Consider the following 115,343-nt stretch of genomic DNA (forward strand, 5'->3'; position numbering starts at 1 on the left):
TTCAAGACATTTATACGGGTAAACGCGAATTGATCACCAGCTACAAGGGAATTAACGGCGCGCCGCAGTTCTCGCCAGATGGTAAAAAGTTACTGCTAGTGCTGTCAAAAGATAAAACTGGTGCAACTGAGGTTTACTTATTAGACTTACTAACACGTAAAGAGACGCGATTAACACGCCATCGTAGTATAGATACCGAACCTTCGTGGTACCCAAATGGTGAAGATATAGTATTTACGTCGGAAAGGGGTGGTAATGCTCAGATTTATAAGTTAAATTTAAAAACTGGCAGAACGCAAAGATTAACCTTTGACGGTGACATGAACCTAGCGGGTTCTATTTCGCCAGACGGAAAAGAATTAGTGATGGTAAACCGTACTAACGGACAGTATCATCTTGCTAAGAAAGAGTTGGCTACAGGTGCGTTTCAAGTTTTAACACGAACTCGCCTTGACGAATCACCGAGCATAGCGCCGAATGGCTCGATGATTATATACAGCACGCTCCACAATAATAAACAGGTACTTGCGCTAGTATCGATGGACGGCCGTTTTAAAGCACGTTTACCTGTGCTTGATGGACAAGTAAAGGCACCGGCTTGGTCGCCATATTTACAGTAATAATTGCTGGTTTACTCAAAATAGGAATCTACTCAATGCAACTTAACAAAATACTTAAAGGCCTGCTAATTGCTGTGCCAGTAATGACACTAGCAGCTTGTAGCTCATCTTCAGATATCGACGAAAATGCAGCTAACCAGTCAAACCAAGCAACTGTTGAGCAAACAACAACGGATACAGTTGAAGTAGCCACAATGACGCCAGAGCAACAAGCAGAAGAGCAACTTCGTCAAAAGTACGAAGCGCTTCGTCAAGAGCAAATTATCTACTTTGACTTTGATAAAGCGACAGTTGAAAGCAAATATGCAGACTTACTTCGTGCACACGCTGAGTTTTTAGTTAAAAATCCTTCTGTTAAAGTATTAATTGAAGGCCACGCAGATGAGCGCGGTACGCCAGAGTACAACATTGCACTTGGTGAGCACCGTGGACAAGCAGTTGAAAAATACCTACAAAGCTTAGGTGTTTCTGCAAGCCAAATGTCAGTAGTTAGCTACGGCGAAGAAAAGCCAATGGTTAAGACTCGCACAGAAGCAGCTTTCGCTAAAAACCGCCGTGCGGTACTAGTTTACTAAGATAAGAGATATTATGAAGCCGAAAATTATTTTGGCAGCCATGATATTGAGCGGGAGCACCCAGTTAATGGCTGCTCCCGCTCCTGTTTCAGAAGCTGCAAGTTCACAGTCAAGCATTGAAAAGCGTTTAGCAACACTTGAAAGTATGATGCAACAGCGTAATTTTTTACAAGTAGAGTTACAGCAACAGCTCAATTTACTGCAAGATGAAGTTAGTCAAATACGCGGAGTAACTGAAGAGCAAAGCTATAAGCTTGAAAAAGTACTCCAGCGTCAACGCGAGCTTTATCAAGAAATTGAGAACCGTGTTAGCCAAGCTTATGCAAAGCCGACGGCTCCAGCGCCTACAACAGACTACACACAGCCTAGTAATGAGCAGAGCTACAGCAGTGATTTATCTGAAAACGAAGCGTACGAACGTGCTGTTGCGCTTATAATGAAAGATAAACGCTACGACCAAGCTATTCCAGAATTTCAAGCGTTCTTAACAACGTATCCAAATTCAGTGTACACCTCAAACGCACATTATTGGCTGGGACAACTATTAACGATTAAAAATGACGGTGTAAAAGCAGCCGAGCACTTTAAAGTAGTTGTTAACGAATTTCCAAATTCAAATAAACGCCCAGATGCGATGTTAAAGCTTGGTACACTTTTACAAGAGCAAGGTTTGAAGGCAGAAGCACAAAAAATACTGAATGAGCTTATCAATCAGTACCCAAGTACAACTGCTGCTAAATTAGCCACAGATCGTTTATCAAAATAAATGTTGATGCTTGATTAGACTGCTTTTTGTCATAAGCGGTCTAAAATTGCTCAACTAGACATAAAAACTTAAAAAAAGAGACAATTTCGGTTGCACTCATTTTATAAATAAGTATTATAAGCGCCCGCAGCAAACGAATGGTAACCCCACTCGAAATGCGACAAAAAGAGCGGGTCATTAGCTCAGTTGGTAGAGCAGTGGACTTTTAATCCATTGGTCGATGGTTCAAGTCCATCATGACCCACCATTCTTTATTGTTAATAAAGTTTGGTCTTAATCGGCGGATTTACGCAATGTGTTAACAAACACAATGAGCGGGTCATTAGCTCAGTTGGTAGAGCAGTGGACTTTTAATCCATTGGTCGATGGTTCAAGTCCATCATGACCCACCATTCTCTATTGAATGGTTATAATCGGCGGATTTACGCGTACTTACTTTTTATAAGTAAACCAGAGCGGGTCATTAGCTCAGTTGGTAGAGCAGTGGACTTTTAATCCATTGGTCGATGGTTCAAGTCCATCATGACCCACCATTCTTTTTATATTAGAATGGTCTAATCGGCGGATTTACGCGTACTTACTTTTTATAAGTAAACCAGAGCGGGTCATTAGCTCAGTTGGTAGAGCAGTGGACTTTTAATCCATTGGTCGATGGTTCAAGTCCATCATGACCCACCATTCTTTTTTATATTTAGAATGGTCTAATCGGCGGATTTACGCGCACTTACTTTTTATAAGTAAACCAGAGCGGGTCATTAGCTCAGTTGGTAGAGCAGTGGACTTTTAATCCATTGGTCGATGGTTCAAGTCCATCATGACCCACCATTCTTTTTTATATTTAGAATGGTCTAATCGGCGGATTTACTCGCACTTACTTTTTATAAGTAAACCAGAGCGGGTCATTAGCTCAGTTGGTAGAGCAGTGGACTTTTAATCCATTGGTCGATGGTTCAAGTCCATCATGACCCACCATTCTTTACTGAATGGTTATAATCGGCGGATTTACGCAGCCTTACTTTTTATAAGTAAACCAGAGCGGGTCATTAGCTCAGTTGGTAGAGCAGTGGACTTTTAATCCATTGGTCGATGGTTCAAGTCCATCATGACCCACCACTTCTGGTACACTTTCTTCGACATGAAATATTTCCTACTATCTCCCTAATTTTTATTTATAAACTGCCTTGTTAGATTGCTATTATTTAGTGTTCGTTTCTCGTATAATTTGCACTATTAATTACACTGTAAATAAAGTGGTCGAGAACAATGAGTTTAGCTCAAACTATTATGCCAGAAGGCTATATCTTTCCTCCTAAGCCAGCTCCGTTAACACAAGACGAAAAAGGCGAATATAAAGCGCGAATAAAGCAGTTACTGCAAGAAAAAAACGCGGTACTTGTTGCTCATTATTACACTGATCCTGAAATTCAGGCACTCGCTGAAGAAACAGGCGGTTGTGTAGCCGATTCACTAGAAATGGCACGCTTTGGCGCTAGACACGAAGCCGACATGATCATTGTCGCGGGCGTACGTTTTATGGGTGAAACCGCTAAAATTTTAACCCCCAATAAAACTGTGGTTATGCCAACACTTGAAGCGACTTGTTCATTAGATATTGGTTGCCCTGTGGATGAGTTTTCAGCATTTTGTGATCAACACCCAGATCGTAAAGTGGTGGTATACGCTAACACCTCTACCGCGGTTAAAGCGCGTGCTGATTGGATAGTTACCTCATCGTGTGCACTTGAAATAGTAGAGCACTTAGATGAGCAAGGCGAAAAAATTATTTGGGGCCCAGATAAGCATTTAGGCAGCTATATTCAAAAGAATACCGGTGCTGATATGATCATGTGGAACGGCGCATGTATCGTACATGACGAATTTAAAACCAAAGCCTTAAAAGACATGAAGGCATTGCACCCAGATGCGGGCGTACTTGTGCATCCAGAATCACCGGCTGAAATTGTTGAACTCGCTGATGCAGTTGGCTCTACTAGCCAGCTAATTAAAGCCGCTCAAACAATGAGCAATAAAAAGTTTATTATAGCCACCGATCGCGGTATTTTTTATAAAATGCAGCAACTATGCCCAGAGAAAGAGTTTTTCGAAGCTCCAACGGCCGGTAGCGGCGCTACGTGTAAAACTTGCGCTCACTGCCCATGGATGGCAATGAATGGCTTACAAGCGATTGAGGAAGCACTGATTGATGCCAGCGGTAAAGAAGTGTTTGTTGACATGGATTTGCGCGAAGGCGCACTTAAATCATTAAATCGCATGCTTGATTTTACAGCCAATATGGCAAAATAATAGATGGCAATATAATGCATTAGATAAAGGCGATACTCAGGTATCGCCTTTTTTATTTGCTTATAGGTGGTTAGTTTGATTATTGAGCAGTTAAAAGCGTGATGTTAAAAAGGCCTTGCACCAAGCAAGTGTATTTCATACTATAGCGCGCTGTTGCAATGCAACATTGTGGAGAGATGGCTGAGTGGCTGAAGGCGCACGCCTGGAAAGTGTGTTTAGGTTAATCCCTAACGAGGGTTCGAATCCCTCTCTCTCCACCATTATTCTATATTAGGACGTCTCAGGACGTCCTTTTTTGTGCCTGTAATAAAGTTAAATCAATAGCTTAGCGTCTCATCACGTCCCATCTTGTTTCACCCAAGCTCAAAGCTTTAGTATCCAATATGGTATTCCTCTAATAAACTGCCATAATAAGGAATACTAAATTAAATTGGAGTTAATTTGTTATGGCCAGATCTACAAAGCAACTTACTGACACAGCACTAAAAAAAGCAAAAACTGAAGGTAAAGATATAATTTTATCCGATGGTAACGGCCTACAAGTAAAAGTTAGAAAGAGTGGCTCTAAGCTCTGGAACTTCAACTACTACCATCCAATTACAAAAAAGCGTGTCAACATGGGATTAGGTAAATATCCCGATATATCTATCGTCAATGCACGAAAATTAGTCCAAGAAGCCAGAGAGTTGGTTGCTTTAGGCACTGATCCAAAAGAATACAGAGATACAGACCTTGCCCACAAACGAGCACAAGAAGAGTTAACACTCAATAAAGTAGCATTAGAGTGGTTTGAGGTTAAAAAGCCTGATTTTACGCAAGCTCATGGCGAAGATATTTGGCGCTCGTTAAATAACCATATACTGCCGGTTATTGGTAAATATCCAATTGGCAAAATTAACGCACCACAAGTCATAAAAATTTTAAGGCCCATAGAGGCTAAAGGTACTTTAGAAACAGTTAAGCGTTTGAGCCAAAGATTAAACCAAGTGATGACCTACGCAGTTAATAGTGGTTATATTCAAGCTAATCCGCTTGCTGGAATAAAAGAAACATTTAAAAAGCCACAAAAGCAAAACATGCCTTCGTTAAAACCAGAAGAGCTGCCTGAATTGATACAAACGCTTGCAACGGCATCAATTAAACGTGTAACTCGTTTTTTGATTGAATGGCAGTTGCATACCCTTACCCGCCCTGGTGAAGCTGCCGGTACGCGTTGGGATGAAATTGACTTTGAAAACAAGCTTTGGATTATCCCAGCTGAACGTATGAAAAAGCGCAGAGAGCATGTCATACCGTTATCACAACAAGCTATAGAGTTATTAGAAGTTATAAAACCAATTTCAGGGCATAGAGACTTTGTTTTTCCATCAGACAGAAACCCGAGAACTCATATCAACAATGAAACAGCTAATATGGCTCTAAAACGCATGGGTTTTGAGGGCCGTTTAGTAAGCCATGGCTTACGTTCGCTTGGAAGTACAACATTAAACGAGCATGAGTTTAATCCCGATATAATAGAAGCCGCACTGGCACATGTAGATAAAAACCAGGTTCGTTCTGCTTATAATAGAGCTGAATATATAGAAAAACGTAGAGAGCTAATGAACTGGTGGAGTGAGTATATAGAGAACGCATCACTTGGCTCATTATCTATGTCAGGTACAAAAAATCTAGCGAAGTTAGGTTAATAGCCATAACTCATTTAGCTAAACAACAATTGTGTCTCGAAATTTGAATCTAGGAATGATTTTAGTTGGCCCATGGTTTGTAATTTATTGCTAGACATAATTTTTTTCGCGACATAGACTGAACTTAGAAAAAGGATTTTACAAGGATGTTCATTGATGAACACTTTATTTATACCCCCTAAAAATGTAATAACAGCAGAGCAACCCGCTCGTTTCAAAAGTGTATTAGTCTACAAATCAATATTTTCAGTGTTTTGCCCTGATTCATAATTATTAATTAATTTTAATGATGGGCTTATCCATGCCTGAAAACATCATAATTATAAAGGAATAATTCGATGTTTATACAAAACCTCAACAAAGCTCAACAAGAAGTGCTTCTCAAGTTAGCCAACGACCTAATGATCTCTGATGGTGTTATAGATCAAAGCGAAGAAGAATTGATTAGCTTTATTAAATCTCAGTGTACCGAAGGTGTATCTGAATTAGAAATCTTCAATCTAAGCGAAATCAAAGATATCTTTGACAGTAAAAAAGCCAAAGTCTCGATGTTACTTGAGCTTATTGGATTAGCTCACGCTGATGGGGATTACGGTAAAGAAGAAATGGTTTTTATCAATGAAATAGCTTCAGTACTAAACATAAATGAAGCTAATTTAAATGAGTTGGAAAATTGGGTTAGACGTCAACTCGATTTAGTGAACGACTCAGTTATGTTCATGGAGGAATAACTATGCCATTACCTTTATTTTTAGCGGGTGCAGCTATTGTAGCTGGTGGTTACGGAGTTAAAAAAGGGCTAGATGCGAAGTCTGACTATGATGAAGCTGATAGCATTAATAAGAGAGCTAGAAATATATTTGATGATGCAGAAAGTTCTTTAAATTCAAAACGTGAACAAGCAAATAGTTCAATGCTGGCTTTAGGAAGGACAAAATTCGATATATATGAGAATTCACTATTAAGTTTCGTGAAGAGCTTTAGTCAAATTAAAAATATTAATTTTAATGAGAGTGATATAAAAGGTTTAGAGTCTTTACCTGCTGTGGATAAAGCTGATTTAGAAAACTTAACTAATTCCGTATTATCAACTCATGATGTTTTATCAGGTGGGGTTACAGCTCTTGGTACTGGTGGGTTAGCTGGCTTAGCTGCATATGGAGGAGTTGGTTTTTTAGGCACTGCATCAACAGGTACTGCAATAGGGTCTCTAACTGGTGTAGCAGCTACTAACGCTACTTTAGCTTGGTTAGGCGGTGGCTCGATTGCTGCAGGTGGCTACGGTATGGCAGGTGGTGCTGTTGTATTAGGTGGGTTAGTTGCTGGTCCAGTATTAGCTGTTGGTGGAATGATGCTCGCATCTAAAGCTGAAAGCGCAAAAATAGATGCATATTCAAATCGTGATAAAGCGAGATTAGCTGCTGAGCAAATGAAAACTGCTGAAGTCGTAACTGATGATATTCACCGTCGTTTTGAAGAAATTAATGATGTACTTCTTCGATTAAATACTTTCTTTAATTCTATGCTAAAAGAGTTTTGTGGCCTAGTTGCACGCAATATTGATTATTCAAGCTATACAGAAAATGAAAAAAAGCTAGTGTTTAAGGTAGCTGCTACAGCTAAGAGTATGAAGAACTTACTAGAAGTTGTAATAATTAATGAAGATGGCAGTTTAACAAGTCAGTCAAACAATATTGCAAGCTTTGGAACGGCTATTATTGAAGGAGAACACCCTGAGCTAGCAAGTTTAGAACCAAACATTGAAGACCTTGATGTAAAGAAAGAGCCAGAGCCTAAAAAGGACTTAGAGCATTTCATTCGTGAGGTAAGTAGTCATATTGATGATCAAAAGTGGGTATATGCTTTATCACACGGTAAAAAGCTTAGAGATAAAACCGCATCAGCTGTAAAATCGTATGCACATGAAGACTATGAAGTTGATAGTGACTATAAGAGTGAGCCTTATGGTTTATTAGTGCTTATTGATACAACTCTTTTTGGTAGTGCCAAAGATGGTTTTTTCATAACTGACACGCATATTTATGGCAAGCCTTCTTACAATGATCGATTTAGCATTGATATTAAGAAAATTAAATCAATCAGGGTTGATGATGATGATAGGGAGCTGAGTATAAATGGTGACTATTATGGCTACACACACACTGAAATTACTCCAGCGATGAAGTTAATTGTGAACGCAATTAAAAAATATTTAGAGCAATTTAAGTAACCTGTTATTCGAGGGGGATACTGACCACCTCGAATCTTTTAAATATATTATCGAGCAATAAGCAGCTTATGGAAAATACAAACTCTTCAGCGTCTATTTTGGGTGGGATCTATTCTCAACATTTAACGCAAGATATAACTGAGCGAACATATCGGATATTCGGTGATGCAGACCAGCTATCTCAGTTTGCATCCAAATGGCAAAATGTAGTTGCTGATAAGTCTCAAGGTCATATGTTTGAGCAGTTAGAGACTATAAAATTTAACTTTGATGCCCTAAAAAAAGATAGCGACCTATATGCCAAAACTACTGCAAGTATGGGTTTACCTACAGATCCAGTTGACATTATAATTTCAAACGGTAAAAAAACGATACGAGAGATACAGGCAAAGTCCTGTAACAGCGCGGCGAGAAGTGCGTTTGCTTTATCTCAAGAAAAGTATGATGAAATGTTCCGCTTGGCTCCAAGTGATCAACACAGCAAAATAGAAGAGTTACTAAAGCAAAGAATACAAAAAGGCACGCTCAAAGCCGAAGATTATGAACAGACACTCCGCAATCTAAAAAAGTCATTACAGCATGACGGTATTGCTTCAGAGGGAACAACCTACCAGGAAGCACTGGATGCAACAAATCAAGACCAAGCTGATAAAATAGCTAACAATTATAAGTTTAAATCTGCTGTTACTGATATGCATAAATCAGGTATGAAGGCTGGAGTTGTAGGGGCTAGTATAACTGGAGGGATATCTATTTTAACTGGAGGCTACTCAGTAATAAAAGGTGAGAAAGATATTGCAGAAGCCTCTCTGAATACAGTAATTAACAGTGCAAAGGGTTTTGCAACCGGTTATACCGTTACGGCGATCAGTAAAGGTATCACGCATTCTTCCTCTCATTTCTTAGGCGAGCAATTAGCTAAAAGTATCACGAGATCATCTGCGCCTGTTGCAATCGCTGTTGGAGTAGTTAATACAAGTAAGCACATAGTATCTTATTTAAAAGGTGATATAGAACTAGAAGAGTTAACCGATAATATAAGTCATATAGCTATAACGAGTACTTCATCTTTTTATTATGGTGCTTTGGGGCAGTTAGCGATTCCAATTCCTGTAGTTGGCGCCTTAGTAGGGGCGGGGGTTGGTTATTTTATCGGGAATATGATCCATCAATCTGGTTTAGTTGCTTTAGGTGATAGTGCAGTCGTTAAAGCATCGAAAGAGCGCAGAGACCAAATACGCACTATTTGTTTAGAAGCCATTCCACAAATTCAAAAAAATAGGGCTGAGCTTCAAAGCTTACTTGATAAACACTTTGCAGAAAGAGAACATATATTTGACTCGACATTTTTAGCTATGGATTTGGCGGTAAGTAATACAGAACCAGATCAGTATATAGATGCTTTAAATTCTTTAAATGAAAGGTTTGACTGTGAGTTACCATTTCAAAACTTTGCCGAGTTTGATCAATTAATGCAAGCAGATCAGAGTTTTGATTTTTGATGGATTTCCCATGTACCAAATGCGGTAAATGCTGCTCAAACGTAAATTTATCACCTATTACCAGTTACCTGGATAGAGGCGATGGTACTTGTGAGCATTTTGATGATAACACCAAACACTGTAAAATTTACGACAATAGACCTGAAATTTGTCGAATAGAATTGCAGTTTAATAAATATTACAAAGAAAGATTTAGTTGGAACGAATTTATAGCAATCAACTTGGAGGTATGTGAAAAGCTATCTGAAAAGTAAATAAAATAGGGAAATTTACATGGTTTTAAAGGTGTATTATGGCATATCTATAAATAGTTTGAGCTTGAAAATGGCACTATTGAATTGTTTTCGAACGACGAGTTTGTTACCCCAAGTAAGCCTTACTTGATTGAGGAGGCTAAAAAGTTGCATTTATCAATTTAAATGTTAATGGAAATCCACTTAAGATGCGGCAGCTGTGATCTTTGTTGATTAAAGGGCTAAGTGATGAAAGTAGTTGTTTTATATCTTAATCATAAATTAAGATCACTTTATTTATCAAACTGCAAGTATGGAATGTGTCAGTTTTAAGTTGTCCAGAATGTGGTTGGCTTTTTGAGAGAAGTTCTCAACAGAAAAGCCATAATAAAAGATGTATTACAAGGGTGAACCGGATCTGAGTTAACAAACACAGATCCGGTTTATTATTTATACGCACTTAAAGTGGATGTATCTATATGAGGATGAAACTGCTTGTGATACAAAACCATTATAAGTTTCTGTTGTCAAAATCGTAGGTGATGTTTCAGAACTATTCTCAACTAATATCTCGTATTTACCATCGCACATGTTAAACATTTTTTGTAAGCATCTTCACGACGAGCTTCTTTTACAAAAGATGCGCCTTCATTTAAATAACGCATTATTCCAATATTATCATCATTTTGTTTTTCATTCTGTGGGGCGTACTTACTAGTTTTAGTAACATCCCCTGGATGCCTTAACACATCAGCTGAGGTGCAACCTACTAGAATAGACACACATGTAATTGACAAGAAAGCTTTTTTCATCATGTTCTCCTTTTAATGATTGCAAAAAATATAATAGATTATCAGTACTAATTTACGGTTAAAGACTGATCATATGGCTATGATTTTTAAGGAAAAAGGAATTATACCAGTCTCCTGTACTTTGGCAATCGAGTAAAACGTGGGAAGTCCATTTTCCTCTGGAGGCTTATCAAGTTTTGGAAAAAAGAAGTGGAATTGTATATTATAAAGCTTTAAAGCTTCTGTAACTTATAGCTTTTTAGTAATAGCATTGATTTTTTAGAAGGGATGGAACTTTATGGCAAAAAAGCAAAAATCAATTGAGGAAAAGGTTATGAAAGTACTAAAAGCTAACCCTCATTTTAGCTATCAAGAGGCTTGTAGGTTTGTTCTAATTGAAAGAGAAAATAATATAAAAAAATTTAAAAAACAGAATACTAAAAAACTATTAACTAACAAAGTTAGCAATACCAAAAAGAAGAAAAAACCACAAAAACGAAAAGCAAGTATATGGACAGTTTCTGGTGGTGCAGTATCGCCAAAGTAACTTTTAGCCAAATATTAATTTAAAATTATAAAGATTTACAAGAGCATGAAATTGATTGGGAGATCAAGTGTCAAATAATAAAGATGCCATGAAGGCAAAGTTTGAAGAAATTAAATCATCAATGTGGTTAAAAAAAGAAAATGTCAGAATCATTACTGATGAAAATCGTAATGCAGAGCCTGAGCAAGAATTGGCTTTTGTTCTTACTTTTAGTGAGGCCTTGGAGTTATATAAAAAACTTAAAAAAGAACATTACGCAGTTTCAATAAGCCATACTGAAAAGTTTAGAAACATACCTGCAGGCTGGAATTTAACAACGTGTGCTTCTTATTATATGGGAAAAAGGACTTTGAAAGAGGTGGAAAATGATAACATTAATGTATTTATCGCGGCTGGAATTAGTGAAGAGGAAGCTATAGAGCTCGTTAGTTGTGAGAATGTATAACGCTTTTTACAAAAAGCTTCAATGTTAGAAATAGCTTGAGGCCCCTTCAATAAATAATATTACAACAAAGACAAGGAGCTAGTTTTATGAATAAAGCTGAAGTGCACCGCAAAAAAGTTCAAGAAATCCTCGACGGCAATACTTTACATGGTCACCAAGTGAGTGCTGCCACAAAAACATTTAATGCATTCTCTAATGATGTGAGAGCTGTAGTAACAGCAGCTGAAATGCAAGCTGGTAAATCTGGAATAGCGTTAGCTTTGTGTTGTTTGCAGCGTTTAAGCCTTGATGATGAAACAATTTGCCAAAAGCGCTCACTTAAAGACACATTATACTTAGTTACAATGCCAGATACGGCTTTGAGAGATCAAGCAGAAGATGATTTAAGACTTGCAAAGAATGTGGTTGTTAGTAACTTTGTTAATTTCGAAAAAGCCTTAGAAACAGATTTTAAAGGTAACCCTCCTAAATTAATCATCATCGACGAATGCCATTATGGTTCTAATGTTACCGGTATCCGATATAGCTCTGTGTTTGACTATCTAGAACAAGAAAATGACTCTTGCAAAGTAGTGTTTATCTCTGCGACACCTTTTGGCGCTCTATATGGTGCAGAAACAGAGTACGAAGAAGCGCTAGAGGCTAGTTCTGAAGCTGAGGAAGAGCATAACGACAAGCTGTTAAAAGAATCAACTCAAGCGGCGAGTCAAGCGCTTAAAGACTCTATTTTACGTCGTGATTTTGGTACTCGGTTGGTTTTTCATAAAACGAGTGATGAATACTACGGCGTACGGGAGATGCTAAAAAACAATCGCTTACACAATTTAAATGACGAAGAAAGGAACTTCCTGGTTGACTCTGTACACCGCAAAAACTTTATGCAGCAATTCAATACTCATGAAGGCATGGGCTGGTCATTAGTTAGAGTTCCAGCAGGGACAGCAATGGATGCAAAGCAGTTCTTCATATCTGAAGGTGTTGATGAGGAAAATATTTATATACTAGGAAATTCACTTTCTGGAGTGCCAGAAGATGAGCTATCTACTATTGATAGGTTTAAAAAAGCATTTGAAGACAGTGAATTGTTTGGAGAAAAGTTAGTCGCGATTACAGTTGCAGGTTGCCGAGCAGGAATAAACTTCGGCAATTTAATGAAGAATAACCTTATTTCTACTTGGGATAGCACAGTTGCAAGTGTTGCTGCTGTTGTACAGGCTAATGTAGGTCGTGCGTGTGGGTATCACGGTAATAATACTTCAATGCACTTTACAAATGGGAATGCAGCTGAAGCCTATGGCGCTATATTGGATTACCTAGAACGCACATGCTCCGATCATGCTGCGTCTGATTTTGATGGCTTAAGAGAGTTTTTTGAAGACGTATGCCAAGAGTACCAAGTAAATGGTTTGGATGTAGGTTTAACAATAAAATATAAAAGGCGTAGGCCCATAGGTGATGTTGAAACATTCGAAACAGATCACTATGTAGCAGTACCAGCAAGGCTCCTGGACCAAGACTACGACTTTTCCCAGCATACCCAAGATAAGCTTCTTTTAAGTGCTATAACGGTCTTACGGGAAGAGTTTATTAAAAATGGAGCGCCGTCGGTAAAAGGTAGCAGAGCCATGCGAGGTAAAAAGAAAAACTGGATAAAAGCCCAGTGGGTTAATGGTGATAGCTATGATAATCCAGAAAAAGCTGGTGTAGACGGCCCTCAAAAAGATAGAACAATAATGCTTACCAGCATGTTAGATAATGATGAATATGTTGAGTTTAATAGAGTCGTAGCCCCAGGCTCTGGGGAATTAACTGAGAATAAGTCAGTTACAGCAACGGTGTTTAGCGTTTACAACATATCAAGACGTAAAGTGTCTAAAACAATAATGACGGAAAAAGATGTATGGGACATGTGTGATTATTTTGATATCCCTCATGACGATACTCTATTTGTATTATACAAGCGTGGTGAGTACGACTTTGATAGAACGTTAGCAAAAAAATCCCACAATGAGTTACCTGAAAAGTCAGGTACATTGAGTGACGAATCACAGTTTTCGGTTAAATGAGTCTATGAATCAAGCAGAAAAGCACAGAGAGTATCTAGAGAAAATAGTATCTAGTGATACTTTCGAACATCAACAGCATGCTGCACAAAGAGCATTTAGCCATTTTGAAGAAGGTAGTCGTGCTGTTGTAATAACTGCTGAAATGCAATCAGGGAAGTCTGGTATTGCATTAGCATTAGCTGCTTTACAAAGACTTAGTCTATCAGATACAGATATTTGTGATCGCTCAAAATTAAAAGATACACTTTATTTAGTCACCATGGCTGATTTGTCGCTACAAGAGCAGGCCAAGCAAGATCTTACCAAATGTAATAATGTTGTTGTGAGTAACTTTACTAATATGAGTCTCGCACTCTCAAGTAACTTTAAAGCCCAACCGCCTAAGCTCATTATCATAGATGAATGTCACTATGGTGCAGGTGCTGAGGCCGTTAGATATGCTAAAGTTTTTGAGTATCTGGAAAAAGAAAACACAAACTGTAAAGTTGCTTTTATTTCAGCCACACCTTTTAGCGCGCTTTACTCAGCAGGCGCAGAGTCTATTCTTCGTCACGACTTCAAAACCAGTCTTGTTTTTCATAAAGCAAGTGATGAGTATTTGGGCATCAGGGAGATGCACCGCAACAACCAAATAGTAAAGTTAGCAGAAGAACAGCGTAACTTTTGTGATGACTCTTTACTACGTAAGCGTTTTATAAGGCAGTTCAAAGAGCACCGCTCATCTGGCTGGTCACTAATAAGGGTGCCAAGTAGTCAGGCAAGCCTAGCAAAAAGTATCTTATTAGAGAACGGTATAGCTGAAGAGCAAATTATGGTTATTGGCCAAAAGCTGGTGGGAGTTGAGGAAAGTGACTTAGCAAGTATTGACGATTTTAAACGTGAATATGAAGCAGCAGCAATGTTTGACGATAAAGTCATTGCAATTACTGTTGCGGGCTTTAGAGCTGGCATTAATTTTGGTCAAGAAATGAAGAGTACGCTCATTAATACCTGGGATAGCACAATTGCTAATATAGCTGCAATTGTCCAGGCCAATATCGGGCGTGCTTGTGGCTATCACTGTAATGCGCAGGCCAAACACTATACTAACCTTGATGCTATTAAAGCTTACAGCGACTTACTTAATCACCTTGAATTAAATAGTGATAAAAGCGACTTCGAAGGTTTACATGCAGTTTTTGAAGATATTTGCGCTAAATATGATGTAAGAGGTTTTGATAGAGGGATTCAAATCTCACCAAATAAGGAATATACCACTTCTTCTCGGAAGAAAGATGATACTCAAACATATTTAACCCAAAGTTATTTATCGGTTCCAGGTAAGTTAACTACACCGAACTACGATTACTCAAAATACACCCAAAATCCTTTATTACTTGAGGCTATTGATCTGATCAGGGCAGAGTTATTAAAAGATGATGGCCCACACCGAAAGCAGGGTAGAGCCCTTAAAGGTGAAAATCAAAATTGGATCAAAGCGCAATGGGTAAACGGTGTTACCTATGATGATTACACTCCAAGCTGTGCAAAAAGCAGAGCAATAGAATTCACTTCATTATTAGGTCAAGACCATCCATTAGAATTCAATAAAGTAGTTAACCCCGGTGGTGGAGAGACGACAAAAGATAAACGCGTTATGGCAAGTGTGTTTAGTGTATATAACCTGTCTAAAAAAACTGATGCGTTTAAGCGTTCTATGGATGATGACGATTTGCAAGAGGTAAGTGAGCTATTGGGCGTTGAACTTGACGATACAATAATTTTATTGTTTTTACGCGGTGAATATTCTGATGATTTAACAGTAGCAAAAGAAGAGCAATCAAAATTAGTAGCGTCGAATCTTAAAGATAAATCTATATTTTGATTTTTTATAATGATCAATATTCAGATAACTATCAAACTATTTATTTTTCTAAGTAAAGCATGGGTTTAAAGGAACTAGCATGGATGAAAAAACGTTAAGCTTTATTGAGAAGGCACAGTCAGTTCATGGAGATACTTATTCTTATAATAAATCCATTTATACCGGTAGTAATATAAAATTAACTATTACTTGCAAGCACCATGGTGACTTTGAACAAACACCATCAAACCATTTCAAATATCATTGTTCTAAATGCTCAAAAGGGGCTCAAAATAAAGCTAAATTAGAGAAGGCTTCTGCAGTATACTTAGATAAGGTCATAGCTGTTCATCACGATAAATATGACTTATCAAAAGTAAACTATACAGGGGCCAAAAATAAAGTAACAGTAGCGTGTCTAGAGCATGGCTTATTTGAAATAACAGCTCAGCACTTTTTAGCTGGTAGTGGGTGTAAACAATGTGGAAATAAAAATACAAGATTAAAAACTATCGATACAGCTTCTAAATCTTTTGAATCAAAGGCTAGAAAGATCCATGGGGATATGTTTGATTATAGTAAAGTAAACTACAAGGGGACCACTACAAAGGTTACAATAACCTGCCCAGAGCATGGGGATTATATGCAAACACCTCGCAAACACCTAGAGGGTTCAGGTTGCCATAAGTGCGCAATAGATAACTCTGTTTCAAGGCTGTCTACCAGTGTATTTATAGAAAGAGCAAAAATAGTACATAAAAATAAGTACAACTATGCAAAAACTCAATTTACTAAGTCACATGAAGGTATAATTATCACCTGTGAAGAACATGGTGATTTTTCACAAAATCCACATAATCACTTAGCTGGCGCGGGTTGCAAACTCTGTGCTAATGAAAAAATAACCTACACTACAGCTGAATTCATAGACCGAGCCAATAAGAAGCATAGCTCTTACTACTCATATGAAAAAACAGAGTATGTTGCGTCAAAAGTTAAAGTATTAATTACATGTCCTACTCATGGCTTATTTTATCAGAAACCAATACTACATTTACAAGGTTATGGGTGTAATCGTTGTGCGGCTATTAAACGTGGTAAAGACAGCAGCTCATCAACCGCTGAATTTATACAATACGCAAATTTCATACATGATTTTAAATGGAATTATGACAAAACAAAATATATAAATAACCATACAAAAGTAATAATAACCTGTGATACGCATGGTGACTTTGAGCAAACACCTGGAAGCCATAAAAGTGGCAAAGGTTGCCCTAAATGCGGAATTATTAAGTCTACTGAGTCTGGAAAGGTAAAATATGAAGAGTTTTTATTAAGAGCTCAAAATGTTCATGGTGACAAGTATTTGTATGACTTAGTTAAATATTCTACATACGGTGAAAAGGTTAGTATAAAGTGCTTACTGCATGGTGTTTTTAATCAATCACCGACTTCACATATTAGAGGAGCAGGGTGCCCAACATGTGGTTTAGAGTCTTCTAGAGAAAAACAGAGAATTCCATATAACGTCATACTAAAGAAAGCAAACGAAGTCCATAACTTCAAATATAGTTATGCTGAATGTAGTGATGAAAATTCAGAACGTAAATTACTCGTCTATTGTCCGGTACATGGAAAATTTGAACAGAAAATTGATGCTCACCTTAAAGGAATCGGTTGCCCAAAATGCAGTTGCATTAAGCGTAATATGCAGACAGAAGAATTTATAGACAGAGCTAATGCAATACATAGAGGAAAATATGGCTATGAGTATGTTGACTGTAATGGCACTAAAAGAATACTAAAAATTGAATGCTATAAGCATGGTATATTTGAGCAAGTAGCTTCTCAACATTTAAAAGGCAGCGGTTGCAGAGACTGCTATGTGGATTCAACAAAACTTACCCTAGAAAATTACCTTAAAGATTGTAAAAAATTACATGGTGATAAATATGGCTATTCTAAATTAGAATATAATACTATCAGAGACAAGGTCATTATTACTTGTCATACCCATGGTGATTTCCTCCAAACAGCTCATGATCATAAACATGGCGGAGGGTGCCCCAAATGTGCTGAATATTTTAGAAATTTAGACAATAAAGACCCTGATACTCCTTGTCACATATATTATTTGCAACTAAAAACAGAGCACCTTATTTTTTATAAAGTAGGCATAACAACGAAAAGCGTAGAAGAACGTTTTTATCGTTTGAAGAAAGATAATACCAAAATTTTGGATCAACTTAGTGCCCTGACAACTCTTGATAAAGCCATTGTTGCCGAACAAACCATATTAGAAGAGTTTGAAGAACATAAACTCTTAATGTCAGATACTTTGGTGTTAAGTGGAGGTGGAACCGAGTGTTTTGCTGATGATGTATTAGGGATGCATGGCTTAGAATTAGAAGACTACATTACCTAGGCTAGGCGAGTCTTTTCGAATCAAAAAAGCCGTTCTACTTGAACGGCTTTTATAACAAATCTGTTTGTTAACTATCTACAGGCTTTTGATTCTTCGATCATTGCACGTTGAACAGCTACTGTTTCTTTGATTACTTTGTCGAAGAATTTTCTCTTTTCTTTCGCTGAACCGTTACGTACAAATTCAGAAAAAGGCGTAGACTTAACTTTTTCACGAGATTGAACTAACATGTCATACTCCTATTTATGTTGAATTACCTATACCGGCTATACGCTCTAAGGACGCGCGATTATACTTTTTGCCAAGTAGAGCGTCAATATCACTTACATTAAAGTAAGGCTTTTCTTTTGTTCCATCAAGGTTTTTTTCCATAAAAATAATATCTATATCATCCTTGAAAATATTTTTTAATTCGCTGACCACACGTTGAGACTCTAAGAACTGATTTACAAAAACCTCAGGTGGAACCCTTCTTCCTTCAACTATTTCGCGAGCCTTTACTAAGCACCAAGCTTGTTCGGGATCTTGATAAACAAATATAACCAAAACGTAGCGATCTTTACGTAAAGAACGTTCAATATTCGACTTTGCCTTTTCAAAACTTGAAAGCGTAGAGTCGAGTAAAAAACTAACCTTTTTCTTTAAAGCTCTGTCATGTATTGCTTCCACTAAAATAGTTGCAGGTGTTTGAAATAGCGGAGAGTTTAACCCCTGGTAGTCATCAAACTCCTTTCTTAGTTCATCATTTTCTATGTGAACAACATCAACCCCATGCTCTTTTTTAAATTGCGAAATAATACTTTTAGCAGTCTCTGTTTTTCCTGCACCAGGGGAGCCCGCCATAAAAACAGATACAGCACTTTCTTCTTCTGGCAAATGATCAATCATACTTTTGGCAAGGGTTTTCTTCATTGCTTTAGCTTTAACTAGCGCTTTTTTTGTAATTTCTTCATCTGTCATAATGTATCAAATTTAAGGTTAATTCACATAAATAAAGGGGTTAAAAACCCCTTTAAATCCAGTAGTATACTAAAGATCACTTTACATTTTTGGCTTAGGTCATCCCCCAAAACTCAGATTTAATATCATCAGCATTATTGTTTTTATATATGTTTTCACTTATCAAGTAAGCTTGAGATTGATTGTTATTAACCATAAAGTGCTTATCATTCTTTTTATAAAGCTTAAATGCATAGTGGTATTGGCTTGAATATGTCGCAGTAGCTGAAAATACATTGGTGATATTATTTTTCGCTATAAATTGAAAAATAGCTTGAGCGACATAGTTTAATCTTTCATCCCGGCCCATATTCATTGTAAACATTGAATGCGAACCTTGATCATCAAATGCAACAAATATCTCAATGACTTCATTTGAATCTTTAAAGATAAAGTTAACTACTCTACCGTCTAGCTTCATATCACCATCGTTATCAATTTCATATAGGTGGGAGGTTTCATTATTAACATACATAACCTCACCATTTTTAACGATAAACATTATATCGACTTCAGCTTCTACTAGCCTCATTCCACCATTGTAATTGATCTTCTGATTGCTAATTTTATTAACGGTCTTAGAAGACTTGCTTATTGAAATTAATTTATTAAGTATTTTTGTTCTAATTTCAAACATTTTCTGCGGGTCACGGCTGAAGCAACAAAGAATGCCTTTAAAAAAGACAAAAGCCTGTTGAGTACTACTAGTTTCAGTAACATTTACAAACTCAGAATGATCAATACCGCAATTTAAAGCATACTCTTGGTGTACTCCACCCATTTCTTCAAGCTCTTTTATCTCCTCATTCACAAAGTGCTTAATAGCATTAAAATCGTTTTTTAAATGTGTATTACTTAAAACTTCAGCCCAGCGAGTTGTAAAATGCTCGAAGCCATCACTCGCTAGTTGCCCTCTAATTTTATCGCCATTTTGTTCTTCAAAGCTCAGAAATAGCTTTATTCGCTCTAGGTTTTGTAAAGCCATCGGAGATGCATGCCCATCATCGAGAGATTGCTTCTTTTGTTCCATATTTATAACTTTAAGGTAATCATCATATGCCTCGAGATATCTCTCTTGAATCGCATAGCAGTTAGCTCTATTTAAATATACGTTTGAATGGTTTGGGCTGACTTCAAGTGATTTTGTAAAGAATAAAATAGCGTCATCTTGATTGCCATATTGATGATACTGAAGTGCTTGGCGAAAGAATTGTTCACCTTGGGCTTCTGCCTTAGGGTCCGTTTTAATTCTTGAGAAAAAGCTAAATAGAGACATATTATTTCCTTATAATAAGGTTGAGCTAAAAGCAGTGCGAAAGAGCATACTGTCGATTGTGAAAGTAAGTATTATTGATTTTAAAATCGGTATTTGCTAATAACTCGCTAGGTTTATCCAAATATATTGATTGGATATATTCTTTTGGAATATGACTATTAACGAGAATTTCGGCTTGTGAGTCAGTAGGGTCACAAGCTCGTAAATTGATAGGTTGATTATTAAAAAGCTGTTTTAATGCCACACTTCCTGAAAGGGATGCCTCAGTTGCTGATGCTATAGAAGAGCTAGCAGCATTTGCGGGGCAAAATAAGCAGTCAAGCTCCCATAAAACACGGGCAGATATTTCTAACACAGCCCAGCTTTCTTCTGGTTGTGCTTGTCTATACTTATAAAACATCTTGTCGTTAGGGTAGGACACAGATAACGAAATCATGTGAGTTCTGTAGTCAAATCGATTAGCATCGTTGTAAATATGACCTTTAGATATTTCGTTATTATAATCTTTACTATTAAGGCCTATATCCAAAATGCTTTTAAGGTTTTTCACTTTTGTAAAGTGTATTAATGTAGTAATTCCACGCTCGCTACAAAATTGCTTAATAAGCTCTTTATCATCAATATTCGCATATTTACCTAATCCATAATGCTTCATTACGGCATCAATTAATTCAAGACGTAATGAAATAGTATTTTGATAGCTGCCTAAGTCAGCTATTAAAGTTGAAAACAGAATGTTAGGGCTATTTAACTCCAGCAGTGGCATCTCAGTCTTTAGTTTTACACCACTGGATTTAGCAAAATTACGAACCAGGAGAGAGCTTTTGTTAGCGAAAGATAATTCATTTACTACAAATTCAGCTGCAATAGCTGGAGTAGGTAAAAGGGCTAATGTCTTGTTTAACATTGGCTCAAACATATTAATTTCCATTTAAATAAATAAATCCTTTTGTACAGGGGAGGCGCAACTTCCGATGCTTTGGCTTAAGTGAGCTATAAACTCATCAGCAGAGCGAGTAACTTGTTCTAAAGTGCCATTCTTGACTAAAGAAACATATAAAGCAGCTGCTCTAGCCTGGCAATTAACGCTTTTTTTAGGGTTAAATTCAATATCAGTAAACGCATTATATTGAATAATTTGAGAGTGTAGTTCTTTGTTTAATTTTAAAGCATTAATGTAAATCCAATCATAAAATACAGTTTTAGGTGTGAGTGGCCAGGTTTTTCCATTACTAAAAAAGCCAGTTAAACAGCCGCTCTCAACTAAACGGCTATCTCGTTTAACTTCATGTGTCGGAATTGTTAGAAGCTCTTTAAAAGGGCCGCCATTTTCAAACACTTTAGATGCATGAAAAATATTCTCCAGTGGAACTTCGCGACCATTTTTTAATGTAACGATCAAATTGAAAGCACTTAGGCTTATACCCAAGGTACTCTCACTTTTTGTAGAGATCTCAAGTACATTTAAATCATTAAACAAGTTATGCGCAGCGTTATGTAAAGAGCGAACAGATTTTTGCTTTTGTGTGGCTGCCATTCCTTTATGCCATTCAAAGTCAATAAGCTCTTCCTGTACATAAGGAAACGGCTTAATCACTTTAAAAACGGGTCTAGTAGCCACTTAATCAACCTTAGGGTGTTGTTATGTTAATTACGGGGGTTAAGCACTCTTGTATGCTTAAGCCACCATGGTTGTAATAATCACCAGCCACATAACCTGCAATACCAGGAGCCATGGCTACAGAGACGTTTTCGTTCCAATGCCATGGTACTTTTAATTCGTCAGTGCTTACATTGTCTTTTAAAATAGCACAGCGGGCTAAGCGTTTTTTAACCTGATTTTTTGGAATGTTTGCTTCAGCTAATTTACCTGGCACCCATAACCAACCGTGGTCGGTCACAATGCGTATATTTTTCCAGCCAGCAGCTATTAAGCCTTCAATACGGGTGACTACATCATTTAAGACGCTATCAATATAGCGCGGCATTTTTAGCTGTTGCTTATGCCCCATATTGTCTAAATCGCCAGTTTGCAGCCATGCATTTATAGATGGGTTGCCAGTATCTAACTCTTTTAAAAACTGCCAATCTTTTTTTCCTAATGCACTACTTAAGTGATAAGAGCTAAACTCAGAGCCAGACTCGGTTATCTGGGGAATAAAGTTATCGTTTTCTTGAGCGCCACTTAAAATATCGGCCACAGGCGTTACGGCAGCCTTAGCAGTTGCTGTTAATGAGGGCAGGGCACACCAATTACTTGTTAAATTAACATTTATGTTTAATTTACTAAGCTTATTCTCAAGCATTTTTGCAGTATCAAAACGTAGTCCATCAACAAAAAACACAGCTTGGCCGTTGGTGTTATACGTTGCGGTCGACTCATTTATTTCACCGGCACTACTTGGTTTACCTGGGTAGCCTTCGTCCTTTACTAAGCGTTGAAAGTTCAACGTAACAGCTTCAAGCCAGGGGGTATAAATTACTGCCAGAATATCAGCAACTACTTGCTCCTGGTTTAAATCAGTAGCAGCAGCCATTGCGTTAATTGCTGCCGCATCTGCTTGCCAGAACCGCTCTTTGTAGGTTTGTGCCATTGCTTCTGCATTTGGGCCTGTAAAATTAATCTGAGTATGTTTAGCAACGTATTCTAGTTGCTCTAATATATTTAGCCAAGGCGACATACCTAGCTTTTGCCACAGCCAGTTTTTACGCTGTTCATGTAATTTATACAAGGCAGTTAACTGCTGCCTTAGCTCGGTTGGCGTTACACTGATAATGCTAGCTAATTTATTTGCTAATTCAGCTTCATCTTTTAAATTTTCAGATAAAAAATGGCTAGCCTCAAACGCTAAACCAGTAGGAGCTATAGTTTTAAGCTTTTCAACTAAACAAGGTAGATTGTGTGCGGTGTCTTTAAATCGCTCCCAAACAGTATACCATTCGCCTTCAGCCTCACATAAGCTGTAGATAATAGCGCTTATATCGCTTATATCATCAGGGTCAAAGTTAAATTGGCTTATACAGGCTTGTTTAAATACAGGCCATTTATTTTCATCCCAAGCTTGCTTTTTTGCTTCGGGGTTATTTAACCAAGCTAGAATATCTTTAGCCGGGTCATCCATTACAATGCTTATAAAGTCTTGGGCTTCTAGCTTTTTACCTTTTAATTGCTCAGCTGGCGTTTCAAGTAAATCGGGTAGAATATTGAGTATGGCTTCTTGCGTTTTTTTGTCTTTGGCAACATCAAGCTCTAATCCCACACGCGGGTTTGTTAAAAATGAGCCAACACTCCAATCCCTACCTGCAGAGTTGTAAGCCCACCAGCAGCCTCTGTATTGCAATTCGGCTAAAGGTCTTAATTCATCAGGGCATTGCTCTATTGCACGTAAGTCTTTGCGGCCAACACCTGGTAAATAAATTATCGGGGTTTTATCTTTTGTTAATTCACAGTCTTCCAATACCCCAGCTATCGCACATTTAATCCAAATAGCAGGGCCTATGCGCTCCTCTGGACAATAAGTTCCTAGCTCAATGAGCTCAGGTAAATGTTGTTTTATAAACGGCATAGCAGGTTGCCACTGGCATTCAATATCAGTCCACAAAATAGCAGCAGGTGCAACTTGCACCGCTGAATTATAGGTTGCTGAGCTTCGCAGTTGCGAAGCTAGGTAATCAATTAATTGCATTTAATACACTCAAATACTAGGTAATTTAAAGAGCTCAACTACTTTAGATACTAAAAGTTCTGTTCTATTTTTGATTTTATCAACAGACCAGCTGGTTTCCGAAGCTAATTTACTATTTAGATACAGACCGTTTTTATATCCAACCGGGTTGCCTTTCCGATTTGTTCTATCACGTTTCTCTTCGAAGCTCTTATTACCTAATGTGCTGTTGTAGCCTGAAATTGTAAGATTCCCTAAATAGTGAACATATTGTTGTTTGTATGTTTGGGCTAGTTCTTTGTCACCATTAGCTATCATATTAACCCAAGACTCAGGTATGTTGTCACCCTGCGGGAATATATGTTCAATTGTCCAAACATATTGTTTGCCCTCAATTGCCCATAAATTAACGGTTGATTCCCTTGTCATTACACTCTCTTCAATGGCACAAAGAGCAAAACGACATACCGCTTTATTATCATCATATAGGTTGCCAGATAGCCCTTTAATAAAGTCTTCATCTGATGCACTTACATTTACTAATGACTTACAAATAAGGTCATAAATCGCATCACCTTTTAGCTTTGTAGCCTCATCAGAGAGGGACATAAATATTTTTGTTAAATCTCTCGTGGCAGGTGTATCTGTAGTATTCCTACGCACAAAAAAAGCAATTAACAAAGTAACAATTTTTTCAAAATGTTCTGATTTCAACTCTAGTGTTTCTTGTTTACTAAACAGTAGGAGTAATAATAGATACGATGGAACACCCTGAATGTTTTCTAAGCTAGACAGCAGTCCTGTTAATTTAGGGTTATCCGGAACTTCTTTATTGCCAATAATTTGCGCGTACAAATTAGCATGCACCATCATTGTTTTTAAGAAACTGCTAGCATCATTGGCGATCAGTTTTTCGTAAATATGAATAAGGTTAGATTTAGTCGCAACAGGAACACTAACAATATGCTTTAATTCAGGTTTAAATGCATTGTAGTACTGCCTAAAATATCGTTCTTGTATTCCATAATCATCACCAAGATAAGCTAATACTTTCATCCAATTATTAAAGTGCTTATCTATTTGCCCTGCATCATCCGACTCAAGTTTTGCCAACAACTTGTTTTTTATTAAATCAATAGCAGTAAGTGGTACCCCTCTGTTATTCAAAGATTCAAACAAAGTATATGCATCAGAATGACTAGCCACTTCAATTTTCACTAAGGTGGCTGTATTTACTTTATCTATTAACTCAGAAAGCGCTGCAAGCTGATCGGTAGCTTGATATAAAACGTCGTCTATCCTTCTACAAAAATGTCTAAAAGCTCGCAATACACGTCGATTTCCAGCATTTGAGATATGTTCAGCATTTTCTAAAATACCGGCTTGTTTAAGCACCCAAAAATAATCCTGTTGATTGTTATTTTGAACTTGAGGCGTTAGACGAGTCAGCTCTGGGGAGTTTTTTAATATTAGTTTATTTTTTAAGTTATAAAGTTCTATCTGTTGCGGCATATCGAGAGTTAACTCTAAGTTGCCATAACACTTGTAGATAGCTGCCATTAACAAAGATAAAGTAGTCATTCTTTGCTGGCCATCTACTAATTCTAGTTCCTGGATCTTTAATGAATCTAAACTTTGATTTATGCAGATAATAGAACCTAAAAAGTAGCTTGGATCATTTTCAAGTAAGTCTTCAAAAAGAGTATCCCATTGTATTTTCCCCCATGTATATTCACGTTGATACCTAGGGATGTTATATACAACCGCTGCTTCAATATTAAATAAAGTCGAAACAGGGTAGTTATCAACGGACTTAATCATTTTTAGCTTCCTTTGCTGCTTTTTTCTCGGCAAGTGTTAGGTGATGGTCATTTATACGGTCGCCTTGCTTGCCGCCATATTCTAAGCCTAAGTCATACCAAGGAGCTGACGCTACATCGGTGCCGCGGTCTTTTTTCCAGTGAATATTGGGTTTTGAACGCAAAATGCCAGCGTCTTTTTTACCTACATCTTTCGTTTTCATGAATGGGCGAATGTTCAGACGAACACCGTCATTTAAGTCTGGGTTCCAGCCGATAGGTTGCTCTGCTAGCGGCTTCCAGCGAACAAAGATATCCAGGCCTTCTTCACCAACCAAAATACTTTCAAGCTGTTTTCTTAGGTTTCTAGCGGCAGCTAAACGTATTTCAGCGCCTTCATCGCCATCTTTTTCTAATTGAATCTGGGTGCTAATCCAGTCATCAAGGTAGGTGTAAATTAAACGCTCTAAACCTTTATAATCGAGCATGTGATAATTTACTAATGCAGAAAACCCATCGGGTAAGCCATCCCATATTTGCCAAATGAATGGGCGATGTTGAAATAGTTTAGAATGTTGTTCGAAAAATTTATCACGTAGCCAAATGTTTAAGTCGCGAGACTTAACGGACTTCAATAAATTATTTAAGACGGTAGCAGACCATTTATCGCCATAGGCTGCATGCAAAATGGCTTCTAATCTATCAACCGCTGGTTTTTCACCGCGTATTGCAGGAATACAAACAATACCGTCATCATCGATCAAACCATCAAACACATTGTTTTGGGCTATGACTTCACGCATTTCAGGTGCTAATTCTATTTCCGTGTCCAGCTCCGCTGGCCATCGGTAACCTAATAGGCGAGCAACAGCGATTTGCAGAACGGTCTCGTCTACACGTAGCTCATTTATCGCTGTTGTTTTTGTTTCTTCATCCCAAATTACAGAAGCACAAGGGTGTCCGTGAAAAATCCATTGAGTGGAGTCACTACTAAACGGCTGAGATAAAATACTATCATTGAGTACTTTAGCTTGCTCATTCCAGTGCTTTTTGTCGAAAGGAACTTTTAACAAGGTTGCATTTGTTACACTTCTTTTTTTGTCTAGTTTTCTGACATTTGTGATGTATGTGTTGCTTCCACAATAAGCTAATAATGCGTCTAAGTCATTTTCATTTTTAGGAAAAATAACACTAACGCTGGCATCAAACTTAGATCCGCAATAGGCTGAGGTATTTAAACCTTGTTCATTAATAATAATGCCTTTACTGTCCCACGCTAGATTCCCAGATTCATGCATATCATGCAGTTTATGTCTATTCTCTCTAGCATATTTAGCGAGCTTTCCATGTCCTTGCTCCCAATAAATTACATCAAACATTCCTCCCCACGTATCACTTTTTGCATTTGGTGTTCTTAGATAGTCCCAACAAGTAGCATTAATGTCCACCTCCCAGGTTTTTCTGACAAATTGATCTTTGTCACCAGTTCGAAGTCCTTGATAGCAAAAAGCGTCGTCAGAAAGTGGGCTTGACGAGTCAACAGGCTCATACATTATTCTAGAATCAGGATTTCCAACTTGTTCTGATTGTGACAATAGCTTAATTACATTTTGTTTTAAGCTATTCTTTTTTGAGTCTATTACTTGTTCCGGGGAAACATCAAAGGCCGCTAGCTTACCATCATTATTACTACTATTAGCTAGAGAAATTAATATGGGTGAAACTCCTATTGGTGTTTCAAATGACTTGTCTCCTAGCCAAGCTAAAACGTCGATACTCACCTGATTTAGTAATTGATTTCTAAAATCAGTGTAACTAGTTAAGAATAACCAATTTTGAGGTAAAACTAGAGAAACGACTCCATTACTTTTTGAAAACTTAAGGCAACGCGAAATAAAAACAGTCTCTAACGCACTTTTTTCTTTTTTGTAATATTTTTCGATAAAGTCTTGAAGAAATTGACAAAGCTCTCCTTTAGTTTTGTAGGGAGGGTTTGTTGATATTAAATCATAAGCCTTTGTTAGTACTTCTGCGGCTTTAATTAGCCCATTCGCAGTTGCTTTAGCATCATTACTGACTTTGGTGTGGTTAGTGACTGCTGCTTGTAGTAAAGACCACGGTTGTGTACTTTCATTTTCCGAAGTTGGTTTTGGTTTTATCAAACTACCAAGGCTAGGCGCATTTTTAAATGTTTCTTGCATCCAATTAATAGCACTTTTAAGCTCATCATTGTCTTTCGCTACGTCTTTCCATTCTTTTTGGGCTTCACTAATAGACAAACCTGAACAAGCAACTTGTAACTCAGGCAATTGACGGTAACCACCAGAATTAGGATAACGCCAAGCTTCAAGCGCTAAAGCAAATGCCGCTAATTCTACACAGCGTTGGTCGAGTTCTAAACCATGAATATTTTGAGCTAGTACTTTATCAATTGCTTCTTTTGCAGTTAGCTTCTCTAGCTCCATTCGTATTGGCACTAGCATTAAGAATTTGGCTACTAAAAAGTGGCCTGAACCACAACAGGGATCGAGAGCTTTAAATTCACTTAAATTATCTGGCCATTTATCAAAATCACCTGCGGCACAACGCCATACTTTTGATTTTTCATCTTGAACAAAACGTAAATACTCAAGTGGTACGCCGGGAATAGAGGCTAGATCTCGCAGCTCTTGCTCGCTAGATGCAGTCGCTAGGTCATCTTGTGTTAAGCGTCGTTTAGCCCACCATGCGCCAAGGGCGTTGTCGAGTAAAAAGCTCACCATATAAGGTTCGGTGAATAGCTGCGTCACCGGGCTTAGTTCTTTAGCGCCAATTTTTACGCCAGATTCGTTAACTTGTTTTTTCTTTTTGTTTTGCCAAAATTGATAACACCAACCAAGTGCGTCTGATGCTTGAAAGGTATCAGGGTGCAAGTTTGCAATGAGTTCTTCTAACGCTTGAACATGGTTTATCGAAAGTTTAACGTCGAACACAGGCGAATCAGCTCGGAATATTTGCGGCAACATCTCTTGCGCTAATTGACCGGCTAATTCCCATCCGTCTTTAATATCTGGCTCTTCTTCAGCAAGTTCAAAGCACTCTTTTAGGGTGACTTGGGTGTATTGGTCATACATTAACAGGTCACTTTGTTCTAAAAAACGCGCAAACAACATACGGTGCCAATGTTCGTAGGCCATTTCGTTAACAAGCAATTCTGTTTCTTGTTTGCCTGTATCACGATTTAACACATCACCTAATTGACGGCCGTGGGCACGTAAACGTGTTCTAAGCTTTCGTTCTGCATCGCTTAAATAGTTCGGTGCATTGCCCTCGCCAATACCTAGACGAGTAAGCGCCTCGGTAACCGCGACTTCAACAATGTCACGGGCTTTTTCTACTGTTTTTTCAAGCTTGCCGCGTAATGTTTTATCTAATGGTGTTCTCATTTTTTATTCCTTTAGCAAACTTATTAGCTAGGTACCACAGGGCCATTGGCTAACTCTGAACGAAGTTGTGCTTCAACGTCTGTTAGCCAAGCTTTAAGATCGTCTTCTGATTCGATCATAGGCTTATTTAAGCGGATATGTTTCACTTTTGGTGCTAGTTCGCTAATGGCATCTTTAAGGGCTCCATCAAAACGACCTGGCAGCGCCGAAATTCGGTCATTCCACTGCTCAAAACTTGTTGCTTCTATAGCGTCGTATACTGCGGCTGGTGAAGATAAGTTAATAGATGGGATTGAACTTAGACTACGCTTTTCTAGTAGTGCTTGTTTCTTAGCATCGTCTAATTTAGCCCAATTAGTATCGTCTATTAAGTCGCGATGACATGCATTGAACTCGTCTTCATATTCAGAGAGTTTTGCAGTGATGGCATCACGTAATGCCGATTCTGCTTGTTTTAGTAGTGGGCTAATAGGGTTAGGCTCAGCTAACAAACTACGATTGCTTTCAATGGAGTCCATTTGTTCAGTAATAGCACTATATATTGCTAAATCTTTGCATAAACGAGAAACTGTTTTCAGCTCATTCCACTGGTTAACTCGGTGTTTAGCTAGATCTGCTTGTTCTTGCCATTCTATAAATTGACTTTGGATTTCGTCTTTTGCTTCATAAGCTTGTTGTAACTGTTCGTTACCATCGTACATTTCTAAATTGGTAAGAATTGTGGTGCTGGGTGCTAATGGTAATGGTGCTTCACCACCAGCACTACGCGCAACGTTTTTAGCGTTGGTTATCGCCTGCGATAATTTACTTTGCTCTTCATTAGCGCCACAATTTTGCCCTTCTGGTAATAACGCGTTTATTAAGCCACGTACTTTAATGATTTGTAATTTTGATAACGTTACATTTTCAGGGCGGAACTTAGTTTGAGTAACTGAAGATCTATCTAAACTTTTGGCATCAACAGGGCGTTCTTGTCCATCTTTTGCATTGAGCACGCCGGCAGCGACCATGGCAAATAGGGCGCCTTCAATGGTGTCTTTACCCCAGCCGTAAGGTGCATCTTTAAAGTTGTCGATAATTTCTTTACCTGTTTTTACTAAACCAATAAAGCGTTTAATTTCAGAGCATACAGGGTGTTTATCTGCTTCATCATTATGGTCAATTGCCTCTAATGCATTAGGGTCACCTTGAGTGCTGGCGCGATTGTAAACTTTAGCCCAACCTTTGTTGTCAGCCATTTTAAATTTACTATATAGACGCTGACTTGCTAGTTTACCTGCATTTTGAATTTGCTCTGCTAGGTTTTCGCCTTCAACCTCTTGACCTCCAGCGAGTTTTACCTGAATTTGGCTAAAGATATCTTTTAGGATGGCCTTTTTTGCACGATCAGCTTCTTTGAATCGATACTCCATTGCAGCATAGGCTTCTTTACCTGCATCGGTTTTAGCGGTACCTCGTACATCTATCGTGGTTTCTGCAGCTTTTAGTTCGACAATCGCTTTACGTAATTCATCACGTTGAGATGTGGGTACGTATATGTAAATAGTTGCTGTATCAGGGTTTGCGCCTCGAGCAAGATCGTTAAATTGTTTTTCAGATACTTCTGGTGACCAAGCATATAACTTTTTATCTGCTTCAATCGGTAACTCTGAGCCAAACTCAACGTTTATTAATCTTGGTTCAGCAACATCTCCCTGTGTGATTCTGGCAGATAATACCTGTTTACGAACAAATTGTTGAATCTCCTGAGAGCGAAATACTTCTAAACGTTGTGGGTTGCTTTTTAATTCGCTTTCTTGCTGACGATACATATCGTACCATTGTTGGCTTTCTACTGTTTGCAGGCGGTACTCTTCCCCTGCATTTGTTTGCATTGGCATTACCAAACCATCGTCAACCAGCTGAGCTAATAGCTTGGGTACTTTAGCTCGTAGTTCGTGTTTGCCTTCAAGCAGGTTTTCAAGTAGTAAATCAGATAGGGTATCTGCTGTTGCAGCTATGCCGTATTCTATATCGTTAGGTAGTTTGCTTATAAGTAGTATAAGCGCAAGAATACGTGCTTGTAATCTTTGGTCACTATCACCCCCTTTTAAGCGACTGATGGTTTCGTAAATGTCTTTACCTATCGCACCACTATTTAGGAGTTTAGTGGCTATTTGATCGTATATATAGTCGGCAGGAACAACATAACCAAGAGGGCACTTTGCGGTTTCCTTTATTGCCTCGTGAACTACGCGTAGCTGGTTACGTAGCTGTGAGCCTGTGCCTGTTTTATCTAGTGCTGGTAGAACTCGCTCCCAAAAACGGCGACGCACTGGTAGTAACGGGTAATCTGCCACCATCCATTTTTCGTCATCTTTATTGTGCTCAATAATACTGCCACGTAAATGGCGTGAAATTTCACCTAATTCATTATCAATAATATTCTGGATTTTTGGGCGAACTGTTTCTTTCTTTTGAAGAATTACCTTACGGATAACTGAGTCTACGTCCGTATCCTCTAATTGAACGTTAACTTGAAAACGTCCCATTAACCTATGTAAGTTTTCTGTTCCTGATAGAGCACTTTGGCCTGTACCAATAAATAATAACTTGGAGTTTAAGCGGCCATCGTCACCACAGGTTTCAACTAATTCTTGAACGTCCATTGCCGTTTCAATACTGTCGCCGATATATTGTTGTACTTCATCAAGAACGACAAGTGTTAATGGCAACTCACCATCAATTGCAAGAGCATCCATAATCGCAGTAACCATTTCTTCGTTACTAATATCCGTCACGACTTGATACTGTGAACGTATCATATCTCTTACTTCTTTGGCATCATTAGCGAAACCAGGGAGGGTGCTGAGCAAGGCATTACCAATAACAGGTGAAACATGAAGATTTTTTAACTCATACTCCCAAGCGTTTCGGCCTTCCTTTTGTTTAGAGTTTAGATTGATATAATCTTTTACCTCATCTAGTATACCTTCTGCTTTTAGCCACATAACAAATTTAGCTAAATGGTATTGCTCTGGTAATCCTGCAGATCTAAAAATAATACTTAAAAATGATAACCTAACTCTTTTACCCGCTCCAGCACCCAGTGTACCTGATGCTGCATGTAAACCATTATATTGAGCCCCAAGTTTAGAAAGCAGCTCAAATTCTTCTAAAATATCAGTAGGCAATTCAACTAAGCTACGGGCATAACTACCATCATTCAGTTTTTGATTAGTCCATAAAGCACGGATCATTTTAGCTAAATGTGATTTACCAGAGCCAAAAAAACCACTAATCCATACACCAGCCTGCTTTTTATTTTTTTCTACACTTGTGTTATAAGATCCAAGTATCTTTTTTAAGCCTATGGCATAAGCACCATCACACACGAATGTCCGTAATTCGTATTCTAGGATATCTAGTTCTAATTTAGAAAGGTCATCCTTAACAGTTGCAACCCCTTCGTTTGCAAGACTACGTACTGTAGGGTCGTTTAAGTATACTTCACGATTTAACATTCACTCATCCTTATGACATTGCTGTGATGGCTGTGGCGTGGTAACCCCACCCATCTCGGGCATCTAAAATTTTAAAATTATTATTTTGATATTCACCTGGGAAAAAGACGATTAGCCGACCTTTTACTTCTTTTGCTATTTGCTCTACCAAGCCTGATACAGACGTAAACCCAAACAAAGTTCCACAACCAAGTAGAGCTACTACTGTGTTTTCATTTTGTTTTTCAGTATATTCTGACTTTAATTTAATAATTAGCTCTTCAGTAAAGTCTTCGTACAATCCAACTAAGTATTCTGGATCTTCGAAATAGGTTTCTTTATAGTCTTGCTCTGCCATCCAGTTTTCAAAGCTGTTAGTAATATCGAGTTGCAGCCAAGGGTGCCCACTTTGTGTTGCACTGGCTTCAAACTCGTCAATTCGAGCTCTTAGCTTTAATTCGTCTTCTTTGTTGTAAACAACAAAGATAGTACGTTCATCAGGTGAAACTGCTTTAGGCCAGGGAATGCTTATATGGCTGTCAAAGCTTTGCAATAATTTTGATAATCGGTCTGACATTTAACCTTGCTCCTCGGCATTTGGAAGTTCTATATTCGGAAAGGTAACTTCTATCACTTCACTAATCTGTTTAAAGTTTATTAAACCTCTTAGTGACGCTCTGTGAGCTAACTCAAATAAATGCTCTTTATCTTGCGATAACATTTTGCACCAAAAGCTGTCGAAAAGTCGTTGGCCAGATAAACCATGGCAATGGGCTAAAAATAATGCATATGCGATATTTACATAGGTCGCTTTAGGCTGAGAGCGGTATTTTTTAGTTTTACCTTCAAGATAATTTGCTTGAGTCCATGTGCCATTAATATTTTGTGCAAATGACTTAAGTGATGCAGCACTAAAACGTTCTGGGTCGTCTTTAGCTAAATGTTGCTCGACTGTTTCTCTTGGCAAGTGTTCGCCTAATTGTAGTGACAGTATTACGCTAGCTGAATTTCTTAAAATAGGATCTCTTGCTACCGCTAATTGCAGTGCTAACATTGGCTGAGCATCTTCTGATAGTTCCCACCACTGACGGAAAACATTAAATAAAGGAATATCCATAGACATGCCATATAGATCTACAAGATGTCTAAAGGTTAATGAACGTGATTTTTCGGTTGGCTTATGCAGTATATTAAAGTTGATGATATCGTCTTCATAATTTTTTTTTGTTGCGCTTTCATCACGAGCGAAAAGAAGCTCTTTGAGCTCTTCAATCATCATACTTCTAGCTGAGTGAGCGCCATTTTTGCCAAATTTGAAGCCTATTTGGCTTAGTGTGTTTTCTTCAACCATGTTCATTCCTGATAGCCTGAGGCTATCTCAATATCTTTAAGATTAAGTTGTGATTTATTGCTTAAATGCAGCTGGTAAATATTGCAGTTTAATGTGCCGTGGTTAGAACAGTCTACGTTCCATTGCCTAAGTAAATAACCCAATAGAGCGGCTCTTATTTCTAATTTTAATTGCCCATTCTCCATCGCGTAATCAAGCTCTATAGCTTTTGGGTATTTTAGCTTTGGATGCGGGGTTAAAATTATATCGTAAATGGTGTGCCATTGGGTGTCTTTATCTGCGGATTCTTCAGGTTTTATGTTAGGTTGCTGTATTTTTGGGCATTCAATGCGGGTAGTTACAAAGTCTCTAAATTGTTGCTTGGTTCTATCAAAAGCGCGTACATGCCAGCGAGCACCATTATTTACAATAGAGTGGGGTACTAATACCTTTGAAGTAGTACCTGAAGTTAGTGACGTATATTGGCACTCTATAGTGAGCTTAGACGTAATAGCACGCATAAGAGTCGCGATTACTTCACTATTTGGGTGTATTAAGCGCGTTGCATCTTGGCAGTAGCTACTTGGCTGAACGCCACTAGACAGGCCATCACCAAAACCACGGCATAAAGCGCTGAGAATACTCTCAGCATTATGTTCGAACAAAGGTTTAAAGCTTTCTAAGCGGTGGTAACTTTTGGTTGTATGGCTTAATACTAGATTTTGCGGTGCAAGTTCTTTATATGATGAAAAGTCACGAGTGCACGCGGCTAAGCCAGTTTTAAAACGCTGAATTAAATCAGCTCTTGCGACTTGGCCAAAGTACTGCAGATTAAAATCTATGAACGCTAAGCGTTCCCTCTGCGCATGTGTGAGTGCATCCAATGCGGTATTAGTCATAAATATACTAAATCATTATTTTGTAGTAACTATATCAGGCAAATGAAAAGATGCAATCAAAATGAGTTAATGCCCGGTTAATAATAGATATGCTTTTAACACGACTTTAAATTTCTAGGTCACTAATAACCTTCATTTCATTAATTATACTGCTCCTTAAGCTCAAGCAAACTGTTTCAGAGTAACCGTCTGGCATTATATCTCTACTCAAAACTGGTAGTTTATTCAATGATTTAAATTTTTTTATAAGCTTACTCTCGAATTGGTAGATTAAATTTCCGTCATCATGATAAATATAATTAATAAGTATATGCTTTAGTAAAGTTTGTTTAGATTGTTGCTGCATTCTTGCAACCGGCTCTCTATTTGTAATACCTAGCTTTAAAGCAATAAGTTTATTTTTGCTGTAAAGTTCTTGTAGGTAAAAGTAAGCAGGTTTAGAGCGGTTAAAGCCACTTTCAGCACAATGTGGGCAAGCTGTTCCAGAAAAAATACAGTCAGGGTTAGTTTCCCATGTAAACGCTTCATCTTTTAAACACTGTAATAATATTCTACTTTTTACACCTCTTTCGAAGTTAGTAACAGGGCCAAGAAGCTTGAACTTGTCTTTCCCTATCTCATTAATGCGATCAATTATTTCATCTATAGTGTAAACATATGAATTTGTGCATTTAGGGCATTGGCCACCTCTAAGTATGTTGTTTACAGATGGCGTCCAAGGGTTTCTAAATAAATGCCCATAACCATGAGTAGGGCACAATAGAACTACTTTTGTATGTTTAGACTTTTTCTTATCGTCAAATAGTAGCACTTTATAATTTGTCTTTTTTTCTATTTGACTCTTATATTCATCTAGCGAAAAATTATACAAATTAGCGCATTTAGGGCAGCCATTCCCTCTGGTAATATCTTCGAATCGGGGAACCCAAGGTGTTGCAAATTCATCACTTGGTCCGTGCTCTGCGCAACTGACAGCTATTCTGGTGTTTTTACCTTTGAAATCGGACTTTAAGCGAATAAATTTGTATTTTGTATCGTTAACTAATTCTATCCACTCATCAATGGTTCGCTTATAAGTGCCCTTACATTTTGGACAGCCTCTATTGCGAATGATATTAACTGCAGTGGGTTCCCATTTATTTGCATAAAGTTGACCTTCACCATGAATTTTACAAATTAGATTGAGCTTAGTTGAAGAGCCTTTAAATTCTCCAATGAAGTTTTTAAACTTGAATCCTTTATCTTCGATAAGCTTTATCCATTCATCAGATGTATATATGTACTTGCCAGCACATTTTGGGCAGCCATAGCCATTTATTATAGAAGAGGCAAGCGGTACCCATCTATTGCCAAACTTTGAGCCATCGCCATGCGTCGGGCATTTTAAAATAACTCGGTCATTTGATATTAATCTATCGCTCATATAGTCTATAAGCTCAAATCTATCTTCAATTGCTTTGGTAAGTTGTCTATATTTTTCAACTCGTTTATCAGTTTTATTCATTATGTTCAGCCATATAAGTCCTTTTAATAAGGCTAACTTACTGCTAAATCATGATTAAATCTACATTTGTTAGTTAAATTTCATCTCTTTTTCCAATCTTTTCACTTATCCATTCTTCAACTTCACTTTCTACCCAGGCTACAGAGTTGCCACCTAGCTCGACCTTCATTGGAAATCCACCAGCGCTCATAAAGCGATAAACAGTTGAACGGCTTAAGCCTGTAATATGTAAAACTTCTTTTAATTTGATTAAACGCATGGGATTTCTCCGGTTAGGTTATTAGTACATATCCTTTCCGGAGGTAGTAATTTTTTACTGAGGCGAAACAAAAACGTTAAGCACATACATCACTATTTTGCATAAACCATTAAGAGGGCATAACAATGCAAAATAACAAGTCACTATACGAATTTGATCACCCTGTAAGTGATGAACAAATACTTGAAGCTGCTGCTTACATAATCGCTCAAAAGCAATTTAGGCATGGGGCTTTAACATGCCCTAAAGACAGTGAAGAATATTTAAGGCATAAGCTGGCGTTGATTGAGCATGAGGTGTTTGCCGTCCTGTTCTTGGATAGCCAAAATCGCATACTTGAATATAAAGAGTTATTTAGGGGGACTATTAACGCCGCAAGCGTATACCCACGAGAGGTAGTTAAAGAAGTATTAGCGCTAAATGCAGCATCTGTAATACTTGCGCACAATCATCCTTCAGGCGTCAGCACGCCATCACAGGCCGATAAACTTATTACCAGTAAATTACAGCAGGCGCTTAACCTAATTGATGTTTCGATAGTCGATCACATCATTATTGGTGAAACCAGTTATTCATTTGCTGAGCATGGCTTAATTTAAAGGGAGTAGGGTATGGCGATTAAAATAGAGCAAGTGCCAGGACTAAACGTGCCAGAGTCACTGTTTGATGTGATTGTAAATGCCATCACTAAACAAGGTGAATCGATAGGGAATGCGAGTAAGTTAACTTTGAATTTCCGTGATAAAGATTATAGCGCAGCAGCTGGGGGCTTTCACCCAGTCGAGGTTAGGCTAGAAAAACGCGGTATTGGTTGGGAGCTTGTATACATTACTGACTTTTCATACCAGGGCCGACCGGATTTTGAGTTAGTAAAGGAGATTGATGTTTGCTTTGAAATTAAACGCGTGTATCACATGCTGGTGGGCTGGTTAAGTGAACGAGAGGGCAAGGAGCTTTTAACTTTATTTGTGACTAACTTTGTTGAATATTACAACACAGGCTGCTACCAAGTCATTATTTCAACAGAATAAGGAGTTGGCTATGGCTGAAGTACAGGCGATTAAGGACCTTGATACAGTAAAGTTAATCAGTTACTTGCTTGAAAAGCGGTGTTCTAAACAGATGAGCCATATTTGGAATATAGGTCTGAACTTGGCATTGCGCATATCTGATTTGTTGTCTGTTAAATTTACGGACATTCAAAATGACAGGTTACTTATATTTGAAAGTAAAACAGGCAAGCTTGCAGAGATTAAGTTAAATCAAAAAGCATTAGCGTTTATCCATGAAGTACGAATCACTCACCCCAACCATGTTTACTTATTTCAATCGTATCGTAATCAACAGGCTAAAGGTTCACCACCACGGCCTTTATCTCGAAGGGCTGTAACAAGAGCATTTGCGTTAGTGGGTGAAGAGCTTAATTTAAAACTAGGCACTCACTCGATGCGGAAAACCCGAGGTTACCACCTCTACCATAAAACCCAAGACATCGCGCGTGTAATGAAGATGCTTCGCCATAGCTCGGAAGCAACAACACTGCGTTACATTGGCATAACCCAGGAGGAAATCGATAAAGACTTTGAAGAGTTAGAGCTATAAATTTATAACATATAATAGGAGTAAGTTTGTTATGTCGTTAGAAAAAGCCGTTGCATGCGGTGCAGTAGGAAATGAAGTTTCTAAACAAATAACCGGTAGTTCTAAGCCATCACTCAGTAGAACAGCCATTGCTGTGAGCTCTGGTGCTGTAGCAGGCGCTACAGTATCCGGTGCAGTTGTCGTTGGCCTGGGTGTGGCGTCTGCACCAGTTACGGTGCCTTTAGCTGTTGCTAGTGGCTTGTTAGCAGGAGTCGCAAGTTTATTTGATTAGAAGTAAACAAAGAACGCATTTTTGCAGTGCGTTCTTTTTTTGCTTTTGTAGTGTAAATAGTGCTTCTCGTAATGCTATTTTGGGAACTTGCCATCCCTTGTATACTAAGGGTTTAAGCTTATTTAGCTAATTGAAGGTCTCAAAACCTCGTTAAAACGAATTATGAGAAGCACAGGTCTTAATTAGAATATCATCTTTGACTATAACCAAAACAACGGTGCCCTAAGCCATATTGTTTCGTATTAAGCTTTGCTAAATAACTAGCTCGTTTATAAAGACTGCTGTAATCCGCTTTAAAATTTGTATTGTTCGCGTCAAGGTAGTAATGAGCATTTTGAGGCAAGTGAACTAGTTGCATAGTTTCATCCAACGGTAAGCTCAACGCACTCGCCCAGGACTTAACTATTCGAGTAAACAAGTTATCGCTTTCTATATTTATTTTACCCGTACAGTGGTAACGGTCCTTATTGAAAAACAGTACACAATGATAATGCTGTTGGTGAGCTTTGTTTTTCTCTCTAGTCCAAATATATCTAAAATTACATGGATGTGGAGTTTTACCATCACGAACTTTACGTTTTGTATCTGCTTTAATCTGCGCCTCAAGAGAAGCAATAAATCGTGTAATAATTTTATTGCTATCTAAATCAATTGTATTTGAATAAGCAGGTAGCCTTAAATCAATTCTGACTGCAAACGTTCTTTTATGTTCACTACATGCAGCATGCATTACTTTCTCAATAGCATTTAAGTAGGGAATAACTAGTCGCTGTGAATCGCCCCGTGTTTGCCAGAGACTCAATAACTTGAGAAACTGGAACTATGAAAAAATCAGTTAGCTTCCGTCTAGCCGCGGGTACACAGCATCTTCACTGCGATTTCAATTTCACTGAGTCTCGGGATCGCTATACATCAGAATTTCGTGAACGTGCAATTAGGCTTGTTACCACACAACAGCATGAATACCCTTCTCTTTGGGCTGCGCTAGTATCGATTTCAGATAAACTGGGATGTACCCCAGAAACACTTAGAGCATGGGTCAAGAAATCTCAAGCTCAACCGTCTAAACCCTCTTCTAATACGCAATCAACTGAAGAACGCCTTGCCGTCTTAGAGCGCGAGAATAAAGAGCTCAAGCGAACGAATGATATCCTGAGGCAAGCTGCCGCTTTTTTCGCCCAAGCGGAGCTCGACCGCAAACAGAAGTAATAGTGGATTTTATTGATGCTTGCAGAGAGCATTACGGTGTCGAGTCAATTTGCAAGGAATTGCCGATTGCACCATCAACGTATTATTCTCATAAACAGATACAAAGAGAGCCTGAGCGACTGTCTAACCGCAAAAAGCGTGATGCTGAGCTGATAATACTCATTCGCGAAGTGTGGGAGGATAATATGTCAGTTTATGGTGCAAGAAAAATATGGAAGCAGCTACAGCTTGACGACCATCAAGTCGCCCGCTGTACAGTCGAACGATTGATGCGAGTTATGGGAATTCAAGGTGTTCGTCGGGGTAAAGCACATAAGACAACGATACCTGACGAGCAACAAGATAAGCCACTTGATTTAGTTAATCGTCAATTTACTGCTGAGCAGCCAAATCAACTTTGGGTAGCTGACATCACCTATGTTGCCACATGGAGTGGGTTTGTTTATGTCGCTTTCGTGATAGATGTTTTTTCACGATACATTGTAGGTTGGCGTGTATCAACGACAATGCACACAGAGCTTATTCTTGATGCGTTAGAGCAAGCTATTTGGCATCGTGGCAACCCCGAAGGGTTAATTCACCACAGCGACAGAGGCAGCCAATATTTGTCTATACGATACACTGAGCGACTTGCTGAAGCTGGAATTCAAGCGTCTATAGGCAGTGTGGGTGACTCTTATGACAATGCATTGGCTGAAACAATAAATGGATTATTTAAAACAGAGATTATTCGCAGAAATGGCCCGTGGAAGAATGTTGATGCTGTTGAATACGCAACGTTAGAGTGGGTCAATTGGTTTAATAATCAACGCTTATTATCTTCAATTGGGTATATTTCACCAGCTCAATATGAAACAGACTACTATGATAATTTAAACGAGTCAGGTAAAGTGGCCTGACTTAAACAAACTGGTCTCCGATGAACTCGGGGCGATTCACTGTTCTACTCTAGCGAGTGTTTGATATTGCTTGTATGTAGGGTTGATTGTTACTGGGTATTGGGTTGGGTTATTCATTCTCTTTATCCTGATTAGTATTGGTTCATATCAGGTGTATGAGTTGTAGTTTTTTAATTTGAATTTGTTGTGATAATGATTTAGATGCTAGTAACTCTAATAAATATTACCAAACCGAGGATTGGGCTTGAAAAAAGTAAGCACGTATCAATGGAACATTTTTTTTTAGCGCTATACATACAAGCGTTATTCTCAATTAATTCTGCTCTGAAGTTAAAGTGTCTTTGTAAAATGCTTCAAATACTTTTGGATCAATATGAAATATATTGTAATTCCCATTTTTCAGTTGGCTTTTTGAGTCCATAAACGTCACTGTTCCATCATTACTATTAACTTTTTCACAGAGGTCTAGATTGGTAAATAAGATTAAGTTGTAAATTGATGTGACATCATAAAACTTTACCTTCGAATGAGTGTTTTCTATGAAGGCATTTATATAGTTACCTTTTTTCTTGAGTGAGTGTATAGAGCTAAGGTATTTCTCTATGTCCTCACTTACTTTCGGAGTGTCTTTTAGCGAATGAATTATAGAATATAAAATGTAATGAATATGTATATTAGCTAGATTTCTTATCAGGTACGAAGTTCCATGGCCTAAATTAGCGGCGCTTATTTCATAATCTGCAGGGCTGAAAATATGGCTAAAAGCATCTTTTTGGCTAACAGGTTTAATGTTAGTTCCACCATTTAGTAAATATGATAACCCCATAGAAACTAATTTAAGAAGGACTCCATCGAAGTAGCTGAAAACTTCTTTAGGCTGCTGACACAAAAAATTAAAGTCATGTTCAAGTGAATCTACTTCAAATCTTAATAATCTTAAAAAAATATTTTCACGTATTTTTTCAGAGAAGAAAAAATCTATCAGTGCCCCAGAGAAGTTATATATTTTTTTACGATTCGCATATGATTCTAAATTAGTCAATGAGGGAAATGTGAACAGGTATATGAATTTGTTATGATTATCTCCCATTATTTTAAAGCAAGACGAACGCTTAAAGTTGTTACCTCCAGTTTTAACAACGTTCCTTTTATTCTTGTCTTCAACTTTTTTTAAAGTACACCCTTTTATGGCTTTTTGAATGAATTTAAGGTCAATTAATTGAGAGATAGCAGTTTTAACCTCAGCATCTTTTAACCCGCACGCTTTAGCAATGTTAGATAGTGTAAAATTAACAACATATCCAAATTCATCTTGGTTTAATACAAAGAAACACCATACCAACTTTATAGGAACTCTTAATTCGAGTCCTTCTAACTTTGCCTGCATTTCAGTACATTTTAATCGATGAATTTCGTCATGACCATTGTAAATAAAAGTATATGAAAGTGTTGGTCGTCCAGGCTTAAAGTGCTCAACTTCGAGTTTTGAAATTGCATTAATTTCTTGTAGCTCTTCTATTACTTTTTTAAATTTATTGTGTGGGCATCCTAATTTTATGAGATCAGCTTTAGATAATTCGTCTCCAATTATTTTCCCTGTAATTAAGCGAATTAACACCCATTTTTTATATGCTGATAGACTAGCTGTTGAAGTAAAAAACTTATTCATTTAATTACCATGCGCCATATTTGTTGCAGATATAGTAGCCAGTATGCCTATTAAATGACAGAAAAACACCCTGTTTTTCTGTCATTTAATTATTAGTTGTTATTTAATCTAAATTAGAGGTTATTTAGATTTTTAATTTATTTAAAATAATCTAATTTAGAGGCTAACTGAGGTTTTAATATAGTACCTAAGGGCGTTGACTGAAATTTTGATGTGAGAACTAATAAATATCTAACTTAGATTTTAAATAGTGTCTAGTTGTACATCTAATAAGAAGAGGTTTAGTTTCTGACTTCAAAGTAGTTGCTTATAGATTAGTGTTGGATTATTGTTTTGATAACAGCGACAAGCGCTCAAGCACAGGGATGAATTAATGACAGATTGGATTGATAGCAACAATATTTTGAAGTGGGTTAAGGAAGATAACGAAGACTTGCACAACTGGCTAGCTTATCGATATTCAAGTTATGTTGAATACTTTGAATCTGAAAATCCTACATTAAATAGTTTTATTAGACTTATGATTAAAAAAAATAGCTCTAATGAAGATACGCAAAGAATTCAGCTTCAGAAGCTTCATAAAGCCTGGAAAAGCTATGAAAGAGGCTTAAAAAATACATCTAATAAAGTGTGTAAACTTCAGCTTGAGGTATCCAAATCAGCTCGTGGTAAACTACAAATTTTAAGTGAGGCCGATGGAATTTCACAATCTAAATATATTGAGAAATTGATTACTTACGCTCATAAAAACCCTAAGCTGATTTCCAAAAATTCAAAAGTACAAGAGCAATACAAACTTAACCAGAGAACTTTTGATGATAGCACTGAGATTAAAGCCATAAGAGAAGACTTATCGACTATTGATGATAAGATTACTAGGTTATTGTCTGCTTTGGTAGAGTAGGGCAAGCTGAGTTTTTTAGACCGCTTTGGTTATTTTTAAAATAAATGGCCTTTAGTATACCTGTTAGTATTCCTTGATTTTATCTATAAAGGTATTGTTGCTTTTAATCAGTGGCTTATTGGTTTTATATGAATCCCTCTCTCTCCACCATTATTCTATATTAGGACGTCTCAAGGCGTCCTTTTTTGTGCCTGTAATAACACTAAACGTGTTGGCGTTTGTTTTTACGTTGGTGCTTTAATGTATACATTCGTTGGTCGGCTAAGGTTAAGCAGGCTTTGTAGTCATTACATTCCTCACTACTTGCTATGCCATAGCTCAGGCCTGATAGGGGCCAGTTTTTCTGTACTTGTTGATGAATATAATTTAACGATTCGTTGATGCTCAGGGTGAGTTGGCCGAGCTGTTGTGCTGATTTAACGTTACACACACAAATAAACTCATCACCGCCAGTTCTGCATACCTCACCTTTATCGGCTAACGCGCTTTTAATTAACCGTGTAACTTCAATGAGTAGTTTGTCACCGTGAGCATGACCTAGGTGATCGTTAACGCTTTTAATATTGTCGCAATCTATAAACACTATGAGGTAAAAATTATCTAAGTTATCGAGCACTTGTTGTAATTGCAGCCGGTTTCCTACTTTGGTGAGTGGATCTATGCGTGATAACTCTAGCGCTTTTATATAATTGTTTTGCTTTATTTTTAGCCATTCAGATAAAGAAAGCAAAATACAGATACAATCAATGGCCAGAGCAATAAGCACCCATAATTCAGGTGAACTTATTTCTATTAAATTTAGGTGCGATAAAATAAAAATAACCAAGGATAAGCTATAAACAAGGTTGCCAGTTAAAAAGTATTTCGCTCTAAAGTCCTTCATCCCCAGCATTGTAAAGCCAAGCTTTAAGCTTAAATACACCCAAATTGCAGCGAGGAAGTGAGCTAAATAGAACACCCAATGGAAGGATAAAAATAGGTTTAAAAAACCACAGGCAAGTGCCGTTATGGAAAAGTACTTTAAAAATCGGCTAATACCAGAACGGGTATGTTGGTCAAAGTTAAATAAGTAATAGGCAAATGAGCTGGCAGAGGCAATAGCAAAGGCAAAAATATACATGCCAAAGTAATGGGTGTTAATCGCATGGTAATTAAAAAGTAGCGCAGCTATCCCCGCTGCGAATGCCCAACCAATGCCATGTAACCCTATGTAACCTGCACAAAATAATGCCACGCGATGTCGTGTTTTAAAAAACATGATCAAGGCCATGCAAGCCAAGGTCAGCATTATCGTTATAGACACTAAGCTTAATGAATTGATATAAAACTGAAGTTTAACAAACCTAGATTGAGGAATAACGTTAATGCTGACAGGTTTGGCAAAGTGCTTAGCATTAACATAAAGCCATAAAACACCGTGTGAATTAGCTTCTAGTTGTAATTCAAAAGCTCGGCTGTGCATTACAATGGCTGATGGGATGGCACTATCTTGTGAAAAGTCAGCGACTTTTCTGATCCCACTAGCATCTTGATAAAAAGCAACGCCACTATCTAAGTAATTAACTTGGGGTATTATATACCAGCGTCCAGCGCTCGTTGTGGTTAAACTAATTTTTGCTATTGCACTGCCATTCGCACTGTACAGCGAAGTGATGGGAGTATTAACATTGTCATAGGCATTAACGAGTTGCTCACCTTGGGTTGGTTTAGCTAAATCTACTTGATGCCAAATAGCTGATTTTAATTGTAAGCTGTCATTTTCGTTTAGTGTTACAGCAGATGCACTAAAACCAATGGTTTGTAGTAGCAAACAACATATTAAATTGAAAGTGTACCGCATGTAATACCTAAGTTAGTGATCCTTAAAAATTATACTGCATTTTTAGCAGAATAATTATCGTTATGACTGTTTCAGCGTATTTTTACTTAAAATGTGGCTGTTAACTTTATATCGCTCCAAGAAGATAAATAAGTAAGTGGCAAATTATTACGCTACAGTACGTTGTTATCGACGCACGTCTTTTGGTGCGCCACCTTTTGGCCAGTCATCCGCTTTATTGGCAAAAATAGGGCGTTCTAAATGTGAAAAGTAATAAGCAATATCAATAGCTTGTTGCTCGGTTAACATGCCTTCTTGGCCCAATGGCATATTTCCTTTAATAAATGCCGCTGCGGTGTAAGTGCGTGCCATACCTGCACCATCATTAAACGACTGACTGCCGGCAATGGCTGGGAACATGTAAGTATTATTAGGATATAAGCCTTGACCGTCTAGTTGGTGACAACTTGCACAGTGCTGAACGTAAAGAGTTTTTCCGTTATCGGCGTTTGGTATTAGCTCTTTATTAATAGCGACAAAGCCCGTGTTTCCTTGCAGGTCGTCTTTGGTTTTTATATTTTGTGATAAAAAGTTCATGTAGCTGACAATAGCCTGCATTGGCACTGAATTAGTAGGCAGTGGCTGACCGTTCATTGAGCGTTGAAAACAGCCGTTAATTCTGTCTTCAATGGTGTTTATTTGTGCATTGCGAGAGCGATATTTAGGGTATACCACATTCATGCCCACATAAGGCGCGGCTTTGGCTACACGCCCTTCATTAAGATGGCAAGTGCTACAATTGAGCTTATTATTTACGTTATTGGGAAGTTGTTTATAGGTATCAATAATTAATAAGCGCCCATAACGAATTAAATCCGACTCAGGGCTGGCATCGAGCTCATTAATAGCGGGCGTTACTAGGGTGTTAGGGTGATTTGCTGATAAGTTTATAATTGTGGGCGCATTACTTAACGCTTTTTGCACGAGTGATTGTGTTTGCGCTTCTTGTGAGCATACGGGCAAAGTAAATAACGTCGCGAATACAACACTAAAATGAACTTTAAACATAATTAAAACCTAAATAAAAAAGAGTATTTAAACGACAGTGCTCATTATTGCTGCAATGTGGCTAAGTGTTTTTAATACCGCTGAATTGGTAAGATGAATCAGTAAACCGTGACCCGCTATCATAAAAATATAGTTAATGATTACTTAAAGGGTTAATAATTTAGTTAGTTTAATTATTGAACAGCAGTGCTTAGGTGGAGGTGTTATTAGTTTGTGATTAATTTATATAAGTTTGGTATGCATAGCCAAATGATTATGAACCATAACGCTATGCAAAGTGAGGTGTTTTTTGACTATTTTATTTACAGTTATAATCCATAATTTTGTGTGATAAAGCGCTAAGTATGTCCACTACTTTAAAACTTGCTTGCTCCATAAGAGATACTTTTTCTACAGCAGTATTGATATCGCCTAATTGGAATGCTTCTAAAGCAGCAAAGCCATTCTTATGGACATCTTCATGTGGTTGCTCTAATGCTTTAAAGTCGTTAATGCTTGAATATTTTAATGCACCTTCACCTTGGTAATACCATTTACCTAAACGACACATGGTATGATCAGAAAAGTCTTCTGCAGTCTTATTTGATTGCCCTAAAATGACTTTATAAATATCGTATTTCCATACAATGTGATCCATTTTTACTGTTTGAATAAATGCATCGGCACTTGAATTAACAATAACGCTATACATATTTTGTGATAGTTCAACCACCTTTTTAGCGGTAGCATCAATTTCTGATGAGCTATTTGCAATGCCATCACTTTCTTCGCTAACGTTAGTAATGTTAGTTACAACGCTTTGCATTTGCTCATTGACCTTAGCTATTAAATTAGAGATCTCGTTAGATGCATCAGAAGAGCGCTGAGCGAGCGTTCTTACTTCATCTGCCACAACAGCAAAGCCTCGTCCTTGCTCTCCGGCTCTAGCGGCCTCGATGGCCGCATTAAGTGCAAGTAAATTTGTTTGATCAGAAATCCCTTTAATTATGTTTACAAAATCATTAATTCCGATTGTTACTGACTGCAATTCTTTAACGGATTTAGTGGCTGATTTTGTATCTCTTGAGATATTATGTGTTGACGATGAAGTCGTTGCTAACATATCTAAAATTGTATCAAGTAATTCTTGGGATGACTTAAATGACGTAATATCATTAATTAGTTTATGTGAAGTTGAGGCTAAGCTTTCTCTGATGTCACTAATTAAATCAGATGACTGTAATGATAATGTGTTTAATTCACGCTGTTTTACAAAGGCTGTATCATTTGCTATTTCATTGTCGTTTTGTTGTGATTGCTCGCTGTTTGCTGCTAACAATTGCGCTTCAAGCTTTTCATTGGTTTTTTTTAATTGAATTAACTCGTTATTTAACTCATTAATTTTGTTTTTATATTTTGAATTGAACAGCATGTAGACCCCAATTTAAACACAGAAAATAAACGTATATTTTTTATTAAATTTACCTGAACATTGATTACTTTATTCGATTTTTTACAGGGGTGGAATTGACGTCCACCCAGGTCGATTTTTATAAAAGTAAGTTACAACACTATAATAGATGCTTTATAACCTTTTGGTAAATAAACTTTTCTTTTAATGCTTATAATAAGCTTGTTTAAGGTGAACACTGCTTTAGAAGTTAGTACTTCCTAATTGATTTACTCAACTGGGCTTGAAACTCATCAGGGAATAAAATTGTGCCGTCGTCTTCTTCGGTAGGGAACACGGCCACCAGTAAGTCGTCTTCTTCAAGGCCAGGTGTCCAGCGGCTAAACCAATCGTTTGTTGGAATTGCTTTAGGTGTACAGCCTTGCCATTCGCCGGTTGCCCAGGCTTGTGCGAACTCTCGTGTTGGCCATACCGGCACGCAATCGTCGTCCTCGTTAGTGAGCATTACGCAGCCGTCGTCATCGTTTAAAATCCACACTTGCTTAAATTGCTGCACGGTTTCGTACATGTATGCGAGTCGTTTTTTTGCGCCAAGGCCTAAAATTACGTCGTCTTGCTTTGATAAATTATCGGTGGTCATTTTTGGCTCTCTCTCACTGTGGAGTATACAAAGAGCAGCGAGCTGCTGCGCTTTAAAATTTAGTTTAGCTGATGGCTGCTAGTAGCTCATTGGCTAGTTGGTTTAGTGCGTCGGGGTCTTGGTTTGTTAATGCGTAGGTGCGTAATCCATATATACCCATAACACAAAATCGTGCCAGCTCTATGGCACTTCGGCCATTGGTAATTTCTTTATTATCAATTGCTTTTTGTAACTGCTGCGCAAAAGCATGCTCATATGCAGTTAAATTAGTACGCAATACGTGGCAAATTTGTGGATCGTTACCCTCTACCTCGCTAATGCTTTTTGTGAGCAGGCACACTTTGGTTGCTTCACCGTCAACGCATTCTTGCACAATGATATTAAGGTATTGTTTCAGCGTATCTAAAATACAACTGCTGTGCTCAAACAGAGCAGTAAATTGAGTATTGCGATCGGTTTGGTATTGCTCAGTAGCGGCTAAAAAAATGCCTTTTTTACTTCCAAATGCTGCGTATAACGAGCCCGGATGTAAATGGGTTGCTTGAGTCAGTTTTTGCATACTGGTTTTTGCATAACCGTGAAGCATAAACATCGCCATTGCTTGGCGCAGTACAAACTCTGTATCAAATTCTGCAGTTCTCATAATGACTCTTCTCGTTGGCAGAGTAGGTAAAGCGAACTTTCAGCAATAATCCTACCTTAAACAGCGTTTAGGTAAAGCAGTTTACGCAATCTTGAACAAAGTTTCAAAATTATACTTGAATATTCATTCAAGTGACCTTATCTTGAATGTACATTCAACAAAGGATAAACATTATGTCGATAGACTTACTTTCACCTTTTAAATTAAATAACAGCATTGAACTGCAAAACCGCGTACTAATGGCACCACTAACTCGTTGTATGGCAGATGACAATTTAGTGCCTACACAAGCGATGGTTGATTACTACGCTCGCCGTGCTGATGTAGGATTAATTATTAGTGAAGCAATTATTATTCGTGCCGATGCACAAGGTTACCCAAATACACCGGGTATCTTCACTAATGAACAAGTTCAAGGTTGGAAAAAAGTCACTGACGCCGTGCATGCCAATGGCGGTAAAATGTTCGCGCAATTATGGCATGTTGGCCGTGTTGCTCACCCTCACTTTTTTGGTGGTGATGTTCTGGCGCCATCGGCGATAGGGGTTGAAGGTTCAGTACCGCGTATGCGTGAGCTAACTTATATTACGCCAAAAGCTGCCACTAAAGATGATATTAAAGGCTTAGTGGCTGACTACGCTAAAGCGGCAGAAAACGCGATGGAAGCAGGTTTTGACGGCGTGGAAATTCATGGTGCTAATGGTTATTTAATTGACCAATTTTTACATTATGCGGCAAATGAACGTGATGACGAGTACGGGCAAACACCAGAAAATATGTCTCGTTTTGCACTGGAAGTAACTGATGCCATTATTGATGTTGTAGGCAATGAGCGTACCGCTATGCGTTTAACACCAGGTGCCTACTTTAATATGAGCGAAGATAACCGTGATAAAGCAGTATTTGACTACTTATTACCAGAGCTTGAAAACCGCAAACTAGCCTATCTACACGGCGGTATTTTTGACGACAGCATGCGTTTTGATTCACTAGAAGGTAAATCAACCTCTGAATTTTTACGAGCTGGTTATGCAAGTACCTTAGTGGGTGTAGGTAGTTATAGTTTTGAAACTGCCAAACAAGCGATCAACGATAATAAATTTGATTTAATTGCCATTGGTCGCCCACTTATTGCTAACCCAGATTACATTAGCAAAATTAAAAATGGTGAAGAAGTGACACCTTATAGTGATGAGATGCTTGCTGAGTTAGTTTAAGTTTTAAAGAGTTCTCACTAATAAGCCCACAAATGTGGGCTTATTACTTAAAAGCGGATTTATGAATCTATCTTTTTAGATAATTCTGCAAGCTCTTGAATTTTAGTAACCGTTTCTTTTATGTAGCCGTTTATTTCTTCAGAAGATGCCTTTGAATTGCCTGCAAGAGTTCTTACCTCGTCAGCAACAACGGCAAAACCGCGTCCCATTTCACCTGCTCTTGCGGCTTCAATAGCAGCATTGAGTGCAAGTAAATTTGTTTGCTCTGATATTCCATTAATTGTTTCTACTATTTTGCTGATGGTTTGGCTTATATCTAATAATTCTTTCATTGATATTTGAGTTTGATTAACTGCTTTTTTTCTTTCCGTTATGTTTAAACCTATAAACATATAACTAGTGGTTTGACCATTAACATCACGAAGAGCACATATTCTCGCATCAAAGGCACTGTATTGATTATTTTTTTCAAGTTCAAAAGTTTTTGAGATATGTTTGTTTTTGTCTAAAAATGCTCTTTCTTCAACGCTGAGATCAGAAATCAGATTTTTAGCAAACTCTTCTACAGAAAAATTGGGTTTTAATGCCGTTTTTAGTAATTCGTTACAATCAAGTACTTCACCATGAAGAGACACTTGCAACATAGCTATAGACTCGCCGATAGTTTCTAGTTTGTTTGTGAAATCAAGCGCCATTTGCTTTACTTCAGATATATCAGCTTGAATTGCAATGTAATTTTCTAATTTCCCTTCTCTTATTACTGGGTTGATAGATAGCGAGGTCCAGTAAGCACTCCCCGATTTTTTATAGTTTAATATTTCTCCATAAAAAGGAGTTCGATTTTTAAGATGTGTGCGTATCGTTTCTATCATGTTTTTGTCAGAATCTTTGCCTTGTAAAAAACTGCCTGGTTTCTTACCTTTTACTTCACTTAAAGCGTATCCTGTTAAACGTTCAAATCCATTGTTTACATATTGAATATAGCCCTTAGGATCGGTGATTATTACCGCGTTGTCTGTTTCGTTTGCAACAAGTGACAACATCCGTTGTTCTTCTCTAGTTATTACCTCTTGCGTTACATCTTTGATAAAAGCTGTGTAAATAACGCGATTAGCTAATTTAATTTTCGATAGCGATAATCGCCCCCACACGGTTGTTCCATCTTTGCGTTCAATTTCAACTACTCTACTGGTACCAACTATTTTATCGACACCTGTGTCTCGGTTTGCATTTACAAGCTCATCATGGTTATGTTGTATTGCATGGGGTACTAGCATTTTTACATTGTTTCCCATTACTTCTTGTTTACTGTAACCCCACAGTGTTTCTGCGGCTTTGTTATACAAAGTGATACAATTATTTTCATCAATACATACAACTGCATCAAGGGCTTGCTCTAACGATTGCTCATTGATTTCTTTTGCTTCACGCTCTGCTGATATATCTCTTATAAAAGCGGTGTAATGTTTGTTGTTATTTACTTTCACCTGAGAAAGCGCTAATTCGACCCAAATGCGACTTCCCGATTTAGTTTGTAACTCAACTTCTCGGTAGCTGCCAACAATTTTGTCTTGCCCGGTTTCTCTATGATGATTTACATAGTCGTCGTGGTTTGTTTTATGTTCGTCAGGGACTAGTTTTCGTATGTTGTGACCGAGTACTTCATCTTCTGTGTAGCCCCATAATTTTTGCGCGGCTTTGTTATAAAAGACAATATTGTTTTTTTCATCTATGGAAACAATTGCCGTAATAGACTGTTTTAATGCTTGCTCAGCGCTATTAGCGAAAAAATTAAACATAGTGCAGCTACCTGTAATTAAAGCGTTAATAAAAAGATAGCCCAGAAAAAGCTGATTGCAAAATTGGTTTTTAACTTTGTATAAAACCGTGTTTTTGGGCTAAAAGTTATCACTTTATGGGCTCTTAACTCTTTATATCTAAGTTAAATAAGATTTTGATCAATTGCAGTTAGAAAGAGTGAGAAAATTTTATGACTTTAGAGAGTCCCTTGGCTTTTGGGTGCTGTTTTAGTCTGATTGCTCTTAATTACGATGTGCTTGATTTGATTACTTTACGTCATAATTAACTCATATTTGTTTAACCTGTTTGTCAATAAAATTGCCCCTCGTTGTCATACTTAAAAAATAGACTGTGCCCGCTTTCATAATTACCTTTTATAATTAGAATCAAATGGGACAACAATGTACGCTTTAAAAAATAAATCGATTTTGAGCATGGCTGTGGCCATGGCGGTATCAACTTCAGCTTATGCTAACGATAACGTGATAGAAGAAGTAACTGTTACTGCAAAACCAACCAGTTATGCAAACAACGTTATTGAACCTGCGATGCTAGAACAACAAAGCTCGGTATCGAGTGTGTTATCGGTAATTGATAACTTGCCAGGGATTAGCATAAACGAAGGAGACGCATTTGGCGGCGACGATTGGTCAACAACCATTACCATGCGTGGTTTTAGTATTGACTCTAACCAACAACAATTAGGTATGACGATAGACGGCATTCCTAATGGCGGTTCTAATTATGGCGGTGGTGCTAAAGCGAATCGTTACCTAGATAGCGAAAATCTTGTCACCGTGGAAGTAGGTCAGGGCACTTCAGATATTAAATCAGCCTCGTTAGAGGCGCTAGGTGGTACTTTTAACTTTGTAAGTAAAGCACCGAGTTTAGATAAAAGCACCACCTTTGCTTATACCTCAGGCAGTCACGATGCTTCGCGCTATTATCTTAAGCACGAAACTGGCACCATTTTCGATAATACCCAAGCGTACGTGAGTTACTCACAAACTGATACCAGCCGCTGGATTGGCTCAGGCAGCAATGGCGGGAAAGATAACCAACATGCTGAAGCGAAATTTGTTACCACCCTTGATGAGCTAACTATTACAGGGCGCTTATCGTATGACGATGTAAGCGAGAGCAACTACAATAGCGTGAGCCTAGAGCAATTTGAACAAACCCCTGATTGGGATCAGCTAACATGGAACTGGACAGGCGTTCCGCACTTTGACCAAATGTTTGCAGAAGGTTGGGGCACGCTGCGTGAAAACACTCTAGGGTATTTAAAGTTTGAATACGCGATTTCACCCACCTCATTGTTAACCATTAGCCCTTATTATCATAAAAACTCAGGCCGAGGTGATTGGATCCCTCCTTATTTAACGTCCCCTGTAGATGAAAATAGTAATCCAACCACAGAAGGTGGCACAAACGCAGGCTCTTATGGCTTTACAGATAGTAATGGTAACCCACTTGCTCCCAATGCAGGTTGTACGGCTAGCTTAAACTGGCCGTGGGAGTCAGGCCCTGAGCTTAATCCTGCATGTTACGATGCTGATGCAACGCCAGTTATGTCTTATCGTCATACACATTATAATAAAGACCGTTTAGGGGTAACTGCTAATTATCAAGCAAGCATTGGCATGCACGATATTGAAGCCGGTTTTTGGTATGAGCAAAGCGACCGTGATGAGTCACGAGATTGGCATAAAGTTATAGATGCGCGCATTTATCATCACTTTGATAACACCCCTTATTGGACGCAATATAAAAACACCTTTGAGACCGATACGCTCAAATGGTACGCCCAAGACTCAATGTCATTTGACGACTTAACTCTTAACCTAGGGGTTAAAAAGTACTTAGTAGACATAGAAAAGTATGACCATTATCAAAACGCCACCACAGCTAAAGTAAACAGTGATTCAGACCTTCTATTTAGTGGCGGTATTTTATATCAGTTAAACAGTAACACTGAGTTATTTACCAGCTACAGCGAAAACTTTGCCGCCATTAAAGATGGTGTGCTTGAGCGCGATAGCTCTGACTTGTCAGCTATTGAGCCAGAAACCGCAGAAAATATTGACCTGGGTGTACGCTATCAAAATAATGCACTTAAATTAACAGCAACGGCCTATTCAATTGAGTTTGATAACCGCATCACCTTTATAGCGCCAGGCAGCGACACCGGCGGTATAGACTACACCATAGGCACTAACGGCTCGTACCTCAATGTGGGCGGTATTGAATCCAAAGGTCTAGAGCTGTCAGCAAGTTATATGCTTAATAATGAGTGGAATGTATATAGCTCATACACCAATAATAGCTCTGAATACAAAGGCGATGCGCCAGGCTTTGAAGCAGGAGGCAAAGTAATTGACTCAGTGGATGATTTATTTGTGCTATCAACCGATTACTACAGTGGCGATTTCCGCTTTGGTTTATCGGCTAAATACACCGGTGAGCGTGGCGATGTAGATAGCTACACCGTGCTTGATTTAAACGCAGGTTATGCAGCCGAAGTTAACGCAGGCCCGTTTAAAGCGGTTGATATTGCCTTTGTGGTTTATAACATTACCGATAAAAGTTATTTGGCAGGTGGTACGGGCAATGGGAGTACTTACTTTATAGGCTCGCCACGCACAGCAGCGGTTACATTAACGGCTACTTTTTAAACCTAAAGTAACCTTATATAAGCCCATCATCGATGGGCTTTTTACTATATAAAGTTGATGAGAACACCATGAAAAGCATGATAAAAATTATCGGGTTAAGTTTAATTTTATTGTTTAATAATGTGACATTGGCTGCTCAACAAAATGTAGTGTTAGTCACCCTTGACGGCGTACGCTGGCAGGAAGTATTTAATGGTGCCGATAAAAACCTGCTCAATAATAAAGAATTTGTTAAGCAACCAGCACAGTTAAGCAATGAATTTTGGGATGAAAGGGTGCAACAGCGCCAGCAATTATTAATGCCGTTTTTAACACAAACGATTGCCACTCAAGGCGTAATTATTGGCGACAGAGCAAACGGCTCAGCGATGTCGGTGAGTAATCCATGGTATTTTTCATACCCTGGTTATAACGAAATTCTTACCGGCGAAGTGGATGAAAACATTAACAGTAACGATAAAGTATTTAATCCAAATAAAACCATTTTAGAGCGATTAGATGCGCAGCCTGAATTTAAAAACAGCACGGCTTTATTTGGTAGCTGGGATGTGTTTCCTTACATTGTAAATACTAAGCGTACTAATGTGTATGTAAACGCGGGGTTTATGCCTATCGCCGATGATTTATTTGCCGATGCGCCCCTGTTAAAAGCATTACAAACAGAAATCCCCAGCCCATGGCACAATGTGCGGCTTGATAGTTTTACCTATCGATTTGCTAAAGCCTATATGCTGGCGAAAAAGCCTAAATTACTGGTTATTAGCTTAGGAGAAACTGACGACTTTGCTCACGATGGCCATTACGATGCTTACTTAAAGTCGGCCAAACAAAGCGATGCATTTTTAAAAGATTTATGGCAAACCATTCAAAGCACAGCAGGTTATAAAAATAATACTACGTTAATTGTTACTACCGATCATGGCCGTGGCAGCTACGCAAACGATTGGCAACATCACAGCTCTAAACGGGCATTAGCAAAGTCGGAGCAGGGTAAAAAGGCATTTCCTGAGGGAATTATTGGCTCAGATCATATTTGGCTTGCTGCCATTGGCCCTACAATTAAAGGTAATGGCTTAATAAAAACCGATAATGAGCTTAAACAAGCGCAAATTGCCGCCACCGTTTTAAAAGCACTTGGGCAAAACCCAAACACGATTAACCCTAATATGGCACCGGCTATTAATGAGATTTTAAAATGAAACAGTTACTAAAAACCCTTAAGCATTCAGCGCTGTTACTTGCTTTTGTTATTAGTGGTGGCGCAATGGCTGCGCCGTCTAAAATATTGTTTGGCTCGTGTGGGCATCAAGATAAAGACATCCCCATCTTTAATGCGATTAACAAAGAGCAGGGTGATTTATTTATATTTTTAGGCGATAACATTTATGGCGATACTAACGACATGGCCGTGCTTAAAAATAAATACCAACGATTAGGGGCAAAGCCTGGCTTTAAAACCTTAAAAGCAAATACACCATTAATAGCCATGTGGGACGATCACGACTATGGTCAAAACGATGCGGGTAAAGAGTACCCGCATAAAGAAGCATCACGGCAAATTATGCTCGATTTTTGGGATGAACCGGCAAACTCAGCGCGCCGTACTCGTGCTGATGGTATTTATACCTCGTACATGTATGGCAAAGGCGAGCAAACCGTGCAGGTGATCATGCCTGACTTACGTTTTAATCGCGATAAGCTTAATTCAGTGAGCGAACTTGAGTATTACACCAAGCGTAAAGCAAATAACCAAGGACCGTACAGTCCAACTGAAGTAAAAGGCGCGTCTATGCTAGGGGAGGCGCAGTGGCAATGGCTTGAAGCCGAACTTAAAAAACCAGCAGCGATTAAACTAATTGCATCAAGCTTGCAGTTACTGCCTGATTTTACTGGCTGGGAATCGTGGGCAAATTTTCCAGAGGATAGAAACCGTTTATTTGCGTTAATTAAAAAACACCAAATAAATGGCGTGGTGATCATCAGCGGCGATACCCATTGGGGGGAAATTTCAAGGTATCAACATAATCTTGATTACCCACTCTTTGAAATGACCAGCTCAGGCTTAACTGAAAAGTGGAAAGACGTTAGCCCAAATAAACATCGTGTCGGTGATTACACGCATAATGTTAACTATGGCGATTTAACCATTGATTGGCAGCAAGCAGATCCAGGCTTGTCACTTAAGCTCAAAGGCATTGATGGTAACGTAATAATGCAAAGTGACTTTAGCTTATCTAGCATAAGCCCATACCAATAGTTGGTTTAATATAAAAACGCACAGTGACTAAAGTGAGTCCTGTGCGTTTAAAAAATCAGCTAGCTACTGGCTAACATGCTGATTTATTAACGCCAATTCCTCCTTAGCGCTACCGCTTAAATTGAAAATATCTTACACTGGCTTTATCTCAAGTAAGGCTGGTATCGTATGCTCAATATTATTCAATCAAACCGTATGGAAGCCCTGCAAGCGCAGTTTCATCAACTGTTAAAAATAAACCCATTGCAAAGCCCATTTGATAAAGAAGTGGTGTTAGTGCAATCGCCGGGTATGTCGCAATGGCTTAAAATAGGTTTAAGTGAAAATTTAGGCGTAGCTGCACAGGTAGACTTTCCGCTACCATCGAGTTTTATTTGGCAGTTGTACCAGCAACTATTGCCAAACGTGCCTAAAGAGTCGGCGTTTAATAAACCGAACCTTGCTTGGAAACTGTTTGCAATTTTACCTACTTGTATTGACGAGCCACTGTTTTTACCCCTAAAAACCTATTTAGAGGGGGATATTGACGGCCAAAAAACCTTTGCCCTATGTGAAAAAATAGCCGATGTGTACGACCAATATTTAATGTATCGCCCCCATTGGATAGCCACTTGGGATAGCGGGGTTGATACGCTTGACGATGTAGATATCAGCATTGCTCCTTGGCAACCCGATTTGTGGCGCCGCCTTGTTAAATTAAGTAAAACACTTGGGCAAAGCCAATTTCACCGCGCCAACATGCAAGGACAATTACTCAGCGCCCTTGAGAGTATGGATGGCAGCTTATTGCCAAAGCGTATTAGCCTATTTGGTATATCGGCGATTGCCAGCTCACAGCTTGACGTGTTTGAAGCCTTGAGTAAAAAAACTGAGGTGTTTTTATTCTTTTTTAACCCCAGCGAGCATTATTGGGGCGATATAATCGATGAAAAAACAGCGGCTAAAATAAACGCTAAATACGCCAAAATGCCGCTGGTGGAAGCGCAGCAAAAAAAGCAAACGAATCCTGATGAAGAATACTATTTTATTGGTAATCCGTTGTTGTCCTCGTGGGGTAAACTCGGCCGCGATTATTTTGAGCAACTGGTGCAGCTTGATGCCCGTTGGATTGATGGTTTTATTGATGCGTTTGACGATACCTTACTTGGGCAAGTGCAAAGCGAAATATACCAACTTGCCTTTAAAGGTGAATCGCTTACCGATAACAAAGAATGGTTTATAAACGATGAGGGTAAACTGCCCATAAGTGCACACGATACCAGCATTACGTTAAGTGACTGCCACACGCCATTAAGGGAAGTCGAGCGCCTGCACGACTACTTACTCAATTTGTTTAATCAAAACCCAACGCTTACCCCCAAAGACATCATTGTGATGATGCCTGATGTAGGTACTTATAGCCCTTACATTGAGGCCGTTTTTGGTGGTGCGCAGGGCAGTCGATTTATACCATACGCCCTTGCCGATTTAGCCATAGAGCAAGAAAAACCAGTACTGAGCTCGTTTGCCAGTTTAGCTAATTTACCGTTTTCGCGCTTTGGCGTGTCGGATATTCTTGATTTATTACAGGTTACGCAAATTGCCGAAAAATTTGGCCTAGAGGCCCATGAATACGAGCAAATACATTATTGGCTTGAGCGAGTAGGGGTAAAGTGGGGTATAAACGCTGAGCATAAACAAAGCTTTGATTTACCCGCCATTGATTTAAATACCTGGCAACATGGCTTGAACCGCTTATTACTGGGGATTGCCATGCGCGACGAACAGTGCCCATTTAATGGCATTTACAGCGCCGATGAAGTAGAAGGTATGGCGCTTGATACTCTCAATAAGCTGGTGCATTTTATTGATGTGCTTCAAGACTTTAAAGCGAAACTCACCCCTGATGATACGCTTACCAATAAAGCCCATATATTAAGTGAGCTACTCAATGCTGTGTATGAGAGCGAAAGCGATGATAGCTGGGATTTATTAGTGCTGCAAAAAGTGCTCGAAGACATTGCGAAGCACCACGACAACGGCGACTACAGTAAAGCCGTTTCGCAGCGCATAGTGAGCTATCTAATCAAGCAAGGTATACAAGAAAAAGGTGTAGGCCAGCGCTTTTTAGTAGGACAAGTGAACTTTTGTACTCTCATGCCCATGCGTGCCGTGCCGTTTAAGGTGGTGTGTATGCTAGGCTTAAACGATGCCGATTACCCGCGCACGGTGCAGCCAATCGGATTTGATTTAGTGCCGTATTCTAAAAAGCAAAAAGGTGATCGTTCACGTAAACTCGATGACCGTTACCTCTTTTTAGAAGCGCTCTTAAGTGCTCGAGATAATTTATATATGAGCTACATTGGCCGCTCGTGTTTTGACAACCAGCCGCGCATGCCATCAACGCTTGTCAGTGAGCTTTTAGAATACATTGGACGCAGTTTTAAACTTAGCGAACCCAGTGATAAACCCTTGCCTGAATGCCTTATTACGCAGCAGCATTTGCAGCCTTTTAATAGTCTGTATTACTCAGCTCCTAGCGATGAACAGGCGGGAGTAAATAATCACAGCTATAACCCAATTTGGCTGCCTAGCGAGGCTATTGAGCCAAAAGTAATCACTGCACTTGATGTAATGCCTCCAGAGTTGCTTGATCTTGATATGTTTATTCGCAGTGTGTGCCACGCCCAAGAGAGCTTTTATCAGCAAAGCCTAGGGTTACGTTTGCCGCAATTTAACGATATAGCCAAAGATGAAGAACCGTTTAGCTTAGATGCGCTGCGCCGTTACTTTTACCTTGATGAAATACTTGAAGCAAACATTAACAATACGCCGCTCAGTACCGAGCAAATACTGCAGCGCGGTGAGTTGCCGCAAGCTCATGTTGGCAGCTTAATTTATGAGAGCATGCAACATCGCGTTGATGCGCTTGCAGGGCAAGTAAAACAACAAATAAAAGCGGGTAAAAGCGAACCGATAGAGGTGTTACTTTTGCTTGAAAACACCACCATTGAAGGCTGGTTAAACCATGTGTATATGCAAAAACAAGTGTTTTATCGCAGTGCTAGTATTAAAGCTAAAGATTTAATTAAAGGCTTTATTTATCATCTTGCTGCACAAAGCATGCAACAAGAGGTTGAAACTTTATTGCTAGGTTTAGATAAACAAATTAGTTTTGCCCCAATGAGTAAAGCCGATGCCGATTTACTGCTCGCAGATTGGTTTGAGCTTTATAAAGCATTACGCAACAAGCCCGTGGCGTTTTTTCCGGTAAGTGGTTATGAATACGTAAAAAGCGGTGGTGATATGGCAAAAGCCAACAGTAAATTTAGTCCACAGTATATTGGCCGAGGCGAAGGAGAAAACCCTTATATTCGTCTCACGGTGCAATCACTTAATGACTGCCAAGACGAATTTATACATTGGAGCGATAAGCTACTCGCCCCATTATTCGAGCACGCCAAGGAGAGTGACTATGCAAGCGCTTAATCCACTCACTATGCCATTATCAGGACAAAGCTTAATTGAAGCCAGTGCAGGCACAGGTAAAACCTACACGATCACGGGTTTGTATTTGCGCTATTTGTTGGGCATGCAAATACCCGGTGAGCTGAATACGCCATTGAGCGTTGAGCAAATTTTGGTAGTAACCTTTACCGATGCCGCCACGCAAGAAATTAAAGACCGAGTTCGCAGCCGAATTATTGCCGCGCGTGATGCTTTACTGGGGCAAGTACCTAATGATGAGCTAATTGAGGGTGTAATAGCGGGCGTTGATGACAAGCACCGTGCGTTTGACTTACTCGATGCCGCAGCTAAATCAATGGACGAAGCGGCTATTTTTACCATTCATGGCTTTTGTCAGCGAATGCTAAAGCAGCATGCGTTTGAATCCGGTGTGGCATTTAACTTAGAGTTCATTTTAGATGAGCGCGATATTCTGCTTGAAACCATAAAAGACTTTTGGCGCGCGTTTGTATACCCACTCAGTAAAGAAAGAACAGATTCGATTTTAGCGGTATTTGCTGCGCCCGAATCACTATTTAGTTATGTAAGTAGTATTTTAAATAAGGCGAACGCAGAGATAACACCGCAAGTTAGTTTAGATGCGGTATGGCAAGCGCGAGATGAATACTTGGCGTGTGTTCCAGCCTTTAAAAAAGCCTGCCTAGAACAAGAGTTTATTGGTGCTGTTAAAGCATCCGATTTAAGTGGCTCAAAAACACCTGGGCGAAAGGGCAGTCTTGCTGCACTTGAAGCATTTTGCTTAGGCAGTGATGACTTTTTTGAATTTGGTACCAGTAAGTATTCGTTTGAGGTGTGGAGTAGCGAGAACTTAAGTAATACCGCTAATTATAAAAAAAATGGCACATTACTGACGCATCCACTTATTAGCCAATTCGATGCCTTAGCCGCACTTAACAACACCATCAACCAAGGGCTAAAAATTGCGATAGTGCAATATGCGGCGAGCTGGGTAAAAGCGGCCATAGTTAAACGCAAACAAGAACAAAGCGTGATCACCCCTGACGATTTACTGACTAATTTACACAGTGCCTTAAAGAGTGAACAAGGTGATGTACTCGCACAAAAAATAGCGCAGTTATTTCCGGTGGCAATGATAGATGAGTTTCAGGATACTGACCCGATTCAGTACGGTATTTTTAGTAAAATTTATGCTCAAAGCAATACCACTTTAGCTATGATAGGCGATCCCAAACAGGCAATTTATGGGTTTAGGGGCGCAGATATATTTACCTACATTGGCGCAAAAGAAGCGGTAGATGAGCCACAACAATTTACATTGGGCACTAACTTTCGCTCAAGCAGTGATATTGTAAATAGCGTAAATAGCTTATTTAGCAAATACGAAAACAGCTTTATTTATAACGACGCCATTCCATTTAATAAAGTGAAAGCGAAAGGAAAAAAAGCAGATGAGTCGTTTTTAATTGACGGTAAACCTGCCACCGCGTTTGAGTTTAATGTGTTTGTAGATGAAGCCGGCGATGAAAAAAATAAGCCGACCAGTAAAGGCTTAGGGCAAGCTCATTTAGCCACCCATTTTACCAATAAAATTGTTACTTTACTTGAGCAGGCAAACCAAGGAATAGCCTGTATTGGCAGTACGCCGGTAAGCGCTGCTGATATTTGTATTTTGGTGCGCGACCGCGTTGAAGCACAAATAATGAAGCAAGCGCTGAGTAAAGCTAATATTGCCAGTGTGTATTTGTCGCGCGACAGTGTATTTAGCCAAGAGTTAAGTCATCACTTGCTCAATTTTTTAACGGCTTTGCATGGTCAGTACGATGAGGCGTTACTACGCGGTGTATTAGCCGGCCCGTTATTTTGTTTAAGCTATAACGATATTTTTGCTCTAGCCGATGATGAAAATAGCTGGCAAGAACACCTAAACTTTTTTGCTCAACTTAGCCATATTTGGCATAAGCAAGGGGCAATGGCAATGCTCGAACGCTTACTGAGTCACAATCAGCTCAGTGCCAAATGGCAAGGCTTGGGCTATAACGTAGAACGGTGGCTTACCGACTTTAGACATCTTGGCGAAATACTGCAGCAAAAACAAATAGAGCTTGAAGGGACACTTCGTTTATTACGTTGGTTTGCGCAAAAGGTGAGCCAGCAAGATGGCGAAACAGTGCAAGTTCGCTTAGAAAGTGATGCGAACTTAGTTAAAATTGTGACTATGCACGCTTCTAAAGGGCTTGAATACCCATTGGTATTTATGCCATTTGCCAGTGGTTATCGTGAAACTAAAGACGCGCTTTATCATCAAAATGGCAAGTTGATTTACGATTTAAGTAAAGACGAAGACGCCCTGCAAAAAGCCGAACAAGAACGTTTAGCAGAAGACTTACGTTTGCTTTATGTGGCACTGACCCGAGCAGTGCATTTTTGTTCGCTGGGCGTGTATAACATTTCTCAAGGGCAAAGTAGCCGTTTAGCAATTCAAAGTAGTGCGCTGGGGCATGTGTTGTTCTCAGGATTAGAGATAAGCAGTAGCCAAGTGTGGCGCACCCATTTAAGTGAATTTTGTGAGGCTAATCATGCTATGCAATACCAGCAATTTACCTCAGGCGAATTACATGAGCAGGGCATACTTCGGTTAAAAAATAGTGACACTAAACAGCACGATTTACTTATTAATACAGTAACGGCGCAGATTGAACGTGACTGGCGAGCAACTAGCTTTAGTGCTTTGAGCTTTAAAAAGCATGCTGATCAACTTGCTCCAGGGCGCAGCGATGAAGATCATCAAAGAGATGAGTTTGCCGTGCAGCAAGATGAACTTCCTTCACCGTATAGCTTTCCAAAGGGCGCAAAACCAGGGAGTTGCTTGCACGAAATATTTGAGCAGCTTGATTTTACCAGTCCGGTAAATCATCCCACGAATGCCGAGCAAAACTTAACGGCTGTGATTGAGCGTGCTTTTGAAAAGTACCATATCGATGAGCAATGGCAGCAAATTACCGAGCAATGGGTACTCGATGCACTTAATTGCCCGTTAAACAGCGAGAATAATTTAAGTTTGAGCCAATTAGCGCCAAGTGACTGTTTAGTCGAAATGGAGTTTAACTTACCGCTTAGCAGCCTCAGTGCCCCTAAGCTTAATGAAGTGTTGATTAAACATTTTGGCTTTAACCAAAGTAAACTTGAGTTTGCCCATGTTAAAGGGTTACTAAAAGGCTTTATTGATTTAATTTTTTGCTACCAAGGCAAGTATTATATTTTAGATTATAAATCGAATTATTTGGGCAGTACCGCTGCCGATTATGTGTCTGAGCAGCTAGAGCAAGCCATGACCAGCCACCAATATCATTTACAGTATTTAATTTATACCGTAGCGCTGCATCGCTTGCTTAAACAGCGAATTCCCGATTATTCAATAGAGGCGCATTTAGGCGGTGTTTATTATACTTTTTTACGCGGTATGCCAGCAGGTGAGGGAGTGTACTTTAAACAGCTAAGTGCAGATCAAGTCGTTATTTTAGATGGCTTGTTTAGCCAAGGAGCCATGCTATGAGTGATTTAAATCAACAACCGGGTTTGTTTGATGACTTAGATGATGCGCCTTTAGATGAACCTGTGCTCACAACAGCACAGCGAACGATGCAGGCCAGCGAAAGTATTGAAGTCGTGCCGTTGCTAACGTATTTAACGGACGAACATAGAGTGCGAGTGGTTGATGTAAAACTGGCTGAATTACTCAGTGGCACAAACGCACAGCAAGGGTATGACGACCTCTTTTATATAATTTTAATGCTGTGTTTATCGCAACAAAGCCAGCATAGCTGTTTAACCCTAACAGAGGTTGATTGGACTAATCCGTTTAATTTACGTCAAAGCGACTTTACTAAACTAGAAGGCACGCAGCCTGACACTCTCAGCCCATTTAGTAATGACTTTACGACTGAGGCAGCAATACGTTATTTACTCTCACATCACAGTGTTGGGGAGCAAAAGCCGCTGCAATTGTTTAATCAACGATTATATTTTTCTCGTTTAGCAGGCTATGAACAAACCCTTGCCCAACGATTACTGACAATGAGCGAACGACAACTTAACATTGATGATGCAGTACTTGCTCAGTTATTAACCCGCTACTTTCCTGATGATCCGAGTATTGACATTGATTGGCAAAAAGTAGCGTGTGCGATTGCCGCCACAAAAGGTTTTAGTGTGATCACGGGCGGGCCTGGCACCGGTAAAACCACCACGGTAACAAAGCTGTTAGCGATTTTACAATCGTTATATAAAGCGGCGCCATTGAGCATAAAATTAGTAGCACCCACAGGTAAAGCAGCGGCACGGCTAACAGAGTCAATTTTAGGGGCTAAAAATAAGCTTAGTGAAATACCAGATGATATTAATTCGTTGATCCCGCAAAGCGCGCAAACCATTCATCGGTTGTTGGGAGTTAAGCCATTTACCAATAAATTTCGGCACGATAAAAGCAATCCGTTGCATGTTGATGTATTGATTATTGATGAGGCCAGCATGGTCGACTTATCACTTATGGCTAAATTAATTGAGGCCTTGCCAGATCATGCTCGATTGATTTTACTCGGCGATAAAGACCAACTTGCTTCGGTTGATACTGGTAGCGTAATGAGTGATTTATGCCAAGGGTTAGTACTTGGACAAACACCGCGTTATTCAAAAGTACGCTGTGAGCAATTGAACACGCTGTGCTTTAATGGCACTGTTAAACTCAACGCGCAAACTCAAAGTGAGTTTAAACTCGCGGATTGCATTGCCTTTTTACAACATAGCTATCGGTTTGATGCAAAAAGTGGCATAGGTCAATTGGCGCTGGCGGTTAATACCAACAACCGTGGGATATTAAACTATGTTGAACAACAAAGTAGCGAAGGGCATTTTAGCGATATTATTTTAGACTATGATTTTGTTTCCACACCAATTGAAAAGTTAGTAAATAGTGCCGCAAGTCATTATGCTAATTACCTAACACTGATAGCGCAAGGTGCCAGTGTTGCGCAAGTGCATGCAGCTTTTGCCAGTTATCAGTTACTTGCTGCAGTACGTGAAGGCGATTACGGCGTTAATAGTTTAAATCAGCGTATTGAACGGGTATTACAGCAGCAAGGTTTAATTAGCGTTAACCCTAATCAGCGGCATTATATAGGGATGCCGATAATGGTTAGTCAAAACGACTACCAGCTAAAATTATTTAACGGTGATATAGGAATTCTAATGCCCGATGATAGCGGCCAACTCAAGGCAGTGTTTATTGATGAACAAGGTAATGAACGGGCATTTTCACCCGCACGGCTTCCGGCGCACGATAAAGTGTATGTAATGACCATTCATAAATCCCAAGGCTCAGAGTTTAGTTATACCGCGATGGTGTTACCACCGCTCAAGCAGGCGAGTATCGGTATTAATAGGCAATTAGTGTACACGGGAATTACCCGCGCAAAACAGACCTTTGAGCTGGTGGCAGATAAAAAAGTGCTGCAACTGGCCATGGGTAAAAGTGTATCACGGGCGTCAGGCTTGTATGAGAGATTAGTGTAAAGCCATACTTATACTAATCTCTTATTTTTGGGGTTCGTTTTCTAAATAGGTTGGGTTGCCAGCCAAAATGCAGTGCGCCCAATCTTAGAAAGACGGTTACCAATAATGAACCTATAATGCACCATAAATAAGGGACATCTAATAAAAATAGCGTGGCATAGGTTAAGCCTCCTGCAAAACACGCGGTGGAGTATAGCTCTTCGCGCATCACCAGTGGTACTTCTCTACAGATCACATCACGTATTAAGCCGCCAAATATACCCGTCGTCATTCCCATTGTAAGCGCAACCACCATGGTTGTACCTTCAATTAATGCTTTTTCAATACCGACCACATTAAAAATAGCCATACCAATAGCGTCAACCAGCAACATGTAATAGTTAGACACATCAGGTAAGTGGCGAATAAACATAACGGTGACAAAAATAGCGCCATAGGTGGCATATAAATAATCGGGGTTGGCTATCCAAAATACAGGTTGATTAAGAAGAATATCTCTGAGCGTGCCACCGCCTAACGCGGTGACTGAGCCAACAACGACAACACCAAATCCACCAATATCTTTGTCGTGGCCTAATAATGCACCTGAAATTGCAAAGAATGCCACGCCAATAAGGCTTAAAAAATTAAAATACTCTGCCGTCATTGAGGTGTCCTTACCAGATTGAGAATTTATATTAGACATTAAAAGATAAGCGATTGGGGATTTATATTAGCTGAATAACACTAGGGTCTGTTTACCTTTCAAGGTTGAATTTGCAGCAGTCTGCTTGGTATTAAAGCAAGGCAGAGCCTGTGTGGTGTGGTTATTCCCCATAAATAGGCGATAACGCAGCATCAATGCCAAACAGGCGCTGCCCGAAGGGTTCTGCCTAGGGGCGATTTACTCTTTGTTGCTCGGTTTTTACTTAGTCCACTAGTTTACAAACCTCGCGCCGCGATTAAACCGCCCCTAGTTTGAACAAATATTAATCCGCAAAGGTCAACAGACCCTAGCTTTACAAGCACAAGGTTATTAGCCCTGTGCTTCTATGATGGGTTGTTATTGTAAGTAGTCAACGACCAGTTGAGATAATGATTTTACGCCAAGTTGTAAGGCATTTTCGTCAACATAAAACTGAGGTGAATGATTACTTGGCGCTGTTTTAGCGTTTTGATCTTTTGGAGTGACGCCTAAAAAGTAAAACAGTCCAGGTGTTTCTAGCGCATAATAACTAAAGTCTTCTGCACCGGTAATCAAATCTGTGGAAATAATGTTGTCAGCGCCAGCAATACGGGCAAGCGTAGGGGTCATTTTTTGAGTCAGTGCAACATTATTTACTGTTACAGGGTAGCCGTGATCTATATGCACATCAGCTTTTGCACCAGCGGATTCGGCAACCAGTTCAGCGGTTTTAGCTAAACGTTTTTTAATATCGGCACGCATAGTTTGATCAAACGTTCTAATTGTACCAATCAGCTCTACATTATCGGGGATAATATTTGAGCGTATGCCGCCGTTAATCGCGCCAAATGAAATAACAGAAGGCGCTTTAGTTACATCTACCTGGCGAGAGGCGATTGTTTGAGTTGCCATTATAATTTGTGATGAAGCAACAATGGGATCTACGCCATTCCAAGGGCGCGAGCCATGAGTTTGACGACCCGTTACGTTAATTGTGAAAGAGTCTTCACTGGCCATTAGTGGCCCTTCTCTAAAGCCAATTTGTCCGGTATTAAGTGAGCTGGTGACATGCAAGCCAAACACCGCTTCAGGCTTTTGCTTAAATAAGCCTTCTTTTAACATCAGCTCAGCGCCACCTTCTTCGCCCTCGGGGGCACCTTCTTCAGCCGGTTGAAATACAAACAGTACTTCGCCCGCTAACTGATCTTTTATTTTTACCAGTGACTCTGCCACGGCCATTAAAATAGCAACATGAGTGTCGTGCCCGCAGGCATGCATAACGCCTACTTCATTGCCACGATAGGTTGATGTTTGTTTAGAGGCAAAGGGTAAATCAACTTGTTCGGTAACCGGTAAAGCATCCATATCAGCACGCAATGCGATTAGAGGGCCTTTTTTACCGCCACTTAATTTAGCCACAACACCGGTATGAGCAACGCCAGTTTGTACTTCAAGACCCAGTGATTTTAAATGTTCAGTAATGTACTTGGCGGTTTCAAATTCGCGATTACTCAGCTCTGGATATTGATGTAAGTGACGACGCCATGTAATGACTTTTTCACTCACACTTTGTGTTGCTTGTTCAAGTTGGGTGTTAACACTCGCGGCAAAACTAGGGGCGGAAATGGCGGTTAATAAAAAGCCACCACATATTATTTTTTTTATCATTATGATTCCTTGGTTGTTCGTATGTAACTAACTTACGCTATTACGCTGATAAAAAGTAGTGCCGTGCGATAGTTAACAAAAAAGTTCACGGTGTTTTCAATGGCGGTTTATAAAGCCCATAAACTGTTCCAAATAGCACAATAGTTTAGCGCTTTTGTCGTATTTTAACGCAGATATTTAGCCTTAACAGCGAAAATGATAACAAAATGTTGCATTTTTTAACTTTGTTCCCAATACTGGTCAATGCGTTGCTTTTACCATGCACCGACAACAGCGTGTAACAAGCTAAGCATAATAAAAATATTGAATCAGTTAAGGATTAATATGAACAACACACACATATTTAAACGCGTCTCTTTATTTGCAGCAGCATTAAGCCTGCTAATGAGTTTTTCTGCGCTCAGTAAAGAGTATAAGGTAATTTTAATTCATGGCTTACAGGTATCACAACTTACCAATAAAGCAGGTAGTGATGTAGTAAACGATGGCCAAAGCTATTGGCAGTCTTACTGGGTGAACCGCGCAGATGAGCGCATCGATTGGCCTGCGTATGAACGAATAGAAGGAAAAATTACTACAGATTGGGTATGGCCCAAGCTACAACAGATCTCTCGCTCAAATTTATGCGAGCCAGGTTGCGTGTTTGTAACCCACTCTACCGGTGACTTAGTTGCCCGATATATTATAGATAACCAGGAAAACTGGCTAGAAAACGCCGGCTTAAAACCGCTTAATATTATTGCTACCTTTGATTTAGCAGGTGCTGGTGGCGGTAGTGAATTAGCCGACTTAGCGGTGAGTACATTAACAGGCGCATCGTGGAATTTTGCTGTAGATGCCGCGCTAACGTGGTGGTTAGGCAGTGAAGTTAATGAGGCGGTAGGCGTATTGCACGATTTAAAAGTAAATAATGCACGCAGAATTGCGCCATTACCTGATGCACGCACACCTCGTTTACGTTTTGTAGCCGATGGTAATGCTTACTTAGGTTTAACGGCTGGATTTTTACGCGGTAATGACGACTCGGTAGTGGCTACTCACTCATCATGTGGTGCAAGCTCGGTAAACTCATTTGGTAGCTGTAGCACCAATATTGACACTAATGGGCGTTTAAAATCGCAAGGTGATGCTGTTAATAGTTTTATGCCATATCATTACCCATTAATGATGACTAACAGTTACAGTCATAATGAGATTCAACAAGCGCAGCGCCAAGGAAATGTAACGATTGCGATGAATAACATTACGGTAGCTGGCGACACGCTAGGGTTTGAAACCGTAGATGAAACCACAGGTAGTTGGTTTTGGAAGAAACAATATCGTTATGTAAAAGACTCAGATAATTTGAGTGCATCGGCACTTATATATAATGTGATCCCGTGATATAAGCATACTTAAAACATCGTGTAGTATACGTACTACACGTTTTATATAGGATAACTAACCGATGAAAAAGTCCTACGTGATTGGCTTTGCTATCAGCATGGGCCTACTTATGTGGTTTTTAATTGATGAGGGTCATGCAAGTTACCCCCTAAAACAAGCTCCTCTCAATGATAAAAAGCCGATATCGACACCTCCTGCTCAGCAGCGCACGCTAAGCCAACCTGTGACAAAGGCAACAACAAAAACCAGCTCAGTAACTCAGTCAGCATTTGATGAAGACTTAGCCAAAGCCGCCTCTGTGGTTGCTGATCAGTATCAGAAAAGTTTGGCGTTTCCGCCTTATTCACAACCATTAACGGTATATGATGAGGACAGACTTAAGCCAAATCAGTTCTTTCCTGTTAGCAGCCCAGTGGGTGAGCAAGGAGGGGAGTTAACAGTGAGCTTGTCTCAATATCGGTATGTGTATCCACAAGCTATAGAGCTAACCGTAAGCGCTCCAAATTTAGGTAAGGCGGTAGTGACACTCAGTAATACAGACACCAAAAAGTCGCTAAAAACGCAAAGCGGTGTGGCTCGTCAAAATGAGCTGGCAATGACATTTAAAGGTGAAGAAGACTATCCTCGTAATTTACAATTATTAGTTGAAGTCGATATCGCGGGTAAAATAGTCCCGGTGGTGGCACAAATACACTATATGCCGCCTAGTGCAACGCTAACTAGCTTTGATAACGCGTATCCACGTAATGATAATATGATAGTGCCTGCTAATTTAACAGTTATAAAAAGTGGCTTATACCGTTTAAGAGCTAACTTATACAGTGGAACTTCGCCATTAGCACATTTAGTTGCTAAAGCACGTTTAAATGAGGGCAGTCAGCAAATTGACTTTAAAGCGCATTGGTCTGTTTTGCCCAAGCAAACGAATGACTTACGGTTGAGGGACTTTGTTATTGAACGTATGTCGCCAAGCCCAGGTGAGCTTAACAGTTTTGGTGAAAGTGAAATTAGCGAGTTTACTATTGAAGATTTTGCTTACGACAGCTTACAGCAGTTGCCTTATCAGGCAAACAAACAAGAAATGCAGAGTTTAGAGTTTTTACAAGGATTAGCTGCTGGTCAGTAGCAGCATAGAACAAAGTGAAGGGTTTGCATTACTGCAAACCCTTAAAAATTAGCTTAAATTAATGGTAACCACGTCGGCTTGGTTTGTTTCATCTTGCTCATGATTAACTGGCACTTTTGGAATATCTGGTTTATCGAGCGCGATATCGCCCCCATCAATAACGTCACCCGTTTGCAAGTTGGTAAAATCAAATAATTGATTATCAGCTAAGTGTGAAGGCACAACGTTTTGCATGGCGGTGAAAATACTCTCTATACGGCCCGGGTGCTCTTTATTCCATTGCTCCAGCATATTTTTAGTGTGCTTACGTTGTAGGTTTTCTTGTGAGCCACATAAGTTACACGGAATAATAGGGTAGCCTTGGCTGAACGCATATTTGCTTATATCGGCTTCTTTACAATATGCCAGTGGGCGAATAACCATATGCTCACCGTTATCGCTCATTAGTTTAGCCGGCATACTTTTTAGTTTTCCGCCATAAAACATATTTAAAAACAAGGTTTCTATCATATCATCGCGGTGATGACCCAGTGCAATTTTAGTCGCACCTAACTCTTTAGCCGTGCGATATAAAATACCACGGCGCAAGCGAGAGCAAAGCGAGCAGGTTGTTTTACCCTCAGGAATAATATCAGTAACAATACTGTAGGTATCTTCTTCTACAATTTTGTATTCAATATTTAAATTATCAAGATACTCAGGAAGCACATGCTCAGGAAAACCAGGTTGTTTTTGGTCGAGATTTACTGCAAATAAATCAAACTTGATAGGTGCAACACGTTGTAAATGTTGCAACATGTCGAGCATAGTGTAACTGTCTTTGCCACCCGATAAGCACACCATAATACGGTCACCTTCTTCAATCATGTTAAAGTCCATGACAGCTTGACCTGTGAGGCGGCGTAAACGCTTTTGAAGCTTATTTAAGTTGTATTGAGCTTTGGCTTGAGCAGAATGAGACACTACGCCCCCTTGTAAATAGTACGGCAAAATTAATTGCTAAAAATAAAGGGGCGTATTATATGCCATATGTAATATGGGAGCTACTGCAAACGCTAACTTTCTGCAAGCGGGCTTACGTACCCATCAGGTTTAAGTGCAAGTACATCACAATCAAGGCTGTCAATAGCAGTGTTGCCTACTAAGGCAGCGCTTAAGCCAGTCCGTCCCACAGTGCCAATAACCACTAATTCGCTGTTTAAGCGTTTTGCAACATCCGGTATCACATCTTCTGGCAATCCCTCTTCAATAAAGCATTGATCAGAGGTTAGGTTAAACTCATTAGCGAGTTCATTGGTTGATTCAATATGATGTTTTTTAACTGATTCGTTATATAACCCTGGGTTAAACTCAGGGATCTCTATGGCTATATTAACCGGTGTAGCAGGGTATGCATTGACTAAGTTAAGTTTAGCATTAGCCAGTTCACATAAAAATTGTGCATCTTTAATTATGCGTTTATTAAGTGACAGGTGCTGATCGTTTTCACTGACTGCATTAACAGCCGCTAAAATATTCCCATGTGCTGGCCACGCCATATCTTTTACAAATAATACAGGGGTTGGGCATTTTCTGACTAAGTGCCAGTCTGTTGGCGTGAAAATAACCGCTTTAAGCGCACCATGCTGATGAGTACCTTTGATCACTAGGTCATATTTATCATTAATAACGGTATTAATAATGGCTTCGTAAGGGCGGTTATGCCAAATGACTTGGGTATTAATATTAATGTTTTGATAAGGAGAGACAAGATCTTTTAACCATAGTTCGCGATCTTTTAACACCGCTTTACGCATTGCTTCACGTTCATCACCAGAGAGCATAGTAGTCATTTCGTAAGAGAAATCGTACACCGTCATAAAGGCGGTAATGCTAGCCCCTGATTTTTTGGCTAAATCTATTGAACGCGCGAGGGCATTTTGATCGTCTTTAGTTGGGTCAATAACCGCGATAATACGTTTAATCGTTTCCATTGTGCTACTCCATTCACTTAACAGTTATACCTTGAGTGTAACGCAAATACACAACAGTTAAAGGGGTAGCACTAATATTCTTGTTCTATATCAAGAAATAAAGCTTCTCTAATTTTGAAACCCTTATCCTGCATGAACGTGTGTAGAGCTTTACAAAATTTAATTATTTTCAGGCTTTATTAAAGTGTTGTCTTCCACAGTGAATCCACTCGTTTTTTTCACAAAGTCTACTTCAGGTAGTAAGTTATAAACATTATCTTTGATTGTAGAAAATAGATAACTTTTTCCGTCTCGAGTAAATAAATTAATAAGATCCCAGTATTTCTTTTCAGGATAAACAGTCATATCAATATCAATAAAATGGTTGTTATTGATATGAATGCCTCTTATAAAAATATCGTCGATGAGCTCATCAGGCACATCAGAAAGTATTCTAATTCCCCCTTTAGCACGTAAAACGGTGTTGTGAGTAAAATAAATATTTCCCCAATTAAAAGGCTCGGTCACACTCCTTGGTTTATTTGGGTAAGCATTGAGGATAAACTTATCACTGTCTATAAAAGTGTTAGCAATTATTTTAACATCCGAGTAATAGGTCAGCTCAATTGCAGTGCCTTTAGTTTTTTTAAAGGTATTATATTTTATTAAAGCTTTAGAAACAGGTTTTCTAGTGGCTAGTTTTAAGGAACCTTTCAGACCTTCAAATACATTGCTTTCAACAGTAATATCATGTGTACCACCATAGTTTCCACTCCATGGGTGAGTTGTGGTCACTTGGGTAACATTATTAAAATAATTATTACTAATTTTTACTCTGAAAGAGTTGATAGGGGCATTATATGATGAACGCTTTGAGGACGTTGCTCTTATCGCTGCATCGCCAAAATCAAAAAATTGATTATGTTTAATTGAAATATCTTCGGAGCCTGCAAAAAGGATACCTTGCTCACCCCAAACATAATTAATTTTGTCTGTGGTTAACCCTCTAAAAATAAAACCATTAATTTCTATGAAGCGTGAATTATAAAAGGATAAAATATACTCTCCTTCAAATTGGTCACACTTTTTTAGTATAACGCCAGTATTAGCTGTAATAACAATATTGTTAAGATTTCTAACAATAATAGCTGAGCAGATGTCATAAACTCCTGGCTCTTCTATTTTTAGCGCGGAATTTTCTGCCGTGTTTAAAATCAAGTCTTTTAGTGCTTGTGAGTCATCAATGCCATCATCGGGGATCATTGAGCTCGATGCTTGGCTACTAAATAAAATACTTAAAGAAAGAGCGATAAATAGAAATAAAGATTTAGGCATAATATTGTCCTTCTATGTAAGAGTTTAATAGGACGTAGTTGCTTTTATATTAAAAAATGAGCCAGACAATTCATTCATCGACTCTTAAAAGTGAATGGTTAATACCTCTACTCAAAGTGTTAGTAGAGATAGAGCATAATTGCAATAATTATGCTCCAATTCAGGGTAGGATTAATTTTAAAATGAGAAGCGATTATTAACGAGGCTTAACAATCGCAGCCGTTTTGGCTAAAGCGTCATTATCTAAAATAGTAATAAATTTACCTTCTACTTTAATTAAGTCGGCTTTTTGAAAACGGCTTAATAAACGGCTGATAGTTTCTACGGTTAAACCTAAGTAGTTACCAATTTCGCCGCGAGTCATAGTAAATCTAAATTCTTTACGTGAAAAACCACGCTCACCAAAACGCTCTGATAAGTTATAAATAAAGCTAGCAAGACGTTCTTCAGCTGACTTTTTATTAAGTAATAATAGCATTTCCTGATCGTAGGTTATTTCACTACTCATTAAACGCATTATTTGTTGGCGCAATTTAGGCAGTTTACCGGCTAGTTCGTCAAGAGTTTCAAAGGGAATTTCACATACCATTGAGGTTTCTAGTGCTTGAGAAAAACTTTGATGTTGCATTTTATTGATGGCGTCAAAGCCAACAAGGTCACCCGCTAAATGAAAGCCTGTAATTTGCTCATCGCCTTGCTCTGACAAGGTATACGATTTAAACGACCCCGAACGAACTGCATAAATTGCATTTAAAGGTGCGCCCGATTCAAATAAGTAGTCACCCTTGTGTAATGGTTTTTTTCGCTCAATGATCTCATCAAGTTTATCCATTTCTTGGCCATTTAAAGAAAATGGTAAACATAACTGGCTAATACTGCAGTTATTACAGCTAATGGCACAATTACCTTTAGCACGACTTTGAGAAAAATCCATAAGTTCAATCCGTTAAATTTCTATGCACAACATTTACCAATGTTAATGCACTAGCTTGTCTGTTGCAATGATCAGAAGGTAGATACCATACCAAATGATAACACTGCCTAATATTATTCGCGTCCAAGGGTGATTAAAAAGCGTATTGAGCTTTTGTGCAGCCATACCTAAGGTGATCATGGCAGGGAACGTCCCTAGGGCAAATGCCAGCATAACCAGAGCACCATTTATGGCAGTGCCACTGGTCATCGCCCATGTGAGCGCAGAATATACTAAGCCGCACGGTAACCAGCCCCATAGTGCGCCATAACCAAGCGCTTTTAATGGGGAATCAATGGGCATTAAATATTTATTAAGTTTAATTAAGTGCTGCCAAATGAGGGTTTTGCCAAGTTTTTCGAGCCATTGTAATGTCGCGGCTAAGCGCATGATATAAACGCCGACCAGTAACATAAACACGCCCGCTAAAAATGATAAAAACAGCGCAAAGGCCGAGTTTTGTGTGGCAAATTGACTACTAATACCGGCAACAAGGGCACCAGCCAGCATATAACTTAGCGCTCTGCCGCTATTATAGGCTAGAGAATATAACCAAGTTTGGCGCTTGTTACTGGCTAACTGTAATGAGCTGGCAATGCCGCCGCACATAGCAATGCAATGGCCACTGCCAATCAATCCCATTAAAAAAGCACTAACAAAAATCGGGTCAATCATTACTTTTATTATGTTGCTCTTTATCGTCTTCAAACAAAATACTGTGGCCTTGCTTGTTTAAATCAGAGAATTGCTCGCCTTTTACTGCCCAAAAAAACACGCCAATGGCAATTAGTACAAACAAGATAGCGATAGGAACTAAAATATAAATTATGCTCATAACTTTAATAGCCTTAGTGAATTACATATCACAATAATAGAGCTGGCAGACATACCAATTACCGCCATCCAAGGCGCAACTAAACCCATAGCAGCAAGCGGTAATATAGAGCCATTATATAATAAAGAAAGCGCTAGGTTTTGCTTAATTATACGCCGTGTTTGCTTAGCAATAGTCAACAAATGATCAATAGAGGCTAAATCACTGTTAAGCAGCACAACATCGGCACTGTTTTTAGAGATATCAGCTCCTGTTTCCATGGCAATTGATAAGTGGGCACTAGCAAATACTGGGCTGTCATTTACGCCATCGCCAACCATAGCAACAACTTCGCCTTGGGTTGACCAATGATCAACGGCGTCTTGTTTATCTTTGGGACTACAACTGGCTTGTACTGAATCAAGCTTTAATTTTTTAGCCACCTTGGCACCGGCATCTGAGGCGTCACCTGTTAGCATATGACAACTTAGATTGGCAGCCTTTAACGAGTTAATGAGTTTATCGGCATCTGTTTTTACTTTATCAACAAAGTAAAAGCGTGCAACGGGTTGCTTGTTTATGTAAAGGGTAGCTTGCGCATTGGTTTTTTTGGTATCAAACCAGCCACTTTTACCAATGGCGTAATGCGTATTATCGTATTGAGCACTGATCCCAACCCCTGGATGGAGCTGTACATCGTCAAATTTACGCTGACCTTTAAACTCTTTAAAGGCACTAGCAATAGGGTGCTCAGAATAGCTCTCAAGCTGTGCTGCAATATCAAGAATTTGCTCTTTGCTGTAGTTATCATCAAGTATGTCAACAACATCGAGGCTAAATTTACCTTGCGTAAGCGTACCGGTTTTATCAAAAGCAACTAAAGTAAGCTTTGAGAGTGTTTCGAGCACATGTGCTTGCTTAATTAATATACCTTTACGAGTTAAGGTAGCCACAGCACACGTTAACGCGGTTGGAATAGCTAAACTTAATGCGCACGGGCAGGTGGCCACTAACACCGATATAGTGATCCAAAAAGCGACATCAGGGTCAATTTGATACCAGCCAATGGCGGTTAGAGAGGCAAATACCAGTAATACGGCAACAAACCACTGCGCTACTTTGTCGGTAATTTCTACTAACCGTGGGCGTTTTGTTAGGGCATTATGTTGCAGGCGAATAATTTGATTAAGCAGGGTATTTTGGCCCAGCTTATTGATTTTTATTTCAATAATACCATCATGATTAACCGTGCCCGCATACACGTTATGATCAATATACTTTCGTACTGGCTGATGTTCACCAGTCATCATAGACTCATCAACACTGGTGCTGCCTTTGACTAAGATGCCATCGGCAGGGATAGTTTCGCCTGCTTTTATTAAAACGATATCGTTAAGCTTGAGCTTTTTAGCGGCAATTATGTGCTCTTTGCCGTTTTCATCGAGTGTACGGGCTGTCAGTGGCAGTAGCTTTTGTAAGTTGGCTGTAAATTCACTGGCCTTTAAGCGCGCTCTAAATTCTAAGTATTTACCTAATAAGAGTAAAAAGGTAAACATACAAATAGATTCAAAGTAAACTTCACCGACTTCCATTACCGTGGCGTAACAGCTTGCACCATAGGCACCAAAAATCGCCAATGATACCGGTAAATCCATATTCAGTTGTTTTGCTTTTAAGCCGTTAATTGCATTAATTAAAAAGGGCAGGGCGCTGTATAAAATAACGGGCGTTGCAAGGATCAAGCTGATCCATCTAAAGTACTGTTCAAAGTTGCTGTCCATCCCAGAGAACATACCAAAGTACATAGCAAAGGCAAACATCATCACTTGCATGGTCATTAAGCCTGCCACGCCGAGGCGGCGAATATAGGCTTTAGCTGTTTGTTGTTTTTGCTGGGCTTCTAAATCTGATTGGAATGGATAGGCTTTGTAGCCTATTTCAGCCAGTGAGGTGATTAGCTCACTTAAAGGGGTTGCGCTTTTATCCCATTGGATCATAGCGCGATTAGTTGAGGTGTTTACATCAACGCGCTTTACCGATTTAAGGTTAAGTAATTGCTTTTCAATAAGCCAGGCACAGGCGGCGCAGGTAATGCCCTCAACACTGAGAAGCACCTCAGAGTTGTCGTTATGCGTACTGATAAACCCATCTTGAATATCTTCATTGTCATAGCTTTTAATAAAAGCGAGTTGTTCAGGGACGAGTTGCTCTACTTTACCGGCACTAACAGTGCGATATTTGTAGTAGTCGGTCATCCCTTGGTCAATGATATTTTGTGCAACAGCTTGGCAGCCAATGCAACACATTGGCTCAGCGGTATTGTCTATAACAACATGTGCGCTAAATCCAGCAGGCACACTTTCAAGACAATGAAAGCAATTTTTAGACATACTAAATACTACTTATAGTTAGGAGTCACTAAAACGGTGGCGGTGGTTGGTAAACTAACGTTTTCTTTCATTTTCCAACTGTTATCAACGGGTTCAATAAACACCGAATATGCGCCTGGTGTATAGCTTTCTAATAATGCAGTGAACTCTTGATTAGCATTTGGGGTGAGGGTTGCCTCAAAATCGTGCGCTTTTATAGTACGGTGAAAAAACGACAATCTTAATGCGTGTATATTACTGGTATCGCCTTTGGTAAATTTAAAGCTTACACGCTCATCTGATACATTTAGGTCGCCATGTAAATACAACGCTTTTGCTTTATCAAACTTAACGAGTTCTAAGTTGATTGCTTTGCCTTTTTTATAGTAATCATCTACAACCATATCTGGGCCGTTACCAATGGCAGTAATAAATAAACTAATGCAGCCAATAATTGCAGCTAAAGGAAAGAAGATTAAAAACCAAGGCCAAAAATTTTTATACCACGGAGTCGGTTGCATAGTCGCTCTAAAATTAATTAATGTGCGGCTATATTATAATAAATAGAATGAAAAGACTAAAAAAAAGCCTCCGAGTGGAGGCTTTTTTGATCTGAATTAATCTACTGAAATAAAAAGATTAAAACTGAAACGTTTTGTTAACTTTATCGTTATTTATCTTGCGATAAGCTGTAAACGTAAGCAGTTAATAGGTGAATTTTATCTTCGCCTAAAATCTCTTTCCATGCAGGCATTACACCAGCACGGCCATGGTTAAGTGTTTCTTCAACAGCGCGTTGAGAGCCACCGTATAACCAAATGTTATCAGTTAAGTTTGGTGCACCAAACGGTAGGTTATGGGCAACTGAGCCTTTACCATCTGGACCATGACACGCAGCACACATAGCAAATTTTGCTTTACCTGCATCGGCATCTTTTTGGTTAACAGTACGGCCAGATAGGCTAAGTACGTAAGCCGTCATTTCTTTAACGCCTTGCTCACCTAATGCATCACCCCAAGGTGGCATTGCTGCAACACGACCTAAAAGTAATGTTTCTCTGATCTTGTCAGGAGAACCACCGTACAACCAATCGTTGTCAGTAAGGTTAGGGAAGCCAGTACCACCACGAGCATCAGAGCCATGACATTGTGCACAGTTTTGTGAGAACAAACGTTGACCAATTTCAACTGCGAGTTGACCTTGAGTTTGCTCATGTTTAGTGCCGTTTTCTAGCGCAACTTGCTGTGCTGCATCACCAGCAAATTTAGACTCTACTAAATCTAGAACAGGTATTTGAGCCAATTCATTAAAAATAGGACCAAAACGTTCTTCAGCAGCGCGGTATTCAGCATCTAGCTTTACAAAACGGCCATCTTCTTTCGCTTCAATGACTGCTTCTTTCGATTCAGTTAAAGAGGTAATACCTTGGTTTGAGCTTGTCCATTTTGCTAGACCTTCCCAATTACCTAAACCTGGGTAGGCTGCTAAGTAATAAACAGACCACACAAACGTTGCGAAGAACATGTAAGTCCACCATTTCGGTAGTGGATTGTTTAATTCTTGAATGCCGTCAAACTCATGTCCACAGCTTTCACCTTCTTTTACACCTACATAGTTTTTTAAGTTCCAAACTAGTAGACCAAAGATAATGATTAAGCATGCAAGGGTTAATACAATAACCCATATACTCCAAAAGCTAGTCATTTCTCAGACCCCTTTTCCTCGTTAGAGAGTGTATTGTTGTGTTTTTTTTCATCTTCAAATATGACATTAGCAGCGTCTTTAAAACGACTTTTACTACGCTTGCTATATGCCCATCCAACAATCACAATAAATAATACTAAAATTACCAGAGTCAAAATGCCTCTGTATGTCCCGTAGTCCATAATAATCTACTTCAAATGTGTGCCAAGTTGTTGCAAATAAGCGATAAGGGCTTGCATTTCTGTTGCACCTTTACCGTCATTCATTGCATCAACCTTAGCAATGTCAGCGATTAATTCCTCGTCACTGCCATAACCTAGACCCGGGTGTTTTGGGTTTTCTGGATTAATAGCAAACGTGTCACGGAAAATTTGTAGTTTTTTCAGAGTCAGACTTGTATCAAGCGTGTTCTCTGCTAACCAAGGGAAACCTGGCATATTAGACTCAGGAACCACGGCACGTGGATCCATTAAGTGCGCATAATGCCAATCATCTGAGTAACGTTTACCTACTCGTGCTAAGTCAGGGCCAGTACGTTTAGAACCCCAAAGGAAAGGGTGATCCCATACTGACTCGCCTGCTACAGAGTAGTGACCGTAACGCTCAACTTCATCACGAAATGGACGGATCATTTGAGAGTGACAGTTAGCACAACCTTCACGTACATAAATGTCGCGACCTTCAAACTCTAGTGCGTTTAACGGGCGTAACCCATCCACTGGCTTGGTTGTATCGTCTTGGAACATTAGCGGCGTAATTTCTACTAATGCACCGAAGCTGATTGCGAAAACAGTCAAGATGGCCATGAGGCCAATGTTTTTCTCGATAATTTCGTGTTTGTTTTGTGAATTTTTATTGCTCATTATCTAACTCCGTTATGCTAACTGCGCTTGTTCATCAAGTTCTAACGAGTTATTTTTCGCTGAAACTGTACGATAAACGTTATAAGCCATAACCAGCATACCTGTAACGATGAATACACCGCCTAAGAAACGCATAACATAGAAAGGATGAGAGGCTTCTAACGACTGTACAAAGCTGTACATTAATGTACCGTCAGAGTTAACTGCACGCCACATTAGACCTTGCATTACACCTGAAATCCACATTGCAACAATGTATAAAACAACACCCACTGTGTGTAACCAGAAGTGTGTATTGATTAATTTAATGCTGTACATACGACCTTGCGAGAATAACGCAGGGATAAGGTGGTAAATAGCACCGATAGAAATCATCGCAACCCAACCTAATGCACCTGAGTGAACGTGACCTACAGTCCAATCTGTGTAGTGCGATAACGCATTAACAGATTTAATTGCCATCATCGGGCCTTCAAACGTCGACATACCGTAGAAAGACAATGAAACCACTAAGAAACGTAAAACAGGGTCAGTACGTAGCTTATGCCATGCACCTGAGAGCGTCATAATACCGTTGATCATACCACCCCAAGACGGTACGAATAAGATAATAGACATCACCATACCTAAGCTTTGCGTCCAATCAGGAAGCGCAGTGTAGTGAAGGTGGTGAGGACCTGCCCAAATGTAAAGAGAGATAAGTGCCCAAAAGTGAACAACCGACAAACGGTATGAATAAACAGGGCGACCCGCTTGCTTTGGTACAAAGTAATACATCATACCCAAGAAACCCGCAGTTAGAAGGAAGCCTACTGCGTTGTGGCCATACCACCACTGAACCATTGCATCTACGGCACCTGCATAGATTGAATATGATTTAGTCAATGAGACTGGGACTGCCATGCTGTTAACAATATGTAGAACAGCAACGGTAATAATGAAACCAGCATAGAACCAGTTAGCTACATAAATATGCGCTACTTTGCGTTTTGCAATAGTGCCCATAAATACAATAGCGTAAGTTACCCAAACAACAGCAATTAAGATATCGATTGGCCACTCAAGTTCTGCATACTCTTTAGAACTTGAAATACCCATAGGTAGAGTAATTGCTGCTAGAACAATAACTAACTGCCAACCCCAAAAGGTAAAGGCGGCTAATTTGTCTGAAAGAAGGCGCGTTTGACATGTACGTTGTACGACGTAATAAGACGTCGCAAAAAGTGCACTTGTACCAAATGCGAAAATTACTGCGTTCGTGTGTAACGGACGAAGTCGAGAGTAAGTTAACCATGGTGTGTCAAAGTTAAGAGCTGGCCAAGCTAATTGGGCAGCTATCAGAACCCCAATACCCATGCCAACGATGCCCCAAATCACTGTCATAATAGCGAATTGGCGTACAACTTTATAATTGTACTCAGTTTGTGATGCTACTGTTTGGCTCATTTTCTGGCTTCCGCTGCAATAAATGCGTTTAGAAATGAATTACCTACTTGTAAAAGTAGGACCTACTATTATTCCAAAGTATACTATCTAAAACCCACAATATGTGGTTGTTAAAGATAATAATCTCAAGAAATACTTGTTTTTTTTGCGGTTGAAATGATAAATTTTTTGGCCTTAAAAAGATAGGTCAATTGCGTAATAATATGACATCAATCAAACTTTATTAACTTGCTGTCTATTTTTTGAGGTGATTTGTACCTTACTTGCCCATTAAAGCCGATAATCAACCAACGTGCCCAAATGTTGGGCTAATACATTAGATACTTTGAGAACCTGCATGTATATATATAGAGTATGTTTACTTTCTTTTCTACTATTCTTACTAGGTTGTGACTTTTCTGGATCAACATCAACACCAAAAGTAAATCAATCACAAACAGAGTGTAAAAATAACAACCCGTGTATTTTTCCAAATCAAGTTAAAGTTTGGCTAAGCGAAGAAACCCTATCACCAGAGACACCGTTTTCAATTTACACTCAGTTACCGACTGGTGTAACAATAACTGCAGCTAAATTAGAAGGCGTTAGCATGTATATGGGTTACATTCCCGTACAATTTAAAAATCAGGGCAGCGTTTGGGTAGCTAATACTATGGTAGGGATTTGCTCAGAAAAAAACATGGTGTGGAAGCTTATTCTTACTACTGTCGATACAAACACTGGCATAAGTGAAAATGTTGAATATTTTTTTAACGTTACCTATTAAAGGCTTTCTACTCAGGCGTGGTTTTTAACTGCGCCATTCCCGTAAAATTATAGCGGCAAAGCCAAATGCCTCACATTTAATAGTTATCTGCAATTAAAGTCTATCTGATAAAATAACCATTCTTAATATAGCTTTTACATATCCATTTACCTTCCAAGTTTATAACTTAAGCTCTGCTTGGCTTACTTATTCAATTGTGCTCATACGTGCAATAAAGCACCCATGTCATTAATATGTAGATTTATCTAATGGATCCACTTTGATAGCCGTTTTTAGTTTAATTGGCAGCCCGTCTTAAACCTTCAATACACATAAAATTTGCATGATTAAAACTTATAACAAAAAAATCAGACTAAATAAACAATCTACTTGCATAAATATGGTTAGTAATTAACACCTAGTTTTACCGTTTTAATAACGAGCTGTGATTAACATGTTAATTTTCCTGTTTAGGGCACATTATTGTAATAATTACATTTGATTACAAACTCTACTCATTTGATTTCAGCTGTGTTTTTTATGTGATTGCTTGGTCTTTAGTTTATGATTTCTAAATGTTTTTATTAATTAACAATGAAACATACTGTAACCTTTGTTCCTTTCGTGGGACGTCTTAATTTTCATTGATTGCATAGTGATCGTTCGTTAAGTTTTCGTTCAGTTAAAGGCGCCTAAGTTGCTCCCGCTCACTCAAAATTCTCATAAAAGTGAGCATTACCAATTTAGGTAAATTTTCAACAAGTAGGGTTCATCCATGAAAAAATCAACTCTTGGTTTAGCTGTAATTGCAGCGATCCCAATGTTCTCAAGTGTTCAGGTTTTAGTTGCAGACGAAGCAGCAAAGTCAATTGAAAAAATTCAAGTAACGGGTTCTCGTATTAAGCGTTCAGATATGGAAACTGCTAGCCCAGTTACACTTATCGGTGCCGATGAAATTAAAGCATCAGGTGCAACATCTGTAGATAGCGTATTACAACAAATGACGGCTACGGGTGGTGCAATGACAAACCCTGGCGTTAATAATGGCTCTGGCGGTGGTGCATCTATAGATTTACGTGGTTTAGGTTCACAGCGTACTTTAGTACTTGTTAATGGTCGTCGTATGATCAATTCAGGTACTGGTGCGGCTTCAACGGTTGATTTAAATACTATTCCAGTATCAATGATCAAACAAATTGAAGTACTTAAAGACGGTGCTTCTGCTGTATACGGCACAGATGCTGTAGCGGGTGTTGTAAATATTATCCTTAAAAATGACTTTGAAGGTTTAGATTTAAACGTCAACACAGCCATGACTTCAAAACATGATGCGTCAGAAACATCAATCGACTTTACCTTAGGTACAACATTTGACAAAGGTAATATGGTTTTTGGTATTCAATACACTGATCGTGGTGAAGCAAGTCAAGGTGATCGTGGTTTCTCATCATGTCCTTTATTTGAAGGCGAAAATGGACTTTTCTGTGGCGGTTCTTCATTCAGCGAAGGCGGCCATATTTACAATGTTAATACAGCTAATATCATCAACGATAAAGGTGAAATCGAGAAGCAGGGTGTTGCTGACGATGCTGGTTTAAGTGGCCTTGGCGGTAACTTACACCGCTATACCGATGAAAACGATGCATACAACTATGCGTCTAAAAGCTACCTATACACACCTATGGAACGCTTAAACATCACAGGTTTAGGTAATTATGAACTAAATGATGACACAATGCTTTTCAGCGAGTTTACCTATACTAAGCGCTGGTCAGAGCAAAAGTTAGCACCACAGCCTATCAACTTTGGCTTTAAATATACCGAAGATATGGGTGACAGCTTACTGTCACAAACTTATGATAAGCGACAAGTCGTTAACGGTGCATTTGTAAAAGATGCTAATGATAATTACGTTACAACACCGACTAATTACGCCTATGGTGATGAAATAAGCTACCGTCGTCGTATGGCTGAAAGTGGTACTCGTGACTTATCGCAAACAGTTGATACTGTTCGTGTTGTTGTGGGTGCTGAAGGTATTATTGGTGATTATTCATGGGATGCATCAGCAAACTTTGGTCGCAATGATTCTGTTGATAAAATGAGTAATCTGCACAACGTTTCTGCAATCACAGAAGACTTAGCTGCAGGTACATTTAAGCCTTTAAATGAGGCATCTTGGTCACAAGAAAACATTCAAGATTATATATACACAGAGCAAAACTCAGGTGGAAGCCAGTTATTTATTTTGGCAGCTTCATTATCTGGTGAAATGTTTGAGCTACCTGCAGGTTATGCTGCATTTGCAGCGGGTGTAGAGCGTCGCCAAGAAAAGGCATGGTATAATCCTGATTCAATTGCTGCTCAAGGTCTAGGTAACGATCCACGTGTAGATCCAACAAGTGGTGGGTTTGATGTGAATGAGGCTTATGTTGAGTTTGCATTACCCTTACTATCTGAGCTTCCATTTGCAGAATATGTTGAATTAAGTGCGGCAATCCGCGCGTTTGATTACAGCACTTTTGGTTCTGATGAAACATGGAAACTTGGTTTTACTTGGAAAGCAAATGATGAATTGATGTTCCGTGGCGTACGTTCAACCGCATTCCGTGCTCCAACGGTAGATGAGCTTTACTCAGGTAATGCGCCATCTTATGAGCAAGTAAAATACCCAGGTGCTGATAGCCAGGCAGAAGTAACTGTGGGCGGTAATCAAAATCTAACACCAGAAGAAGCTGATACTTTAACGTTTGGTGTGGTGTACGAACCACAATGGTTTGAAGGTTTCTCAATGACCGTAGATTACTACGACATTGAAATCGAAAATGCTATTTCAACATACAACAACCAATTCGTTGTTGATCAATGTATTGGTAATTCAAACAGCAGTTCAAACGAACTTTGTGCAAGCACAGGTGCAATTTTACAAGCTGATGGTCGCATTGTTTTCAATAATCAGCTTCGTAATATTGGTTCTGAAAAAACATCTGGCATTGACTTAAATCTGAAGTATTCATTTGATGCATTAGGCTTAAGCTGGAGAGCTGGCCTTGATACAACATATTTAGATGAATACGTTGTTGATACGGGTGCTGTTGTAGATTACGCTGGTTACATTACGGGTGGAGCTGGTAGTTACGCAGATATCAAATCAAACTTTAACTTAACAGTTAAAGGAGATAACTGGGATGCAACTTATGAAGCACGCTACATTGCTGGCCTAGATAGCTTCGCATGTATTGATGGTGAGACATGTTATGCACCTTCAACGCCTTCAGTTGTGTACCATGACATTAGTGGATCTTACTTAATTAATGATACAGTGACATTGTCTGCAGGTGTTAATAACTTATTTGATAAAGAGCCACCGTATTACTCAGGTAATAACGATTCAAACACTGACCCGTACACGTTTGATACGTTAGGTCGTCGTTTATTCGCTGGCGTAAACGTTAAGTTCTAATTTTAATTCATTAGAACTACTAAAAGGCCTAGTTTTTACTAGGCCTTTTTTGTTGAACAAAATTAAAGAGGCACGTAAACTCAGGTAGATAACCGAAGGAGGCATCATTGTTAAAGCAAGACGAAAATTTATCGTTTGTTATTGAACCGCAACTATCACCGCGTGCAGAGCAGCGTCTCGATCTTTATTTTTCTATCCCAAACGAAATGGGTATTAACGCGCAAACACTCAGCGAAGAGTCTTACTTTAATAACCAATTTAAATCTTTTGTAGCCTATAACGCGAATAACATTCATCTTCCATTGGTACGAAGCCGCTTTGTGAGTAAAAACAAAGGTGAGCAGCAAGATTACCGACAAAATTTAAATTTATATTGTTATCAAGTGCGTCTGGCAATTGATGCCGATATTAAAGATGCGTTAAAAATTCAAGAAAGCGATGAGTTTTATCAACGAGCCATGGAGCTCTGTGAACAAAGCCAAAGCCTACTTAGAAAACTCAGACGTTACACCCCAGATAACGAAAAGCTGATCCCGTTTTATACTAATGCTGATAACTACCTAAGCTGGCAAATTGAACAAACTTTTTTAAAGCTACTTGATGAAGGCCCGCGTAGTAGCGATCACGCTAAAGAACGAAACGACTTATTAAACTTTTGTAAGTCAGAGAGTGAGTATCGAGCAGAGCAGCAATATAATTCTGATTCAACACTTAAAGACGCCAACAGAATTACTAATAAGATGCGTTTACTCCAGCGTTTAATAGAGCATGGAGTGATTTTACAGCGCCAAACACGCTATCTTAATAGCTATTTAAAGCGGTTGGTAAAAGGCTCTGTAACAGCTGTTATAATGGCTTTTGTGATGGTGGTTATTTTAAATGCGCGTTCTACCTTTACTGAAATAACCGCTTCATTAATTCTAATTTTAGGGGTTATTTACGGGCTGAGAGAAATATTTAAAGAAGATATTACCCGTATTATTTGGCGTGCTATTGTGCGAGGGCGGCCAAAATGGCGCTTTATTTTTAAAAACAGTATCACAAAAGATAAAGTGGCGAGTCAGTTTATTTGGTTAGAGTACACCCGGTTTAAAAAAATCCCCAAAGAAGTGAGGAAAATTTTTTCTAAGCGTCGTCAGCAAAACAAACAGGCGGCGCAATGGCTGCATTTTGCTAGTGAAACTCGGGTAAGTGCTAAAGAATTTTTGCCAGGCTACGATAGCTTGCAGCAAACGCTGCAATTTAATCTCGCGCCGTTTGCACGTTATTTAAAAAAAGGGGAAGGGAAGCTCTATCATTTAGAAAACAATAAAATTTCTAAACAGGGAGTCGAAAGACGCTATCAGTTAAACATGGTATTGGTTCTAACCGAACCGAATAAAACGCTCTATCAGCGTTACAAAATCACTTTAAACCGCAGTAAAATAGTCAACATAGAGCTTATTTACACCAGCGATGAAAAAAAAGAGGAATAACATACGTTATTCCTTTGTTGTCCTTATTTATCCGTTAGCCCTTTTTTGCTGTAAAGCGTTACTTTGTCTGATACCAGGGTAATTTCGATGTTTTTAGCGTCATCACCCCAAGTACAGCTAGTATGTAATGTTTTTTCTACACAGTTATCAGCACTGCCTAAAAGTGCTTCAACTTCTGTTTTGTCCATACCAATTTTAATTTTTTCGTAATTTTCCATGCTTACTTTTGAACAAGCAGCAAGACTCAGTGCTGCAGCAATTATTAGGAGCTTCTTCATTATTATTTTCCTACTGTTAATGGTTAAATTTTCGAATTTGTACAATCATACCCATACGAGGATGATCAAAGTAATGAATATCTTCGCTGAAAACGCGTCTAAATTGTGAAAAACGGGCTGATTCTAGCTCACCATTATCTTGCTTTTCACTAATGTCGAAATCCGCATTAATGTATAAATAATGGCGTAAATGTATTTTCAATAAGCCATCTAACTCCCATTTCATGGTCGGAGACTGTGCTTTATTAAACAATGGCTCAGGAGTATCAAGTAAGCTAATAAAGTCGGAATTGGCGTAACTAAAACCGGTGTTCATATTGTTTTTTAATTGGTTGCCTGCAAATAAGTGCATACTAGGGGAGCGTGATTTACTTGCGCCTTCAAACCGCCAGCCGGTATGTAATATAGGGGTGAGTCCTTTGCGGTCTAAAGCTTGACGTTGCGATTCGAACTGCAATTGCTCAGGGGCTAACAGGTAAGTTTGCTCCATCGTCTCTAGTGCTGGTGCCTGAGGGGTTACTGGCAGCACATCGTAACTTTTTACATAATCAATGCTGTCGTTACACGCTGCAGACTGTGGGTTTGAATTAACCAAAGTGTCAGCAAATGTGCGTGTTTGAAAGCGTGGGTCACCGTTTATACACGCGTCCATTGCTTGGTTTTTATAAGCAGAGGCCAATAAATCTAAGGTGTTTTTATCTTCAATGGCGTCATGCTTTAAGCTAAAGTCTTCTTGTAAGTAAGGAGCAGGGCGCTGTTTAAATATTAACACTTCTACTTCAAACCAGCGCTCTGCAAATGCAGTACTGCTAAATAAGCAGCATAAAATAACCAGCGATTTTTTCAGCAACATTAATGGCTAACCTTTTTTTCGAAATCTGCAATCATAGCAGTGATCATTTTTAAGCGTTCACGGGCATTCGCCTCGCTAATGGCAAAGCGTAATTTATTTGCGCCATCCATTTTATAAATGTGTGGCGCACTTTGTATCAAACCAATAATGAAGCTAGGATTAACCTTGGTATTTTGACTAAACTCAAAGTAGCCTCCTTTCGGGTTAGCTTCTATTTTGGTTATGCCCAAATTGCTCGCCTGCATTTTTAGTTGTTGTAAACTAAATAGGTTTTTAGCTGCATCAGGTAATAAACCAAATCGATCTATCAATTCTACTTGCAGTTCATCAATATCAGCAAGGTTAGCACAACTTGCTACACGCTTGTACATACCTAAACGCGCGTTAACATCATGAATATAATCATCAGGTAACAAGGCAGGTAGCTTTAAATCAACTTCGGTTTGTTTTTGTAATAAATTTTCAAGGGTTGGCTCTTGACCATTTTTAAGCGCGTTAACAGCCTGTTCAAGCATTTCCATGTATAAATTAAAGCCAATGGTTTGTATTTGTCCAGATTGATCGTCTCCTAATAGCTCACCGGCACCACGAATTTCTAAATCGTGGGTTGCTAAGGCAAAGCCTGCGCCTAAATCTTCTAATGAGGCAATGGCATCTAAACGCTTTTTCGCATCTTTAGAGAGCGCTTTAGGGTTACCTGTGAGTAAATAAGCATAGGCTTGGTGATGACTTCTACCAACACGTCCGCGTAATTGATGCAGCTGAGCAAGACCGAGTTTATCGGCTCTGTCCATAATAATGGTATTTGCTGTGGGTACATCAATGCCGGTTTCAATAATCGTAGTACATACCAGTACATTGTATTTTTGGTGATAAAAATCGGTCATGATCTGCTCAAGCTCTTGCTCTCGCATTTGCCCGTGGGCTGAGGTAACTGTTGCCTCAGGCACCCATTCGCTAATTTCTTGAGCAACACGCTCAATGGTTTCTACATTGTTGTGTAAAAAGTACACCTGGCCGCCGCGTTTAATTTCACGCAGTACCGCTTCGCGAATAAGCTCTTCGTCGCGTTGGCGCACAAACGTTTTAACGGCTAAGCGTTTAGCCGGTGGGGTAGCAATAATAGATAAATCGCGCATACCACTCATGGCCATATTTAAAGTACGGGGGATAGGCGTAGCGGTCAGGGTGAGTATGTCAACATCAGCTCTCAGGGCTTTAATTTTTTCTTTTTGGCGCACCCCAAATCGGTGTTCTTCATCAACAATTAACAGGCCTAAATCTTTAAAGTTGATGTCTTGTTGAATTAGTTTGTGCGTGCCAATAACCACATCAAGCTTGCCATTACTCATTTTTTCAAGGGTTTCTTTTTGCTCTTTGGTCGAATTAAAACGTGACAGCACACCCACTTCAATTGGAAAATCAGCAAAGCGGTCTTTAAAATTATCGTAGTGTTGCTGAGCAAGTAGGGTGGTAGGGACTAAAATAGCCACCTGCTTATTATCGTTAACTGCTACAAAGGCTGCACGCATAGCTACTTCGGTCTTACCAAAACCTACATCACCACATACTAAGCGATCCATGGCTTGTTTTGACTGCATGTCACCAAGCACCGCTTCAATGGCGTTACGTTGATCATCCGTTTCTTCAAACGGGAAGCTATCGCTAAATTGGCGATAAGCTTGGCCATCAAGCGTAAACTTATTACCAGGCTTAGCTTGGCGTTGTGCATATATGTCGAGTAACTCTGCGGCTACATCACGTACTTTTTCGGCGGCGCGCTTTTTCGCTTTATCCCAGGCATCAGAGCCGAGCTTATGCAGTGGCGCACTGGCCTCTTCACCGCCGGAGTAACGACTAAGCATATGAAGTGCCGATACCGGCACATAAAGCTTTGCTTCACCTGCATAAGTAATAGTTACAAATTCAGTCACCACACCGGCGGCATCAATCGTTTGCAGCCCTTGATAACGGCCCACACCATGGTCAAGGTGCACAACCGGTTGACCTTCTTTAAGCTCTGCTAAGTTACGAATTAGTGCGTCTTGGCTTGCTTCATACTTGTGCTTACGACGTCTGCGTTGTGATACTTTGATCCCAAGCAATTCTTGCTCGGTAATAATGCTCAAGCTTGGTTTAGTACTAAGCACTACACTTTGCTCAAGCGGACTGACAATTAAACCAACGTCATTACTGCTGTTGGTAAACTGCTCAAAACTATCAAATTCTTTAAATTTTAAGCCGCTAGGTTTTAATATACTCAGTAATGATTCGCGTCGACCGTCCGACTCAACACTGATGACAACTCGGCCTTTTTTCTTTTTTTGTTCTGCCACATAATTTATAAATGCATCGTAGGGTTGATGTTGTTTATGATCGATGCGTACATTGGGCAATTCATTAACTGCGAGGTTTTTATTACCTGCTTTGGTGCCTAGCTTTGCTTGCGATAGGCGAATGCGGCCATAATTGCCTAAATTGGAAAACAGCTCATTAATTGGCTGATATAATTCATCGGGCGGTAATAGTGGACGCAGAGGATCTACACGGCGGTTCTCATAACGCACATTAACATCGTGCCAAAAGTTATCCGCTGCATGCTCTAAATCCCCTAACTGCATGACGGTTGTTGAGTCAGGTAAGTAGTCGAATATGGTTGCTAAGCCTTCAAAAAACAGCGGCATGTAATACTCTATACCTGCTGGCCAATTGCCTTTACTGACCTGCATGTAGACTGAGTCTTGCTCAGCACTTGCGCCAAATTTTTCACGATAGCTTATTCTGAAACGTTCAATATCTGATTCGTTAGTAGGGAACTCATGAGCAGGCAGTAGCTCAATTTTGTCTACTTTTTCGTCTGAGCGCTGAGTTTCCACATCAAATAAACGGATGGTATCTAGCTCATCATCAAAAAAGTCGAGCCTAAATGGATGCTTACTCCCCATGGGGTATAAATCAACAATAGAGCCGCGTATGGCATATTCGCCATGTTCCATGACTTGTTGCACATGTAAGTAACCCGCTTGCTCTAAATTTTCTCGCAGGGCATGGGTGTCTAATCTATCGCCTACTTTAAAATTCAGCGTTGAGCCGTATATAAATGATGCTGGTGCAGTACGCAGCATCAAGGTTGATACCGGCACAATGAGCACGCTTTGTTGCTCTTTTTTCAGTGTATTGAGTGTTGCTAAGCGCGCTGAAATAATATCTTGGTGGGGAGAGAAGTGATCATAAGGCAATGTTTCCCAATCTGGAAAAACCATCACTGGGTTATCAGGCAGCAAGTACTCTAATTCTGTTTCAAGGCGCAGAGCACTTGGAGTATCAGGGGTAACAATTAACACCAAGTTATCTTGCTGTTTTACACCTTGTGCAATAGCAATGCTTAAGCCACTGCCTAAAAGTTCGCCCCATTGAATTTTATCTTTTTGAGATTTTACCCAAGGCAAGGCTGCCCATTGCTCAAACGCCATTAATTACTCCATTAAATTAGGCTCTTAACGAGTAAGAGCCACATTATTATTTAGTCACGGTAAATTTTTGTTAAATCTTGATAATGATCAATTCTACGGTCGCGTAAATACGGCCAGATACGTCTTACGTTCTCGCTGCGTTTTTGATCAAGTTTTACCATTAATATTTGTTCATTTTGGTTATCAGCCTCTGCCAACATTTCACCTTGAGGGCCTGCAATAAACGAGTTGCCCCAAAATTGAATACCGTCACTTTGACCGCTCGGGTCGCGCTCAAGGCCAACACGGTTACAACTAATCACCGGAACGCCATTAGCAACCGCATGCGCTCGCTGTGAAATAACCCAAGCATCTTTTTGGCGGGTTTGCTCGTCTTTATCATCGCGAGGGTCCCAGCCAATAGCTGTTGGGTAAATTAAAAGCTCAGCACCGGCCATTGCCATTAAACGCGCGGCTTCAGGAAACCATTGATCCCAACATACCAGTACACCTAGTTTACCTACTGAGGTTTGAATAGGCTCAAAGCCTAAGTCCCCAGGAGTAAAGTAAAACTTTTCATAAAACCCTGGGTCGTCTGGAATATGCATTTTACGGTATTTACCTGCAATGCTGCCGTCTTTTTCAAGCACCACGGCGGTATTGTGGTAAAGGCCCGTAGCACGTTTTTCAAATAATGACGCTACAATCACAATACCAAGCTCTTTGGCGAGTTCACCTAAAATATTACTACTTGGGCCTGGTATTGTTTCGGCCAAATCAAATACATCAACGTCTTCGGTTTGGCAAAAATATAAACTACGGTGTAATTCTTGAAGTACAACAAGTTGCGCGCCTTTACTTGCTGCATCGCGAATGCCCGCAATTGACTTTTCAATGTTATGTTCAGCGTTGTCACTGTTGCTTTGTTGCACTAAGGCAACTGATAAATGTGCAGGGCTTGTCATTGTGCTGCTCCAGCTAAAAATCCACGGGGTAATTGCATTGTAATGCAGTGAAGACTGCCAAATTGCTCAATAATAGGTAAACAATTTACACCAATAATTGTGTGCTCTGGGTATGCCTTTTGAACTTGCGTTAAAGCGCGTTGGTCGCTTGCATCGTCATAAGTAGGCACTAATACCGTATTATTAATAATTAAGTAATTTGCATAGGTGGCGGGTAGACGCGTATTTTCATCATCATACACGGCTTTTGGCCACGGTAACTCAATTAGCTTATATGGGGTGTTATCAGCGGTTTTAAAGCTTTTTAGTTGTTTTTCCATGGCATCTAGCGCGCTAAAATGCTCATCGCTTTTATCGTCACATTGCACATACACAAGGGTATTATTTGGTGCAAAACGCACTAAGGTATCAATGTGGCTGTCGGTGTCGTCACCTGCTAAATAGCCATGATCAACCCATAAAAAGTCTGTTGCGCCCAAGTGCGCTTTTAAAAGCGCTTCTATGTCACTTGGGTTTAAATTTGGGTTACGGTTTTTATTAAGCAAACATTCGCTGGTTGTTAGCAACACACCATGCTCGTTTATTTCAATACCGCCACCTTCAAGTACCATATCGAGCGCTTGATAGTGGTTTTTTTTGCTACTTAACTCTTTTACCAAAGTACGATTAATTTGATTATCTAATGCGCTTTCAAATTTATTGCCCCAACCATTGAAAGTAAAATCATATACTTTTAGTTGCTCGGGTGAGTCAATAGCGCTACAAGTAAGCGGGCCATGATCGCGAGCCCACGTATCATTGGTAGGGGTTACTACAAAATGAACACGATTCAAAGGGATGTTAGCGCTATTTAGCAATGCTGTAATATGCATTTTTAAGGCGCTATTATGCGCCACAATCACAAGCTTTTGCTGCGTTGTTATATGCTTAGCAAGCTCAATATATACAGGTTCTACACGGGCTAAATTATCAGCCCAATCTGTGTCTTTATGCGGCCATGTAAGCATAACAGCGTCTTGCTCGGCCCATTCAGGTAAAAGTCTAAAGTTCATGGATTTTTAATACAAATAAAGATGGGGCTAGTTTAGCAGTTCAATTACTGCTAAGTCACTTCTAAATGAGCGTTTGGCTCACAATTTTAAAGCGATTTGAGAAGTAAATAAACGCTAGCTTTTATCGTTTGTACTCTCTTTGGCTTTTTCAAGTTGCTGGCGCTTTTTAAGCTGGCGAGTTTGCGCATGTAAGCTGGCTCTTACAACCAGCTCTTGGTCGCTGTCTCTTATTGATACAAATAACAGGGTATATTGGTAGTGCTCATTATCTTGTTTTTCAATGGCAACCACTTCGCTATAACAATACACCGCAGAGGCCTCGTGTTGTAAAAAAAGTTTAGTACGAAACTTTTGCCCTAATGTATACAAATGTTCACTGGTAAACTTAATGCCGCCACCGCCGTAACTGTCGCAATAGATTGAGTTATCTTCAGGTTGTTCAGAGGCTAAAATATGACTCATGATCAAATCTATTTTGCGCGATTGAGCTTGTAAAAAAGTAGTTAGTTCTTGGGCAATATCACCTAAATTACGCAAAGGACCTAAGGCGCTTTGCTCTAAACTGCTTACTTCGTTAGCAAGTTTAAATAAAGGCGGAATATCAGCCTCAAGTTCAGCTAAGCTTTTTGGCACAGCCGAATCATCTACGGCAAACAGATTGACGCGATTACTTTCATCAATTTGAAAATAAAGCTCAAAATCTGATAATTTTTGATTATTCATATGTAACTCCTATCCGTTAATAGTAGCGTTGCGACTACTAAATTACTACACAACACGCCAATAAAATTAAGCTAAATATCTGTTTGCCCTCATTATAAAAAGCCAAATCAACTAAAATTGCGCTAACTTTCAATATTTACCAAACAGGCATAATGATTAAAAAAGTTTTAAAAGGTAATACGTTTACATTGCACTATGTATGTTAGCAACTAATAAATAACCAATAATTAACAAAACTCCTTGTAATTAGCCCTAAAACTCGTAATCTTACGGTAATAATAATAACAAGGGACTACCCACGTGGCTCGAGGACTTAAATTAGCCAGTACATTCTCAGACATATCCACGCAACTGCGGCGCTTCGTGTCTAAAATTGTGTTGCCTGACGATGTTGATGATATTGTTCAAGAAACCTTTGTTAAAAGTTATGAAGCTGAATTAAAGCAAGATATTCAATACACCCGTAGCTACATGTTAAAAACAGCTAAACACCTAGCACTTAATCATATAGCTAAATGGGATAATAAATTTAGTACCCCTTTAAATCACGAAACTGAACTCCCCAAATTGCTTAAATCAATGCAATTAGAAGACGAATACACCTCTAAAGAACGTTTTTTATTATTTTGTCGGGCGACTGAGCAATTAAGTCCTGTTGTAAGAAAGTGCTTTATTTTAAAAAAAGTCTATGGAATGAGCCAAAAAGAGATCGCACAGCAAATGCAGCTAAGTCAAAGTACGGTAGAAAAACACATTGCCAAAGGGTTATTAAATACCATGCTATATATGCGCGAACAGTCACACGATGAGAGCGACCATTGCCAACAAAGTGCGGACATAATGAGGGCAGCAAAATGAATAACATCCATCAATTTACTTCAAAAGAATTAATCTTAGAAAAAGCATCGCAATGGATCAGTGCTATTGACCGTGGCCTTACAAAAGAAGAGCAAGAACAATTTAAACTGTGGATGCTACAAAGTACTGCTCATCAAAATGCGGTGTATGAATTAGCTCAGCTTTGGGATGACCTGAGTGTACTTAACGAACTCAGCGTATTATTTCCAAATAAACAATCGGCTAATAGCAAAACAAAGCCTGCGTATGTATTTGGCATGGCAGCAAGTATTGTTGCTGCATTAATGATGTGCAGCTATTTATTGCTAAATATAGATAGCAATTTCAACAAAAATTTAGCTAAAGTAAATTATACAAAAATTTATAAAACAAAGGTTGGCGAGCAAGCAACCTATGTTTTACCAGATGGCACAATAGTTCAGCTTAATACCAATAGTTCATTGGAAGTAGCTTATAGCCAAGGGCGCAGACAGTTATTACTAAGCCGTGGGGAAGGACGTTTTAACGTAGCTAAAGATGCATCACGACCATTTAGTGTGATGGCGGGTGACAAAAGCTTTACCGCACTTGGTACAGTCTTTAATGTGCAGCGCAATACCTCATCAGATCTCGAGTTGGTAGTCACTGAAGGTAAAGTGATGATCACCGATCCCAGTGTTGCTGTTAATGCTGACGATTTTAAAGCTTATCAGCAAGCGAGCAACAGTAACCAAGAAATCCGCAAAATCAATGCCAATATTGTGATATCAGGTGAAAAAGCAGTTATTGAACAAAGCGTTACAAAACCAATCACACAGTTATCGGTTGATGACGTACAACGTGATTTAGCTTGGCAAAATGGCATGTTGATTTTTAATGGTGAACAGTTGGTTGATGCCTTAAACGAGGTTAGCCGTTATACCGCCACGCGGTTTGAATTATCATCTGATGAATTAGCGCGCATTAAAGTGGCTGGCGTCTTTAAAGCAGGTGATGTTGCAGGGCTGTTAGAGAGCTTACAAAATAATTTTTCAATTGAGCATGAACGTTTAGGCGAGCATGTTGTTAGTTTAAAATATCAAAAAAAATCATAGGTAATGGTAATGAAAATCACGCCATTGTTAATCAATGTTACTCATAAGGGTGTAAAAAGTAATTTAAAGATTAAAAAAATGATAAAAACCTATAGAGGATTTTTGTTTGCTAACTGTTTATATAAGTTGCGCAGTAACCATACGTGTTATTTAAGTCCGCTGGGACTCGTTGCACCGCTGTTTTTTAGTATCAGTGTGCACGCGAGTCAAACTGAGGGACAAATGATGCAGTTTGATATAAAAGCGCAACGAGCAGACAAAGCCTTAATAGAATTTGCTAAGCAAACTGAACAAACAGTGGTTTTTTCGTATGAGCTTGCTAAACAGTACGAGGCAAATTCATTATATGGATTTTATTCTCAACTCGATGCGTTAAACGCATTGTTAGCTGAGACTGAGCTCGATGCGGTTGTTGATCAAAATGGTTTACTGAGTATTAAACTCAAACAAATCAATAGGAAAGATAACAACATGATGAAGCTTTCAGGAGTTAGTGCTGCCGTATTACCTGCTTTACTTGCAGTTAATTCACAAGGAATAAATGCCGCTGAACAAAGCGCAGAACAAAACATCGAAAAAATTGCTATTGTAGGTAGTCGTGTCGCAGGACGTTCAGTTGAAGACTTACCTGTCCCCGTTGATATTTTAAGTGCAGAAGCACTCGAAAACACCGGCCAAACAGAAGTTGGCCGCATGCTTCAAGCTATCGCACCTTCTTTTAACTTTTCAAGTTCATCTATTAGTGATGGTACTGATGCATTAAGACCTGCAACGTTACGTGGCCTTGGCCCGGATCAAACATTGGTATTGATCAATGGCAAGCGTCGTCACCAAGCAAGTATTATTCACATTAATACTTCTGTTGGTCGTGGTACTGCGGGTACTGACATGAATGCGATTCCAGCCTCAGCAATTAAACGTATTGAAGTGCTTCGCGATGGCGCTGCAGCTCAATATGGTTCGGATGCAATTGCCGGTGTTATTAATATCGTGCTAAAAGATGGCAGCGAAGGTGGTAAAGCGGCCGTTAACTACGGTGAGTATTCAGAAGGTGATGGCGAAACCGTTAATATCGACTTTAATAAAGGCTTTGCTTTAGGTGATAACGGTTATTTAAATACAACTATTAATTACCGTGATCGTGCACCAACTAACCGTGCGGGCCTTCATGGCTCATGCCAGTTCTATGGCTGTACTGAACTTTCTGATGGCACCTTGCTTGCAGGTGATCCACGCGAATTAACCGCGCCACGTGATACATTCAGAATTGGCGATGCTGATTCTCAACAATTTGGTTTAACAGTTAACACCGGCTACGAATTAGGAGCGGGTGAACTATACGGTTTTATTACCTATTCAACTCGTGATAACGAATCAGCGGCATTTTTCCGTCATAATGCCAATGCAGGTGGTAATCCGGTACTTCAAGATGGCGATGCAACTATCCCAGCTGGCTTCTTACCTAAAATAAATACCACGATTGATGATATTTCCTATAACTTTGGTTATAAAACTGAATTTGATAACGACTCAAGCTTAGATTTATCGTACACCTATGGTGAAAACAGCATTGACTACACAACCAGCGATACTATTAACGGCTCTTACGCGAATTTTTTACGTTATGATCAAGGCCTAAGTGCAGCAGATATTCGCGCCACGATTCCACGTCAAGGCTATGCTTATGGCATGGAGCTATCACTGCAAACGATTAATCTTGATTTTACTCAAAATTTTGATGATTACTCATTGGCAATGGGTGCTGAAATTCGTACCGATGAGTACCGAATTTTAGAGGGTAGTGAATATGCATATCGCGATTACGATACCAGCAACGGTGTTAATATTTACGATGGGCTAAGCGGTGGTATTGGCAGCGAAAACGCATCCGGTGGCACACAAGGCTTTGGTGGTTCATCGCCAGCGTCGTCGGTTGATGAATCGCGTGATGTGATCTCGTTTTACTTAGACGCTGAAGCTTACGTTATTGAAGATGTAATTATCTCAGGGGCGTTACGTTACGACAATTACAAAGGGTTTGGCGATACAGTTAACTTTAAACTAGCCGGTAACTGGTCAGTAACTGAAGATATTTCACTTCGTGGTGCGCTTAGCTCAGGCTTTAGAGCACCTTCAATGCAGCAGTTGTATTTTAACAACATCAGCACACAGTTTGTTGTAGGTCCTAATGGTAATTTAGTGGCTGAAGAAGTGGGGACCTTTAGAAACGATTCAACCCTTGCGCAAAGTTTAGGTATTCCTAAATTAACAGAAGAGAAATCTCAAAACCGCAGTTTAGGTATCGTTTATAACGTAAGCGATAATATTAATGTAACGCTTGATTACTACTCAATCGATATTGACGACCGTATTGTAATTAGTAATCGCTTAGGCAAAGGTTTATCAAACAGTCTTGATGCCGCGTTATTGAGCTCGGGTGCTGGTGCAGGACAGTTTTTCTTAAATGGGGCTGACACTGAAACGCAAGGTATCGACTTTGTAGCTACATGGAATACAGAAGGCCTAGGCGGCACGCTTGATTTTACATTAGCGGCTAACTTTACCGAAACCGATGTCGTGTCGTTATTTACACCTGCAGGTTCTGGTCTTGAAACCGTGCCAGTCGATGATGTGTTTTCTGATCAAGAAATTTCTATCATCGAAGAATGGCAACCAGAAGATCGCATTAACTTAAGTGCACTTTATCGCCGTGACGACTGGACTGTTAATTTATCACTTAATCGTTTTGGTGAGTACACAGTTGAAGATGGCGGTCGCCAGACTTACGGTGCTGAAATTTTAACTGACATTAAAGTTAATTACTTTGTAACTGATAACTTATCGGTAAATATTGGCGCAAATAACTTATTTGATGTTTACCCTGATGAAAACACCATAGGTAATTCACGTTCAGGTACTATTGTAGATGCTCAAGGTAATACCATTGTCAGCAGTGATGGGGTATTTAAGTACTCTCGTCGTTCAGCGCCATTTGGTTTTAACGGTGCTTACTACTACGTAGGTGCAGAATACCGCTTTTAATTAATAACTCTCCTATTGTTATTTAACAACCAAAGGGCCGCAAGGCCCTTTTATAGTTTTTAAACTTAATGTTTTTGCATTTTACTCATTTCAGCATGACAGCTTTGCATGGTAAGCAATACCTTTGACAGCGCCGCTTCACAATCATGTGATTGAGGCTTTTTTAACGCTGTTTTAATTTCTTCTAAGGTTTTATCTTCTACTTCTTCAAGCTCTTTAATGTAGGTTTGGTCGTTATCGCTAGTGAATGTACTGAGCAAAGCGGTAAATGCTCTGCGTGCTTCTACCGCGAACGAAGAGCCATCTTCACGTGCACCTTGTTGATTAATTGCATAGGGTTGTAAGCTTTCAACACTTACTTTGCGGGCGTCGATCATGCGCTGAAATAATGCACTTACGCTAGGATCTTGTACTTTATCTTGTGCTTTTTCGTAAAAGTCGATACCGCTATTCATTACTTGGATAATGTCGGTGATATGATTTATCTCTTGTCCTTGATGGGTGCTCATAATAATGACCTCTGTTAATTTAAAATACATAGATAACTAAGCAAGCGGCATTCCAACGCGGTTTTATTTTTTAACTAATTGTTTTTCATGGTTTTATTATTGTGAAGAGGTCTAGGCAAGCTTGCTAACATGCTGCTAGCAAGCAAAATTTACATAAAAGCATGTAAGAAGGTTATTTAAGCTCTTCAGCTACTTCGGCCACTTTTTGACGTAACCAAATATGGCTAGCATCTCTGTGTAACAAAGGGCTCCATATCATATCAAGTTCAAATGGTGGAATTGGAAAGGGTGGTTCAAGTATTTTAAGCCCCGGATCGTCTACATAAATATTGGCCGCTTTTGAAGGTAAAGTCGCCACGAGGTTTTTTTCTTTCGCTAAATGAATCGCAACATGGTAGTTACGAGTAAACGTGGCAATATTTCGATGCTTCCCAAAATGAGCGAGCGCTTCGTCAACCCAACCCAGCTTTTGCACATCTTTTGGATCCATGCCAACCCCAACACCAAAGCCTGTTTTACTTACCCAAATATGACGGGCTTTTAAATAGCTATCTAGGCTAAAGTTTTCAATAATAGGGTTGTCGGATCTTACTAAACAGCAAAAGCTATCTTTCCAAATTCGCTTATGATGAAACGATTGCGGTAAGTTCTCGAAGCGGTTAATTGCCATGTCTACTTTACCGTTTTCTACATCATGGAAAGTTACATCGCTGGGCGTTAAAATATCTAATGTGGTGTCTGGGGCTTCTTCATGTAATTTCCCTAACAAACGCGGTGCCATGGTACTGGCTGCATAGTCACTGGCCATAATTCTAAACACGCGTTTACTTTGTTTAGCTTCAAATTCGCGATTAGGTGCTAGCGTTTCTTCAAGCGTCATCAAAATACCGCGAATAACAGGCTGTAACTCAATAGCGCGCTCGGTCGGCACCATACCATCGCTGGTACGCACTAAAATAGGATCGTTAAAAAGGTTACGTAGGCGTTTAAGTCCATTACTCATTGCCGGTTGAGTAATACTAAGCTGGTTAGCAGCACGAGTAACGTTACATTCGCGCAGTAATGTATCGAGGTAAACCAGTAAATTTAAATCTATTTTACTTATATTCATTGTGTGTCCTTAACGTTTACCAGTAATGGATAAAACGCTGTGCTGTAGGATAGGGATAAATATGACTCACCTTTCCATTTTTTATATTTTGTTGTGCTTGTTTCCAAAAGCTCACATCAAGTAGTTCAGGGTGCGTACTGGTTAAAAATTGTTTATATGTTGGGTTAGGCATTACAAAGGTACATAATTGCTCTGGAAATACATCTTGCGGAGCAACCGAGTAACTTTGTTCATCCATCAAATAATCATCATAACTTTTTGCTTTGGGTAGTGCTCTAAAGTTCATGTCTGTTAAATATTGCACTTCATCGTAATCATAAAAAATAATACGTTTGTGCTTACTTACACCAAAGTTCTTTAACAGCATATCGCCAGGGAAAATATTCACGGCAATCATTTCTTTAAGCGCCTGGCCATACTCTTCAATGGCATCGGCGGCACTTTTTTCGTCTGCATTTTCTAAAAACAAATTAAGCGGTGTCATTCGCCGTTCAATGTATAAATGTTTTATGATTAACCAGTCACCCTCAATCACCATCGATGAGCCAATGGTTTTGTGCAACTGTGCTAACAAGTTACTATCAAATCGTGCCAAAGGAAATACGACGTTTGAATACTCTATGGTGTCAGCCATTCGGCCAACACGGTCATGACTTTTAACCAGTTGATAGCGTTTTAATACCGTATCGCGACCAAACGGCTTACTTTCACCAAATTTATCTTTAATAACTTTAAATACATAACCAAACGAGGGTAGGGTAAATACCATCATCACCATACCCGGTGTACCGGGAGCAATGGTAAATTCATCATTAGAATGGGTTAAATGATTCAAAAACTCGCGATAAAACTCGGTTTTACCTTGTTTATGAAAGCCTATGGCGTTGTAAAGCTCGGCGAGGGTTTTATTAGGCATAAGTTGATTTAAAAACCGCACTAACGCTGAAGGAGCATGAGTTTCTACCATAAAATAGGCACGCGCAAAGCCAAAAATAACGCGCATTTGTGACGACTTTGTAAGTAAGGCATCTAAATAGAGGCCTTTATCTTCATGGTGTAACACGGCAATAATAAAAGGCTGAACGCCACTTTGCGATACAACGCGCCCCACAATGTAAGCGGCTTTATTACGATAAAACGGGGTATGTAATATATCAAAACGCATTTGCCAATGCTGGTGGTGTGTATCGGGTGCTTGTTTATAAAAGGCTTTAACTAATAAACGAATATCGCGTTCTAGATTGACAAAGTCGGCCTTAAAATCAAAGTGATTAATAATACGCTTAATGGTGGGCTTTAAACCATCTACAACAGGAAAATAACTACGGTATTCAGCTTCAACGGGCACAGAAGGCGCATCTTTGAGCGTGGCTTCTACAAAAATAAAGTCATTGTGAAAATAGCGGCGGTGGTACAGGCGGCAGAATACTGAATTATAAAATGTTTCAGCAAGTTCTGCTTGCGGATGAAAACATAAAAAGTGTTGGTAAAGCTTTTTCACTTCAAGCCATAAGCTCTCGTTTAGCGCGTCTGTTTGCTGGCGTTCTCGTAGTGTTTTTGTTGTTTCGTTTACCCGATCATCGTAATAGCTTATACGCAGGCGACTTATATCATTAATAGCTTGCCAGTCTCTTTTAGCAAAAGCGTAGGGAGCCTTGGCTGTTGTTCTTTGAAACAGCAAATAATGCTTTTTAAAACCGGTTAAAATTAATTCAGCAATTTGGCGTGGTTGCATCAGTACTCCTTAATAGACGCCTTTAGGTGTTTAGGATAATGCCGGTGGTTATACCAATTTTATTAAAAACATGATCATTCTAGCGTTTTAAATAGTCCGCTAGCTGCGTTAAAAATTATTTATATAGAACAACTATGTATCATAATTTTCGCCTTGTTATCGACTTATTTCTTTGTCGCTATAATAGATCACTAATTTAATGCAATTGGTATTAGTATTAAATCCGAAAAAGGTGGTCAAAGGAAATTACACCACTAAACACACAATAGAGTTTATGCTCTATAGATGTTAAGGGTATGTTATTTTATATTTAAAACCAAGCTAATTAAGATGATATTTATTGAAGTTAGTCTGATTAAGGTTGATAGGCATCAATCTTTTTTTGTAACTTTTTAATACGCTTTTCAATCAATGCTTTATCTTTTTTATATTGCTTATCTAATTTTTTCTGTGTGTTTCTAATATCTTTGCTAATACGCTTTTTATCATCTGCGCTCAATATATGATTTAAACGCTGCTGTTGTTTAAAATCAGCCCTGTCTTTTTCTCGTAAAAGTATTGCTAACTTATGCTGATTACTGCGCAGCTCTGCTTCTAGGTTGGAAATAATCGTATCTCGTTCCAGCTCGTTTAACTGTTTGGTATAGTTTATTTCTTTACCGGTTTGCTTAGGCTCAGTGGCGGTTATTGTGTGTGAGGTAGCATTATCACTACAGGGAAACTGAGAGAAAGTGGTGCCTTTGGGAGTGACGCACTTGAAATAGGTGGTTTGAGCTAATGCAAGAGAGCTAAAACATAAAATACAGACAGTAATGATCAGATTAATAACGCTGAACATAATGATTATCCTTTGTATATTCTGATCGAGTTAATAATTTTTAATGATAAAAACTATAACCTAGCTTGGGGGGATAGCAAGTGCAAAGGAGTAATAACAGAAACTAAGCGAGTCATTTTTAATGACTCGCTCGTATTATGAGGTGCTATTGAGAAAATGTTTTAAGCTTTTTAATACCATGCACTAAAAATGGAATATCAAGCCCTTGTTCAATTGAAAACCCTTCAGCGGCAGAGATATTTCTAAAATTTCCATCACGATCAATAAGCGTGATTCTATCTTTTTTGTAAGCAATCACCACGCCTTGCGAGTAATTAACCCCAATATTATTACTTTTACTGTACAAGTTTTCGCCCAGCATAGTTTGTTGCGCAAGCGCATTACAGTTTAAGTATTGGCCAAGGCTCGTAGCGATAATATCGCTAGGCTGAATTAAACCGTTCACCTTAGAAATAAATTTATCGGAACTGTACAATGTTGACGTGGTTACAATTTCATTGCTATTTTGCGAGATACTAAAAGCAAAAAATTCAGTAGCGTCATCACGTACAGTGGCGTTTTCAGCCCCTTTGACAATTCTTATTGCACTGTCTTTGTGTGCTTGCTCGTTAATAAAGCTCAGCTCATCAATACCGGCCACTTCCACACTACGACGTTGGCTTTGCCAAACGGGTAAAGTTTGCTGCTCAATAATGTTCGTTTTGTAAAATGCTGGCAAGCCGTACACAAGCCCAAATAACATATCACTATGATCGGTGGGTTGTAAAAATTGCGTGTTTTTATAAATACTTTGTTGGCTGGCAACAAATTTTGCTAGCTGCTCGTCATTATCAAACACCAAGATATCAACTTTTGCTGCGCTGTAATCTTCACATTTTTCTAATGGAGCAGGTGCTTGATAATTAATACCTTGGTTATTAATTTTAACGTTGTGCGCTTGCTCGTAGCTTTCAACATCCAGCAAATCGTTTTTAGCGAGTAAGCTTTTTGCCGTAGTCGGGTACGAAAGTGGTAGTACATTATCTTGTTTAGTGATATCAAATTTTAAATTGGCATCAGCCCAAATATGAATGCTGTGGCTTAGCGCAAAACAAATCACTAAAAATGAACCGGCATAACGGGCAAATTTAAACTGTTTTAAACGCCCTAAATGATGCCAAGTAAAATTACTAACAGTCAATTGAAACGCTAATATTGCTAACACTATGCTGCCTGCTAGCAAGGTAGTAAGTGCGGGTGAGTTTGTTACACGATGCCACAACAGTGAAATAATTTCAGGCAGTGCAGAGGCATTTAAGTGATAACCTAAGTTAAAGTAGACGTAAGCGTCTAAAGTAAGGATAGAGGCCCCGACAGTTGCAATCACTGCTGCCATACCACGTATATGCCGTGGGTAGGGGAATACTAAACTCAAAGGGAAAACCGTCAGCACAAACGCTAAAAATGCAATAAAGCTAGTGTGGCTTAGCCAAGTAACCATCATATAGGTTATACCCATATAAGTGGTCGGTGGCGAATCGGCAAATAAATAGCTTAAGCTAATTAAAAGCGCTAAGCCAATATTGGCAAATGTAAACCAATGACCCCAACTTAATAATTGACTCGCTTTCGATGAAAACTGGTTGTGCTGCGATAAATTCATAGAGTTTACTTAACCGACTGCGCGAGTGCTTTTGCAAAGTTCTCGGTAACGGCTTGTCTTTTCCCTGTTGGTACATGCTCTTTTAAGATATGCGTGATAGAATTTCCTAAACACATAAGACTTAAATCAACCGGCGCATTATGTTTTGATAAAACATCAATAAGCTGATCGACGATTTGTTCTACTTCTTCATTAGAGTATTTTGATAAGATTGGCATCAGTTGGTTCAATAAAAAGAGTTATATTCCCGTATTTTAACACCAGAGGCGTGAAAAACAAAGATGGCAATAGATGTTAAAAAATTAGTCGTACACTATGTAGACAAAAAAGATGACGATACTCAAATTCACCTTCGTAACGACGAAATGACAATCAATGATAAAGTGGCTGTATTCATTGAGCAATTACACCATGCCTATAATGGCAAGCCAGGTAAAGGGTTTTGTGCTTTTAGTGGCGAAAAAAACAGTATTGTAGCCTCTACTATGCAAAGCTATCGCAATAATGAGCTTGGCTTTTGGCACATGACCGAGCAGGCATCAACGGTGCTAAAAGAAGAGTTAGATAAATACGCCTTTAACGAAACCGGCTATTTAGTATTTTGTCACTATCAGTACGTGGCGACTGATTATATGTTGATTGCCATGATCAATATTAAAGAGCATTACTCAATGACCTCTGAGCTTGATTTAGCCGCATCGCGTCATTTAGATATTTCGCGTATGCAATTGGCTGCTCGTATTGATTTAACCGCATGGGATACCCAGGCAGAAGACAATCGTTATATTTCATTTATTAAAGGTCGTGCAGGGCGTAAAGTCGCTGACTTTTTCTTAGACTTTTTAGGTTGCGAAGAGGGCATTGATCCTAAGCAGCAAAGTCAAGTGATGCTCAATGCGGTAGAAGACTACTTATCAGAGCAAGAGTTTGATAAGTCTGAAAAAGACGAGTTACGTAAGCAAGTATTTGATTACTGTAACGACTGTGTTACCACGGGTGAAGAAGCTAATGTGAGTGAACTTTCAGCAACGCTTACCAAAGGTGACGACAACCCGTTTGAAAGTTTTTGTAAAGAGCAAAGCTATGACTTAGAAGAGTCATTCCCGGTTGACAAAAAAACGGTAACCAGCATGGTTAAATTTTCAGGCTTAGGCGGTGGAGTCAGTATCAGTTTTGAGCGTAAGCATTTAGGCGAGCGTGTAACTTATAATGAAGCCACTGATACGTTAGTGATCAAGGGCATTCCACCAAACCTAAAAGATCAACTACAGCGTTTTATGGAACAACAGCAAGATTAAACTCACAGCGGGCTGCGAGCTACGGGTTTCGGGATCAGGCTCGTAATCCGATCCCCGCAGCCCGTTAACTTTCGATTGTAACTTTACCCTCTAAAAGCGCAGTGTCTCTTAGCCCTCTTTGTGAATAATTTTCTTAAAGATCTTATTGCACTGAGAGAAGATAATGAGGAGTAAATGAGAAGATAAAACAAGGGTTAGGGATTAGGCCCGTAGCACGCTCCCCACAACCCGTTAACTTTACCTCTATCTTTATTTTTGAACCACGGAGTACACCGAGGCGCTACGCGCTGCACCGAGAATACAAAACAAAAACCAATACCCTGTACTTTTTAATTTCATAACATTTGTATTTAATCATTTCCTCTGTTTTCTCCTATCCTCTGTGGTAAATAAATCACTAAAATCTTATTGTCATGCTTGCGGCAATTTGCGGGCTACGGGTTTCGGGATCAGGCTCGTAACCCTAACCCCGCAGCCCGTTAACTTTCGATTGTAACTTTACCCTCTAAAAGCGCAGCGTCTCTTAGCCCTCTTTGTGAATAATTTTCTTAAAGATCTAATTGCACTGAGAGAAGAGAATGAGGAGTAAATGAGAAGATAAAACAGGTATTAGCAGATAACTTGTAGACATAGAGCTTGATCTCGTGTGAAGCGAAGCTTCGAATGTTTTAACCTTTAACCTTTAACCTTTAACCTTTAACCTTTAACCTTTAACCTTTAACCTTCAGTCTTTAATCCTTACCCGATCCTCGCAGCCCGAACCCCGTTTGCCAGATACATAAATGCCAGGCATTAAAAAACCGCGTTAAAATCAATTAACGCGGCTTTTTTATGCTCTTAGCTAAACTCAGTGCTTATTCAGCACTCAGCGTTTTAGTCATTGCTGAGCTTGCACGACCGGCAGGTTTTACCGAGCCAGGGCGAAGGCCGCTGTCAGGGATTAACTCACGTTTGTCATGTGCCATTGCAACCGATGTATGCTTGGTTTCGCTATCGGCTACAGGCGCAGGCTGTGCCATTGGCGCACTTGCATGTCCTGCTGTAATCACTGTTTTAGCGTTTACATTAGCTGAACTCGTTTGCGAAACTGCCTTAGGTTTATTTTCAACCACAGGTGCTTCTTTCGCTTCTACAGGTGTTTCAGTAGCGCTAACCGGTGCTGTTTCAGCTTCAACAGCAACTTCTTCAGCTGGTACTGATTCTTCAGCTTTTACTGGTTCTTCAGCTTTTACTGGTTCTTCAGCTTTTACTGGTTCTTCAGTTTTCACTGGTTCTTCAGCTTTCACTGGTTCTTCAGCTTTCACTGGTTCTTCAGCTTTCACTGGTTCTTCAGTTTGCACTGGTTCTTCAGCTTTTACTGGTTCTTCAGCTTTCACTGGTTCTTCAGTTTTTACTGGTTCTTCAGTTTTTACTGGTTCTTCAGTTTTTACTGGTTCTTCAGCTTTTACTGGTTCTTCAGCTTTTACAGGCTCTTCAACTTTCGCTAATTCTTCTTCAACAATGTTTTGTTCAACTGCATCAGAGGCATCAACGGCCGTTTTATGTGCTTTTGCTTTTAGCTCTGCTTCGTATTCAGCAGCGGCTTGATCCGCAACTGGAATGAAAGCAGGCGCTTCATCAGACTTCTCTTGCGTGCCTTCACCTTAAGGACGACGACGACGTTGGCCAGATGCACGAAGATGACGCGGTGAACGACGTGAGCGAGTACGTGTTTGCTCTTGCTCTTCATCTTGTGTTGCCACGTTATCGTTTGCATCAACAACAGCCTCAGCTTGTTCTTTAGCAGGTGCAGGTGCTTTTTCATCAGATACCGGCGCTTGCTTTTCAACAACAGGAGCTTGCTCTTTCACTTGTGGCTTGTCTTCTTTAACCACTGGTTGCTCAACAGCTTGCTCAGTTGTTTGAACTTGCTCTGTGCTTTCGTCTTGTACGCGAACTTTTTTACGTAAATTACGACGTTGACGACGTACCTTAGGCTTTTGCTCTTTTGGCTCAGCATTCTTATCAGATTTAACTGCAGTATCCGTATTTTGAGTTGCCTCTGCTTTTACTTGCGTTTTATCTTCAGTTTTATGCTCAGGACGTTTACGCGTATTTGAATTACGACGGCGCTTATTGCGATTCTCATTCTTTTCTTGCGTATCATTTACAGGCGCCGACTCATTTTTAGCTTCAGCGTCTGCAGTACGTTCGTTACGCGGTTTATTACGAGGGTTATTATTACGACGACGTTGGTTGTTATTACGACGACGATTATCATTACCACGATTATTACTAGGGCGATCTTGCGATTGCTTTTCAGTCTGTTTTTCTGATTTTTGCTCAGTATCAGACCCAAATAACGACTTAATCCATTTACCTAATGCGGCAAATAAACCAATTTCAGCTTTTGCTTCTACTACCGGCGCAGCTTTTGCTGCCGCTTGTGGCGCAGGCGTTGAAGGCATAACGACGCCTTTAAGCTTCGGCTCTTCACGAACAGGTGCCGCTGGCGATTTAGACATTTCAAATGCTTCAGGCTCAGGCGCAACAACTTGCTCGTAGCTTACAGTTTCAAGTGTTTCGTCTTTACGTAAACGCATTACTTCGTAGTGAGGTGTTTCCATGTGTTGATTAGGAATAATCACTACATCACATTTATGATGCTTTTCAATACGGTGAACGCTACGACGTTGCTCATTCAATAAATAAGCGGCAACAGCAACAGGCACTTGAGCATTAACTTGAGCGGTGTTGTCTTTAATCGCTTCTTCTTCAATTAAACGAAGAATAGACAATGCGATTGATTCGTTAGAACGAATAGTACCTTGACCACTACAACGTGGACAAACACCTTGGCTTGCTTCACCTAGTGAAGGGCGAAGGCGTTGGCGCGACATTTCAAGTAAGCCAAAGCGAGAAATTTTACCAATTTGTACGCGCGCACGATCTGGGCGAGCAGCATCTTTTAAGCGGTTTTCTACTTCACGTTGATGACGTGGAGGTGTCATATCAATAAAGTCGATAACAATTAAGCCACCTAAATCACGTAAACGAAGTTGACGTGCAATTTCATCTGCCGCTTCTAGGTTGGTGTTAAGCGCTGTTTCTTCAATATCGCCGCCTTTTGTTGCTTTAGACGAGTTGATATCGATAGAGGTAAGTGCTTCAGTAGGGTCAATTACAATAGAACCACCTGAAGGTAAGCGCACTTCACGTTGAAACGCAGACTCAATTTGGCTTTCAATTTGGTAATGTGTAAATAACGGTGTATCACCTTGATAAAGCTTAACGCGACTCATGAAATCAGGACGAAAACGCTCTATGTGCGCTTTAGCTTCTTCAAAAACACGAGGCTTATCAATTAAAATTTCGCCAATGTCACGACGTAAATAATCGCGAATTGCACGGAAAATCACGTTGCTTTCTTGGTGAATTAAAAATGGTGCTTTTGCACTGTCTGCCGCTTGTTGAATGGCTTCCCAGTGGACTAATAATGCTTTTAAATCGTAGTTTAGTTCTTCAAACGACTTACCAACACCTGCGGTACGTACAATTAAGCCCATACCTTTTGGAAGTTCTAAGCGGCTTAGCGACTCTTTAAGTTCAGTTCGCTCATCACCTTCGATACGGCGAGAAATACCGCCAGCGCGAGGGTTGTTAGGCATAAGCACTAAATAACTACCTGCCACGCTGATAAAGGTAGTCAGTGCTGCCCCTTTTTGGCCGCGCTCTTCTTTATCAACTTGTACAATAACTTCTTGACCTTCTTTGATCACGTCGCGAATATTCGGACGACCATGAAAGGTGTAACCTTGCGGGAAGTAAGTACGGGCAATTTCTTTTAAAGGAAGGAAACCATGACGATCAGCACCGTAATCAACAAATGCTGCTTCTAAAGATGGTTCAATACGTGTGATTTTACCTTTGTAAATATTGGCTTTTTTCTGTTCGTGACCTGGGCTTTCTATATCTAAATCATATAGGCGCTGGCCGTCAACCAGTGCTACGCGCATTTCTTCTTGCTGCGTTGCATTGATTAGCATACGTTTCATAATGTTACTCTACTAGTTTGTGTCGCTGACATGACGATGTTTTCTCGCCTGTTCAGGTGTTCCTATTTTTAGAATGTGCAGCCTCACGACTGGGTCTTTAACGGAACGGCTCTGTATTTAGTAAGCAGTATTTTAAATGCCGGCAAACAATAGGGTGTAATCACGCTATTAAATTCTAAGGGGATACAAACGTGTCGGCTTTTTAGCTCAATACTCGTTTTATCCAGAAGTTGGCCTGTCATAACAATCTTATTAAATGCATTCATATTAGGTGCGTAGGGCTCTTTAGCTTCAAACCATAGTTTCGTTTTTAAAACTACCGTTATCGTTTTTATGAGCAAAAATCGCTACCGATGTTAATGAACGCTTATTTATTAGATTTTTTTAGTTCTAAATAAGCTGCTGTACGGTACTACAATATTTGAGCGAATTCTGAACGGCGTTTTTTTACGCCGCCACTATCAGACAAATTATCTGTTCATTGCTTTTATTATCACTTTAAAAATCAATTCATGTTCAAACTTAAGCAGCAATATATTACGCGCATTGCCGTTAGTTGTGCGCACGTGTTAACTGGGTATGTATAAAAGCTTTGGAAAACTTAACTCGGATCTGTATGATCGGTTACCCAGAATGTGCATCACGAATGTTTTAATGTGTTAAAAAGCACCGTTGTTATTTGCAAATACTAAATATTTGCGCTGCTGATTATCCCACTATTATAACTGTGTTAGCAACTAAATTATTTTACTTAAATCAGTGATTAGGCAATGTCAGAAAAAACCGGCTTACAAGTAACTTTTGTCACTATCAACGAAGACCACCTAGGTCAGCGTATTGATAACTTTCTTATTACCCATTTAAAAGGGGTGCCTAAAAGCGCAGTTTACAAAATTCTTCGTAAAGGTGAGGTGCGTGTAAACAAAAAACGCATTAAACCTGTGTATAAATTGCAGCTAGACGACGTTATTCGTATACCACCAATCAGAGTGTCAGAGCGTGAAGAGTTTGTCCCTTCAAAACTCGATAAAGTAACTCGCCTTGAAGACGATATTCTATTTGAAGACAAATACCTGATGGTTATTAACAAGCCATCGGGTATGGCTGTGCATGGCGGCAGTGGCCTAAGCTATGGCCTTATTGAAGCATTACGTGTTTTACGCCCAGAAGAGCGCAGCCTTGAGCTTGTGCATCGTTTAGACCGTGATACATCAGGTTGTTTACTCATTGCTAAGCGCCGCTCTGTGCTGACTGCCTTGCATGAGCAATTGCGTGAAAAAACCATGGAAAAAAATTATTGGGCACTTGTTGAGGGTCAATGGGACTCTAAAACAAAAAATGTGACTGAAGGCTTGCGCAAAAACACCCTAAAATCGGGTGAGCGCGTAGTACGTGTTGATAATACCGAGGGCAAACCGTCGCATACCCGCTTTAAAGTGCTTGAGCGTTTTAACGATTGCTCATTAGTACAAGCATCCCCTGTAACCGGTCGTACTCACCAAATTCGTGTGCATACTCAGTGTCAAGGTCATGCTATTGCCTGTGATGACAAATATGGCGATCAAGGGTTTGACGAGTCAATGCGTAAACGTGGTTTAAACCGCTTATTTTTACACGCCCATGATTTAAGTTTTTACCACCCTAAAAACGAAACCACCATGCGAGTAGAAGCACCGCTTGATAAAGCACTATCAAGCTGTTTAGTTAAACTTAGAGCAGCAAAAGCGTGATCTCACCCACCATGAAAAACTACAAGCTGGTGATTTTTGATTGGGACGGCACCATTATGGATTCAATTAGCAAAATAGTTAATTGTATCCGCAAAAGTGCGCAGTTACTCAATATTGAACCGCCGAGCGATACCGCCAGTAAAAATATTATTGGCTTGTCGCTTGAAAACGCAATAGCGAGCTTGTTTCCTGATTACAGTGAGCATCATGAAGCGCTTATTGCAGGTTATAAACAGCAGTATGCGCTTGATACCACCCCAACACCGGTGTTTGAGCACGTTGAACAGGTGCTCACTGAGTTAAAAAATCAAGGCGTAATATTGGCGGTTGCCACAGGTAAAAGTCGGGTAGGGTTGGAGCGTCTATTGGATGAGAGCCAGCTGCGTCATTTTTTTAGTGCTACGCGTACCAGCGACGACGCCAAATCAAAGCCAGCTCCTGATATGCTCTATCAACTACTTGAAGAGCTGGCTATAAGCGCCGACGAAGCATTGATGATAGGCGACACGCAAATCGACATGGCAATGGCAAAAGCTGCAGGTATGGATAGACTAGGAGTAACCATGGGCGTGCACAACGCTGCGCAATTAAACGAGTTTACGCCTATTGCAACCGCTGACAACTATCAGCAGTTGCAACAACTTTTACTTAGTTAGTTTGTGCGCTTAATACATCTAAGCCAAACTCAGCCAATAATTGGCTGAGTTTAATGAGTGGTAAACCAATTAAACTATTTGGGTCATCACCACTGAGCTTTTCAAATAAACAAATACCCAAGCCTTCACTTTTAAAACTTCCTGCACAATTATAAGGTTGCTCTGCATCGCAATAAGCACTTATTTGCGCCGTTGTTAACGTTTTAAAAGTGACATTAAAGGGCTCAACAAGGGTTTTGCTTTGCTTAGTGTCTATATCGTACACACACAAGCCAGTTAAAAAAGTGACCGTTTGCCCACTAAATAAGCTGAGTTGTTTTATGGCGTTTTCTTTATTGTGTGGTTTACCTAATATTTGGTCATTAAATACAGCAACCTGATCGGAGCCAATCGCTAAGCCTTGGCCAAAATGCTCGACCGCAGCTGCGGCTTTTAGTTCGCTTAAACGTTTAACAAGATCGTTAGGTGTTTCGTTGCTGTGAGGCGTTTCGTCAACATCGGGCGAAAACGTTTCAAAAGGCAGATTAAATTTTTGTAATAAAGACTGCCTAAAAGGCGAGCTTGAGGCTAATATAAGAGAGTGCTTCATGGCATGTTTTCCTAGCGTAAATCAGATTGAGTTAGGATAAATCAGATCCGTGAGTAAAACACGTGAAAAACAACGTAAAATTGGTTTTTTACTTTGACTAACCCACTAACTATCTATATGATGCAGCCCCTATGCAAAAGGTGAAAATTCCCATCACCCTTCATCCGGGCAAAGCAGCGCAACACCGTTTAAAGTATGACGGCATTGTACCGCTTGAGAAACTTCCTCGTTTACGAGGGGTTATCCAGGAAGAAGTAGGTGAAATAGCGGTAAAAATTCATTGCAAAAACGATGAGCAAGGTTTAGTTGTGATTAGTGGCAATTTGTCCACACACGTAACTGTCACTTGTCAACGTTGTAATGGTGATTTAGGGTTGGATTTGGATCAAGACTTTGTGTATTCGCCAGTCGGTTTGGATGCAGAGTCAGATGATCTTCCAGAAAGCTACGACGAAGTAGCACTTGATGAAAATGGTGAAATAGACGTATTTGAGTTAATCGAAGACGAACTTATTTTAGCAGTGCCATTAGTGCCTACCCACAACGAAGCTTCATGCAGTTATACAGCAGAGCCTGCCAGCTTTGGTGTTTTAAAGGCGGAAGATGATAAACCAAATCCATTTGATATTTTGAAACAACTTAAGAAAGATTCTTAGGAGAAGACTATGGCTGTACAAAAAAGCAAAAAGTCTCGTGCAAGACGCGGCATGCGCCGTTCACACGATGCGATCAGTGGTCCAACTTTAACTGTAGACCAAACATCTGGTGAGACTCATCGTCGTCACCATGTGACTGCAGATGGTTACTACAAAGGCGTTCAAGTAATTTCTAACTAAGAGATTGCTTATATGCTGACCAATCTAACCATAGCGTTAGATATGATGGGGGGCGATTATGGCCCCCGTTCATCTATCCCCGCAGCCGTTTCCGCGGTAAATGCTAATGCCAACTTAAAACTGATTTTATGTGGCAACGAGCAAGTAATAGCTAAACAATTAGAATCACTCGATTCACTTTCTCATCCCAGATTAATAATTCGCCATTGTAATGACGTTGTCACCAATGCTTGCGAACCCGCTGTTGCTATACGCTCAAAAAAAGATTCCTCAATGCGTGTTGCCCTTGATTTAGTTAAATCGGGTGAAG

Annotated in this window: 91 protein-coding genes, 8 tRNA genes, 1 pseudogene and 1 other annotated feature (2 of these 101 running past the window's edge); of the genes and pseudogenes, 49 read left to right on the plus strand and 51 right to left on the minus strand. The window is 39.4% G+C overall.

Annotation, left to right across the window (positions count from 1 at the left end; translation table 11 throughout):
* From tolB to PTET_RS19340, 17 genes are all read left to right on the plus strand, one after another.
* Positions 1–620 carry the final stretch of a Tol-Pal system beta propeller repeat protein TolB gene (tolB, locus tag PTET_RS06055; protein ID WP_013464640.1) on the plus strand. It extends 739 nt beyond the left edge of the window, so the window shows 620 of its 1,359 coding nt (coding positions 740–1,359); the start codon falls outside the window, past its left edge; it ends in the stop codon at positions 618–620.
* Between the two features lie 35 nt (positions 621–655).
* On the plus strand, positions 656–1,195 hold the full coding sequence (gene pal, locus PTET_RS06060; protein WP_013464641.1) for a peptidoglycan-associated lipoprotein Pal: 540 nt from the start codon (positions 656–658) through the stop codon (positions 1,193–1,195).
* A gap of 13 nt (positions 1,196–1,208) precedes the next feature.
* Positions 1,209–1,961 carry a tol-pal system protein YbgF gene (gene ybgF, locus PTET_RS06065; RefSeq protein ID WP_016899823.1) on the plus strand — a complete coding sequence of 251 codons (753 nt, stop codon included), beginning with the start codon at positions 1,209–1,211 and terminating at the stop codon, positions 1,959–1,961.
* A gap of 171 nt (positions 1,962–2,132) precedes the next feature.
* Positions 2,133–2,208, plus strand: a tRNA-Lys gene (locus tag PTET_RS06070).
* 69 nt (positions 2,209–2,277) lie between these two features.
* Positions 2,278–2,353 (plus strand) — tRNA-Lys (locus PTET_RS06075).
* A gap of 65 nt (positions 2,354–2,418) precedes the next feature.
* Positions 2,419–2,494 (plus strand) — tRNA-Lys (locus PTET_RS06080).
* Positions 2,495–2,563: 69 nt separating this feature from the next.
* Positions 2,564–2,639, plus strand: a tRNA-Lys gene (locus PTET_RS06085).
* 71 nt (positions 2,640–2,710) lie between these two features.
* Positions 2,711–2,786, plus strand: a tRNA-Lys gene (locus PTET_RS06090).
* A gap of 71 nt (positions 2,787–2,857) precedes the next feature.
* A tRNA-Lys gene (locus tag PTET_RS06095) sits at positions 2,858–2,933 on the plus strand.
* A 65-nt stretch (positions 2,934–2,998) separates the two neighbouring features.
* Positions 2,999–3,074, plus strand: a tRNA-Lys gene (locus PTET_RS06100).
* Between the two features lie 150 nt (positions 3,075–3,224).
* Positions 3,225–4,265 (plus strand): quinolinate synthase NadA, encoded by a 1,041-nt coding sequence (gene nadA / locus PTET_RS06105; RefSeq protein WP_096038320.1) that lies wholly within the window; start codon positions 3,225–3,227, stop codon positions 4,263–4,265.
* Between the two features lie 170 nt (positions 4,266–4,435).
* Positions 4,436–4,525, plus strand: a tRNA-Ser gene (locus tag PTET_RS06110).
* A 186-nt stretch (positions 4,526–4,711) separates the two neighbouring features.
* Positions 4,712–5,953 (plus strand): integrase domain-containing protein, encoded by a 1,242-nt coding sequence (locus PTET_RS06115; protein ID WP_096038321.1) that lies wholly within the window; start codon positions 4,712–4,714, stop codon positions 5,951–5,953.
* Positions 5,954–6,291: 338 nt separating this feature from the next.
* Positions 6,292–6,684 carry a TerB family tellurite resistance protein gene (locus tag PTET_RS06120; protein ID WP_096038322.1) on the plus strand — a complete coding sequence of 131 codons (393 nt, stop codon included), beginning with the start codon at positions 6,292–6,294 and terminating at the stop codon, positions 6,682–6,684.
* 2 nt (positions 6,685–6,686) lie between these two features.
* Positions 6,687–8,183 (plus strand): hypothetical protein, encoded by a 1,497-nt coding sequence (locus PTET_RS06125; RefSeq protein ID WP_096038323.1) that lies wholly within the window; start codon positions 6,687–6,689, stop codon positions 8,181–8,183.
* A 68-nt stretch (positions 8,184–8,251) separates the two neighbouring features.
* Positions 8,252–9,685, plus strand: coding sequence for a hypothetical protein (locus PTET_RS06130; RefSeq protein ID WP_096038324.1), 1,434 nt, complete (start codon positions 8,252–8,254; stop codon positions 9,683–9,685).
* Positions 9,685–9,939, plus strand: a complete 255-nt coding sequence (locus PTET_RS19340) for a YkgJ family cysteine cluster protein (RefSeq protein ID WP_096038325.1) — start codon at positions 9,685–9,687, stop codon at positions 9,937–9,939. Before PTET_RS06130 ends, PTET_RS19340 begins: the two co-directional genes overlap by 1 nt.
* A 542-nt stretch (positions 9,940–10,481) precedes the next feature.
* On the opposite strand, the gene PTET_RS06140 is transcribed toward PTET_RS19340, so the two are convergent.
* Complete coding sequence (locus PTET_RS06140) at positions 10,482–10,733, minus strand: hypothetical protein (RefSeq protein ID WP_147154750.1); 252 nt, start codon at positions 10,731–10,733, stop codon at positions 10,482–10,484.
* A gap of 274 nt (positions 10,734–11,007) precedes the next feature.
* On the opposite strand from PTET_RS06140, the gene PTET_RS06145 reads away from it, so the two are divergent.
* From PTET_RS06145 to PTET_RS06165, 5 genes are all read left to right on the plus strand, one after another.
* Positions 11,008–11,256 carry a hypothetical protein gene (locus tag PTET_RS06145; RefSeq protein WP_096038327.1) on the plus strand — a complete coding sequence of 83 codons (249 nt, stop codon included), beginning with the start codon at positions 11,008–11,010 and terminating at the stop codon, positions 11,254–11,256.
* A gap of 67 nt (positions 11,257–11,323) precedes the next feature.
* Entirely contained in the window at positions 11,324–11,701 is a 378-nt protein-coding gene (locus PTET_RS06150; RefSeq protein ID WP_096038328.1) for a hypothetical protein, read from the plus strand.
* A gap of 86 nt (positions 11,702–11,787) precedes the next feature.
* Entirely contained in the window at positions 11,788–13,767 is a 1,980-nt protein-coding gene (locus PTET_RS06155; protein ID WP_096038329.1) for a DEAD/DEAH box helicase, read from the plus strand.
* 4 nt (positions 13,768–13,771) lie between these two features.
* On the plus strand, positions 13,772–15,631 hold the full coding sequence (locus PTET_RS06160) for a DEAD/DEAH box helicase family protein (RefSeq protein ID WP_096038330.1): 1,860 nt from the start codon (positions 13,772–13,774) through the stop codon (positions 15,629–15,631).
* 79 nt (positions 15,632–15,710) lie between these two features.
* Positions 15,711–18,038: a hypothetical protein gene (locus tag PTET_RS06165; RefSeq protein ID WP_096038331.1), complete on the plus strand. Its 2,328-nt coding sequence runs from the start codon at positions 15,711–15,713 to the stop codon at positions 18,036–18,038.
* Positions 18,039–18,109: 71 nt separating this feature from the next.
* On the opposite strand, the gene PTET_RS19045 is transcribed toward PTET_RS06165, so the two are convergent.
* The 14 genes from PTET_RS19045 to PTET_RS06230 form a co-directional block, all read right to left on the minus strand.
* Positions 18,110–18,268, minus strand: coding sequence for a hypothetical protein (locus PTET_RS19045; RefSeq protein WP_167378567.1), 159 nt, complete (start codon positions 18,266–18,268; stop codon positions 18,110–18,112).
* A 13-nt stretch (positions 18,269–18,281) separates the two neighbouring features.
* Complete coding sequence (locus PTET_RS06170) at positions 18,282–18,998, minus strand: zeta toxin family protein (RefSeq protein ID WP_054983659.1); 717 nt, start codon at positions 18,996–18,998, stop codon at positions 18,282–18,284.
* 94 nt (positions 18,999–19,092) lie between these two features.
* Positions 19,093–20,313, minus strand: a complete 1,221-nt coding sequence (locus PTET_RS06175) for a tetratricopeptide repeat protein (protein ID WP_096038332.1) — start codon at positions 20,311–20,313, stop codon at positions 19,093–19,095.
* Positions 20,314–20,338: 25 nt separating this feature from the next.
* Positions 20,339–21,244 carry a DarT ssDNA thymidine ADP-ribosyltransferase family protein gene (locus PTET_RS06180; protein ID WP_096038333.1) on the minus strand — a complete coding sequence of 302 codons (906 nt, stop codon included), beginning with the start codon at positions 21,242–21,244 and terminating at the stop codon, positions 20,339–20,341.
* Positions 21,245–21,934, minus strand: a complete 690-nt coding sequence (locus PTET_RS06185) for a DarT1-associated NADAR antitoxin family protein (protein ID WP_096038334.1) — start codon at positions 21,932–21,934, stop codon at positions 21,245–21,247. It abuts the gene before it with no gap.
* A 10-nt stretch (positions 21,935–21,944) separates the two neighbouring features.
* Complete coding sequence (gene pglZ / locus PTET_RS06190; protein ID WP_096038335.1) at positions 21,945–23,999, minus strand: BREX-1 system phosphatase PglZ type B; 2,055 nt, start codon at positions 23,997–23,999, stop codon at positions 21,945–21,947.
* 9 nt (positions 24,000–24,008) lie between these two features.
* Entirely contained in the window at positions 24,009–25,799 is a 1,791-nt protein-coding gene (locus PTET_RS06195; protein ID WP_096038336.1) for a DUF262 domain-containing protein, read from the minus strand.
* Positions 25,792–29,202, minus strand: coding sequence for an Eco57I restriction-modification methylase domain-containing protein (locus PTET_RS06200; protein ID WP_096038337.1), 3,411 nt, complete (start codon positions 29,200–29,202; stop codon positions 25,792–25,794). Before PTET_RS06200 ends, PTET_RS06195 begins: the two co-directional genes overlap by 8 nt.
* A gap of 23 nt (positions 29,203–29,225) precedes the next feature.
* Positions 29,226–32,705, minus strand: a complete 3,480-nt coding sequence (gene brxC, locus PTET_RS06205) for a BREX system P-loop protein BrxC (protein WP_096038338.1) — start codon at positions 32,703–32,705, stop codon at positions 29,226–29,228.
* Positions 32,706–32,715: 10 nt separating this feature from the next.
* Positions 32,716–33,261, minus strand: coding sequence for a BREX protein BrxB domain-containing protein (locus PTET_RS06210; protein ID WP_096038339.1), 546 nt, complete (start codon positions 33,259–33,261; stop codon positions 32,716–32,718).
* Positions 33,262–34,035 carry a hypothetical protein gene (locus PTET_RS06215; RefSeq protein ID WP_096038340.1) on the minus strand — a complete coding sequence of 258 codons (774 nt, stop codon included), beginning with the start codon at positions 34,033–34,035 and terminating at the stop codon, positions 33,262–33,264.
* A gap of 2 nt (positions 34,036–34,037) precedes the next feature.
* Positions 34,038–34,913 (minus strand): WYL domain-containing protein, encoded by an 876-nt coding sequence (locus PTET_RS06220; RefSeq protein ID WP_096038341.1) that lies wholly within the window; start codon positions 34,911–34,913, stop codon positions 34,038–34,040.
* A gap of 106 nt (positions 34,914–35,019) precedes the next feature.
* A complete protein-coding gene (locus PTET_RS06225; RefSeq protein ID WP_096038342.1) occupies positions 35,020–36,417 on the minus strand; it encodes a hypothetical protein in 1,398 nt (465 codons plus the stop codon).
* A gap of 73 nt (positions 36,418–36,490) precedes the next feature.
* A complete protein-coding gene (locus tag PTET_RS06230; RefSeq protein ID WP_058406004.1) occupies positions 36,491–36,676 on the minus strand; it encodes a helix-turn-helix transcriptional regulator in 186 nt (61 codons plus the stop codon).
* 125 nt (positions 36,677–36,801) lie between these two features.
* On the opposite strand from PTET_RS06230, the gene radC reads away from it, so the two are divergent.
* From radC to PTET_RS06250, 4 genes are read left to right on the plus strand one after another with little or no spacing between them, the layout of a single operon-like run.
* On the plus strand, positions 36,802–37,275 hold the full coding sequence (gene radC, locus PTET_RS06235; RefSeq protein ID WP_096038343.1) for a RadC family protein: 474 nt from the start codon (positions 36,802–36,804) through the stop codon (positions 37,273–37,275).
* A 12-nt stretch (positions 37,276–37,287) separates the two neighbouring features.
* Positions 37,288–37,707 carry a DUF2787 family protein gene (locus PTET_RS06240; RefSeq protein WP_096038344.1) on the plus strand — a complete coding sequence of 140 codons (420 nt, stop codon included), beginning with the start codon at positions 37,288–37,290 and terminating at the stop codon, positions 37,705–37,707.
* Between the two features lie 10 nt (positions 37,708–37,717).
* Positions 37,718–38,278, plus strand: coding sequence for a tyrosine-type recombinase/integrase (locus PTET_RS06245; protein ID WP_054983673.1), 561 nt, complete (start codon positions 37,718–37,720; stop codon positions 38,276–38,278).
* A 31-nt stretch (positions 38,279–38,309) separates the two neighbouring features.
* Positions 38,310–38,549, plus strand: a complete 240-nt coding sequence (locus PTET_RS06250; RefSeq protein ID WP_096038345.1) for a hypothetical protein — start codon at positions 38,310–38,312, stop codon at positions 38,547–38,549.
* Between the two features lie 190 nt (positions 38,550–38,739).
* On the opposite strand, the gene PTET_RS06255 is transcribed toward PTET_RS06250, so the two are convergent.
* The gene (locus PTET_RS06255) at positions 38,740–39,279 is read right to left on the minus strand and encodes an inovirus Gp2 family protein (protein WP_244186377.1); all 540 of its coding nucleotides are present in this window, start codon (positions 39,277–39,279) and stop codon (positions 38,740–38,742) included.
* Between the two features lie 203 nt (positions 39,280–39,482).
* Here PTET_RS06255 and PTET_RS06260 point away from each other — a divergent pair.
* A protein-coding gene (locus PTET_RS06260) for an IS3 family transposase (protein ID WP_157740511.1) occupies positions 39,483–40,657 on the plus strand; the annotation gives its coding sequence in 2 pieces (ribosomal slippage) (positions 39,483–39,717 and positions 39,717–40,657; 1,176 coding nt in all).
* Positions 39,716–39,832: a sequence feature (AL1L pseudoknot), on the plus strand. Its footprint overlaps the gene before it by 117 nt.
* A gap of 313 nt (positions 40,658–40,970) precedes the next feature.
* Here the strand turns inward: PTET_RS06260 and PTET_RS06265 are convergent.
* The gene (locus PTET_RS06265; RefSeq protein ID WP_096038348.1) at positions 40,971–42,326 is read right to left on the minus strand and encodes a helix-turn-helix domain-containing protein; all 1,356 of its coding nucleotides are present in this window, start codon (positions 42,324–42,326) and stop codon (positions 40,971–40,973) included.
* Positions 42,327–42,699: 373 nt separating this feature from the next.
* Between PTET_RS06265 and PTET_RS06270 the strand changes: the two genes are divergently transcribed.
* Complete coding sequence (locus tag PTET_RS06270) at positions 42,700–43,230, plus strand: hypothetical protein (RefSeq protein ID WP_096038349.1); 531 nt, start codon at positions 42,700–42,702, stop codon at positions 43,228–43,230.
* A 202-nt stretch (positions 43,231–43,432) separates the two neighbouring features.
* Here the strand turns inward: PTET_RS06270 and PTET_RS06275 are convergent, their stop codons facing one another.
* The 5 genes from PTET_RS06275 to PTET_RS06295 form a co-directional block, all read right to left on the minus strand.
* A complete protein-coding gene (locus tag PTET_RS06275; RefSeq protein ID WP_024601361.1) occupies positions 43,433–45,070 on the minus strand; it encodes a GGDEF domain-containing protein in 1,638 nt (545 codons plus the stop codon).
* Positions 45,071–45,235: 165 nt separating this feature from the next.
* Positions 45,236–46,117, minus strand: a complete 882-nt coding sequence (locus tag PTET_RS06280) for a c-type cytochrome (protein ID WP_013464645.1) — start codon at positions 46,115–46,117, stop codon at positions 45,236–45,238.
* Positions 46,118–46,415: 298 nt separating this feature from the next.
* A complete protein-coding gene (locus tag PTET_RS06285; RefSeq protein WP_013464646.1) occupies positions 46,416–47,528 on the minus strand; it encodes a methyl-accepting chemotaxis protein in 1,113 nt (370 codons plus the stop codon).
* Between the two features lie 229 nt (positions 47,529–47,757).
* The gene (locus PTET_RS06290; protein ID WP_013464647.1) at positions 47,758–48,147 is read right to left on the minus strand and encodes a DUF2750 domain-containing protein; all 390 of its coding nucleotides are present in this window, start codon (positions 48,145–48,147) and stop codon (positions 47,758–47,760) included.
* Between the two features lie 64 nt (positions 48,148–48,211).
* The gene (locus PTET_RS06295) at positions 48,212–48,790 is read right to left on the minus strand and encodes a TetR/AcrR family transcriptional regulator (protein WP_013464648.1); all 579 of its coding nucleotides are present in this window, start codon (positions 48,788–48,790) and stop codon (positions 48,212–48,214) included.
* Between the two features lie 173 nt (positions 48,791–48,963).
* On the opposite strand from PTET_RS06295, the gene PTET_RS06300 reads away from it, so the two are divergent.
* Positions 48,964–50,007, plus strand: coding sequence for an alkene reductase (locus PTET_RS06300; RefSeq protein ID WP_013464649.1), 1,044 nt, complete (start codon positions 48,964–48,966; stop codon positions 50,005–50,007).
* A 59-nt stretch (positions 50,008–50,066) separates the two neighbouring features.
* On the opposite strand, the gene PTET_RS06305 is transcribed toward PTET_RS06300, so the two are convergent.
* Entirely contained in the window at positions 50,067–51,806 is a 1,740-nt protein-coding gene (locus PTET_RS06305) for a PAS domain S-box protein (protein WP_013464650.1), read from the minus strand.
* Positions 51,807–52,208: 402 nt separating this feature from the next.
* On the opposite strand from PTET_RS06305, the gene PTET_RS06310 reads away from it, so the two are divergent.
* The 6 genes from PTET_RS06310 to recD all read left to right on the plus strand — a co-directional run bounded on the left by PTET_RS06310 (position 52,209) and on the right by recD (position 65,775).
* Positions 52,209–54,482 (plus strand): TonB-dependent receptor domain-containing protein, encoded by a 2,274-nt coding sequence (locus PTET_RS06310; protein WP_096038350.1) that lies wholly within the window; start codon positions 52,209–52,211, stop codon positions 54,480–54,482.
* Between the two features lie 68 nt (positions 54,483–54,550).
* Positions 54,551–55,681, plus strand: coding sequence for an alkaline phosphatase family protein (locus tag PTET_RS06315; protein WP_174818646.1), 1,131 nt, complete (start codon positions 54,551–54,553; stop codon positions 55,679–55,681).
* Entirely contained in the window at positions 55,678–56,739 is a 1,062-nt protein-coding gene (locus tag PTET_RS06320) for an alkaline phosphatase D family protein (protein WP_096038351.1), read from the plus strand. The genes PTET_RS06315 and PTET_RS06320 overlap by 4 nt, the downstream gene beginning before the upstream one ends.
* A gap of 168 nt (positions 56,740–56,907) precedes the next feature.
* Positions 56,908–60,207, plus strand: coding sequence for an exodeoxyribonuclease V subunit gamma (recC, locus tag PTET_RS06325; protein ID WP_096038352.1), 3,300 nt, complete (start codon positions 56,908–56,910; stop codon positions 60,205–60,207).
* The gene (gene recB, locus PTET_RS06330) at positions 60,194–63,760 is read left to right on the plus strand and encodes an exodeoxyribonuclease V subunit beta (RefSeq protein WP_096038353.1); all 3,567 of its coding nucleotides are present in this window, start codon (positions 60,194–60,196) and stop codon (positions 63,758–63,760) included. The genes recC and recB overlap by 14 nt, the downstream gene beginning before the upstream one ends.
* A complete protein-coding gene (recD, locus tag PTET_RS06335) occupies positions 63,757–65,775 on the plus strand; it encodes an exodeoxyribonuclease V subunit alpha (RefSeq protein WP_096038354.1) in 2,019 nt (672 codons plus the stop codon). Before recB ends, recD begins: the two co-directional genes overlap by 4 nt.
* A gap of 13 nt (positions 65,776–65,788) precedes the next feature.
* Here the strand turns inward: recD and PTET_RS06340 are convergent, their stop codons facing one another.
* Both PTET_RS06340 and PTET_RS06345 read right to left on the minus strand, forming a co-directional pair.
* Positions 65,789–66,421 (minus strand): trimeric intracellular cation channel family protein, encoded by a 633-nt coding sequence (locus PTET_RS06340; protein ID WP_054200681.1) that lies wholly within the window; start codon positions 66,419–66,421, stop codon positions 65,789–65,791.
* Between the two features lie 396 nt (positions 66,422–66,817).
* A complete protein-coding gene (locus PTET_RS06345; protein WP_096038355.1) occupies positions 66,818–68,107 on the minus strand; it encodes an amidohydrolase in 1,290 nt (429 codons plus the stop codon).
* 324 nt (positions 68,108–68,431) lie between these two features.
* Here PTET_RS06345 and PTET_RS06350 point away from each other — a divergent pair, with 324 nt between their 5' ends.
* Entirely contained in the window at positions 68,432–69,490 is a 1,059-nt protein-coding gene (locus PTET_RS06350) for a hypothetical protein (protein ID WP_096038356.1), read from the plus strand.
* Between the two features lie 64 nt (positions 69,491–69,554).
* The gene (locus tag PTET_RS06355) at positions 69,555–70,619 is read left to right on the plus strand and encodes a hypothetical protein (RefSeq protein WP_096038357.1); all 1,065 of its coding nucleotides are present in this window, start codon (positions 69,555–69,557) and stop codon (positions 70,617–70,619) included.
* Between the two features lie 48 nt (positions 70,620–70,667).
* On the opposite strand, the gene ttcA is transcribed toward PTET_RS06355, so the two are convergent.
* From ttcA to ccoN, 12 genes are all read right to left on the minus strand, one after another.
* Positions 70,668–71,582, minus strand: coding sequence for a tRNA 2-thiocytidine(32) synthetase TtcA (gene ttcA, locus PTET_RS06360; RefSeq protein ID WP_058154443.1), 915 nt, complete (start codon positions 71,580–71,582; stop codon positions 70,668–70,670).
* 92 nt (positions 71,583–71,674) lie between these two features.
* Positions 71,675–72,592, minus strand: a complete 918-nt coding sequence (gene uspE / locus PTET_RS06365) for a universal stress protein UspE (RefSeq protein WP_096038358.1) — start codon at positions 72,590–72,592, stop codon at positions 71,675–71,677.
* Between the two features lie 159 nt (positions 72,593–72,751).
* Positions 72,752–73,906, minus strand: a complete 1,155-nt coding sequence (locus PTET_RS06370) for a right-handed parallel beta-helix repeat-containing protein (protein ID WP_096038359.1) — start codon at positions 73,904–73,906, stop codon at positions 72,752–72,754.
* Between the two features lie 196 nt (positions 73,907–74,102).
* A complete protein-coding gene (locus PTET_RS06375) occupies positions 74,103–74,840 on the minus strand; it encodes an FNR family transcription factor (protein WP_013464664.1) in 738 nt (245 codons plus the stop codon).
* A gap of 42 nt (positions 74,841–74,882) precedes the next feature.
* Positions 74,883–75,554 (minus strand): sulfite exporter TauE/SafE family protein, encoded by a 672-nt coding sequence (locus PTET_RS06380; protein ID WP_064662838.1) that lies wholly within the window; start codon positions 75,552–75,554, stop codon positions 74,883–74,885.
* Positions 75,547–75,714: a cbb3-type cytochrome oxidase assembly protein CcoS gene (ccoS, locus tag PTET_RS06385; RefSeq protein WP_008109812.1), complete on the minus strand. Its 168-nt coding sequence runs from the start codon at positions 75,712–75,714 to the stop codon at positions 75,547–75,549. The genes PTET_RS06380 and ccoS overlap by 8 nt, the downstream gene beginning before the upstream one ends.
* Positions 75,711–78,083 (minus strand): heavy metal translocating P-type ATPase, encoded by a 2,373-nt coding sequence (locus PTET_RS06390; protein WP_096038360.1) that lies wholly within the window; start codon positions 78,081–78,083, stop codon positions 75,711–75,713. Before PTET_RS06390 ends, ccoS begins: the two co-directional genes overlap by 4 nt.
* Positions 78,084–78,091: 8 nt before the next feature.
* Positions 78,092–78,583, minus strand: coding sequence for a FixH family protein (locus PTET_RS06395; protein WP_013464667.1), 492 nt, complete (start codon positions 78,581–78,583; stop codon positions 78,092–78,094).
* Between the two features lie 149 nt (positions 78,584–78,732).
* Positions 78,733–79,767 carry a cytochrome-c oxidase, cbb3-type subunit III gene (gene ccoP / locus PTET_RS06400; protein WP_013464668.1) on the minus strand — a complete coding sequence of 345 codons (1,035 nt, stop codon included), beginning with the start codon at positions 79,765–79,767 and terminating at the stop codon, positions 78,733–78,735.
* Entirely contained in the window at positions 79,764–79,949 is a 186-nt protein-coding gene (locus PTET_RS06405; protein ID WP_010389598.1) for a cbb3-type cytochrome oxidase subunit 3, read from the minus strand. Before PTET_RS06405 ends, ccoP begins: the two co-directional genes overlap by 4 nt.
* 6 nt (positions 79,950–79,955) lie before the next feature.
* Positions 79,956–80,630, minus strand: coding sequence for a cytochrome-c oxidase, cbb3-type subunit II (gene ccoO, locus PTET_RS06410; protein ID WP_013464669.1), 675 nt, complete (start codon positions 80,628–80,630; stop codon positions 79,956–79,958).
* A 12-nt stretch (positions 80,631–80,642) separates the two neighbouring features.
* A complete protein-coding gene (gene ccoN / locus PTET_RS06415; RefSeq protein WP_013464670.1) occupies positions 80,643–82,076 on the minus strand; it encodes a cytochrome-c oxidase, cbb3-type subunit I in 1,434 nt (477 codons plus the stop codon).
* A 337-nt stretch (positions 82,077–82,413) separates the two neighbouring features.
* Here ccoN and PTET_RS06420 point away from each other — a divergent pair, with 337 nt between their 5' ends.
* The 3 genes from PTET_RS06420 (at position 82,414) to PTET_RS06430 (ending at position 87,759) form a co-directional block, all read left to right on the plus strand.
* The gene (locus PTET_RS06420; RefSeq protein WP_013464671.1) at positions 82,414–82,842 is read left to right on the plus strand and encodes a hypothetical protein; all 429 of its coding nucleotides are present in this window, start codon (positions 82,414–82,416) and stop codon (positions 82,840–82,842) included.
* A gap of 754 nt (positions 82,843–83,596) precedes the next feature.
* Entirely contained in the window at positions 83,597–86,284 is a 2,688-nt protein-coding gene (locus tag PTET_RS06425) for a TonB-dependent receptor (RefSeq protein WP_096038361.1), read from the plus strand.
* A gap of 107 nt (positions 86,285–86,391) precedes the next feature.
* Positions 86,392–87,759 carry a hypothetical protein gene (locus tag PTET_RS06430; RefSeq protein ID WP_096038362.1) on the plus strand — a complete coding sequence of 456 codons (1,368 nt, stop codon included), beginning with the start codon at positions 86,392–86,394 and terminating at the stop codon, positions 87,757–87,759.
* 23 nt (positions 87,760–87,782) lie between these two features.
* Here the strand turns inward: PTET_RS06430 and PTET_RS06435 are convergent, their stop codons facing one another.
* The 6 genes from PTET_RS06435 to PTET_RS06460 all read right to left on the minus strand — a co-directional run bounded on the left by PTET_RS06435 (position 87,783) and on the right by PTET_RS06460 (position 95,082).
* Complete coding sequence (locus PTET_RS06435; protein WP_013464674.1) at positions 87,783–88,037, minus strand: hypothetical protein; 255 nt, start codon at positions 88,035–88,037, stop codon at positions 87,783–87,785.
* A 16-nt stretch (positions 88,038–88,053) separates the two neighbouring features.
* Positions 88,054–88,890 carry a peptidoglycan binding protein CsiV gene (locus PTET_RS06440; protein ID WP_096038363.1) on the minus strand — a complete coding sequence of 279 codons (837 nt, stop codon included), beginning with the start codon at positions 88,888–88,890 and terminating at the stop codon, positions 88,054–88,056.
* A complete protein-coding gene (mfd, locus tag PTET_RS06445; RefSeq protein WP_096038364.1) occupies positions 88,890–92,363 on the minus strand; it encodes a transcription-repair coupling factor in 3,474 nt (1,157 codons plus the stop codon). The genes PTET_RS06440 and mfd overlap by 1 nt, the downstream gene beginning before the upstream one ends.
* Positions 92,364–92,413: 50 nt before the next feature.
* Positions 92,414–93,307, minus strand: coding sequence for a carbon-nitrogen hydrolase (locus PTET_RS06450; protein ID WP_008109825.1), 894 nt, complete (start codon positions 93,305–93,307; stop codon positions 92,414–92,416).
* Complete coding sequence (locus PTET_RS06455) at positions 93,304–94,359, minus strand: agmatine deiminase family protein (RefSeq protein WP_096038365.1); 1,056 nt, start codon at positions 94,357–94,359, stop codon at positions 93,304–93,306. Before PTET_RS06455 ends, PTET_RS06450 begins: the two co-directional genes overlap by 4 nt.
* 114 nt (positions 94,360–94,473) lie before the next feature.
* Positions 94,474–95,082: a PilZ domain-containing protein gene (locus PTET_RS06460; protein ID WP_024601385.1), complete on the minus strand. Its 609-nt coding sequence runs from the start codon at positions 95,080–95,082 to the stop codon at positions 94,474–94,476.
* Between the two features lie 300 nt (positions 95,083–95,382).
* Here PTET_RS06460 and PTET_RS06465 point away from each other — a divergent pair, with 300 nt between their 5' ends.
* The 3 genes from PTET_RS06465 to PTET_RS06475 are packed head-to-tail and all read left to right on the plus strand — an operon-like array spanning position 95,383 to position 100,055.
* On the plus strand, positions 95,383–95,940 hold the full coding sequence (locus PTET_RS06465; protein WP_013464680.1) for an RNA polymerase sigma factor: 558 nt from the start codon (positions 95,383–95,385) through the stop codon (positions 95,938–95,940).
* Entirely contained in the window at positions 95,937–97,013 is a 1,077-nt protein-coding gene (locus PTET_RS06470; protein ID WP_096038366.1) for a FecR family protein, read from the plus strand. Before PTET_RS06465 ends, PTET_RS06470 begins: the two co-directional genes overlap by 4 nt.
* A gap of 9 nt (positions 97,014–97,022) precedes the next feature.
* Complete coding sequence (locus PTET_RS06475) at positions 97,023–100,055, plus strand: TonB-dependent receptor plug domain-containing protein (RefSeq protein WP_096038367.1); 3,033 nt, start codon at positions 97,023–97,025, stop codon at positions 100,053–100,055.
* A gap of 65 nt (positions 100,056–100,120) precedes the next feature.
* Here PTET_RS06475 and PTET_RS06480 read toward each other — a convergent pair whose 3' ends face one another.
* The 6 genes from PTET_RS06480 to PTET_RS06505 form a co-directional block, all read right to left on the minus strand.
* Complete coding sequence (locus PTET_RS06480) at positions 100,121–100,564, minus strand: ferritin-like domain-containing protein (RefSeq protein WP_024601388.1); 444 nt, start codon at positions 100,562–100,564, stop codon at positions 100,121–100,123.
* Between the two features lie 172 nt (positions 100,565–100,736).
* The gene (locus tag PTET_RS06485) at positions 100,737–101,675 is read right to left on the minus strand and encodes a LysR family transcriptional regulator (protein WP_028835763.1); all 939 of its coding nucleotides are present in this window, start codon (positions 101,673–101,675) and stop codon (positions 100,737–100,739) included.
* Between the two features lie 16 nt (positions 101,676–101,691).
* Positions 101,692–103,410, minus strand: coding sequence for a bifunctional isocitrate dehydrogenase kinase/phosphatase (gene aceK, locus PTET_RS06490; RefSeq protein WP_013464685.1), 1,719 nt, complete (start codon positions 103,408–103,410; stop codon positions 101,692–101,694).
* Between the two features lie 355 nt (positions 103,411–103,765).
* On the minus strand, positions 103,766–104,248 hold the full coding sequence (locus PTET_RS06495; RefSeq protein WP_013464686.1) for a DUF4124 domain-containing protein: 483 nt from the start codon (positions 104,246–104,248) through the stop codon (positions 103,766–103,768).
* A gap of 145 nt (positions 104,249–104,393) precedes the next feature.
* A complete protein-coding gene (locus PTET_RS06500) occupies positions 104,394–105,890 on the minus strand; it encodes a DUF3413 domain-containing protein (protein WP_013464687.1) in 1,497 nt (498 codons plus the stop codon).
* A gap of 5 nt (positions 105,891–105,895) precedes the next feature.
* Entirely contained in the window at positions 105,896–106,108 is a 213-nt protein-coding gene (locus tag PTET_RS06505; protein WP_008109847.1) for a YejL family protein, read from the minus strand.
* Positions 106,109–106,171: 63 nt separating this feature from the next.
* Between PTET_RS06505 and yejK the strand changes: the two genes are divergently transcribed.
* The gene (gene yejK, locus PTET_RS06510; RefSeq protein ID WP_090492923.1) at positions 106,172–107,188 is read left to right on the plus strand and encodes a nucleoid-associated protein YejK; all 1,017 of its coding nucleotides are present in this window, start codon (positions 106,172–106,174) and stop codon (positions 107,186–107,188) included.
* A gap of 854 nt (positions 107,189–108,042) precedes the next feature.
* On the opposite strand, the pseudogene rne reads toward yejK, so the two are convergent.
* Positions 108,043–111,222 (minus strand): annotated as a pseudogene (gene rne / locus PTET_RS06515) (ribonuclease E).
* A 770-nt stretch (positions 111,223–111,992) separates the two neighbouring features.
* Between rne and rluC the strand changes: the two are divergent.
* Positions 111,993–112,952: a 23S rRNA pseudouridine(955/2504/2580) synthase RluC gene (gene rluC / locus PTET_RS06525; RefSeq protein ID WP_036982979.1), complete on the plus strand. Its 960-nt coding sequence runs from the start codon at positions 111,993–111,995 to the stop codon at positions 112,950–112,952.
* A gap of 11 nt (positions 112,953–112,963) precedes the next feature.
* A complete protein-coding gene (locus PTET_RS06530; RefSeq protein WP_096038368.1) occupies positions 112,964–113,608 on the plus strand; it encodes an HAD-IA family hydrolase in 645 nt (214 codons plus the stop codon).
* On the opposite strand, the gene PTET_RS06535 is transcribed toward PTET_RS06530, so the two are convergent.
* Positions 113,601–114,197: a Maf family protein gene (locus PTET_RS06535; protein WP_090492917.1), complete on the minus strand. Its 597-nt coding sequence runs from the start codon at positions 114,195–114,197 to the stop codon at positions 113,601–113,603. The genes PTET_RS06530 and PTET_RS06535 overlap by 8 nt on opposite strands.
* A 131-nt stretch (positions 114,198–114,328) precedes the next feature.
* On the opposite strand from PTET_RS06535, the gene yceD reads away from it, so the two are divergent.
* The 3 genes in view from yceD to plsX are tightly spaced (at most 12 nt apart) and all read left to right on the plus strand, a layout consistent with a single transcriptional unit that may run on beyond the window.
* Entirely contained in the window at positions 114,329–114,853 is a 525-nt protein-coding gene (gene yceD / locus PTET_RS06540; RefSeq protein WP_013464694.1) for a 23S rRNA accumulation protein YceD, read from the plus strand.
* 9 nt (positions 114,854–114,862) lie between these two features.
* Positions 114,863–115,033, plus strand: coding sequence for a 50S ribosomal protein L32 (rpmF, locus tag PTET_RS06545; protein ID WP_008109865.1), 171 nt, complete (start codon positions 114,863–114,865; stop codon positions 115,031–115,033).
* Between the two features lie 12 nt (positions 115,034–115,045).
* Positions 115,046–115,343: the 5' portion of a phosphate acyltransferase PlsX gene (gene plsX / locus PTET_RS06550; protein ID WP_013464695.1), read on the plus strand. The gene runs 743 nt beyond the window's last position; the window shows 298 of its 1,041 coding nt (coding positions 1–298); the start codon lies at positions 115,046–115,048; its stop codon lies off the right edge, out of view.

Origin of the sequence: Pseudoalteromonas tetraodonis, from assembly GCF_002310835.1 — a bacterium.
In the GTDB taxonomy this organism is placed as follows: Bacteria; Pseudomonadota; Gammaproteobacteria; order Enterobacterales; family Alteromonadaceae; genus Pseudoalteromonas; species Pseudoalteromonas tetraodonis.

Bases quoted from the DNA above. Each gene is read 5' to 3' on its own strand.
- recD (WP_096038354.1), top strand. From the start codon at position 63,757: ATGAGTGATTTAAATCAACAACCGGGTTTGTTTGATGACTTAGATGAT.
- recB (WP_096038353.1), top strand. From the start codon at position 60,194: ATGCAAGCGCTTAATCCACTCACTATGCCATTATCAGGACAAAGCTTA.
- ccoN (WP_013464670.1), bottom strand. From the start codon at position 82,076: ATGAGCCAAACAGTAGCATCACAAACTGAGTACAATTATAAAGTTGTA.
- PTET_RS06475 (WP_096038367.1), top strand. From the start codon at position 97,023: ATGAAAATCACGCCATTGTTAATCAATGTTACTCATAAGGGTGTAAAA.
- PTET_RS06315 (WP_174818646.1), top strand. From the start codon at position 54,551: ATGAAAAGCATGATAAAAATTATCGGGTTAAGTTTAATTTTATTGTTT.
- nadA (WP_096038320.1), top strand. From the start codon at position 3,225: ATGAGTTTAGCTCAAACTATTATGCCAGAAGGCTATATCTTTCCTCCT.
- PTET_RS06320 (WP_096038351.1), top strand. From the start codon at position 55,678: ATGAAACAGTTACTAAAAACCCTTAAGCATTCAGCGCTGTTACTTGCT.
- PTET_RS06480 (WP_024601388.1), bottom strand. From the start codon at position 100,564: ATGAGCACCCATCAAGGACAAGAGATAAATCATATCACCGACATTATC.
- PTET_RS06390 (WP_096038360.1), bottom strand. From the start codon at position 78,083: ATGTCTAAAAATTGCTTTCATTGTCTTGAAAGTGTGCCTGCTGGATTT.
- PTET_RS06180 (WP_096038333.1), bottom strand. From the start codon at position 21,244: ATGGAAATTAATATGTTTGAGCCAATGTTAAACAAGACATTAGCCCTT.
- PTET_RS06210 (WP_096038339.1), bottom strand. From the start codon at position 33,261: ATGTCAGACCGATTATCAAAATTATTGCAAAGCTTTGACAGCCATATA.
- PTET_RS06305 (WP_013464650.1), bottom strand. From the start codon at position 51,806: ATGTTTAATTTTTTCGCTAATAGCGCTGAGCAAGCATTAAAACAGTCT.
- PTET_RS06375 (WP_013464664.1), bottom strand. From the start codon at position 74,840: ATGGATTTTTCTCAAAGTCGTGCTAAAGGTAATTGTGCCATTAGCTGT.
- PTET_RS06495 (WP_013464686.1), bottom strand. From the start codon at position 104,248: ATGTTCAGCGTTATTAATCTGATCATTACTGTCTGTATTTTATGTTTT.
- PTET_RS06140 (WP_147154750.1), bottom strand. From the start codon at position 10,733: ATGATGAAAAAAGCTTTCTTGTCAATTACATGTGTGTCTATTCTAGTA.
- PTET_RS06155 (WP_096038329.1), top strand. From the start codon at position 11,788: ATGAATAAAGCTGAAGTGCACCGCAAAAAAGTTCAAGAAATCCTCGAC.
- PTET_RS06175 (WP_096038332.1), bottom strand. From the start codon at position 20,313: ATGTCTCTATTTAGCTTTTTCTCAAGAATTAAAACGGACCCTAAGGCA.
- PTET_RS06530 (WP_096038368.1), top strand. From the start codon at position 112,964: ATGAAAAACTACAAGCTGGTGATTTTTGATTGGGACGGCACCATTATG.
- PTET_RS06470 (WP_096038366.1), top strand. From the start codon at position 95,937: ATGAATAACATCCATCAATTTACTTCAAAAGAATTAATCTTAGAAAAA.
- PTET_RS06280 (WP_013464645.1), bottom strand. From the start codon at position 46,117: ATGTTTAAAGTTCATTTTAGTGTTGTATTCGCGACGTTATTTACTTTG.
- PTET_RS06420 (WP_013464671.1), top strand. From the start codon at position 82,414: ATGTATATATATAGAGTATGTTTACTTTCTTTTCTACTATTCTTACTA.
- pglZ (WP_096038335.1), bottom strand. From the start codon at position 23,999: ATGCAATTAATTGATTACCTAGCTTCGCAACTGCGAAGCTCAGCAACC.
- PTET_RS06295 (WP_013464648.1), bottom strand. From the start codon at position 48,790: ATGAGAACTGCAGAATTTGATACAGAGTTTGTACTGCGCCAAGCAATG.
- PTET_RS06455 (WP_096038365.1), bottom strand. From the start codon at position 94,359: ATGAACTTTAGACTTTTACCTGAATGGGCCGAGCAAGACGCTGTTATG.
- PTET_RS06115 (WP_096038321.1), top strand. From the start codon at position 4,712: ATGGCCAGATCTACAAAGCAACTTACTGACACAGCACTAAAAAAAGCA.
- PTET_RS06425 (WP_096038361.1), top strand. From the start codon at position 83,597: ATGAAAAAATCAACTCTTGGTTTAGCTGTAATTGCAGCGATCCCAATG.
- PTET_RS06240 (WP_096038344.1), top strand. From the start codon at position 37,288: ATGGCGATTAAAATAGAGCAAGTGCCAGGACTAAACGTGCCAGAGTCA.
- PTET_RS06230 (WP_058406004.1), bottom strand. From the start codon at position 36,676: ATGCGTTTAATCAAATTAAAAGAAGTTTTACATATTACAGGCTTAAGC.
- PTET_RS06145 (WP_096038327.1), top strand. From the start codon at position 11,008: ATGGCAAAAAAGCAAAAATCAATTGAGGAAAAGGTTATGAAAGTACTA.
- PTET_RS06225 (WP_096038342.1), bottom strand. From the start codon at position 36,417: ATGAATAAAACTGATAAACGAGTTGAAAAATATAGACAACTTACCAAA.
- pal (WP_013464641.1), top strand. From the start codon at position 656: ATGCAACTTAACAAAATACTTAAAGGCCTGCTAATTGCTGTGCCAGTA.
- PTET_RS06310 (WP_096038350.1), top strand. From the start codon at position 52,209: ATGTACGCTTTAAAAAATAAATCGATTTTGAGCATGGCTGTGGCCATG.
- PTET_RS19045 (WP_167378567.1), bottom strand. From the start codon at position 18,268: ATGTTAGTTCAATCTCGTGAAAAAGTTAAGTCTACGCCTTTTTCTGAA.
- ccoS (WP_008109812.1), bottom strand. From the start codon at position 75,714: ATGAGCATAATTTATATTTTAGTTCCTATCGCTATCTTGTTTGTACTA.
- PTET_RS06255 (WP_244186377.1), bottom strand. From the start codon at position 39,279: ATGCATGCTGCATGTAGTGAACATAAAAGAACGTTTGCAGTCAGAATT.
- PTET_RS06250 (WP_096038345.1), top strand. From the start codon at position 38,310: ATGTCGTTAGAAAAAGCCGTTGCATGCGGTGCAGTAGGAAATGAAGTT.
- brxC (WP_096038338.1), bottom strand. From the start codon at position 32,705: ATGTTAAATCGTGAAGTATACTTAAACGACCCTACAGTACGTAGTCTT.
- PTET_RS06340 (WP_054200681.1), bottom strand. From the start codon at position 66,421: ATGACGGCAGAGTATTTTAATTTTTTAAGCCTTATTGGCGTGGCATTC.
- PTET_RS06435 (WP_013464674.1), bottom strand. From the start codon at position 88,037: ATGAAGAAGCTCCTAATAATTGCTGCAGCACTGAGTCTTGCTGCTTGT.
- radC (WP_096038343.1), top strand. From the start codon at position 36,802: ATGCAAAATAACAAGTCACTATACGAATTTGATCACCCTGTAAGTGAT.
- recC (WP_096038352.1), top strand. From the start codon at position 56,908: ATGCTCAATATTATTCAATCAAACCGTATGGAAGCCCTGCAAGCGCAG.
- PTET_RS06345 (WP_096038355.1), bottom strand. From the start codon at position 68,107: ATGATAAAAAAAATAATATGTGGTGGCTTTTTATTAACCGCCATTTCC.
- PTET_RS06460 (WP_024601385.1), bottom strand. From the start codon at position 95,082: ATGAATAATCAAAAATTATCAGATTTTGAGCTTTATTTTCAAATTGAT.
- rluC (WP_036982979.1), top strand. From the start codon at position 111,993: ATGTCAGAAAAAACCGGCTTACAAGTAACTTTTGTCACTATCAACGAA.
- PTET_RS06265 (WP_096038348.1), bottom strand. From the start codon at position 42,326: ATGAATAAGTTTTTTACTTCAACAGCTAGTCTATCAGCATATAAAAAA.
- PTET_RS06200 (WP_096038337.1), bottom strand. From the start codon at position 29,202: ATGAGAACACCATTAGATAAAACATTACGCGGCAAGCTTGAAAAAACA.
- yceD (WP_013464694.1), top strand. From the start codon at position 114,329: ATGCAAAAGGTGAAAATTCCCATCACCCTTCATCCGGGCAAAGCAGCG.
- PTET_RS06120 (WP_096038322.1), top strand. From the start codon at position 6,292: ATGTTTATACAAAACCTCAACAAAGCTCAACAAGAAGTGCTTCTCAAG.
- PTET_RS06130 (WP_096038324.1), top strand. From the start codon at position 8,252: ATGGAAAATACAAACTCTTCAGCGTCTATTTTGGGTGGGATCTATTCT.
- PTET_RS06160 (WP_096038330.1), top strand. From the start codon at position 13,772: ATGAATCAAGCAGAAAAGCACAGAGAGTATCTAGAGAAAATAGTATCT.
- PTET_RS06285 (WP_013464646.1), bottom strand. From the start codon at position 47,528: ATGCTGTTCAATTCAAAATATAAAAACAAAATTAATGAGTTAAATAAC.
- PTET_RS06485 (WP_028835763.1), bottom strand. From the start codon at position 101,675: ATGAATATAAGTAAAATAGATTTAAATTTACTGGTTTACCTCGATACA.
- PTET_RS06350 (WP_096038356.1), top strand. From the start codon at position 68,432: ATGAACAACACACACATATTTAAACGCGTCTCTTTATTTGCAGCAGCA.
- PTET_RS06450 (WP_008109825.1), bottom strand. From the start codon at position 93,307: ATGACAAGCCCTGCACATTTATCAGTTGCCTTAGTGCAACAAAGCAAC.
- PTET_RS06165 (WP_096038331.1), top strand. From the start codon at position 15,711: ATGGATGAAAAAACGTTAAGCTTTATTGAGAAGGCACAGTCAGTTCAT.
- PTET_RS06395 (WP_013464667.1), bottom strand. From the start codon at position 78,583: ATGCAACCGACTCCGTGGTATAAAAATTTTTGGCCTTGGTTTTTAATC.
- PTET_RS06215 (WP_096038340.1), bottom strand. From the start codon at position 34,035: ATGGTTGAAGAAAACACACTAAGCCAAATAGGCTTCAAATTTGGCAAA.
- PTET_RS06440 (WP_096038363.1), bottom strand. From the start codon at position 88,890: ATGTTGCTGAAAAAATCGCTGGTTATTTTATGCTGCTTATTTAGCAGT.
- PTET_RS06270 (WP_096038349.1), top strand. From the start codon at position 42,700: ATGACAGATTGGATTGATAGCAACAATATTTTGAAGTGGGTTAAGGAA.
- PTET_RS06405 (WP_010389598.1), bottom strand. From the start codon at position 79,949: ATGGACTACGGGACATACAGAGGCATTTTGACTCTGGTAATTTTAGTA.
- PTET_RS06505 (WP_008109847.1), bottom strand. From the start codon at position 106,108: ATGCCAATCTTATCAAAATACTCTAATGAAGAAGTAGAACAAATCGTC.
- PTET_RS06370 (WP_096038359.1), bottom strand. From the start codon at position 73,906: ATGCCTAAATCTTTATTTCTATTTATCGCTCTTTCTTTAAGTATTTTA.
- PTET_RS06380 (WP_064662838.1), bottom strand. From the start codon at position 75,554: ATGATTGACCCGATTTTTGTTAGTGCTTTTTTAATGGGATTGATTGGC.
- aceK (WP_013464685.1), bottom strand. From the start codon at position 103,410: ATGCAACCACGCCAAATTGCTGAATTAATTTTAACCGGTTTTAAAAAG.
- PTET_RS06245 (WP_054983673.1), top strand. From the start codon at position 37,718: ATGGCTGAAGTACAGGCGATTAAGGACCTTGATACAGTAAAGTTAATC.
- PTET_RS06195 (WP_096038336.1), bottom strand. From the start codon at position 25,799: ATGATTAAGTCCGTTGATAACTACCCTGTTTCGACTTTATTTAATATT.
- PTET_RS06125 (WP_096038323.1), top strand. From the start codon at position 6,687: ATGCCATTACCTTTATTTTTAGCGGGTGCAGCTATTGTAGCTGGTGGT.
- PTET_RS19340 (WP_096038325.1), top strand. From the start codon at position 9,685: ATGGATTTCCCATGTACCAAATGCGGTAAATGCTGCTCAAACGTAAAT.
- yejK (WP_090492923.1), top strand. From the start codon at position 106,172: ATGGCAATAGATGTTAAAAAATTAGTCGTACACTATGTAGACAAAAAA.
- PTET_RS06500 (WP_013464687.1), bottom strand. From the start codon at position 105,890: ATGAATTTATCGCAGCACAACCAGTTTTCATCGAAAGCGAGTCAATTA.
- ybgF (WP_016899823.1), top strand. From the start codon at position 1,209: ATGAAGCCGAAAATTATTTTGGCAGCCATGATATTGAGCGGGAGCACC.
- uspE (WP_096038358.1), bottom strand. From the start codon at position 72,592: ATGGAAACGATTAAACGTATTATCGCGGTTATTGACCCAACTAAAGAC.
- rpmF (WP_008109865.1), top strand. From the start codon at position 114,863: ATGGCTGTACAAAAAAGCAAAAAGTCTCGTGCAAGACGCGGCATGCGC.
- PTET_RS06170 (WP_054983659.1), bottom strand. From the start codon at position 18,998: ATGACAGATGAAGAAATTACAAAAAAAGCGCTAGTTAAAGCTAAAGCA.
- mfd (WP_096038364.1), bottom strand. From the start codon at position 92,363: ATGGCGTTTGAGCAATGGGCAGCCTTGCCTTGGGTAAAATCTCAAAAA.
- PTET_RS06300 (WP_013464649.1), top strand. From the start codon at position 48,964: ATGTCGATAGACTTACTTTCACCTTTTAAATTAAATAACAGCATTGAA.
- PTET_RS06355 (WP_096038357.1), top strand. From the start codon at position 69,555: ATGAAAAAGTCCTACGTGATTGGCTTTGCTATCAGCATGGGCCTACTT.
- ccoP (WP_013464668.1), bottom strand. From the start codon at position 79,767: ATGACTAGCTTTTGGAGTATATGGGTTATTGTATTAACCCTTGCATGC.
- ccoO (WP_013464669.1), bottom strand. From the start codon at position 80,630: ATGAGCAATAAAAATTCACAAAACAAACACGAAATTATCGAGAAAAAC.
- PTET_RS06220 (WP_096038341.1), bottom strand. From the start codon at position 34,913: ATGACTAATACCGCATTGGATGCACTCACACATGCGCAGAGGGAACGC.
- PTET_RS06290 (WP_013464647.1), bottom strand. From the start codon at position 48,147: ATGACCACCGATAATTTATCAAAGCAAGACGACGTAATTTTAGGCCTT.
- PTET_RS06275 (WP_024601361.1), bottom strand. From the start codon at position 45,070: ATGCGGTACACTTTCAATTTAATATGTTGTTTGCTACTACAAACCATT.
- PTET_RS06535 (WP_090492917.1), bottom strand. From the start codon at position 114,197: ATGAAGCACTCTCTTATATTAGCCTCAAGCTCGCCTTTTAGGCAGTCT.